Source organism: Kaistella sp. PBT33-4, assembly GCF_029194425.1.
Lineage (GTDB): Bacteria > Bacteroidota > Bacteroidia > Flavobacteriales > Weeksellaceae > Marnyiella.
The window spans coordinates 1-115,343 of sequence record NZ_JARFYL010000005.1 but is presented as its reverse complement, the minus strand read 5'-3'; the positions used below and the strand labels follow the sequence as shown (position 1 = coordinate 115,343).

The window sequence follows — 115,343 nt, the reverse complement described above, 5'->3', positions numbered from 1 at the left end:
GCCGGGATAAAAGACATCGATCCGGTTTTTACCCCAGGAAACAGCACCGGGACTGTCGAACAGTTCGCCGCCCATATTTTCCCAGTTGCTCCAGCCGTTATCAAACCAGCGGTGCCAAAGTTTGTTGTCTGTCCCGCGTGCAAAGATGTCCAGACGACCGCTTGCCCACGAACATACCGTAGGTGCTGAAGTCAGCACACCGCCTAAACTTTCCCAGCCGTGCCAACTGCCGTCCCACCACAGGTGCCACAATGCGGAATCGGTTCCTCGCGCGAAAATATCAATGCGGTTGGGACCCCAGCTTACCGCGGCCGGTTCGCTTGATAACTGCCCTCCAAGGGCTTCCCAGTTACTCCATCCGCCCTGATACCATTTATGATGTAGCTGATAATTAGTGCCTACCGCAAATATATCAAGTCGGCCACTCGCCCAGGAACTTATGGCCGGAGCGCCGTGAATAAGGCCTCCCAGACTTTCCCAGCCCAGCCAGGCCGAGCCGTTCCACCATCTGTGATGCACGGCACTGTCCAGACCTCGGGCCACCACATCTATACGGTTGGCACCCCAAGATACCGCATTTGGTTTGCTGGTGATTTTTCCACCCAAACTTTCATAGCCTTTCCAGCCTTTTTTCTGCGGCAGCTTTACTCCTGTACAGCCCATTTTAGCAAAGTCATCGATTTTACATTGTCCGTAGGCAATCTTGAAGAAGCCGGCTTCACCGAAATTATTGGCACCCCACGAATTCTTGCAGATCCAGCACTGTGCACTGTCATCATAGCCAATGACCTGTATACAGTGCAGACCTTCCAAAACACCTGATACTTTACGGTATACACCGGAACTGTAGCTGAAGAAATCGGTATATACTTCCATGATGGCGGCCAGCGGACCTGTATTGGCTAAATACTGTTTGGCTGCCGCTACTGTAGATACGGTATGTATATTTGTTATTTTCACAGCTCTGGAATTGCGGTCTGTGCAGGATTTGCAGGAGGGTGTTCCGTTCCAGATATCGTTACCGGAGAATGCTGCTGTGTAGGGGTTGCATGCCTCATCGCATACACCGCGGCTCTTAATCTGATTGAAACACTGGTCGTGCCACCAGCCACCACAGGAAGCTCCGTGAGATGAGCAGAAGTGTGAATCAGCCTCCGAAAGGTCCAGAAGCTGGCCGTGTTCTATGGAGGCCATCGATTCGGTGACGGCAACACAGCAAAAGGATACACAGCTACCGCAGCCGCCCTGTTGTTTAACCGAAGTTATATGATTACCGTTTCTGTTGCGCCAATCTACTTTAGTGGGAAGTCCGGCGATGGGAGCAGCTGCAGAGACCGACGCAGTGGCAGTCGGCATTTTAAAACCAGCCGGCAGTTCTACGCCAAGCAAGGCTTTTCTTTTTAGATCAGGCAGTCTTGAAACTTCGGTTTCCATTGCGGTCCACGTCGCATTTTTTGCAATAAGATCATCTCTTAATTTTGCATAAGTAAGTTTTGCCATAGCTATTAATTTTTATTGCGCTTACTCTTTAAATGGGATTTTCAGCTTACTCCCGGAACAGGAAATACATGTTTTAAAGCTTAGGATTTTAAGTACAACACTCTTGGAGAGCAAAAATATTTTACGTAACATAAAGTTATGTAAAAAGAATTTTATAATAAGCATATTATTTCAAGAAATAATTCACTTGATGTCTCGCAATTAATCAAAGCGTTTGGCTGATGTCAAGGCATTAGAAGAATCTTCCCGCTAAATGTCTGAAGGACTTGAAATCCGGACAGGTGCGGTCAGTATGCTGTATATTTCTTTGGAGATAACTGAAACTGTTTATCCTAATGGGTTGTACCAAATGCGGACTGTCATTATTTTTGAAAATACTGAGTTTCAACGGCAGTATTTATGACCTAAGTCAGTGATAAATGCATAAACGATAGTGAAAATTTGAAAGTAGTGCGGATACTGTAACGCATTGCATTCTGTTTAAAATTATCCGCTTTTTTCTGCTGATTTGTAATTTGTAAAAATTATTATCTTTGTCCAAATTCATATTTATGGAAACCACCTACATAGAAACACAGCAAATCTCCTTTCAGGACTTTAAGAAGTCTGTTATTGAAGACTATAAACTGGGACGTATCTCCCGGGAAATGTCCTATCTGGGCAGACGTGAAGTTCTTACAGGCAAAGCAAAATTCGGAATTTTCGGCGACGGAAAAGAATTGCCGCAGTTAGCAATGGCTAAAGTTTTCAGGAATGGTGATTTCCGCTCCGGTTACTATAGAGACCAGACTTTTGCAATGGCAATTGATGCCGTTACGGTCGAAAGTTTTTTTGCTCAGTTGTACGCAGATACCAGCATAGAACGTGAACCGGCGTCAGCAGGCCGCCAGATGAACGGTCACTACGCTACAAGGAGTTTAAATGAAGACGGCTCCTGGAAGAACCTGATGGAACAGAAAAATATCTCTTCAGATATTTCTCCTACAGCAGGACAGATGCCCAGATTACTTGGTCTTGCGCTGGCTTCCAAAGTATATAAATCAGTGAAATTTGACGGTTCCGAAAAATTTTCAAATGAGGGTAAGGAAGTGGCATTCGGTACCATTGGTGATGCTTCTACTGCTGAGGGGCATTTCTGGGAAGCACTGAATGCTGCCTGCGCACTGCAGGTACCAATGATTGTCTCTATCTGGGATGATGGTTACGGAATTTCCGTACCTACGCAGAACCAGCGTGCTAAGGCAGATATCGCCGAGATGCTTTCCGGCTTCCAGAGAAAAGAAGGCGAGAATCAGGGTTGCGAAATTATTCAGGTTAAAGCCTGGGATTATCCTTCACTCTTGGATGCTTATGCAAGAGCTGAGCACTTTGCCAGGACCGAAAGTGTGCCGGTAGTGGTTCATGTGATTGAGGTTACGCAACCTCAGGGTCACTCTACGTCAGGGTCGCACGAAAGATATAAGAACGAGGAAAGACTGAAGTGGGAAGGCGAATTTGATGGTTTAAGCAAGTTCCGCGAGTGGATTCTGGACTATTCGATTGATATTGAAGGTAATGAAGAACAGCTTGCCACCGCTGAGGAACTGGACCGCATTGATGAAGAAGCTAAGAAGTTTGTAAAGGAGGGGCAGAAGAGGGCCTGGGAAAACTACCAGAAGCCTATTCTTGACCTTAAGAGCAGTGTTCTCCCTCTGGTTGAAGCTCTTCAGAAAAAGCATGCTGATATCGAGTCCGAGCTTTCAAAATTCGGTAAAATTATTGCGGTTGCGAAAAAAGATATATTTCATTTGGTCCGTAAAGCTCTGTTCTTAAGCCGCGGCACCGATTCTGCAGAACGACAGGCACTTGAGGCGAAGTACAACGAAGTATTTGCCGTGGAGAAGGATAATTACTCCTCTCACCTTTATTCGCAGTCCCAGTGGAAAGCTACCAATGTTCAGGAAGTGCCACCGGTTATTACTGAAAACTCCGAAACAGTAGACGGGCGTGTGGTAGTTAGAAATAACTTTGACAAAATCTTTGAAAAATATCCGGAAACACTTGTTTTTGGTGAAGATGCAGGGAATATTGGTGACGTGAATCAGGGTCTGGAAGGTCTTCAGGAAAAGTACGGTGAACTTAGGGTCGCAGATACCGGAATCCGTGAAGCGACCATCCTGGGTCAGGGTATTGGTCTTGCAATGCGCGGACTCAGACCTATTGCCGAGATTCAGTACCTGGATTATATTCTCTACTGTCTTCAGGGTATGAGCGACGATCTGGCTACCGTCCAGTACAGAACACGCGGGGGACAAAAGGCGCCGGTAATCATACGTACGCGTGGCCACAGGCTGGAAGGTGTTTGGCATTCAGGATCGCCAATGGCAGGTATCATCAACCTTTCCAAAGGTATTTTGGTACTTGTGCCGCGTAACCTTACCAAAGCGGCAGGATTCTACAACACAATGCTGCAGAGTGACGAGCCTGCAGTAATCGTGGAATGTCTGAACGGTTACCGCCTGAAGGAAAAACAGCCGGAAAACCTTGGTGAATTTACTGTACCCGTGGGTAAAATAGAAGTGACCAAAGAAGGTTCAGATGTGACTTTGGTAACCTACGGATCTACCTGGAGACTCGTAATGGAAGCTGCTGAGGAACTGGAAAAAGTGGGTATTTCTGCAGAGGTGATAGACGTTCAGTCGCTTATTCCGTTTGATTTAAGTCATGAGATCGCTGACAGTGTTAAGAAAACCAACCGTTTGGTGGTGATAGATGAGGATGTGGAAGGCGGAACTTCGGCCTTTATTATGCAGCAGGTAATGGAGAAGCAGAAAGCCTTCAGATATCTGGATGCGGATCCGCTGACCATCTGTGCGGAAAATCACAGACCGGCCTATGCAAGTGACGGAGATTATTTCAGCAAGCCAAGTGTGGACGATATGGTTGAGAAAATTTACAGCATGTTCCACGAAAGCAATCCGGCTAAATTTCCGGGACTTTAATAATTACTATTGAGCAACTTTAAGGGCGGACATTTTTTGTCCGCTCTTTTTTTGATTTTTTGTACTTTCGGTTAAAATTTTTTGAATTAACTAACCTTTACAATCATCAAAATATGAAAAAAATTATTTTAACCCTGGCCGTATTGCTTTTAATACAGTCCTGCTCCGAAAACCAAAAGAAAACCGAAAACGAAACTGTAAAAGCAACAGAGCAGACACAGGCTCCCGTCTCAGGTGAAAATCAAACTGCACAGCCTAATGAAATTCTGAAGGAAATGCAGGAAATGATGGATGAGATGCATTCAAAAACATTTTCCGGAAATAATGATGAGGACTATGCTGAAATGATGTCGGATCATCATGATGCAGCCGTGGAAATGTCCGAAATACTAATCCGCACCGGCAAAGATGAAGAACTGAAAAACTTTGCCAGGAATGTGATAAAAACGCAGGAAAAAGAAATAAAAATGATGGACAGGTTCGATAATCTGACGGAACGTTCAGCAAACAGTGCAGAGTTCCAGAAGGAACTGAAAGCAACAATGGCGCCTATGATGAATTCTTCGGTACCCGTACACAATGACGTGGACAGGGATTATGCGGAACAGATGATTCCACATCACCAGAGTGCCGTGGAGATGGCAAAGGTGTATAAGAAATTTGGCAAGCAGCCGGAACTTCTTAAGCTCTCCGATGATATTATCGCAACGCAGCAAAAGGAAATTGAATTTCTTAAGCAATGGCTTTCTAAATGAAACGTTAAACATTAATTTTTTTGGACGATCTTAAATTGAAACGGCTATTAAGCTCTGTTGAGAAATTTTCCTTAAATTCGCATTAAATTTATTAATTCATGAACTACGATATTATTGTGATCGGTAGTGGTCCCGGTGGTTATGTAACTGCCATCCGCGCTTCTCAACTTGGTTTTAAAACAGCGATTATAGAAAAAGAAAACCTGGGAGGTATCTGCCTTAACTGGGGATGTATCCCAACCAAAGCATTGCTGAAATCAGCCCACGTTTTTAATTATCTAAAACATGCTGAGGAGTATGGCCTGAATGCCGTTGAAAATCCGGGTTTCGACTTTTCAAAGGTAATCCAGCGCAGCCGTGGTGTGGCTACCAAGATGAGTGGTGGAATTTCCTTCCTGATGAAGAAAAATAAGATCGATGTGATCATGGGAACCGCGAAGGTTCAGAAGGGTAAGAAAGTAAGCGTTACAGATAAAGACGGTAAAGCTGCTGAATATTCAGCAGAGCATATCATCATTGCCACCGGCGCAAGGTCGCGTGAACTTCCTAACCTTCCGCAGGACGGTAAGAAAGTGATCGGTTACCGTGAGGCTTTGAGTTTGCCGGAGCAACCTAAATCCATGATTGTAGTAGGTTCAGGTGCCATTGGGGTGGAATTCGCAGATTTCTATAATTCCATGGGTACAAAAGTTACTATCGTAGAATATATGCCGAACATTGTTCCGGTAGAAGATGAAGATGTTTCCAAGCATCTGGAGAAATCACTTAAGAAAGCCGGTATTGAAATCATGACCAATGCTTCTGTTGAAAGTGTGGATACTTCCGGAGCCGGTGTTAAAGCAAATGTGAAAACTGCTAAAGGAAACATTACCCTGGAAGCCGATATTGTTTTGTCTGCTGTAGGTATTGCTGCCAATGTTGAAGGTCAGGGCTTTGAAGAAGTAGGCATTCAGACTGATAAAGGTCGGGTTTTAGTAAACGAATGGTATGAAACGTCAGTGGCCGGTTACTATGCTATTGGTGATATCCTTCCTACGCAGGCTCTTGCGCATGTAGCTTCTGCCGAAGGTATTACCTGTGTGGAGAAGATTAAAGGTCTTCATGTAGAAAAGATCGATTACGGCAATATTCCCGGTTGTACTTACTGCAGTCCGGAAGTTGCTTCTGTGGGTCTTACCGAAAAGCAGGCTAAGGAACAGGGTTACGAACTTAAAGTGGGTAAATTTCCGTTGTCTGCAAGCGGTAAAGCAACTGCAAACGGCAATACCGACGGTTTTGTAAAGGTGATTTTTGATGCCAAATACGGCGAATGGCTGGGTTGTCATATGGTAGGCGAAGGTGTGACCGATATGATTGCAGAAGCAGTTGTAGCACGTAAACTGGAAACCACAGGACATGAGATCATTAAATCAATACACCCGCACCCAACAGTTTCCGAAGCCATTATGGAAGCGGCAGCTGCTGCTTATGGTGAGGTGATCCACATTTAATAATATTCACAGCGACATCTTACAGAATGAGGTGTCTGCAGTGTGAAAAAGAAAGGAGCGGGAAAATTTTCCCGCTCCTTTTTGTCTTTGATATAAACGAAAACTATTCAGTTTCGATGCTTTCGGTTTCGGGAGCCGTATAGATATTAGTGGAGGTATAACTCGCAAAGGCTTCTTCGAGGCTTTCAAATTTACCCTTAAATTCATCTACAGGTGAGTCCTGGATGATATTTCCGTTATGAATGAGAATTACACGGGTACAGAGGGCCTCCACCTCCTGCATAATATGTGTGGACAGGATCACCGTTTTTTCACGGCCTATCTCGCGGATTACATTGCGGATCTCAATGATCTGGTTGGGATCCAGCCCATTGGTGGGTTCGTCCAGAATAAGAAGGTCCGGAGAATGCAGGATGGCCTGAGCCAGACCCACACGTTGCTTATACCCCTTGGAAAGTTGTGAGATTTTCTTGGATTTTTCCGGTGTAAGGCCTACCAGTTCTATCACTTCATCAATCCGTTCCTTAGGAATTTTATGCAGGTTTGCAACAAAGGACAGATATTCGCGGATATACATTTCCGGATAGAGCGGATTATTTTCAGGCAGGAAACCAATTCTGCGTTTACTTTCAGTTTCGTTATCAGCAATGTTCAGTCCGTTGAAGTTGATTTCACCTTCCTCAATGGCCAATACTCCTGTAATAGATTTCATCAGAGTTGATTTACCGGCACCATTGGGTCCCAGGAGACCGATGATCTCGTTTTTTCCTATGCTTAAGCTGATGTTGTTTAATGCGGTTTGGTTGCCAAACTTTTTGGTTAGACTGCTGATCTCTAAAGACATTGTGGCTGTTTTTGAACGTAAATAAAAACCCATTCAGAATGAACAGGTTTTTCTATTTGGATTATTTTTTCTTCTTGGTGGCCGTAGTTGTGGTACCGGAATCAGTCTCGGCCAAAGGTTTTATGGTTTCATTTCCTCTTGAAGCAATATTCGCTTTATCTTTTCCAAAAACCCTGTCAACCTGAGCTTTCGTAAGAAACTGGCTTTTGCCGATATATTTTTTGCTTTTGTTGATGTAGTGAATAAACTGAACCGTAGTCTGCCCGTAGTTGTGAGCGTATTTAAGACCAATTATATCGTTCGGAAGTTCCAGCTGGACCTCACCCATTGGCATGTCTATAAAACCGTCGGACACCAGTTTGTAAAGCTGCTCAAAATCTTTGTTCAGGTCATGAAAATAAAATGACCGGAAGGTATTAAGATTACTTGTGTTGATGTCCTGGTAATTGAAGGTATACTTATTCTGTTTTTTATACAGCGCAACAGCATTTTCTTTCCCTATCTGGATCAGGTTGTCGTTCTTAAGCACTTTGATCTGTGCAAAAGCAGTGAATGAAAATAATGTGGTTAGAAGTAAAACTGTTTTTCTCATTATCTTTTTTTAAGAGGTTAAGAACTTCATTTCAGCCTCTGTGTTTTTGTATCTGAAGCAAATGTACCAATTTTTTTAAAAACAATTATGCTGACTGCCAGTGCACTCCATAAAAAAAGTCTGCAGTTACTACTTGCAGACTTTAGTGACCAATACTAGCGTATCTTCAAACACTTTTATAGATGATTTGGTTAGATTGAGCCAAATTGAACATGAATTACAAAACTCATTTAAATCAAAATTTTTTTTTTAGTTTATATTTATTACAATTTGGCTTTAAAAATTAATAACAATTTTCATTGGAATAGTGAGTCATTAATTGACTGTGCCTGTCTGGAATAGGTCTTGGCTACTTCACAATCGTTGTAAACAAATTAGCGAAGATTGACTTAGAATATGTTTTAGTATTACAAAATCCAAGCTTTGCTATAAACAGTAAAAGCTGTTTACAGCTAGGCTTAGCGTTGTAAAACATAAAAAGCTAATAACTATGCTACATCATAAGCTAATATTAGTAAAGCATGTAAAGCTAATAATGATGCGACCTGAAATGCTAGTAATGATGTATCATAATGTTGTAAGCTCCCCCGAAAACAGTACGGTTTAAAAGTATAAAATTAATTGCTTTATCGAAAAATCTCTACTTTTAAGTGTTACGGTTTTGTGGGAGAAGGTCATTATATTGTATTGAATGAAGAGTACAAAACCTCTTTTGAATTTGAGAAGAGTAATTACATAAGGAAATAATACCGCGCTCTTATATGCATTATGCGATTAACAGTCATAATCAACCATACTAAATAAAATACCTTCGTGGTTTTATTATTTTTACAATCAATTAAGAGGTGAGAAATGAATTTTAAAAAATTAACTTTTCGCATACAGCGGACTAACGAGTTTTTACAGCAAAATGCCGTAAAAGCTGTAAACATAAATATTACACTCAGAAATTGGCTTACTGGATTTTACATTGTAGAGTTTGAGCAAAACGGAAGTGACCGTGCTGAATATGGAATTAAACTACTTGAGAACTTAGAAAAAAATATCAGCATCAAAGGACTGTCAGCTCCAGAACTGTCTCGCTGCCGACAGTTTTACCACACCTATCCACAGATTCTTGGGTTGGTAACCCAAGAATTCAAAAAACTGGTTCCTTCCGATTTCTTTGAAGATTTCACTCTTTCAAATATCCAAAAACCAATCCTTGGGTCGACAACCCAAAAATTACAAAAAGATAATAAAAATGACGATCTAACTCACTTTTCTAGTATTTTTCAATCTGTTTCTTATACCCACTTTACTGAACTCATCAAAATAGATGATGTCATGAAAAGGCATTTTTACGAGTTGCGTAATTTTAAAAACACAGCCCAGTGTAAAAGAACTCAAACGACAGATCAACACACTCATTTACGAAAGGGTTGGATTATCCGATAATCACAAGGGAGCATTTGAGGAGGTAATGAAAAAGGTAAAACCGCAGCAAACAACGGATTTAATAAAATCTCATTATTTTTTCGAATTTCTCAACATCAAGCAACCTCATCTAATTGAAGAGAGCGAGTTAGAACAAGCTCTAATTGAGCATTTGCAACAATTTATTATTGAACTTGGAAACGGATTTTGCTTTGAAGCACGACAAAAACGATTGTTAATGGGTGATGAATATTACTTTGTTGATTTGGTTTTTTATCATCGTATTTTGAAGTGCCATATCTTAGTGGAGCTAAAAACTGAAATTGCTAAACATGAACATATCGGACAATTAAAGTCCTATCTTAACTATTACAAGAAAAATATTCAGGAGAGCAATGACAATCCTCCAGTTGGGATATTGCTGGTCACCAGCCAAAATAAAACCTTGGTAGAATACGCTATTGCTGACAGTGACCTTGATATTTTTGTGAGTAAATACCAACTACAGCTACCCGATAAAGCAAAATTGGAAGCATTCATTAATAACGAATTAAAGAACACAAAATAAACGACAAACCCTCCAAATTCGGAGGGTTTGTCGTTTAAGCTTTAGAAGCTTCCAAAGACGCTTTTCTAAGACACTATCGCGCAAAGTGTCCTCCTTAAATTTAGTAGCATCATCCATCGGTAGTATCCCACTAACTGTGTATGAAATATCTTCTATTTTATTGTTTGGCGTAAATCTCTTCGCACAAGCTAGTATGTGTCCCATGTTATATTCTAGAGGAATTTCAGAGCTGTAGATAGAAATGATATTTTATGTCTTGCCAAAAATTCCACAACTGAACATACTGTCTTTTTAACTTTCGCGTCGTGGTGTAAGCCTTGCAGGCTTCACCTTCCTGATGCAATATATCTGGAAAAAACTCATAATGCTAAACTCTATCTAATTCTACCTGGCAGTGAAGGTGGCAAGCGATTGGCGGCGACAATCAGTTATTTAAAGCAGAATTATCCTGAGGTCGATATGCTGGTCTTGAAGTCTGCAACTTATGGAGAATCTTTAAAAACTAGAAATAGAAAATTTGTCGAAGATATTACTCCTAGCAATCTTGAGATGATAGATGACTTTTCCAAGTTCATACTTGTCAGCAAAAAAGGAGATATAAAATATATTTTAAATTGGAAAGACTACAATGATGATTGGAAAAATAGTAAGGCAATGTTAGAAAGAACAATAATTCCACTATTGAAATAATCCAAATTAAACTTTTTTTACTCCGTTCCGGATCCGAAACCATCGGACTAGAGCGGATTTTTTTTAACACTTTATTTTTTGCCAGTCATTACAATTGCAGTGAGTAACTAGTGCTGGCATCCACTCGCGCGAACTTAAAAAGTACCTTTGAGATGAGTTTATTATTTACTTATTCCCGAGCTTTAGTCTTCCGCTTCAGTATCAGCTAGCGAAATATGAGAAGTATGAGGTATTGGTTAAGAAATGGTACTCCTAAATAATTATCAGAAAATTATGATGTAAAATAAGGAGCAAAGCTGCTAGTAAACTGCTATTTAATATAAAGTATTTCAAATTTGGTAATTTGAAAAAAGGTAATTACCTTGAATAACACTTTTCTATTAGATAATGTACGTAATGTAAGGCACTCCACTGGAGTGCCTTTTTATTTTTCAGTGAGCATGGGGACACAATTTCAACAATCCTGCATAAGAGCGCAAAGGGATATTTTCCTTAATGCAGCTTCTGTCAGTTCGATATCAGGAACAAAAAGAAGGTCCTCAACTGTGTAGATCCGACCTTCTTTACCGTAAAATTTTCCCGACTTAAACCAAAACAATTCTTCACCTTCTCTATTAAAATGCACGATATCATAGGCTGCCATTATATCTGCATCGAATCCGGAAAACAAAACCTCTTGTTCGAGTCTCTGATAGGTGTGAAGATCGATAATGTAGTTTTTGTAATTTGAGTAGTCGCGCCGTACCGGGTATTCAAAAATTTCATCTCTGAGAACGGGAACAAGCATGCAGATGTCAAGATTGCTCGCAAGCAAGGTCGCGTATCCAACGCATATCTTGGCGAGTTCAGTTGGAGGTTTGGTCTTATGCTGGAGAACAAATGCTGTGGTAGATATTAACTTATTGGTGTTCATACATTAAGTTTTACTATGAACTTGTTTAATAAATAATTAGTAAAAAAAGAGGATATATTTACATAAACGACTGATATTCAGTGTATAAGAGGAAAATAGCTACAAATTCTCTATGCAAAAGAATACCAGTCGAAGGAGTAAAAATATTGATTTATCCGAAGTAATAAAAGAGATTTCCGCCAATCTGTCCTTGGGATTAAAAAAAAAACAATGCAAAAGTTAAGGTGGAGCAAGTTGTGGAAGCGATACTGTACCGATTGAAAACCGGTTGTCAATGGAGAGAGCTCCCCGTAAAACAGTTTTTTGACGTGCATTACAGCTGGAACAGCGTCTACCAACATTTTGCAAGATGGAGCAAGGAAGATATTTGGGATAATGTTAAGGTAACTATTTTTGAAAAACATAGAAGGCACCTTGATTTGAGCAGCATCCAGTTAGACGGCTCCCAATCTCTGGCCAAGCGTGGCGGAGAAGGAGTTGGCTACCAATTTCGCAGAAAACCAGTAATATGCTCTTCTTCTGCGACAACAACGGAATTCCGTTGAGTTGCTCGGACGTAATCCCAGGTAATCACCACGATGTTTACGACGTGGAGAATCAGTTGGACAATATAAAGAAGTCCAATATCAGAACGGATCATCTTTTCCTCAATGCCAATGCCGGTTTTGATACAGAGAATTTGAGAAATTATTGTCAAAGGAACGAACTTTTTGCCAACATTGATTTCAACAGAAGGAACGGAAATATCTCGGACAGGGAAGAAATCCTGGATAAACAACTATATAAAAGAAGGTTTGTGATAGAGCGGATGAACGCGTGGATAGATGGATTTAAAGCACTATTAATCCGATACGAAACCAAAGAGAAACATTGGAAGTGTTTACATCTTATAGCCTTTTGTTGTATTTTGATTAGGAAACTTTAAACAAGTTCGATCTGAGTTATATCAGATATTATCTCCTCATGAGACCTTCTGTTTTTTCTATACTTAATAAAATTATCAAAATTTTCTTGAATTTGTTTCTTAATTCTTGGTTTATGATTCATTATCTTTTGTTTACGCATTGTTTCGATTACAGTTTAGCTCCTCGGCTTTCCGAAGTGCGAAGCATTTTTTTAAACCGACAGTTAGGCGAATGTTTTTGTTCCTCTTTATGTATAAAATAGGTCAGTTTAAACGCGAAAATTGTGTTTTTATTCGTTTGTAAAAAACTCGCTTTGCGCAGTGAAAAAACGAAAACTTTCTACTTGTAAAAAATTTAATTAATCGCTAAAATCTTCGGTCAACACTTCATACCCGCTTTTAGAATACCGTGTTATCTGCATTCGCTTTGATGTCGTTCAATCAAATCCTGTCCACAGTTTCGTTAATTCGTTTCTCCTTGTATTCCGAATTTGAAACTTTTCCAAAACTGTATTTTAGTCCGATTGATAAAACAGGCGTATTTCCATAAAAACTGCCTTTCGTTATAATTTTTTCATAACTTAATTTTTGGACATATTTATTTTGGTTAAAAACATCATTGTAACGCAAAGTAAAATCAAAATTGGAAACAGATTTAGTTAAGCCTAAATTTATTAATACCATTTCGTTGTACTCGTAAACCCCTTGCGTTCTCTTGGTAATCCAGGTGCCATCTAAAAGAAAATTAAAACCTTTTCCAATTTTAATTGTATTATTTGTATAGAGATAAAGATAGGGCGTGGATTGATTTACAACGGCAAGACCATCTTCTGTTTTGGAATAATTGAAGGATAAACTGTTTTGGGAAGTTAAAATTTTATACTGAAATGGAACGTCCAATCCTAAACTGGCCCCACTTTCTCTGTCAAAATTTTTCGTAGTAAATTTTGAAATACTTTCGGTTTCATCATAAAAAAGTCCAAAACCAATTGGATTTTTAATCTGATATACAGATGCATTTATTGCCCATTTCTTAAGATTTAAACTTGCTGAAACTTCGATGGTGTAAGAGGGTAAAAGATTTGGATTTCCCTGGTACTCTACATAAGGACTGCTGTAAAATGCACCGGAAGCCAAATCGCTGTAACTTGGTCTTGAAATACTCCGTTTAAAGTGTACGGTGTACACATAATTCTCATTTTGCTTGAAAGACAGTTCAGCACTTGGGAACCAGTCCACATAATGCCTGTTAATATTCGTCTCATCCAAAATTTTGTTGAACCCATTGGCAGAAGTTGTTTCTAAACGAATACCTCCCTTAAAACTCAGTTTTTCTTTTTCACCTGAAAACTCTGCGTACGAAGCCCAATTTTCTTCATTAAAAAAGTATTTAAAAAATTCAGAGGGATTTATGTTTCTGTAATCTGTAAAATTATCGGTAATAGCTTCTGCTTTTGTAAAACTTCCTCCAATTCCCAATTGATAATTTTCCTTTATTTTTTTCTCAGCGTCAATTCTTCCTGAAAAAGCATTCACGGAATATTTTTGTTTTCTGAACTGGCTGAAGATATATCCTTCATTATCAATATTATTATAAAAGTCCAGATCCACATTATTGCTTTCCCGGGTATATTGCAAACCTGTGAAAATAGTAGCGTTTATAGATTTAAGTGGCTTGTTATAATTAAAAATGGAATTGATCGTAGCTCTTTGTCTGTCTTGATGATTGAGTGTTAAAATTTGGGATTTTAGTCCGTTTTCTTCATAGTTCGTTACTGTGTTAGTACCACCTTTATCAGGGCGCAAATTTCCATTAATAGTAAAGGTTAAGTGATCTCCGTCTTTCAGCTCCTGGTATAAACTGGCTCCCAAAATAACCTGCGGACGGTTGGTAATTGAGGTAATAATGTAGTCTGAACTGATATTTTTGCTGGGAACAGAATAGTCAAAACCATTGCTTTCCCAATGTTGAATTTGATTATAGGCTGCATTTATTTTCCACTCGGTTTTGTTTTTCTTCTGTTGAAAATTAGCTGAAAAATTATTACTGAATCGTTTGTTAAATACAGCGGTTTCATTCAGTGTCAATCTATAGCCTTTTTTTTTGCTGTTCTTCAGCACCACTTTAATGACCGCCTTTCCTTCTGCTTCGTATTTTGCTGATGGATTTCTAATAATTTCAACAGATTTTATATCATCAACAGACAAAGCGGATAATACAGTAAAATCAACTTTTTGATTATCAATATACAATAGCGGAACTCCTTTTCCTACCATTGATAAGCCTTCTCCATTTGCATCTACCGAAACAAAAGGCAATTTTGCCAATAAATCTGTTGATGTTGCGACCTTATTTAAAGAGGAATTTGCAAGATCTATATCAATATTACCATTGTGAACCTTAAAAGGATTTCTTGTACGCGAAATTTGAACTTCTTCAATCTCAGAAACTTTTTCATTCAATTTTATATTTAAAGTAATATCTGATGAAAGTTGAAAAAGGGATTCATTGTGCGTAATCTCATTTGATACAATATGTAAATAATATTGAGCGGGTTTCAGTCCTGAAAATTCAAAATTACCATCTTGGGCAATTGTTGTTTTTACAAGTTCGTTATTTGCCGTAAACAGATATATTTCTGCTGATGGAATCTGATTTTGATTACGGTCAGTAATGTCGCCGTTTATTTTAAAACTTTCTTGTTGTGCAAAAATATTTAGACTCAGAAATAAGGAGAAAAGTTTGATTAATTTAGACATTGTTTTAGATGAACGTTTTTATTGGAAAATCATTTTTTGGCTTTCATGAAAGACAATTGAGAAAGGAATATCAGACTTCCGACACTGGTTTTTTTATGCGCTTGCAGAAACGGTTGCGGGCTTGTATAGCAGTGGATAAATGCAAACCTGGTACAGCCAGATAAATTATTATTCGTGAACGAAGACTTCCGGCAAGACAAATTTCCGCTGTTATACAAGCCTGCTGTTGAACTGAGTCTCCGGGAGCTTTTTCCCTTCGCTGTTTTATTATTTTTGGTTAACAATAATATCTTTTAAATGGCTACAAAAAGCCTTATCCTAAAAACGACAACTCCAAAGACTGCCAAAAACTTCCCGAAGGTTACGTTCAATGGAATAGCCTTGATTAGGCTTGTCTTTCCTGAATTGTTATGGCCAATGATAACATTGATTCCATCATTAAATAAAATCTCATTTCAAGGGAATTCCTGAATCCCTCAATTGATATTTTTGATATATATATGATTTAATAGCTTTTCGATAAATCTACTTTAAATAATTAAATGAAACTTCATCTCGCAGAACATTTTTCCATACTTATTTTATCAGTTAATCATATTGTAAAGGAAATTTAGCTTTATACAATTTTTTCTTAAATGGTAAAAACTAGCCTGAGATTTAAGTCTTGATACCAAGAAGGGAAACAGGGAACGCATCTACTTTCAAAGTATCTGTTTTTAATCCGAAATATTTTTGCAATATGTACTTTTGCTTTTACAAGTAATCCATGATGAATAAACCTATTTTTTCCGAGTTTTTTCTAAGTAAATTTTTATATGATTTTAAATTATCTGCTGTTCCCAACATACGACGAATCAAACATCTAGTTGAATCTCTAATTAAAGAAGAGAAGTCAGGAAAGTTTAAAAGCTTAAAAGAAGAAGAGGTGAAATCCAGATATCTCACCACTTTTTTTGGTGATATCTTAAACTTTAACTATGGAAATGCCCATACCTGGATGTTCCGTGAAGAGAAAAAATCAATCACTGATGCCACTAAGCCCGATGCAGTTCTAGGATATTTTTATGATGATAAAAAAAAGGATCAGGTCAGAGTTGTAATAGAATTAAAGGATGCCAATACAAATCTTGACGATAAGCAAAAACGTGAAAAGAACATTTCCGCAGTAGAGCAGGGATTTAGCTACGCACATAAGACTGGGGGGGACTGTAAATGGGTTGTTGTTACCAATATTAATGAGATCAGGTTCTACAGATCACATGATAGTTCGAAATATCAGGTTTACCTGTTAAAAGATTTAAACAATGAAAATAAGCTAAAGGAACTTTTATTTCTATTTCATAACGATAGATTTATGAAATATGATCTTACTGAGAGATCCAATACAGATACGCTGTTCGAACTTTCTAAGGATCAATCAAAAACTGAAAGTGAGAACCTTCATATTATTGATAAAATTTACTATTCACTTAAAAGGTTTGAAGAGTTTGGTTTTGTGAGTCCGGATTATCTTGCTTCTATAAAGCCTTTTAATATTTTGGATGAATATGTATGGCATTATCATGATTATAAGCTTTTTACGATTAATCCGGAGATCTATAATTTATTGAGAGGAATTTCAGTTCATAAAAAAGAAATTGTTTTATCCCACGATTTACAGGAAGAATTAGGGATGGAGAGTGTCGATGAAGCTATGGAAAAAATGAGATGGTCGTTCAAATTTCTCAACAAATGTATGATTACTGAAATTCACGCAGTTCGTGACTATGAATTAGAATTAGCACCGAAAAAAGGTGTACTCAAGTTTCCAAAGACTCATATTTTCAACTGTGAGCCTGATAATATTGCAATGGCGGATATTGATTTAAGCTCTGAGGATACTTTCTGTGACTGCATGATCTGTAATTACAGAAATTTTGATTTTGACAAACTTATCAGAAAACTAAAGCAGGTTGATGGAAACTTGGATTATCTTAATATGAAATATGCCTTTGGAAATTTTTTGATATCATCAAATAATTACAGAACATCCTATTTTACTTTAAATGAAATAAGGAATTTGACAAAAGTAAGTCCTGAAAAAGGAGTGAATTATTTTCTGGCTGCGCTGAATACGACTTTTTTATATCACATGATTCAAATGTCATCATTAGAAGATACGGAGGAAATCCGAAGTAATATTAGGGCAATCGATATTGATAAGTTACTATATAATGAATTGGAATTTTATATCGAGAGAGATGTACTGGACTATTTAAAGAAAGTGAAGGACGACGATCTTATTGATAAAAGTCTGGATACTGTAGATCAGCTTCTCGGGCAAGTTATTGCATTAAAGAAACTGATCGATGGCGGAGGCTCGCAAACAGGTCCAGAATATGCGTACAATCTGCTTTTAAATTATGAGAAATGCTTCAGGCATCACTACGGCAATTCCATTTTTTATGTAAAATTTGATAAATACAAGAAGATCACCGCGCTTACTCTGCAGGCATTAATGATCAGCTATAATACTGCGGGCTATGGACTTCAATATTTCAATGATTTTATCCTGACAGAAAGTATATTACATATCCATTCTGCTAAACTACAGGAAATACTTTCTAAACAGGATATGATAGAAGTTGATCAGAAAAGCATAGATAAGCTGCTATTAAAACTGAACAATCATTTGAGCAGTTATATAAAAAATGGTTTCTTTAATAATTTTGCTAAAAATGAAATTGTAGCGATTCAACTCGAAAACTGGAATTTTGGGCAACAATACAGTACTATTTTTACAAATATTTTCACCGTTCTTTCAAGATTAGATCTGAAGAAAGAACAATTTGCACCACTGATCAAAACTTTAATAGGTTTCTTGGATATAGAGGACAATCTGGCTCATTACAATATAAAGGAGCTCGAAAATTTTATGACCAAGCGTGGAGATTTATTTGAGGAAAAAGATTTGGAGTCTATTTTAAATATTGCGATCAGAAGGGATAAAATACATAATCAGAAGTATGAAGGTTTAATAAGAAATATCCCGAAAGCTTTTTTAAAGCATAAGCCTCAATACAAATATTCCAATATAAATTTGATTAACAGGCTGCTTTTAAATTGTCAGAGAGAGGATGGAACTTTTAAGAATTTCAGAAAAGCTATTAATCTGGCTCAGATCGCAAATGATCCTTGTAAGAAAACTTTACTCAGTGCATTCACAGATTTTTTAAACATGCAATTTGATGACGAATTCTATAAATTATTGCTTCATGCCAGAGTTATAAAATTTGATGAAGCAGATTATTTTGAGAAATATCTTAAGTATGTCAATAACAGAATAGGCTACAGAGATTTTCAGTTAGAGTCCGTAGAATCCATCAATTTATCTTTTATGAATTTTATTCTTCTCATATCCAAACTTAAAATTGGCTTTGAGTTAGCATTTTTTGACAAATTAACAGGCTTAAATACTTTTGAAATGTGGCTTTTGAATCCTAAAAAATTTGATTATGATCTCTTTGATTCTAATTGGCTAATAGCGGTTGCTGAATATCCGAATTTTTTACAGAGCTTGGCTAATATTCCTGATCTTATTATTGCTGTCGATCTTAGATTACAAAGCGAGTTTAATCCGTCTTTAGCAGAAATTAAGTATCTATATCTCATTGTCAGAAATTAAAATACTATGAAAAAAGTTCAAGTGATTCTAATCAATTAAATCGGTAATGTTTTTTGAGAACGCTGTATTTTATTTTTATTTTCTTTCGAAAATCTGTTTACTATTTCTTAATTATCTCTATGTTAGGAGATAATTAAACTAACTCGTTAAAACTTAAACATATGGAAGGATCGGCTTCACAGGCAGGATTTTATTACCAAAATAATGTCGCAGCACTTCAAATTATTGATTGTCTTTTTTATCAGTCTGACATAAGAGAAGTGATGCTCGAGAATTATAAAAAAGGGCATCACATTGATGATATTATCGTTTTCAAAAATGGTCACACAGATTATTTTCAGGTCAAGTGGTCGGAAGATGAAGAAAAATCTTATACTCTAAGCAGCATGTTAAAATCTGAGACTAATGCTGAGACAGGAAAAGAAACCAAAAAATCATTATTTAAGCAACTGGCAGAGGGATATGTGACAGCGAAACAACATAGTGGAACTTTTTCAATCGGTTTATATACAACAAAAAAAATAGGGCGGCAAAAGAGGCCGAGTGAAGGATTGAACCATAGCCTGTCAGAAGTGATAGGCATTTTCTTTGAACCCTTGAAGTCTTTTGAAAAAAGGTATGACGAAATGGTTAATTTTTATGAATACCAACCTACAATCGAAAAAATACGGGCTGAATGTGCACTGGATGAGAATTCATTCGACGAATTTATCAAATCTCTGGAATTTAGGTTTGAACAAGCTTCAATAGAGGAAGTGCAGCATGCATTGAAGTTTAAAATGGAAACTTTGGGTATTGAAACGATATTGATGGAAAAACTGTTAAATGCTGTAGTCAAATGGAGTATTTCAGGTCACTCCATTACCAAACAATTAGTTCTGAGGGAACTGGGAATTTTGGAAAGGTTCGAAGATAAACTTTCGCATTATTTTAAAGTGATTGCAGATGAGCATTATGTAGCGAACGAGACTTTTTTCGGTCAACTGGAAAAGGCCTTATCGGAACTGCCAGGCGGCTATATTTTTATTGAGGGACTTCCTGGAATTGGTAAATCAACATCGCTGACAAAATTCAAGATGCGTCACAAGGATGTTACCTTGGCTTATTATTGCTTTATCCCAGATTTAAAAAATAATTTTGGTGAACTTCGTCATCAGTCTGAATATTTTCTGAAATCACTCTGTATTGCGATAGAAAAAAATTTCCCCCATGTTGAATTGCCTAATCTTTATTCGGAACGCTATCAGGAAAAACTTTACCAGTATATTGATAAACTTAGTACCCTGGGGGAGAAAATATTATTTATTATTGATGGTCTGGATCACGTACATAGGGATACTGCGGTAGGGGAGGATTCATTGCTGAATTCAATTAAAGGAGATCTTCCTGAAAATATCTTTTTTATTCTGAGCTCACAGTACAGGGCAGTGCTTTCACCCTCTGTTTTGGCACAGATCGATGCTGAGCCACAAAGATATATCAAGGTAATTCCATTTAACCAAAGCGAAATAAAAGAGTATCTCCATAACAAGGAAGTCGACTCAGCTGAAATTTTAAATTCGGTCGAACAGATCTCCGGGGGTATACCGCTATACCTTCACTATATTTCTGAGCATTTAGTAAAAAGCCGTAAAGAATACTTTGAGGAGATTTTATCTGATTTCCCCAAGTTAGCGGACGGTACAATTGATCTGTATCATGAGTATCTGTTTCAGGGAATAAAAAATGACAGTTTGGCGAAATGGGTTTTAGCTGTTCTGGCTTATCGTAAGGAAAACACCGAACTTGCAGAAATCAAAAACATCCTGAGTCTTGCAGGTGAGGAAAGGAATCTGACGGATATAGAAAATGTGATCAATCGATTCTCACATTTGCTGAAGCAAGTGGATGGTAGATCCTATGCTATATTTCACAATAGTTTCAGGGAATTTATTATTTATAAAACACCAAACTTAAAAGAAACTTTTAATACAGCACTAATCCAGTATTATCAGCAAAATCCTTTCACAGATGACGCTTATCGGAACTATTTTAAGCATCTTTTTGAATTAGGGAAATTTGGCGAAATTATTTCAATGACCACATTGGAATGGGCAAAGGAAGCCTGGCAGAATTATCGGTCTATTGAGGAAATTAATACCAATATTGATCTGGCTCTTAGGGCTAGTATTGAGATATCGTCACTACCTGAATTTATCAGGCTTGCTTTTTTAAAGGATCAGTTTGGTCAAATTGGAGAAAAAATGGACAATTCAGAAATAGATTTGCCCATCTTGCTTCTGCGCGCTGGTGAATTGGCCAATAGTCTGAGATATATATGGGATGGTGATTTTGTTCTCACCAGTAAAGAAGGATTATGTTTTTATCTAAAAGAATATTTTGCGACAACGGGCAATCTTCTACCTGCGAATGTGATCAACCTAGGATTCTCAAAACCGCTGACTAATAATAGCTATGAGCACTTTGTTGAGGTTTGCAAGGCAGAAGCATTATTCTCAGAAGATATATTGCCTTTATTTTCAAAAATAGATCAGATGCGTTGGTCCGCTGCTAACGAAGACCTCACCGACCACATGGTTGAGGAATATACAACTGATGAGAATGAAGAGTATAATAACTCTCTCAAGTTGCAGGTCATCGAATATCTCGGTGACTGTAAACAATATCGGAAGTTGTTGATGCTCGAAAGTGAGCTTGGAGACGAGCTACTGAAGCAAAAAGTTCGTATTACACTGATAAAATTGTTGTTACTCAGCAGAGAAAATGCTACAGCAATCAGTAAATTAAAAGAAATAAATTTTCGTCTGGTACAGGATGAGGATTTCATAGAACTGGTAGGATTTTGTACTGATTATCTTACTGATGAGGAAATTAAAAGCTACTTCCCATCGAGAGTAATCCCAAAACCTGTTCTGCCAAATGATATTATTGACAAAGATTCTTTTAACCCGGCCTTAAGTGAGAAAGTAAGCGGCCTTTTTAAAATCCTGAAAGTTCTGTGGATTTTTCAGCAGGACACTATCTATACGCTAAATCGTGAATTAAACTATGTTTCGGATTCTGCAGAGCAAATCTATGAATCAATTTTTCTATTGTCCCGGTTATGGTATGAGGAGAGAAACGGTCAGCTTGAAGAAGATGAGATTCAGAATAACTTTGAAGAATGCGTTGAAAATCTCTATGGGGATGAAATAAATATGTCCGAAACGAGGTCAAGGGGTCTTTTCGATATGGATTCAGAAAGTCCTGCAATTGCCAGAAACATAAAAGTGCTGTTTTCTGATGTTTTTGGGGTGGCATTTAGCATTTTATCAGTTGAACAGATAAAATTGCTGGTGAATTACTGGATGGAGAATGATGATATTAATAATGCCTTCACACATTATACGGTTGGGTTGACCATTGCAGAAAAGCTCCATAAAAGCAGATATAGCAGTGAAATAGAAATGATCTTTGCACTGATCCAGCACGCTGAGAACCGGGCTTTGTCAGAAAACGAGGCCACCACATTGACAGGCTACCTTTGCGAAATAGCCGGTGTATATGGAATCTGCGGATTTAAGGAAGATTTTAAACGTTTATACAATCAAATGTTGAATGTCTCCTTCGGGCTTGGATATAGGAAAGACTATCAGTCGTCCAATATAATTGAGCCGTTGGAGATGATGCATCAGATAGATCCCGACAATTCATTAAAAAGGCTTTCGGAAGTATTCCATATTCAGGATAAATTAAGATATGCAGGAAATGGCAGAATGCATCATATCGTGCTCAGCAATCTCATCAGATTTGTTGGCAAAAGGTTTCCTGATCTGGCTTTTAAGTTGATGGAATTTGAAGAAGAAAGTATTGATAGAGAAGAAACATTGGATATCATATTGAAACCGATGATTCCGAATTGTACAGGTGATGATATCAGATTTTATCTGGCTATAGCGAAAACGATGTCCAGATGGAGTAATGGTTCCAGTAGTGAGGGGCATTTTACAAACGTTAGCCTGTTGCTGCTTGAACGTGCAATTTTCTATAATGACCGAGAAATGATTCAGCAGATCGTAGACCTGATGAAATTCAATGCCCTGACAGAACTTGACAAGCCTGAAATTATTAAGGAAATCATAAAAATATTTGATGATAATAGTATTCCGACAGAGGAGTATGGCTTGGATCTGCCTGCTGAAGAGGCTGATCTCAATGTGGTGTCAAGATATGAAGATACTATTCCCAAGAAGAGACAGAAATTTTTCTATGCTGATATAAAATTGCCTCCTGAAGAAGTGCATCAGCTCTTTAAAGAGGATTATCCAAAATTTAAAGCATATGTCGAAAGTACTCTTGAACACTTCCGAAAAAAACAGTGTAACCAGGTTTTAAGGAGGTTATATAATTCATACAAGAAGACTTTTGCAATGTTATTAGAGGGGATTAATTATCCCGAAAATTTAGATAAAGATAAAGTTGTAGAACTAACGAGGGAGTATGTGTTGTTTAAAGAGAAAATTTTAAATCTGGCGATTTCTGGACCCAACAATATAAGGGAAATTAAAAGCATTTTTAATGAATTGGTGATCAATATTGCTGACATTTTACAAAGTGCTGAGTTTCAAGACCATCTTGAAAATAAATTAAATGTAAATAAGTTGCTGGACAACCTGCTTTCTGAAATCCATCTCCAAAAGAACCACGATCTGCAGTACATTTTACCGGATTCCGAAGTTATCATCTTGGTGGACGAATGTCCACTGGATCATCTTGATGATTTTGTTGAATTTATAGATACATATACCAGTGGAAAAACTAGGACGCTAAGCTTACTAAAAATTTGCAGCCGTTTTTTACTTCTGGACCTTGAGAAAGCGAAAGCGATTCTGTCAATGCTGTCGCGCTACGAATATGACAGTGTTTTATTTCCAAGAGATACCGACCCCGGCAAGCCTGCGTTCGATATCCTAGCATCAATCCTGAGGGTAGACGTTGATTTTGGAAAAAGATTTCTACTTCATAGCTACTATATTCAGAAAAGTAAGTATAATCGTGAATTGACAGTTGCGATAGACAAACTGTTGAAGTACAAAGAATATTTTGAAGGTGATTCAGTTAAAGCATATTACGAAGCAAATTTACTTTATAACAGGGAATTAAGTGAAGGTATAACACCAAAAGAAGACAGGTATGAGTTCATTCTTTCACATGTCGAGACGCTAAGTTTGAAGGAAATAACAGTTCAGTATCTAATATGGCTTTTTAATTATCCCGTTGTTAAAATCAGGGAATTGGCACTGCGTTCTTCCTTTGATATGTTTTGGGATGATGCTGAGGCTCTTGACATGTTTGTAAAATGCTGTATCGTAGACGGTAACGACAATGAAGTAGAACATGGTATTGTGGTGCTGCAGGCAATTGCACTGAAGAATGCACGAATTCTTACGAAACATAGGGGTGAATTATTTGCAGTGCTTGATAAGGAGCATTTTAATATTGTCCAAACGGGGAAAGAATTATTAAATCTGATAAATACTCATTTACCTGGATTCCTTTCTAAAGAAGAAACGGCAGAAGTAAATAGCCCTTTAGTTCATTTTCAGTCGGAAAACATAGAAAGTGTTTTTTATAAAAAGAATAGTACGAGATCTTTTGTATTATCCCGGTTTCAACTTGAACTACTAATAAGGATTGATGATCACCTTAAAAGTGCTGAATCAATGTTTGGTTTGGTCTATGATGATATTAAAAGTAAAGGGAGAAGCAAAAATCCCAGATTTGAGGATGCGGCTGTACAAAGGCAATATAATATCAACACAAACTTTGAGAAGATTGAAATTCAGTCCCATTATTATGATGAGATAAAAAGTAGTATCAATCGTTTGGTTTATACCAAGATCAGTACAAATTCTTTTGATCAGGAATTTATCAGCGCGATCCGAAATGATTTTAGATTGTATGATCCGAGCACTTTATTATATCAGGTACAACCGAAAGCCGATAATGTTAACTGGTTCACTCCGGGGATTACTGAAGAGGATTTTACAATGTTTAATGATTTTGAGTCTGTAATTAAAAACTTTGTCCACAGATCATTGGAATTTGTTCCATTGGTTGAAATAGGCAGTCAACGCCAGAATAAATACAAGGAGCTTAGCGGAACTTGCTATTTTGATGCGAAGGCTTTTTTAAAATCCCGTGATTTTACTATTTCTGATCTGAATCCTTTACCATTTCAGTATCAGAATAATATGTATGCATATGATATACCATTGGTAAAGGCAGGCTTACCGCCATATCCGGTCGAAGAGATCAAACCGATTGTTCAGGTTACAATAAATAATTTCCGTGGTGTATTTGATGCAACTTATGCAAATCTTACTTCTGATGCTTTCTCAGTTATGGGATTGCAGCAAAGGAATTTACTGCAGATTATTTTGGGTGACGAAGAAAGTACCTTAAAAGCAAACGAATGGATCGGCTCATATGCAAGTGGTCCTGGATGGAGGAGATTTAAACCAAGTTCCCATGGATTAACTTTAGAAATCAAGAAAAAGAATCTTTTGGAGTATCTTGACCATAATAATTTGGTTCTATGTTATAAAATTGAAATGAGAAGATCTACAGATACTGACAGAACAGAAAATATAATGAATTGGCATAAGTTGAGTAGGGTTATAGAGATAGATTTATCAATCAAAAATTGAATGTTGTGAACCAAAAAAATAAAACATTATTTTGGTTATAATTTTTTTCCTGTAGAAATACAGTTTAGCACGTTCAATCATGTTGGTAACACAACAATTGTTTTAATGTGCTGCATGGAGTATGGTATTTTAATCAAATAATTTTCAGAATATAATTTGATTTTTTAAATTTTTTAATGAGTGCAATGAAAAAAAACATACAAAAGATACACAACAAATGTATTCTTGATTGATGAAACTCATAATCAACACAAAAAAGGTATAAACTTTAAAAAAATAATTTATAATAATGCCAAACTTAGAGGGGTTAGGGTTACAGAATTTTAGGACTTTCCAAAAAAAAGAAAATCTTGAATTTGCACCCATAACATTAATCACGGGTACAAATAATGCAGGAAAAAGTTCTGTTTTCAAAGCAATACAATTCTTGGTTGATAATTTTAAAGATGGAATTGTTTCAGAAACCTTAGATTTCAAGGCAATGAAACATGAACTTGGAAATCTTGAACGTATCTATAACCGAGTTACAATGGAGGATTTTAAAAATTCAGAAATTCCAAGCAATCAAAGTATGTATTCTAGACTTTCGGATTTTCATCAAAACAATAACGACTATCCAAGTGAGCTGCCGATTTTTAGAGAGAATGAAGATTTAGTATTTGCTTTTCCTATAAAGCTTGGAAATAGTAGAGAAATTTCTGCTATTTTAGAGATTAGGTATGAATTGAAACGATTTATACCTAAGAATGGAACTAAAGAAGCCTTAATAATTTCTCATGAAATTAAGAATATTGCCATTGTGAAGGATGGAGAATACCTACATTGGTCGAATGTTATCGGGTTCAGCGAATATCACGATGAACCTGGTGAATGGGAGATGTCAACAAGCATGGATTTAAAAAAAATCATTCAACTTATTATAGAAACAACTTTTGTTGAAATAAAGAAAGGAATTGAACCTAATAAACAAACAGAAGACTATTTTACTCTTGACTTATTTAGTAGGATTGAAAAGTATAAGGGTATCTTTTTTGACTTTCATTTTTTCAAAAACCAAAAAGATGGCTACGAAGATTTTACAGAAAAGCTTATCAAAGGAAAAAGTTTATTCTCTGATTATTCCGAATTAACAGAAAATGAAAAGTTAAAACTATTAGCAATAGAACAAAAAATTACGACCGAACTTCTTCAAGGACGAAATAATAGCCAATACAAAATTTTAGAATGTTTCAAGACAGACAATATTACTGGTATTATAGGTGGAATGGAAAGAGATATTGTAAGTGCTGAACTAAAAGAAAATAAACCTGACCAAAAACGGGAAACCAATGAAGAACAGAATGTGCGAAGTTTTTTAAAAACTCCATTTCAAACTACTCCTAATAGTAAGCTTTTTATAAACCTATTAAAGTCGATAGATAAAGATTTTTCAGATACTGTTCAGAAAAAAATTGATAGTTTAAGTAAAATTTATTTTTTACCAACTACAAGAGGTAGAAATAGAGAATGGTTTATTGATGAGCAAAATAGTGAAGATATTCAAATTGTAAGAGATTTTTCTGCTATATATTTAAAAAATCATCCACAAATCGAAAATTTTGTAAACTTTTGGATTGGAAATGGAGAGATTAATGAAGTGGATGAAAATGGAATGAAGAAGCAAAAGGGCTTCAAAATAGGAAAAGAACTTTTTGTATTTAGAGATGAAGCAATAGGATTAACCAAGATTTTTTTAGTCAATTTTGACGGAACAAAAACTCCTTTAGTTGATTTAGGGTATGGAATATCTCAGTTACTCCCAATTATTATGAAGATAGCTGTTATCGCTCATAAACATCAATTGACTTATGAATATGATGTTGATAATCGAGATGGTTCTCATAGACAAACAATTTATTTTAATCCTTCAACATTATTAATTGAAGAACCTGAAGCCAATTTACATCCTTCTTTACAAGCGAAAACGGCTGAATTATTTATAGATGCTGCTTCTAGGTTCAATATTCAGTTCTTAATAGAAACTCATAGCGAGTACCTAATTTATAAATTTCAAGAATATATAGGTCAAAAAATAGTTTCTCCAAACGATATTAATATGTATTACTTCAATCATCCTAATGATGTTAGGCAAGGGTTGAAAGATAAGTATATTAGCTATATAAAAATAGGTAAAGATGGAAGTATTGATTATGACAAATATTTTGGAAAAGGTTTTTTTGACGAACAGAGTAACTTGAAATTAAGTTTGTTGAATATTCAACGAAATCGTTTTATTGAAAATTATGAAACAATAAAAGAAGAACTGAAAAAGTCTAGTAAAACGATTGAAAATTATGATGCTAAAATGGAGGAAATCAATCAAAAATTAGCAACTGCGACTTCGGGGAGAAGCAAATTAGAAAAACAACTTAATAAAATTAAAAAAGAGAAAGAGGATAAAGAATTAGAATTTCAAGAACTTCTAAAAAGTCAAGAAGAGAAAATTGATGAATATACAGCTAAAACCGACTATTCAAAATATTTAACTGAAATTGAGACAATTATAGATAAAAATAAAATTGACAAATCAAAAACACTTCAATATCTATCGACAGGTAAATGTCTGCTTAAGACTTTAGACAACAATGCCGATTTTGCACCTGTTATTATACAATATGGTCGAGCAGTTGAATTTGAGATGATAAAATGGATGAATGATTTTAAAAACTCCGTTAGTACTACAGATAAATTATTGTGGATTGAAGATGCTAATTATAAAGATAAATTGAATGATATTTTCGCTAATATAGGTATAACGAAACTTAGTTCTGATACGATTGGTTTTGAATTAGGAACAGATAAGGAAAAGAAAATTAATTTTTTACTTTTAAAGACTTTTACCAAGAATAGTTTTACGAGTTATAAATTTGGGGAATTAACTCAAATCTTTGAATTATTTCATTATATCTCTCCAACAATAAATTCTATTAGCAATTATAATACTGTTCCTTTAATATTAGCATTTTCAAATTATCTGAGAAGTTTTTGGAGAGATTATAATACAGCAGAAAGATTATTTAATACCTATCGAAACATATTAGATTTGAGAAATTGCGCTGGACACACTTATAGTAATAGTATTTGTACAAATGATATTATTGACAAGAGTACAGCAGAGAATTACGTTGCTAAAGTTGAAGCACTTTTTCGTTGTTTATAGTTAAATACTATAGCACAACTAATTGAATCTATGGTTTCTTATTTATTTTTTAAAAGCACTATTTGTAAATCAAATAGATACATTAATTATATGAAGTCCGCTTACTTATATGTTCATGAAAGTACGGACGAACAAAAAAGAAAAGGTTACTCTTTGCCGGAGCAGGAAGATAGATTATTGAAGTATTGTAAATATAACGATATCGAAGGCAAAGGAATATCGGGAAGATTTCTCTGCAAAAAATTTCAATCGACCTGAGTGGAAAAAATTATTCTCCGGTTTTTAAAAAAAATCATCAGGAGAGTGTTGTAAGCTCCCCTGCAAACGGTACGGTTTAAAAGTATAAAAATTATTAACTTAAAATCGTAATTAAGACAATGAAAAAGAGCACATTCAGTCCTGCTAAGATTGCAGGTGTTTTAAAAGAGTTTGCCGGAGGCCGCAGTGCCGAGGAACTGGCAATGGAAAATGGCATTAGCACAGCCACTCTATACAAGTGATGGCGTATCTACGCCAAGATGGCCATGGAACTTTATGTTGATAACCCGATGTCTTGAGTTTGTAATCCGTAACCGTCCCTCTTCATTCCCTAATATACTAATATGGCACTGCTGTCTGATGATTTTATCACCGCGGCCCCACGCGTATGTCGGGTGGCTGTTTGAATCAGTAGGGAATGCCGGGCGCATCAATTCCTGTTCACTTCTTGGGATCCCTGTTTTCCGAGCCACCTCGTGCCATTTGCCTACTTCGTATTAGTCACTTCCTCTATAATGAGGTGAATTTCCTCCTGGGTTAAGCAAAAATAGACTCCAACACTTATCGCCAGATCAAAATCAAGGTCATTATTGTGGGGGTCTATACTAGGGGCTAACCCGTCCTTTTCAGCAGAGGGCTAAGGTCATAAGCAGGCGATAAAATCAAGCCCTCTCCGGTTACGAGAAAGCTCCGGTTTCTTAAATAGCCACCAGTATTCACCCTGTGCTTTCTTTCTCTGCTGTACTTCTTCATTTGATAACATTTCTTCATTTGGTCGGGTTCCAAACAGTTGTTGGACGTCCTCCTCATTGTTTTAATAGTGAGAAGCCTTTCATAACATTGTTGGTTTTGTGACTATAAATTATCCGGATCCCAAAATGTTGCTTTTGAACACGACACATTCAGTCGCAACTGGCTGTTAGCTTTGCCTCCTAACTATTAATATTCAAATTGTGGATAAAGTAACGGAACAGAGAATTGAAAAGCTTCATCCTTTGGTAAGAGATGAAGTAAGACAAATTATCACTGAGTGTGATGAAGCATTGACCGGAAAGGCAGAAATCAGGATTACACAGGGATTAAGAACGCTTTCAGAACAGGCAGACTTGTATTCTTTAGGAAGGACTAAACCAGGGAGAAAAGTAACCAATGCAAAACCGGGACAAAGCATTCACAACTACGGATTCGCTGTAGACATCTGCCTAATAATCGATGGCAGGGTCGCCAGTTGGGATACCGTCAAAGATTGGGATAATGACCGCGTCGCAGATTGGTACGAATGTGTTAAGATTTTTGCAAAATATGGCTGGGATTGGGGCGGCAACTGGAAAAAGTTTAAAGACCTTCCTCATTTTGAAAAGCGGATCATACCCTTTAAAAAATCACCAATACAAGCCCAATGGAGGATTCTGGCAAAACTGGAGAAAGACAGTAACGGATATGTAAGAGCCTAAATACGTATTGGATCTGAAGATTGTAAAGAGCTGCGTGTAATCTCCGGCAACACCTTTAAATTGATGCGCCGACTTCTGTCGCAATCCCCACCTACATTTGCTTCACACCAATAAAAAAACCATGAAGAAAATCAGCATACTTTCATTAGACGGCGGCGGAATCCGTGGAATTATTTCGTGCATCATTCTGCGGTACATTGAGGAACAGCTCCAAAAACACGACGGCGCCGGTGCAAAACTGGGCGACTATTTTGATTTGGTAGCGGGCAGCAGTACCGGAGCTTTAATTGCCTCGATTATCCTCTATCCCGATGATAATGGAAAAGCAAAGTATTCTATCCAAAAAGGACTGGAACTCTATTCGGAAAGGGGTGGCAGTATTTTTCAGGTTTTGTTTTGGGAGAAGTTGATAAATCCTTTTGGTCTGTTCAATGAGAGGATATCGGTTGAACATCTGGAACGTAATCTTGATGAATTTTTTGGGAAACTGGAATTGAAGGAGTTCATCAAACCATGCCTCATTACCAGCTATGATATTGAAAACCGAAGAGCGAAACTGTTTAATACGGTAGAAGCACAAAAACAGTCCGGTGATAATTTCCTGGTGAAAGACGTATGCAGGGCTACGTCTGCAGCGCCTACCTATTTCACACCTGCCAGAATAAAATCCATGTATGGCCAGTATTTTAGCCTTATTGATGGGGGAGTGTTTGCCAATAATCCTGCACTCTGCGCTTATGCAGAAGCTCGCAAAATGCCTTTCACAGAAATACTCAAGAGTCAACAGAAGCCCAATTATCCCACGGCAAATGACATGATGATACTTTCTGTAGGAACAGGTGCAGAGTCAAAATCTTATTCCTATAACAAATTAGCCAGGGCTGGAAAGCTGGCTTGGATCAATCCCATTATAGACATTTTACTGTCCGCAAATGCGGAGACGGTAGATTACCAATTAAGCCAGATGTTCGGAACATTAGGGCTGCGGAATCAGAAAAATTACTACCGGCTTAATCCCTCCTTGAAAAATGCATCTTCCGCAATGGATAATGTAAAGAAGAGCAACATAGAAGCATTGATACAGGCGGGACTCTCCTTTATAAACGAAAACAGGAGCCTCCTTAACCAGATTGTCCATAAGCTGATCAGGAACCGTGCTTAGCACTGCCGTAACACATTAATATAAGCCTAAGAGTCAATAATGATTGATTATTCCCTTTTCTGCTTATATCCTTGGATTCATGTTTACGAGTTAAAAAAATAAAGGTCATTATTCTGCGACGACCTTTGACGCTTTCGCGCTATAGCTTTGCTCACAAGAAAATTAAGAGAAAATGAAACAGGATTTCAAAAATTAAGGTGGACATCCAAGCCGGAAACCACCCTAAAAAATAAGGCTAAAACCGAAGAACCACCCAATAAAAGGAAGTCTTCAAGATTTTAACATTAAAACCAAACAAATTTATAAAAAAAATGTCAACAAAAAACAACGCAGCACAAACGCTGTTCAGATTTGTGAGTTTAAGAAACCCGCAACTTACAGAAACAAAAAGAGTCAACTTTGGATTTATTCATCGACCAGAAAATATAGAGGGAGAATTTGATGAAGCTGTAGCAAACAAAAGTGCTGAAACCAGTAAACTCCAAGCTTTAAATTCTATAGGAAGTGAATTTGGGGGACAAGTTTTTACAACTGTAGAAGAATTAGAAGCAAGTTACTTTTCAGAAATGCTTCAAATAGGAAGAAAAATTTCCAAACGAGAAATTCTAAATGATCAAGACCGTGCAACAACTGATACTTTCTACCGAAATATTCTTACAAATCCATTGGAATTAACAGAATTATTAAAAAACCTTTGGGATAATATGATTTATCAGGTAGTTTCTCAAAAAGATTTTTACGTAAAAGAAGCCATCAGCCAAATTTTGAAAGCGATACATCTGGGATATGTACAAAATGTAGATCCTACTGAAGAAATCATTAAAATCAATGGAGAAAATCCTTTGGACAATGCTTTGAATTCAAAAATTGTAATGCCAAAAGAACTCTTTGTAGAAGAAGAATCTACTGCAAATTCTAATACACCATCTGCGATAAACCCTGCAACTTTACAAAGATTAAAATATGAATCGTCTAAAAATTTAACCATAAGCAAAGCCCTGCAAAAAAAACTAGCTGCGGAGCACCTAAAGTCCGAAATGGCTGAAGTAGAAAGACAGTATTTCAACGAGAGAAAAAAAGCATATAATGAAGCGCAAAATGCTTATCAAGCGGAATATGGAGAACAAATTTCTGCTTATGAAACACTGCTGGCTGAAATAGAAAGTACGATCACGGAAGAAACTCCTAGAGAAGAGGCAGAGGCAATGTATGCACAATTGAAAGACTTGGAAGTACCACCATTTGATTTTGAGTTCAAAAATGAAATCAATATTGAAGATTTACAGACAAAACTTTCTCCAGAATCCTTTGATTTGTTTATGGAACTTTTTACAAATCTGGATTACAATACCGCAGATGTAGCAAACCTTTTAGAAGCAGAAAAAGTAATAACTTCTGATTCTACAATGCAAATTGGAGAACAAACATTGGAAATAGACGATTCTTATCAATCTTATTTTTCTGTAGCAGAAAAACTTCACAATCTAATTGCAGAGCAAGCACAATATACGTTAGATAATTCGCCGCTTCCACAGCAACAATATACCACTATTGGTGGAGCATTAATTCCTGTGGCACAAACTTCTAGCTTCACACATCTTGCCTACACCTTGTATGTAGATTGGTCTAGAAGAGTATTTTTTGCAGGAAATGAGACCGTTAATTTTTCTTTTGAAGTAGAAAATTCTTTCTGGAGTGTTGCTAGTGCAAAAATATCTGGAACATCTTCTGCTGGTCAATTTTCAGAAAATTATGGTGCCATTTCTGTACAAAACAATAAAATTACTTTTCCGGCAAATAGCACACAAAATCTTACGGGTATTTCTGCTTTAAAATTAGAAATATACTTTGCCAATGGAAGAGAAAGCACTTTGGAAATTCAAAACGTGCAGACTTTACAATTGTACACAGGAATTTTATCTTTGAAATCTATCCGAGAAAATAATCCTACGGAAGGCGAAAGTGGAAGCACTCCACGTAAAAATTTTGGCATCAAAAGATTAGGAATTGCAGATTATCAAAAAGTAGTACAAAGTGTGCATGCTTATGTACCGGGAGAAGTCTCTAATATTGAGAATGTGATGGCGAGTGAATTGCGCCACAAATCTTCCACAGCCAGAGATTATTCTGAAATTACAGACACCACTTCAAAATCGCAGGAAACCGAGAAAATATCTGATACTTCTAAAACTTCCAGAACGGACATGCAGACGGAAGTTGCCAAAGAATTGGATAAATTACAAAGTGTCACTGCACATACAAGATATAGTTTTGAAGGTCTTAATAACAAATTTGAAATCGGTGCAGATTATGCCAATAATACGGCACAACATGATAGCACTAGACAAGCCGTAATGAAGTCTCAGGAAATTACAGAAAGAGCCATGGAAAGAGTTCTTACCAAAATTTCTGAAGAACGTGTGCAAAAAATCATCAAAGAATATACAGAAACCAATGTACATGAATTTGATAACCGTGGAAAAGTAACCGATACTGACAATCCAGATGCAGCACAGCCAAAACATATTACAGGGGTGTACAGATGGATAGACAAGAAGATGAAAAACCAGATCTACAACTATGGAAAACGCACCATGTTCGAATTTATGGTACCAGAACCTGCAAAACTGCACAAATTGGCATTATCGGTTGCTAATGTGAAGCAATTAACCGCACCTGTAGATCCAAGAAGAGCACCCGAATCGCACACTATGGCGAATCCAAAAATGGCAACCAAAGAATTGTTGGAATATTGGGCAGGAATTTATGGAGTTACTTTAACTGCGCTTCTTCCACTCACAAAAGATCAGAATGTCGCAAGACAAGATTTTGGGTTGCATGGAGATGCGTCTATGAGAAGTTTGCCCATCACAATTATGGATAATTATACAGCAAAATCTGTAAAAATAATGTATGGGCATAATAGAGAAAAACACCATAATAGTATTTTTGGTGGAGGCAATAAACCACAAACACTTTATTTTAGCAACTTTAATGGCGGAATGCTTTCTTCAACCTCTACAAGTACATACGTTCAATATAAAGAAGTTGGATATTTTGCTATAAATGTAACAGGAGTGTATGATTATAATTTTAGAGGAGACAATTTAAATGGAAGTCATTTAGCATTTTCTTTTAAACTACAACTATCTGATGCTTATTTAGACGCTTGGAAAACGGAAAACTTCAATACCATAATTGCTACCTACGAAAAAGCATTGCAAGAATTTAAAGATGCACAAGCAGCTTTGGAAGCAGAACACGCAACAAAAGAGGGAGAAGCCAAAGAAAACCAAGGCAACTTCTACCGCTATATGGAAGTAGATGTTTTGAAACACAACTGTATTGCTTATCTGTTGCAAGATTATCTAAATATTCTTGGTCAAGATTTCACAGATGGTGATACTATGGATACATTTCAAGTATATCTGAATGAAAATCTGGACAAATACACCGCCCTTGCAAAATTTATGGAGCAAGCCATGGAATGGGAGATTATGGATTATACGTTCTACCCGTACTATTGGGGCAATAGAGCAGAATGGCAAGCAATGTATGTATCTGAAAGTGTAGACCCTTTGTTTAGAAGTTTCTTACAAGCAGGAATGGCAAGAGTAATTGTAACTGTAAAACCAGGCTTTGAAGATGCCGTACAATTTTTCCTAACTACAGGTAAAATCTGGAATGGCGGGGAGATTCCAGTAATTGGAGATCCAATGTACATGAGTATTGCAGTAGAGATGCGCGAACCCACCGGAAAAGCACAAGGTAAATATTGGATTACACGGATCCCAACTACGCTTACTATTTTACAAGACAAATCTACAGGATTAGCAGTAGAAGAGCCATTGCCAATTTTCCCAGAAGGAGATCCGGACAACTGTGAAAATCCTATGGAGCTGGAAACTGAAACGAGTTTTAGAACCGATGATGTACAACTTTTAGGCTCTGGTGAAACAAACAGTACAATATCTTAATTTTTTTTCAAAAAAATCGGCGGTGGTAACCACCGCTGTTTTTATTTTAACAATTAAAATATAACAAAATGAAATATATAGAACCCGTAAAAATCCCCAAAATAAAAACCTTGGGAGTAAATAAAAAAAATGATTCTGAGAACAAAGAAGAAAATCTTGAAGATATGATCTTACAGGTTTATTGGACAACTGTTAAACCAAGTGGTAATGATGTACCTGTAAGTAAGGCCTTACTTGGAGAAAAAGTTTATTTGGCGGTAAAGACTAAAGGCATCCCGAATAAAACGCCTCTTTTAATAAGAATATACGAATATAATAGAATTACCAGAAACAAAAAGTTATTTGACAGTGATATTACAATTAAAAATAACTTTGGAGCTACTAAAGAGTTATTTCTGGAGAAATCCGAAAAATGGTTAAATTTGTTAAAAGAATCAGGAGAAGTAAACGAGTTGGAGCTATACGCAGAAATTTATGCATACGGAGAAAAAGTAGAAAAAGGGAAATATTTAAAAGTAAGAAACTCTGATGAAGTTGTTGTATTTTTTATTGGTGGTGCTGCGGATAAATCAAGTTATGGGATAATTTTTGGGCCTGACAAAAATATTTTACCCGCAAAAAAAAGTTTAGATGCTATAATTTCAAATAGAGTTGACTATAATTCTTATTATCTTGGTTTTGAAGAAGTATATGATATTCCAAATCAGACAAATAGAGTAGAAGAAAATGTTTTGCAATATATTGACAAAAATTCTTCAATATATATTGTGGGACATAGTTTAGGCGGTTGGAATGGGGCTCATCTATCTCAAATACTTTCTGATAAAGGGTATAATGTGGAAGCGTTAATTACACTTGATCCTGTTGGAGAAGGTTTTTTCGTGTACGTGGGTTCATCTATTTATAAAAATAAACCAAATTCTAAATCGAAATTTTGGATTAATATTCTAGCAAATCCTTCAAAACCAGACGAAACAGATGATGTAGCAGAATTTGGAAAGAGGTGGAAAATGAGTTCAGGACCTAATATAAATATTGTTATGGATATTAATCATTGGAATGCTAAAAAAATGTTTGAAAATATAATAAAAGATAAAAAATCATGTTTACAAATCATGTCTGAAAATATTGTTAATAAGATAGGAAAATAATGTATGGAAAACAAGGATATTGGGTTTTTGGTATTGGGAATATATATATTAATAATAATATTAATCAAAATAATTTTTAAAAGAATTAATATTCCAAAATTAATTATTTTTTCGATGGTATTATTTTTATTATTAAGTTTCAGTTTTGTTATTTATATGCACTTAATTAATAAAAATGAAAAATATCAAGGACTTATCTATTTTTTTTATGCAATGGAAATAAATATATATTATGTAATGCTAAGTATAGCATCCTTGTTATTATTTAATTTTTTTAAAAAATAGCAGAAAACTATTTATTACAACGGTATCCTATCTGTACTCCGAAGTTTTAACTTCGGAGTTTTTTACTTCCAGATTTATGCATCAGGCCTTTGAATGGGAAATTATTTATTGCACCTTCTAATAACACTAGAAATTAAAACACGACACTTTTTGTCGCATTACCTTGCTATCTTTGGTTTACAAAAACATCAAAGATGAAAAAAGATTTCTTCCTTACCCGGTACGCACTTATAATTAAAAAACTTGAGTCCGTACCTTCAACCTATAGTCAGATCGAAGACTACCTGCTTAATTCCTTTGAATTTCAAGACGCAGGCGTTACAAGCTATTCAATACGGACCCTGCAGCGCGATATTCTGGAGATTTCCAGACTCTTTAACCTCAGTATCCACAATAAAAAAAAAGGCGATAACCGCTACTACATAGACAGCCGTCCCGTTATGGAGATGGATGAATATAACCGGAAGCTGCTGGAATGCTTCCAGATCAGCAACGTCCTGAATATGCACCCGGATTTCTCAGATTTCATTTTTTTCGAGTCCCGGAAGCAAACGGGTCTGGATCACTTTTATAACCTCTTTTTCGCCATCAGAAACAGAAGGATTGCAACTTTTGACCATTACAATTACAAGACAAAAGCACTTACTTCCCGAAAAGTACATCCCCTGGCACTCAAGGAATCCAAAAACCGATGGTATCTGATCGCGGTCGACACCAATGATGAAAAGCTGAAATCATTTGGTCTGGACCGTATATCTTCTCTGGAAATAAGCAAAGCAAGATTTCGGGAGAAATACAGATACAACTTTAAGGAACACTTCAGACATTCATTCGGGGTAATGAATCTGGTCCATCAGAATCCACACCGCATTCTCATTAAATGCAGCAAGGAGCAGGGGGAGTACATTAAGAGCTTTCCGCTTCACCGCTCTCAGAACGTTGTGGAAGAAACCACGGAGCACACCGTTTTCGAATTCTTCCTTCATCCTACCTATGATTTTGTTCAGGAAATTCTCTCGTACGGCAAACAGGTGGTTGTACTGGAACCGCAATCTCTGGCTGATGCCGTAAGGGAGATATTCTCAGACTGTCTGAATAACTATAAATCTGAAACCACCTTTGAAAATAATCATCCATCAACCCTCTAATCGCCAGTATCTTCCACCTATATATACTCTGGGTTATTGTATTTGCAAATTATTTCAAAACCTGCATCCTGCAGTACCGATAATTAAAGTATTGGAGACCGCCATAAATTGGATAGCAGGTTCCAGCAGAAATTTCTGACCGATTATAACCAGTCGGTATCGTACTCAAAACCGAATGCCTTTTTTCCTTCTGCCGGTTGCAAAGCCGAACGCTAATAAGTTGGTAATATTTCATTGCACACCAGTGGGCGTACACATATATTGGTGCTTTTGTAGACTTTTTTTAGAACAATAAATTTTTACCTTCTGTTAGCTCACTCAGGACACGAGGCCAAGATCCTGAAGTTTTCTTCGCGGTTCATCGGTGCGGGCTCCGGTGGCGATTCTGGGTGATTCTGCAATTGTTTGCGATTGTGTAATAAATCCAATGACAAAGGTTAAATGTTTGTTTGCGATGCTTCCACACCTTTTTCAGGATGACATACAAGAGCAGAGAATTACTATTAACCGTAAAGAGATAGGGGAGGGAAGTTATAATGCCTTAGTGACAATTGCCAAGCCAGTAGGTTTTATTGAGACGAGCAATTAAATTAGCAAAGACCGAAAAGAAAATTTTAAGTTCTAATTTTAGTGTTGTAAGTTATATTAGAACTGTTTAGTCTCAAAATAATTTAAACGTTTCGAGATTTATTCAGTGCTTTAGGTTACTGTGGTACCAAATGTTGCAAATCCGGGTCATTCTTAATGCGCTCTAATTCTAATATAATAATCTGTACTATGTCCTGTTTTATTTGGCGGTAATTGCCTTCAATTTGTTGCTTCATTTCATCTTCACCATTTCCGAAAAATAAAATTTGCGGTATTTGTTGATACCCTTTCGTTTCAGCAGCTACTGTATCATTATCCACTACAATTTCAGCATGAAATATCTTCTGCTCGATGCGTTCATCAAAGTTATCCGAAACAGCACCTACAAACATACCTTGTGTCAAAGTCGATATTTTCGATGCAGGAATAAGGCTGTCTAACTGTGTCGATATGGAGGTAGATTTATCATTACGGTTGATAGTTAAACTTTGACGTTTTTGCAATACCTTTCCGAAACGTTCCGAAAGGCTTTTTGCCGTTTCGCCAACCACCTGACCACTGAAAATATTACCTACTGTATTTTGAATTACCTTGCTCTCTTTATCGCCGTAATCCCTTGCTAATTGCGAAAAGTCCTGAAAGCCCAAACACACAGCCACTTTATTACTTCTCGCAGTTGCGATCAGGTGATCCAACCCCCTAAAATAAATTGTGGGTAACTCATCTATAATAACCGAACTTTTTAATTGCCCCTTTTTGTTGATGAGTTTCACAATTCTTGAATTGTACAAACCCAAAGCTGCGGAGTAGATATTTTGACGGTCGGGATTATTTCCAACACATAATATCTTTGGCTCTTTAGGATTATTGATGTCCAAAGAAAAATCATCCCCTGTCATAACCCAATACAACTGCGGGCTAATCATTCTTGACAAAGGAATTTTTACCGATGCAATCTGACCCTGTAACTGGTCTTGTGCGCCACCTTGCCAAGCATCCATAAAAGGCGATAAGTAGTTTTCCAAATCGGGGTAAGAAGTTAAAATCGTGAATACGTCCGAATACTTTTTGTTCAGCAATTCAATAGCGTGAGGGAATGTACAATACTTACCGTCCTCATAGATTTTAAGATACCAGATTATTGCTGCAAGTAAGATAATTGGACTTTCCACGAAAAAATCACCTTGCTTCTGTATCCAACTTCGGTTGAGGTTCAGCATTATGGTATAAGCTGCTTCGTAAGCATCTGAAATATCCGTCATAAAATCGGGATTTACGGGATTGCAACGGTGGCTCTTACGTGGGTCGTCAAAATTTATCACGTAAAATTTGGGTTGAACTTTATATTTATTCCGATGCTTCAATAAATGGTTGTAGGCGATAGTTGAAAGGTCGTCGAACTTAAAATCGTAGATGTACATACTAAAGCCTTTCTCAATTTGCTGTTTGATGTAACTGTTTACGATGGCATACGATTTTCCTGAGCCAGGAGTGCCCAACACAATTGAGGCTCTAAAAGGATTGACTATGTTAATCCAACCGTTGTTCCATTTGCCTTTGTAATAAAACTTTGTGGGAAGATTGACAGAATATTCGTTTTCCATCAATTTAGTTTCCTGCTGAAAACTTTCGTTCTCATTGTTGAAAACATCTTCCATCAGATTAGTACGAAGCAAACGGCTCATCCAAACCCCGGCTACCATTAAAGCGATATAGCCTAAACCTGTGGTAAGGGCATAAAGGGTTGTAGCGGTTAGTAATGGTAGCTTTAGTAAAGAGAAATTCAGAAAAAACAGGACAATGCCGATCGCTAAAGCCACATAGATTTTAGACCAGGTTATCTTTTCATTTTTAACTCCCTTAGAACCCAAACAGCTTAATGCCAGCAATACAAAAGCAAACAGCTTGGTATATAGGGTATGCGAAAACAGACCTGCTGTTTGCTGAAAATTACCCAATATTTTGTTGATGATTTCTAACGTCCAGCCACGTTCTATAAAGAAACCGTAACAAAACCAATAAAGGTGCATCAGTACCAAAAGGATACTGACAGCGCTCATAAAAGCCATTACTTTGGCTAAACCCCTTAAATCGTCTTCTCCCTGCATTATTTTTAATTTTAATGTTCGGGCGTGAATTTAAAGGCTGTGCTTAGTGGCTATAAGAATATGACAGTTAATGGCGGTGCATGGCGGAGTATGGCTGATTTCTATTTCTGACCTCTTTGGCGATTTCTTTTTTTCTTCATTTTGTTGGCAAAATCCTGTTCCTCGTAATCTTCGCCCTGTGCTTCGGGCAATAAACCGCCTAATGCTTCACTCAAACCGTCGTCGTGTTTTTCATTAGTATTCAGGAAGTCGAACAAATGATGTGGTTCTTCCGCAGGAAGCTCCGCATCGTTTGGTCTCGATATTTTCGATTGTAGTTCAACCGGCTCTTTAATCTCGAGTTTGATATTGTTGTTCCAATAATCATTAAAGGTATTGGCAGAAAGTTCATTGCCTAAGCGTGAACCGTTCCAAACAGTTTTAGAATTGTGGTCTATAAAAGTTATTCCGTAAATACGTCCTGTGTCATTTCTGCGCACCACTACATTAATGCCTTGTTCGCCTAACTGCTTTTTAAAACCCTGCTCATCAATCGTTGATTGCAGGGCAATGATAACGGCAGCTTTAATGGTTGGCTTTGTAGGGTGGTCTTTTAAAGCCTTTTTGCTTTTTACAAAATGATATTCTAAAGTCGGTAGCCCTGCGTTTTTTCCGAAAAGCGAAGCCTTGAACGGATGTCCGGCTCTTTCTCCTTTATCGTTTAACGGAATGTATAATAAACCCTGCCGTAGCTGCCCCTGAAATTCGCCCTCCACTTTCTCAGTGGTAATATTGAACAGGGAAAGCAAAGCATTGTATTCTCCCAAAGTTTGGTATTGATAATAATTCGGCAGGTGGCGGACAACCGAAGCGATTTGGCTTTTTATATCTCCACCTTTGTAATCCAACGATCGGAAAATCTTGTCGCTCTGCTTGTGTTCCTTATCTGTTGCAGGTATTAATCCGTGCTTCCTTTCCAACTCACGACAAACATTCATAGACCGCATTTTCTCGAATTTGTCCGAAATCTTTTTGCCCTCTTCGTCCACACAAACTGATACTATATGAATATGACTGCGATCAATATCGGCATGTTTGAATACGACAAAAGGCTGTTCGCCGTAACCCATTTCCCGCATATATTCTTCTGCCATTTCCCTGTACGTGTCATCACTTACTTTATCTTGCGGGTCGGGATTGAGCGAAATATGCAAGGTATGTTTTTCTGTATTTCGGTTGGCTATCAAATAAGGCACAAAAGATTGGGCTAATTGTGCTACGGAATAATGACCGTTAGCGGTTTCAATCATCTTATTGGCAAACAAAATTTTTCCATTTTCATTTTCCACTTTGAGCTGATTGTATGCCAATGCACTGTATAAATTTCCACTTCTGCCAATTTTTGCTATCATTTCTAAGTCTGTTTTTTCAGAGGTCCTGCTTCAAATTCTTCGGTGATCTGAATGATTTTTTGGCATAACATCGCCATTTCAGCCGTCTGTTTTTCCAATTTGTAAAGGAACGCTGCGGCTTTTTTCTCGGAAAAATTCCTGTAAAGCAGCTTTACAATCTGGTTATAGTTCACACCTACGGAGCGAAATTGACTGTGAAACGAGGTCAGTCGCATATAAAAATCAACTGTTCCTTTGTCAATTTTAACCGATTTCATTTCCTTATCAAACAATAAGGAAATGATAAACTTAGCTTTATTAGGCATTCCCGATGCTTCAAAAAGTGATAAAAGTTTGGCGTTTTCCTCGTCCGTAAGACGGAAAACATGGCGGTAGATCCTCGGGTCGGTTTTCGGTATCCGTCCCCCTTTATTCTGTTTTTTGTTACTGTCCTCGTTCATCACTAATCCATTTTTAATTCACACAAAACCTCGACTTCGGAGAGTGTTTTTTAGCTCCCAGCAGGGCAAGTTGTTTTGAGGCACTAACTCGGTTCCGAGTGCCTCAAAACACAACTTGCCGTGTTCTGGTGAACACAAAAATCCGCCTTTCCGGACGGATTAAATATAGCAGGGAAAAACGGCTTGATGCCGTTCTGCTTTTGTCCATTTTGTCAAGATGCTTTTGCATTAATCTGTTAATAAAAATCATTTTACAAAGTAAGGTGCTGTTGGTTAGAGTATTTCAAAATCATACCCAGACAAAAACCGCCTTTGAACGCCAAACACTGCCACATTGTTAGAACTGTTTGTTTATCTCTTTTTATTTGTACCAACAAAAGGATATAAGTCTGTAGATAACTATGCAGGTAACAACATAAGGACTTATCTACATACCGATATAGGTTGGTATCCAAGTGCATAGAGAATGTAGCAGATAGCTATCGAACTACTGAAATAAGCACATGGGTGATTGAGTATATAACAATTAAAATAAATGAAAGATGAATGCAAAACACAAGACAGTATTTATCGCCTTTTCTTCTCAAAAAGGCGGTGTCGGTAAAAGTACATTTACAACGCTTGCGGCAAGTAACCTGCACTATCGTTTAGGCTACAATGTAGCTGTATTCGATGTGGATTTTCCACAGCACAGCCTCATTAAAATGAAAACAAGGGATTTGGCAATGGTAATGGAAAATGAGATTTTGAAAAAGCTGGCATACAAACAATTTACTACGATCAACAAGAAAGCCTATCCAATTATGCAGCACAAAGCGGATAACGTATTGGATGCTGCTCACGAATATCTAAGCACGTCTTCCGTTCCGACTGATGTCATATTCTTTGATCTGCCCGGAACAGTGAACACGCCAGGGATCTTAAAAGCTTTGGCAGGAATGAATCACATTTTTACGCCTATCACAGCAGACCGTTTAGTAATGGAAAGTACGCTCATCTTCACACAGCTTTTGCAGGATGTGATTATGAAAAAAGGAGAAACATCCATAGAGACCATTAACCTGTTTTGGAACCAAGTTGATGGCAGGGAAAGTACCCCTTTATATGGCGTGTATAACCAACTCATTGAACAATTAGGGTTAAGTCTGATGCAAAGTCAAATCAAGAACAGTACCCGCTTTCGTAAAGAAAGCGAAGTGGATAGCAAAACCGTTTTCCGTTCTACCGTAATGCCTCCAGATGAACGGTTGATGAAAGCCTGTCATTTGGATCTCTTTATGAACGAATTTCTAAAAATCATTCAATTATAGTCTTATGGAGAATGAAAACAAGAGAAAAGGCATGCCTGAAATTAATGAGGAACTTATGATGAACCTGATGGTTGATGGCGTAAAAAAAGAAGGGTTACAGCTTCCTCATGAACCTCCGAGCGAAGCACCCGAAAAGGAAGAGATCAAGTCTAAAGAATTGACATCGGAGAAACCCGCGGTTAAAGGAAAGAGCAAAACCAAAAGTACAAAAGAAGCAGATTACGAGAGTATCTTTTTCAAAAAACCGGATACCAATGCCCGTGACGGAAAAACGGTTTATATCCGACCGTATTTTCACGAAAAAATGTCACGTATCGTACAAGTGATAGGAGAAGATAAGATTACTATTTACGCTTATTTAGACAATTTACTTGATTACCATTTTCAGGAATTTGGTGAGCAGATTACCAATAGTTATAATGATAAGTACAAACCCATTTAATAAACTATGGAAACAATAATTGTGATATGCCTGCTGATAATCATTATCCTGCTTGTGCAGGACAAAATTGTTATCAGGAAAAAGACGGAACAAAAGCCAACGCAGGACAAAGTCAATCCGAACCTGCCCGATATTATGGGTCCGCCTAAGCCTGCACGAAGCCTTTCAGTGCCAAACACCGCCACCGAACGCCAAATGGAGGAAGATGAGATAAATCCCGATATTTTAGACATTGAATACAACGAAAATGAAAACGTTGGTATTCAAATTCCGCAGAAAGAGCTGGACGAAGTTTTCGGTAATATATCTGACCTGGAGGAAGAGGAAGAAGATTGGAACAGGTACGGAATATATGGTGGCGATAACAGTCTTGCCCAAGGGGTTACCTACGACGAACTAAGCTCGGTAGGGGCATTGCTCCAAAAAGAAAATTTGGAACAATCCCAAAAGGAAACAGCGATAGCCATAGTTCAAAAATTACAGGGAACTGAATTATTCAGCCTGCTGGAAAATTCTATAGAAAGTGCGTCCCGAAAAATAGCCGAGCTACTGGACGGTAGCCTTTCTTCTGAAACTCATGCTAGTTCTTCCACTTTGCGGAGCAATGATTTGGAGGATTTTGATATTGGGGAGTTTGTGTAAAAAAAAACAATAACCCTAATCATAATAGTCTTTTGGTAAGCAAAATCCCCACTGTGAAAGTATCAAACATAAATCTACTGAAATTCTATTATTTGGATGTTCATGGGGTGGATGTTTCCAACTTCCATCAATATTCAGTGCACATTCATTGCCGTTAACCATTATGTGAATATGAATTTGTTGGCCATGAATCGGATTTCCGTTTGGCGAAGTAGCAGGAGAGTCAAGACGAATAATTTGGTTATTTACTTGATTTCTTTGAATTAAATTTTCTATTCGACCACTTTCAAGTTTTAAACTAGGTTTGTAATGTTTTCTAAAATATTCATATTGAGCTTTTTGTCTGTACAAATCAAAAGTAGCCACATAGCTTGAATGAAATTCTCTATGTGTGTCTTTATCGTAAACTAAGGGATCTAAGCAATCATCATCCTTAAGTCCTATTAAAGATTTATTTTCTTCACTAAATTCTTCCGCGAAATCTTTCCAGTCATTTGAAGAATTAGGTGTTGGTTGTCCTAGGCTATACGAAATAGTTTGTAATAACTGAAAATCATCAACTTGTAGCCATTCAAAATGTACTTTCAGCTCCTCAAATGATTGATAACCATTACGCCACATAAATTGAAAAATTACATCTCTATTTTCTGGATCATACATAACTTTTGGACAAAATACTTGATCTCCAATTTTACGGGCTTCATTTAGGGCATTATTGTAATTTTGTAAAACTATGCTTCTATTCAAACTTTTATCATACCAACAGAAAGCTTCTACATAATTGAATAACCTACCTTTCATCTCTGTACAAATTTTTCAGCTTAAATAACTCAGCCATATCCTGTCCTACTTGATCAAAGAAATCTTTTGGGAAACTTTCTAAATCTCCAGATTCGCTAATTTCAATTTCTTGAGTTTGATTTTCATTAGTTGTAAAATCTTCAAAGAAATAAATACCAACATTTTCTGGGTGTAAAGAGTTTTTATGTAAAGATGCTTTTCTTATGCCATTAACTATATGTTCACTATGGGTTTCCACAATAATTCTAACACCTGAGGCAGCCACCATCCCTAAAAAAAAACCCATATTTGATTGACCTTTAGGGTGTAAATGAGCTTCGGGATTTTCAACAATAAAAACACTATCTTTTTCTGCTATTAATCCATTGACAATGATTGGGAGAGCATAACTAATTCCAAAACCAATATTAGGCGCAAGAATATCATTTTTTCCTGCACTACTTCTCATAGTTATTTGGTAACGATTTAGGTCTTTTAGTTTTGCTTTTACTCCTATTGTACCTGGGCAAATAAAACTTAACCAGCCATCCACTTGTTCTTGTAGGTTAGGACTTTTAATGTCTAAATTTAACCTGTCGTCTGAAATTTTTAAAGACACTCCATACTGTGAGATTACTTCGGCAGTATTTTCTCCTCTATAGTAACAGTGTGGAAATTCCGTATATATAGAATTAACACCCAATCTGGGGCCCAACCTTTCTGTATGTAAGTAATAGAATTTTTGCTTCCTCCAAAAAGAGCTATTATCTTCTGACAACTCCGTTTTCAGTTTAACGTTACATCTGTCATTTGGCTCATCCTCTAAGGGAAAGTCTATGCAAAAAACTTCTTCTCCTAATTCTATCTGAATTCTATTACTTGCTTTTTCACTTTCATTAAAAATATCATAAACCGAGCCTAAATTCAATAAAAATGGACCATTTAGAGGAACAGACGTGTTTTTCCAAGTCTTATTGACATAATCAACACTATTAAGATCAAGACAGTTTTTTTCGATCGCATTTCTTATTAGTAATAGTGCTTGAATAAAACTACTTTTACCAGTACCGTTGCTCCCGGTAAGAAGTGTTATATTTTTTAATTCAAAGGATTTGTCTGCAAAACATTTAAATCCTGATATTTTATATTTAATATTCTGCATCTCCGAGATGTTGAGTTAAAAATGTTCCAAAATAATTAAAACACACAGTCAAATTCCATTTACCATTAGTTCCCCATGTAATTGCTTGAAAGACCTCTTCATTATTAGAAATAAAATCAGCCAATGGCACTAGTAATTCGTCTGCATCACATTTATTGATTACAGTTGAATGGCTGTATTTACTAAGCAATACCGAAAAGCTTAACATTAATAGCTTATTAACAGGACTTCTTCTTCCTGATACCGTTTCAGTAGTAACTTTCCTAAAACAATAATCACCAAATAAATGGAAAGCATTTTTTAAACCCTGATCATAGACTAGTATTATATCCCTTAACACTTGTATGTTACGTAAATTTAGTTCATCAATAAAATCATCTAGAGTATTTTCCATATCTCCAGTATATCTTCCTGTTGGATTTTCTGGATTAGGAGAATATTGTTCAACAAAATAAAGAAAACGCAGTGCTGCTTCTCGAGCATCCATTCTGGTATCTTTAACACTATTAGCTGTAGCTTCTGCAAAACTTGAAAGATTAATCATATCTTTTAGTACATGCTGAACTTCTGGTCTTGACAAACAATTTCTAATTTCTTGATTATTGAGAGGCTTTCCTCCTGTATTCAGTCTTCTAAACAAGTCAAATTTTAATTTACTTGGAGAACGATAATCTATTACAAAACACATTATTTGAGTTTGTGTAAATCTTCTTAATCGTAAAGGCGATAAAACTTTTTCTAATTCACTGAAAAACTTCCCGTTAGATTCAGTTAAGTATTCTAAGTTTACTAATTTCAATTCATTATTTAAAAATGCCTTGATAGTAGATAATCTTTGTAAACCGTCCACAACGGTTAATCTTCCATCTTCATATTGGCTTAGATAAATCGATGGTAAAGGAAGTCCTAATAATATTGATTCTATCAGTTTGCTCTGGCGAGTTTTATCCCATATGAAATTTCTCTGAAAATCAGGAGTTAATTCAATATCTCCAGATTCAATAAGATCAAGAATTTGTCTCAGGGAAAAAGGTTTGTTTTCAACAAATATATCATCGGGACCATAACCGGGCTGTCTAGCTTGTTCAAAGTCTATTGTACTATCAAATCCTTGAGCTTTACTTTCTATCCAATCAGAAGACAATCCCGTTAGTCGCTCATCAACTATTTCGTGAGACTCTTCAAAGGGATTGTTTTGAAGAAGGCGGAGTAATCCTTCAGTATTTCCTAATTGAAATTTATATTCCATTTCATTAAAGCGAGAATATAAATAAACTGCTGAATTTTCATCTTCTATAATAGTAAAAGGAATTTCTGTATCTGTTCCTTGGACTGTAAATCTTGCCTCTAATAGTCCCATAATTTCTTTTTTTTCTAATTTCTTATTTTACATCAGAAAAATCACTTGTAGACTCTTCAAATACCGAATAGTTTTGTATTCCTTTTGAAATATTTACTTTCTCCATTATTGTTCCGTCAATCCGACCTTTTAGATAAATTACTAAATCGTCAAAGTGTTGAACATCAAAATAATTAATTCCAGAAGCCTTATATCTTTTAGATAAATAAATAATAAAAGCAGGGCAGTTGAATTTCTCTCCTTTTTTATTTAACTCAATCTATTTCCAGTCACCATATCGTTTTTTGAGATAATCAATATAGTTCTTCTTGGCAAGTTCTTTTCCCAAAGCACCTTCTGGTAAATCAAGTTTTGGTTTTGTAGGCTTGGGTTTCTTTACAAATTTTGAGAAATACTTATGTAAAAGAGGTTCTCTACAAAATTGAATAGGTCACACGTAAGTTCCTCAAACAACCTTTCGTCTTTTAGAGTTGGGAGTTGATACTTTACCATTTAAAAAAAACGTTTAAAAATTGTTTTTTGTTCACTATCGGAATATTCTGCTATTACATGTTTAGACCAAGCAAAGTCAAATTTACCAAACTTATTTTCATCTCTACTTAAATCAATTTCATCCTCATTGAATGTAACCAAGTATTGGAAATTATGAAGTTCGTTTGACTTGTGGTACATATAGTTCAGAACATTTGATATAGTTTTATAAGATATAGCATGGAAGACACCATCATGAACTAAAAAATCTGGAATATTTCGCTGGTCTATTCTGCTTTTTAGGAATAACATTAAATCATAAGCAACAATTTTTAAACGTTCTTGCCCTAATGCGTCAGCTTTTGGAATTTCTAAACTAATTTTAAAAGGCAATTGATTTCTTGGTGAAGTCGAATTTAATGTGATATTAAAATAAGAGTTGTCAAATTCTTCATCAAGATAAATAGCATTTTCAAGAATTTGCTGAAATAATAATCTTAATTCATCTAAGTATTGTTGCTGCTTGTTTAGCTCGTTAACAATATCTCTTTTTAATTCAGCAATGACAATATTAGAGTTTCCTAATATTTCTTCTATTTCGTCAATTTCTCTGATAATCGAAGTGTTACGTTCCAAAAGTGTCTTTTCATTCACTAACCTTTCGTAAGTACTCTCAATCCTATCCAAAGCACCTCTTTCTTTTAATAAAGAAAATAATTGACTTCTATTCCTCTCTAATTTCTCCAGCTGTTTAAAGCTTTGGTCTATTGAAGATTGTAATTTCTTTTCTTCTTCTAAAAGATATTTGTTTCTATTAGCAAGAAGCTGTTTTTTAAAATCTATAACCTCATCCAAGCTTTTCTTTACGAAATTTCCAAAAGTTGTTATTGTTTCGTTGTAGAGCTTTTGAATTTTATCCAAGTCAATAGATGAAACATTACTGTAAGAAGCCTTAAGTTTTTCTAGTTTCCGATTTGTATTATGATAAATGACAGATTGTTCGTTGATTTCGGATATAACCTGATTTAATTTTTGTTCTACTTCTCTGTGATTGGCAAGAAAGTTATACTCTTTCAAGCTATTCTCAAGCGCCGTAATATCTTTTTCAATTTTTAATCGTTCTGTTCTAAATTCCTGAATATCCTTTCCAGTATCTGCTTTTATTTTTTCAGATAAGATTTTTACCGTTTTGCTATAATTTTCGTATTCGATCGAAACTTCATTATATTTTAAAAGTGTTTTCGTCGGAAGGTTTAGCAAATAGAAATTATACAAAGCTTTTTCCCTTCCATTCGCTTTATATGAAACAAAATTTAACGGGTCAACTCTTTGTTGATTTTGCAAATCATCTTTGACAAAAAACTCCATCAATGTTCCATATCTTTTTCCTTCAAAAAAGACTTCATTGTTTTCTGTGGGGAAAAATATCCCTTCCAATATCTTTGGCATTTCCGATTTTTCATATTCGTCAAGCTCGTCAGGTCGCTTACCGAAAAAAACTTTTTTCGTATCAACAAAGCTTCTTTTAATAAAATGCCTTTGCTTTCTTATCTCGAATTCTAAAGTAATTGTATGTTCCTCTTCTCTTAAAAAGTCATATTTTTTCTGATTAAATGTGGTTTCAGCTTCACCGCTTAATAAAGTAAAGTTAATAAGTCTAACGAAAGTAGACTTGCCAATGCCGTTAATCCCTCTGGCTTCCCTATCTTCGGAATATTTACCTAATATGATGTTTATTCCATTGTGAAATGGAACAGCTTGTATTAAGTTAGTGTCTGAATATATTCTAATTAGCATCGTTTTCAAATAAACTTATTTGGCTTTTATTATCTTCTTTTTTTACCAATTTTATTTTATACCCCTTTTTTTCAATACTGCCAAGTGTATGCAAAAAAGTTAAAGCATACAGAAAGAGGTCGGCCGTTCGGTCTTTGTCCTTCTTTAGGAACCTCCTCATCACATCATCAACAACTACATATCTACTTTTGAATGGAGACTTGTCCATAATACTTATGATTTCTGCTCCCAATACCATAAGATTGGTTTTTAAATTACTTTCTGGTTGCGGTAGTATCATAATTCGCTATCTGTTTTTCTGCCAATTAAACATTGTTCAAACATATAAAGCAATATGGATTTTACACACTTTACATATTCATCATCTTTAATATTACCGTATTCTCTTACGTATTGTTCTGTAAGGTAATACAACCTCTCCTTAAAATGTCCTGAAAGTTTATTATAATCATTTATAACTCTTCTTTTCAGTATATTAATTTCATCATCGGAATATCCAGAAAGCATGTTTGTAATTGTACTAAATTCCTCCATTACCAACATCATCTCTGAATTCATTCCATCCCAATCCTCCTGTTCAAAGTTCAGTTCTATTTTCCTTTGAGGAGGAACTAATGTTTTTTTGTCAAAATATAAGATTTTATCTTCTTCTCCCGAAGCATTCAACAAATCATTAATAATGTCCTGTATATAATCCTGTATAAAGAAATTTTCAATTCCCAAATAGGCTGTAAGTTTTCGTTTCTTACTTGAAACCAATTCATCAATAATGGAAAGAATTTGGTCGATACCTTTAATTGAGTTAGTTCCATCCAATCCTTGAATTATATTAAGTTGGTCTGGAGAGATTTCATGACTAACGTACATTTCCCAATTGGGATACTTATCCTTCCAGTTTTTTTGATATTTTTCAAAATCACCTTCCTTGTTTTTAGCCCCCAATACTTTTGTTTCAAAATCTACTTTACTATACTTTCTTGGAGCATAACAAGCTATTATCTTTTGTTCAGGTAAAACTGTACCATCGTTACCTTGGTCTTTATTCCTTCTAATAGGGATATAATCATCGACACCGTATTTAAGAAGAAATAGTTCATCAATAAATTCCTCAAACTCAAATCCCTCTTTTGATTGAATTTGTATTTTAAAAGCATTTTTCAACAGTTTATCCATACAGAATCAGAGTTCTAAATCTATTTTAATCCTTCCTTCAAACCCTTTCTCAACAATCTCTTTAAGAGTTTGTAGTTTGATATGATTACCATAATCAGTTTCTACTTTTGAGATATAGCTTCTTTTCTTGCCAACTTTTTGAGCTAATTGTTCTTGTGTCAATTGCCTCTGCTCTCTGGCTCTTTTCAACATCTCCCCAATATGTTTACCTGATATTTTCATCTTAAAAATGATTAACAATAGATTTCATTACGCTAAAGTACAAATGTAATTTAAAAGTTGCATTTAGCAAATAGCTTAGTTATAAAAAACTTCTTAAGAGTTGACTTCTTAGTTCATATGAAGTAAGAAACACGGACATCCACAGGCAAACAATTCCTCTGACTGCCACTTTGTTACAACGCCTGTATTTCTGAAACACCTTTGTCCCGAAAGCCTGCAAGGTGCGGGATAAACAGTAACAAATTAATGTGTTTCAATTATGGAAAAACAAAGAAAAAAAGTTTTGCTGGCAGCCGTGGCAATGCTCTCAGGAATTGGTGTGTTCGGACAGGGAAGTGGCACAGCAGGTATCAACGAGGCTACCCAAATGGTAACGTCGTATTTCGACCCCGCAACCCAGTTAATCTACGCTATCGGTGCGGTGGTCGGGTTAATCGGAGGAGTTAAGGTGTACAACAAATTCAGTTCGGGCGACCCCGATACATCGAAAACGGCAGCTTCGTGGTTTGGTGCGTGTATCTTCTTAATCGTTGCGGCCACCATCCTGCGTTCATTCTTCCTTTAATCCTTTGCTTTATGAACAGTTACAACATAAACAAAGGTATTGGCAGGACAGTGGAATTTAAGGGACTGAAAGCACAGTATCTGTTCATTTTCGCAGGTGGGCTGCTCGGTACGCTCATCCTCGTGATGATACTGTATATGGCAGGCGTAGACTCATACGTCTGCCTGCTCCTCGGAGCAGGCGGTGCTTCGCTCATTGTATGGCAGACCTTTTCACTAAACAGGAAGTACGGCGAACACGGATTGATGAAGATAGCAGCCAATAAAAGGCATCCCCGCTACATTATGTGCCGCAAGCCTGTACACCGCTATTTAAAATTCACACTAAAACAGAAAGCCGTATGAGAAATGCAGCAAAGACCACCACATTGGAAAACAAATTTCCTTTACTGGCTGTAGAAAACAACTGCATCCTATCCAAAGATGCAGACATTACCGCTTGTTTTGAAGTGCGTTTGCCTGAACTGTTTACCGTAGCTTCAACAGAATATGAAGCCATTCATTCCGCCTGGCATAAAGCTATCAAGACCTTGCCGGATTTTACGGTCATTCACAAACAGGATTGGTACATCAAAGAAAGCTATGCGCCCGATTTGGCAGAGGATAACCAGAGTTTTTTGGCCAAATCCTATCAACGTCATTTTAATGAGCGACCATTCCTAAACCATTATTGTTACCTGTTCCTAACTAAGACTACTAAGGAAAGAATGCGTATGCAAAGCAACTTCAGCTCGCTTTGTAAAGGTTCATTGATACCAAAGGAAATCAGGAACAAGGAAACAATACACCGGTTTATGGAAGCGGTAGCACAGTTTGAGCGTATCGTGAACGATAGCGGTTTTATAACCCTGCAACCCCTTACCGAAGATGACATCATCGGAACAGACGAAAAGCAGGGATTACTGGAACAGTACCTAACGCTATCAAGGGAAGCCGGCACACCGATGCAGGACATCGCTCTCGGAACGGAAGAAGTCCGTATTGGGAACAAAAGGTTGAGCCTGCACACCTTGTCCGATACGGAGGATTTACCCGGAACGGTAGCTGCAGATACCCGTTTTGAAAAACTATCCACTGACCGGAGTGACTGCCGTTTGTCGTTCGCCGCACCTGTGGGCTTGCTGTTAAGCTGCAACCACATTTACAATCAGTATTTGTTTTTGGATAACAGCGAAGACAACCTGCAAAAGTTTGAAAAGTCCGCAAGGAATATGCACTCACTCGCAAGGTACAGCCGTGCCAACCAAATCAACAAAGAGTGGATAGAAAAATACCTGAACGAAGCACATTCGTTCGGTCTCTCTTCCATAAGGGCGCACTTCAACATTATGGCGTGGTCGGAAGACCCGGCAGAACTGAAACAGTTGAAGAACGATTGCGGCAGTGCGTTGGCACTAATGGAGTGTAAGCCCAGACACAACACTACGGACGTAGCCACATTGTACTGGGCAGGAATGCCCGGCAATGCGGGCGATTTTCCGAGTGAGGAAAGTTTTTACACGTTTATTGAGCCTGCGTTGTGCTTCTTCACGGAAGAAACCAATTATCGTAATTCTCCCTCACCATTTGGGATAAAAATGGCTGACCGATTGACGGGAAGACCTATCCATTTGGATATTTCGGATTTGCCGATGAAACGTGGGATTATTACCAACCGGAACAAGTTTATACTTGGTCCATCGGGAAGTGGTAAGTCGTTCTTCACAAACCATATGGTAAGGCAATACTACGAACAGGGCGCACACGTCCTGCTGGTAGATACGGGTAATTCCTATCAGGGCTTATGCGAACTCATCAAAGGAAAAACCAAAGGCGAAGACGGCGTGTATTTCACCTATACCGAAGACAATCCCATTGCCTTTAACCCTTTCTATACCGATGATGGCGTTTTCGACATTGAGAAGCGTGAAAGTGTCAAGACTTTGATACTGACACTCTGGAAACGTGATGATGAGCCGCCAACCCGTTCGGAAGAAGTGGCTTTATCCAATGCGGTAAGTGGGTATATCGAGCGTATCAAAACGGAAGATGTGTACCCGTCATTTAACGGTTTCTATGAGTATGTACAGGGCGGCTACCGCAAGGTATTGGAAGAAAAACAGGTAAGGGAAAAAGACTTTGACATTGCGAATTTCCTGAACGTACTCGAACCCTACTACAAAGGTGGCGAATACGATTATCTGCTGAACTCTGATAAGCAGTTAGACCTGCTTTCCAAGCGTTTTATCGTGTTTGAAATTGATGCGATAAAAGATCATAAAATCCTCTTTCCCATAGTCACTATTATCATTATGGAAGTCTTTATCAATAAGATGCGTAGGCTGAAAGGCATCCGTAAGCTCATTTTGATTGAAGAAGCCTGGAAAGCGATTGCCAAGGAAGGAATGGCAGAATACATCAAGTATTTATTTAAGACCGTCAGAAAATTTTTTGGAGAAGCAATCGTGGTAACACAGGAGGTAGATGATATTATCCAATCGCCCATTGTGAAAGAAAGCATCATCAACAATTCCGACTGTAAAATCCTTTTAGACCAACGGAAGTATATGAACAAATTTGATGATATACAGTCAATGTTGGGACTTACAGACAAAGAAAAAGGACAGGTGCTTTCAATTAATATGAACAATGATGCCAATCGGTTGTACAAAGAGGTTTGGATAGGCTTAGGTGGTACACACTCGGCAGTCTATGCCACCGAAGTTAGTCTTGAGGAATACCTCGCATACACCACTGAAGAAACCGAAAAAATGGAAGTGATGCAACTCGCTTCTGAATTGGACGGTAACGTAGAACTCGCCATTAAGCATATCGCAATGCAAAGGCGTGATAATGTAAATTAATAACGCGTAACATTTTAAAATTCAAGAACAATGAAAAAAATAATGTATCTGGTGTATACGGCATTAATGCTCGCTGCAACGTCACCAGCAAAAGCTCAATTTGTAGTTACAGACCCTACAAATCTGGCTTCAGGAATTCTCAACAGTGCCAACGAAATCGTTCAGACTTCTTCCACTGTAAGCAACGTGGTCAAAAACTTCAATGAAGTAAAAAAAGTGTATGAGCAGGGAAAGGAATATTACGACAAGCTGAAGGCAGTAAACAATTTGGTGAAAGATGCCCGTAAAGTTCAACAAACCGTTCTTTTAGTGGGCGATGTTTCGGAAATGTATGTTCAGAATTTTGGCAAAATGATGAACGATCCCAACTTTACACCACAGGAACTGGTCGCCATCGGTAATGGTTATTCCTCGCTTTTGAATGAAAGTACAGCGCTTTTGAAAGAACTAAAACAGATTGTATCGGCATCTGGTCTTTCATTGAATGACAAGGAACGTATGGAAGTAATTGACCGTGTGTACAAAGAAGTAAAGGACTACCATAGTCTGGTCCGCTACTATACCAACAAAAACATATCTGTCAGCTACCTCAGAGCAAAGAAAAAAAACGATGCCAAAAGAGTGCTTGACCTTTATGGAACTCCCAACCAAAAATACTGGTAAGTTATGGAATGGAATAATCTTCACGAAGTTCTTCGTGCGCTGTACGATGATATGATGCCTCTTGCTGCAGATATGGCGGCTGTAGCAAAAGGTCTCGCAGGATTGGGTGCTTTGTTCTATGTAGCAATTAAAGTTTGGCAGGCACTAAGCCGTGCCGAACCTATCGATGTGTTTCCACTTTTGCGTCCGTTTGCTTTGGGACTTTGCATTATGTTTTTCCCAACCATTGTGTTGGGAAGTATTAATGCGGTATTAAGTCCGGTGGTTACAGGAACGCACTCAATCCTTGAAGACCAAGTGCTTGACCTCAACAAACTGCAACAGCAAAAAGACCTGTTAGAATACGAAGCAATGGTTAGAAATCCTGAAACTGCTTTTATGGTTTCTGATGAAGAGTTTGACCAAATGCTGGATGAGTTGGGTTGGTCGCCTTCCGACATTGGAACAATGGCTGGAATGTATATGGACAGGCAGGCATATCAGATAGAAAAAGCTATTAAGGATTGGTTCCGAAATTTATTAGAGGTCCTTTTCCATGCAGCAGCATTGGTTATTGATACCATACGGACATTTTTCCTAATTGTACTGTCAATACTTGGGCCCATTGCCTTTGCAATTTCAGTATGGGACGGTTTTCAAACCACACTCACGCAATGGATTACGAGGTACGTCAGTGTTTATCTCTGGCTTCCAGTATCTGATCTGTTCAGTTCTATGCTGGCAAGAATACAGTCATTGATTTTGGAACGGGACATTCAAATGTTGTCCGATCCAACCTTTATTCCTGATACTTCCAACACGGTGTATATCATTTTTATGATCATCGGGATCGTTGGATATTTCACAATTCCAACGGTTACAGGATGGATTATCCAAGCCGGGGGTGCCGGAAACTTTACACGCAATGTCAACCATACAGCAATGATAGCCGGAAACCTTGCAGGAGCAGGAGCCGGATCCGCAGCTGGAAACATCAGCGGTCAATTACTTAAATAATGTAAAACCAATAATCAATTAAAAAATGGAATTTAAAACGTTAAGAAATATAGAGAACAGCTTTCGGCAGATACGTTTGTATGCCATTGTGTTTGCCGCTGTCTGCATTGGAGTGGTAGGATTTGCCGTATGGCAATCCTACCGTTTTGCAGAAGAACAACGTCAGAAAATTTATGTGTTAGATAACGGTAAATCATTAATGCTTGCCTTATCGCAGGATGCAAGGATAAACCGCCCTGTTGAAGCAAGAGAACACGTAAGACGTTTTCACGAATTGTTTTTCACATTGGCTCCCGATAAAAATGCTATTGAAAGCAATATGAAACGGGCATTCAACCTTGCCGATAAAAGTGCTTTTGATTATTACAAAGACCTATCTGAAAAAGGGTATTACAATCGCATCATTTCAGGAAACGTACAACAGCGCATCGAAGTAGACAGCGTGGTTTGCAACTTCGACAGACATCCGTATGCAGTGCAAACTTATGCCAAACAGTTCATCATCCGTTCCAGCAATGTAACCAGACGTAACCTGATCACATCTTGCTTCCTTGTGAACTCTGTTCGCTCGGATAATAATCCCCAGGGCTTCAATATCGAAAAGTTTGCAGTGATAGAAAATAAGGATGTGGAAGTCATCGAACGATAAAGTACAGGTTATGAAAAAAATAAGAGCAAATCTGGACAGTTACTTTGACAAGATTGATGAACGCTGGCGGGCATTGTCAATGCGCAAACAACACCTATACACCCTTTACTTTTTTATAAGCTATCTATTGCTAACGGCATTTGTGATTTGCAAGGTTTGGTACGACACTTCAAAGTCCGAAAACGATATGGTTATCGAGCATATCGAAAACCCTGTCCTCAAAAAATGATCCATGTCCTGCAAAGTTGCGGGACACATTATCAACAATTCTGAAAAATTAGTTTTATGAAAGAAAATGAGAACAAAAAACCGGTGGTTCAGGTAACTGAAGGAAGCCCGAAAGACACCGCTGATGCGTTTCACGAAAGCACACAAAATAAAATGGAAAAACTCAAAAAGCCGCTCATATTTGTTTTAATGGGTATTGTGTTTGTCGGCTGTATGTATTTGATTTTTAAGCCGTCTTCCAATAAAGATCAAAACGAAAGTATCGGCTTGAATGATGTTGTTCCGCAAGCTACTGATGCGGGAATGCAGTCGGATAAGCAAAAAGCGTATGAGCAGGAAATGCTGGAAAATCAAGAGCAGGAAAAAAGAAATGCGCTTACAACGCTTGCCGATTATTGGAACACAGACACTATACAAAACAGTGAAGAAGGCTTATACCCTGAAGCGGAAAGCAATGCTTTTGGAGCTGCTAAATCAGCTAATACTGCACTCAACAGTTACCGAAATGCACAAAGCACGTTAGGTTCATTTTATCAAAATGATAATTCAGAAACGATGCAACTTCGCAGGCAAGTGGAAGAATTGAGAGATAGGCTGGGTGAGAGGGATGTCCCTCGTGCGACCACGGTGGATGACCAATTGGCTTTAATGGAAAAGTCCTACCAAATGGCGGCTAAATATCTTCCGCAGAATACAAATACTGAAAAAGTTTCTCCTACCTATGCTATAGATCAAACAACATCAACATCAGAAAAAGAACATTTTGCAGCGTTCGCTCCGGCAAGAAAAAGCACGGTTTCCGCTTTGTATCGCGAACCATCCGACAGTGCATTTTTAGCCGATTGGAGTGAAGCCAAAAACCGTGGATTTTATACCGCAGGTTTTAAAGAGCAAATAGTACAGCCAAAAAACAGTATTGAAGCCTGTGTACACGAGGGTCAAACGGTAATCGGCGAAACAGGCGTTCGATTGAGATTGCTGGAAGCTGCCCAAACACCGCAACGAACCATTCCAAAAGGAACAATTGTAACGGCAAATGCCAAATTTCAGAATGGCAGGCTGCATCTTAAAGTTTCTTCAGTAGAAATGGATGGCAATATCATTCCCGTAGATATTACAATTTATGATTTGGATGGGCAGCAAGGTTTGTACGTTCCATATTCTCCTGAAATAAATGCGCTTACCGAAATGGCTGGAAATATGAGCCAAAATTCGGGAACAAGTGTGATGCTAACACAATCTGCCGGACAACAAGTTGCTGCAGACCTTAGCCGTGGCGTGGTACAAGGTATTTCGGGTTATTTCGCAAAAAAGGTACGTACTCCAAAAGTTACCCTAAAGGCAGGACATCGGGTCTTCCTTGTTTCTAAAAAATAATGTAGAATCCAAATTAATAAAACAATGAAAAAATATTTCAAAACTTTCTGGGCATTTGCCCTGGTATTCGGCTTTACCGTACAATCTTTTGCGCAGGACAGTATAAGAACATCACTCGAATTGGGCCAAATAGAACCTTACACGATGGAAGTGACTTACGATAAAACCTCACACTTGATTTTCCCAACCGCCATTCGTTACGTGGATTTGGGAAGTGAATATCTGATTGCAGGAAAAGCAGAAGATGCTGAAAACGTACTACGTGTAAAAGCAGCAGTAAGAGCATTTGAGCCAGAGACAAATTTCTCGGTCATTACTAATGACGGACGTTTTTACAGTTTCAATGTGTATTATAGTTCCTATCCCGAAGGGTTGAGCTATGACCTTTTAACAATGCAGAAAACAGTTGATAAAGCCAATGGTAACGATGTTTTGTTTGAAGAATTGGGCGACAATTCACCGTCTTTGGCAGGTTTGCTTTTGGAAACCATTTACAATACAGACAAACGCATTGTAAAACATATTGGGGCAATGAGTTTCGGTATTCAATTTATTCTTAAAGGAATTTACATTCACAACGACAAATACTACTTCCATACAGAATTGAGAAATCGGACCAATGTACCTTTCCAAATAGATTTTATGAATTTCAAAGTCGTGGATAAAAAAATTGCTAAACGCACCGTAGTTCAAGAACGACCAATGATACCGCTTAGAACTTACAAGCCTTTAGTCGAGATTGGCGGAAAGCTAACCGAACAAAACGTGTATCTCTTAGACCAGTTTACCATTGAGGATGACAAGATATTGCTTATTGAAATATACGAAAAAAACGGTGGCAGGCATCAAACGCTTCAGGTAGAAAACTCGGATTTGATAAAAGCACGATTGATCAATGATATGCATCTGAAATTTTAATAATCTTTTAAAATAATTTTATGAAAAAATATATCTGCACTGTAATGTTCATATTGATGGCGTTTACGGTTGCACAGGCACAACGAATGCTCCCAAAACAAAGGGGGTTGGAACTAAATGCGGGCGTAATATCGGATGATAAAATAGGCAATGACTATTACCTCAACATCGGCACGACAATAAATGGTAAAAGTGGAAATTACCAGCTCTGGGCTTTGGAATATGCACATCGGTACCACGATTACAAAGACATCTGTATTCCGCAGGAAACCTTCACTGCAGAAGGCGGTTACAGTTTTTTCCTGTTGGGCGATGCTCGAAAAAGCATCACACTGAATTTAGGAATTACAGGAGTTGTCGGTTACGAAAGCATCAACCGTGGCGAACCGACGTTGTATGACGGTGCGATAATTTTGAGCGAAGACAATTTCATTTACGGAGCCGGCGGACGAATTACTTTTGAAACCTACCTTTCAGACCGGTTGGTGCTGGTGCTGCAAGGACGTACAAAGGTATTTTGGGGTACTGATTTGGAACAATTCCGACCTTCGGCGGGTGTGGGATTAAGGTTTAACTTTTAAAATAAAAAACAATGACAGCAATATTCAAAATTTTTAGATTGGTATTACTGCCGATTTATGTAATGCTCGCAATCCTTACCGCATCAATTTCTTTGGTATCTTGCAGCAAAGATGATGAACTCGATATCCAAAACGACTTTCCTTTTGAGGTAGAAGTGATGCCAATACCCAAAGATATAGGCAATGGCCAGACGGTAGAAATACGCATTATCATTCAGCGAACGGGAAATTACAGCAACACGCAATACTATCTTCGTTACTTCCAATTTGATGGACACGGAACTCTACAGTATTACGATGAGCCGCCGTACCAACCCAACGACCTGTACGAATTGCAAACGAAGCAATTTAGGCTGTATTACAATTCCACATCTACCGTTTCACAATCTTTTGACGTGTGGATTTCGGACAATTTTGGAAACGAAAAGCAATTAACTTTTCAGTTCAATAGCAGTGATTAACAGCAATATCAATGAATATATGAATCCGTCTCAATATCCAATTGAGGCGGATTTATTTTAGGATGGTTTGTGTTCTGTGTTTAAAAAAAGTGAAGTTGCTCTTATTTAGGCAACTTTCTTTCTTAAATTGTGTGCTAAAGCATGTAATCCGAACTCCAATTCTACTTTTTTAAGCCCTTTTAGGGTAAATCGCTTAAATCCGTTGCAATGTTTCCGATGTGCAAACACAGGTTCCACTTCAACTGAGCGTTGTTTGCGTTTTTTGATGCCTTCTTCACTTGTTAAAAGTTGCCGCGTCCGTTCTTTGTACCGCTCCAACTGGTGGTCGCGCTCTACGCTGCGGTTTTCTTTGGAGTGGTGACAAACACCTCACAGTGGGCATTCTGGGCAGTTTTTAGCCTGATAATGCGAGAGTTTCTGCCTATAACCGGCCTTGGTTGTGCGGATGCTTTCATAGGTTTTCTGCATGCGCTGGCCACTGGGGCATACATAAAAGTCTTCGTGCCGGTTGTAATGCAGATTTTCCTTGCCTTAGGTCCTGCGTTTGGCTTGGTAAAGGCCATCCTGCTCGCTATCGAAGGTATTGTACTTTATAAACGGGGTACTATTTTTCTCAATCAGCAATTTATAATTCTGCTCGCTTCCTTAACCAGCATCGGCGGTGAGTTCTTCCAACTGATCCAGCGTTTCCTTGCCATAAAGTTTTTCAAAAATTTCCAAATGACTTTCCAAAGTATTGATGTCATTAGTTTGTTGTTGAATGGTGTAATTTACAATGATTTGGTTTTCGGTCGAGATTTGTGCATATACGCGGGTTTTAGCTGTCTGTTCATTATATGATCATCCTTCACCCTCATGAAAGTGGCATCGTGATCCGTTTTAGTGTGAGAGTTTCTTTCTGCCAGAATCTCTTCCTGAGCCTGGTATTGTTCAAGGTTTTTCTCAAAATTATTTTTAATGTAATTCAGTTTGGCTTTGGTTTTTTTGTGAGTTTTTTTATTGTTTAAAAGTTCAGGTGGCAAAATATAAATATAGACTTACAAAAACTTGTGATTACCATCTTTTTTGTGGTTATAAACCAAAATATTTTAAGATTTTACCATTATTTTATATGATTTTACCGTTCAAAAATGATTGCTAATACAATACGTTGAAATTTATTTTATAGCTTTAGCTTAATTAAAAACTTAAATCTAAATGATTATGAAAACAAGAATTTTAAAAACCATGTTGTTTGGTTTGTTATTAACTGGTTTATCCTGTAATACAGAAAGAGCAGTGGTTACTACTGCCGAAAGTCTAAAATCACAGCAAATGATTGACTTTGACAATGCTCTACGAAGTTTGATGAAGGCCGAAAACCGTTCAAATTCTGAAGAAAAAGCCAGATTAGGAACGCAACTTAATGACAGAAGCCTTAATATTTTATATGCTGCGTCAAAACAACTTCTTGAATCTCATGGTGTGAACTCCCAAACTCTTGAATTTAACAACCGGGAGGATAAAGAAAAAGTCATTTCAAAAGCCAGCGAAATATACTTTCAAAATTATTCCAAAATCCAAACCCAAGTAAAAAATGAAAATTAATATGAAAAAAGTATTATGTTTAATTGGCGTTGTGATTTACACGGGAATTTTTTCACAAGGGAAAATTAATATATTTAATTATACACAGTATAATTTATATAATGCACTGGTTGGGTCAGATGCAGGAAACAATTGTTACCCAAGCGTGAATGGAACAAACCATCCGGTGCCAGTTCCTCCTGGAGTAGCAGTAACATATGATGGTTATCATCTAAGCGGGAACAAAACTCCCCCGATAGATCAGTGGACTGTTTATTTCGCAGGCGGCGGTGTAAGCACACAGTCACATTTAGCACCATTACTTATCAGTTTAGGATTATCCACCACCTGGCAAATGAATAAATTTACAGTAGATGATGTAAATGGTAATTCTGTTCCATATAGTGGCAATTCAATAGGTACAATTGCATGCGGCACGCCTGTGGTGGACTACGTGGGCCCCACCCCTGGGTATCCGATTCCCTACGAAGCATTTTGGTTTACTGCAGGTGGTGAAACCTATTTTGTAATACAACCCTAATAAATCAAAAGGCATGAAGAATTTTATAATTTTTACTATAACCTTATTAGCCACAAATTTAGGCGCTCAAGGCACCTTATATATTGAAAACTACTCAAATTACCCTTTTGCCGCAAGAATTGTGGCGGGTAACCAACAAAATTGTACACCTGAAGCGGTTGGTTCATTTAATTTTCCTGGTAATTATCAGGTATCAATACCAAATTTCAATGGAAGTTTACCCACTGTTTCATCATGGTCAGTAAGACTGTCACCCACAGGAAATGTCATGATGCAATCTCCACCTAATTCAGGTATTTTGAACACTATATCGGGATTAACTCGATGGGAGTTTTGCTCACTACAGTCACTTGACCCAAATACGGGTCAGCCTACCAATGATATTGATTTTTTTATGGGCGACCCAAACTTCAGCAACTGCTGGCAAGGCAACGATTTTGTCGATGGAAATTTGACTGACGCTTTTTGGTTTTATCTGCCTACGACGAACACAACCTATCTGGTTATACAATAAAGATGTAAGACTATTATATTTAATATCATGAGTAAATTTTTATATGCGCTATGTTTAATAGCAACAGTTCAATTTTCAAATGCGCAAAATAACTTCGAATACGAACGCACCTGGGGCACTTATTTTGGGCCTGCGGGTGCGCAGATGTCTGGTAATGTTATGCAGATGGGAATCGCGTTTGATTCTCAGAAAAACATGTTTATGCGTGGCCATATTTGGTACAACAGTTTTTATCCGGATACGTATTATAATCAGTTTGTAACAGGTGGTGGGCAAAACTACCTGCCCCCTCACAATAACCAGTTTGATGTAGCCATTACGGCAAATGGCTCTCCTACAAAATATGGCTACCAGTATGCGGGTTCTCTGGCGCCTGCCGCACAGATGAGCTTACTGCACTATGTTGACGCACAGGACAATAGTTTTGTGCAATACCATCTGGGTTCTGCACCCTCACTTAGTGCAACGGCGGGTGTATGGATGCCCACTGATCCTGAGAATTCCGACAAGAAAAATATGCTGGCCAAGTATGCCGCAAACGGAGCACTGGTGTGGGCGACATTTCTGCCGGGTAAAACATACCAAAATGCAGTGAGGGTGGACGCAGTGGGAAACGTCTATATTTCCGGTTTAACAACTATTTCACAGAACTTTACCACACCGGGCGTACTGCAGGAAAACTTTGATATTATGTATGATGCACAAAATAATGTTTTGGCTAATGCATATTTGGTAAAACTCAATTCCAACGGACAACTGGTATGGGCTACTTACCTTCCGGCTGCTGTAACTAATATGGCGTACTACGGAAATGCGCTTTACATGATTACGGGACCTAATACCAATTCCAACCTCAGTACACTGGCCACACCCGGTGCATTCCAAAGTACAGTATCCAGTGTTGCACTCGCCAAAATAAATGCGGATACAGGGCAGCGTAGCTGGGGAACCTATTACGGGCCTGCGGTGACAACCAGTTTGTTTCTTACCCTTGATATTGAAGTAAATGAAACCGGTGTTTACCTGGCAGGTGAAGATTATAACCTGAACAATTCCAACTTCTTTGCTACTCCCGGAAGTTTCCGCACGCAGGTTGCAGGCGATTCTGATCTGTTCCTCAGTAAATTCGACCATAGCGGAAACAGGCAGTGGAGCACGTATTTCGGAGGAAACGGGTGGGAGCAGAATTCGTTTGATAAAGTACTGTCATTAAACGGTTCTGAAATCTATATTTCAGGTTCCACTTACGGATCAACCGACAACATTTCTACTGCAGGAGCCTATCAGACTGCGCCGGAGAACTTTAACAGTACTACGACCAATCTGTTTTTTGCAAAATTCAATGCGGGCGGCAATCTTGTCTGGAGTTCATATTACGGAGGCAGTTCGGCTGCAACTAATATTCAGAAGCCACTCAACATTGTTTATAATGGTGGTAAGCTTTTCCTTTTCGGAAGCACCAACTCTAATGTGGGATTTACCACTGAGGGCGCCTGGATGCCGGAAAGAAATCCTAATAATACCAACGAGACGACCGCTTTTATCGCCCGTTTCGACCTGAAAAATGCAATGTCGACTGCCGAAGCGGATGCTGCAAAAGATCTGGTGCTGTATAACAATCCTAACAGCGGTAACTTCAGCCTTTCCGGAAGTATCCTGGCAAAAGAAAAATGCAGCATTAAGATTTACGATATGTCCGGCAGGATGGTTTATCAGCAGGCACTTTCAAAAAATAAAACCCAGCAGTTCAATCTCGAAGGAGAGCTTTCAAATGGAAACTATCTGATCGAAGTTACAGGCGGGGCGGACCAAAAACTGAAGGTGTTTAAAATGACGGTAAAATAACCTGGATCTGTTTATCACTTCCAGATCGAAATGGTGATTATAAAATATAGTTCTTTTTAGACTATTAAATGCCATTCTGCTTTGGGCCTACAAAGGCAGAGTAACAAGGTCGGCTGCCTATTTCTTATTTTACAGCTATGGTTTATTCGGGTGCGGCAGGGGACAATTATTCGGATAATGCTTCTTAAATTTTTATATATAAAAATAAATAATTGAACACTATGAAAAAAGCTATTTTTTTAACATTCATCAGTTTACTTGCCGTCTCATGTCAGAACGAGGGGATGAAAACTGATACCATTATGACGGTGGAAAGCTTGCAAAATCAGGAGATGAAGAACTTTGAAGATGCAGTTAAATCGATTGGTAAAGCAGGTATGAAATACATTGAACCCAATGGTCAGCTAAGTAAGGAGGGGATTGAAATTCTACTGCCGGTATCTAAAAAGCTAATTATAGAGTCAGGGGGTTCGGAAGCAAACTTTAGAAGTACTGATGAAAAAAGTATAATCAATCAAGGATTTGCAGCATATAGTGCAAATCTAGTGAAGTATCATAAAATAACTAAGGCTAATTACTAAAAAATTTACCTATGAAAAATTTATTCTTTTTATTACTGCTCTCTTTTACTGCGAACACTTATTTTGCGCAGGGGTCGCCTCCTTATACAGGTAGTGATGCGATGTCTATATATAACTATACGCACTGGACAATTTACGGTGGGGGTATTACTGCAATTAACGAGGCAAATTGCACTCCTGTACTATCGGCGAGCACAGACAATTGGATACAACCATATAACGATCCCTCCGGGCAATGGTGGACAGTGTACAAAAAATTTAAAAATTTGCAAATCGCAAACATCCCTATTTCTGGGTGGACATACTATCTAACTACAGGTTCTACGGTTGGCACTTATGTACCTTCGGATCCGGCCCAGCAAGCTTCAACAATATTAAATGTTTTCGAGCTAACCGCAGGATGGGGTGGAATGTTGAGTGAATATGATGATCTTGCCCACGGTATAGGTGGCGGTTACATTGGTGTAGGTTATCAATACGGCTATAACAATACATCTACAGCAGTTTGTCATACGCAACCATGGGTACATACAGATACTAATCTTACTGCTACGTCTTTTTTTGTAGGTAATGATTATTATATTGTCGTTACATAATAAATAACGCAACTCTTTGCAGAATAGATAAAGTACCAATTCCTGCATTGGTAAATATTTAATATATTATTGGAACATGAAAAGTATTTTAATTAGCCTCGCATTATTTTGTTATAGTGGAATATTTGCCCAATCTTTCGAGTACGAACGAGCCTGGGGTACCTATTACGGGCCCGCACACTCAGGAAGTGGATGGCGATTTAGTGACGGAGGAGTATTTACCCATCCGCTGAATCCCGATCAGGTATTTATCCTTTCCGGGGTTCACAGAAACACAAGTCTCCCGCTAAGCTACTACAATCAGTATATAACTGCTGGCGGGCAATCAGTAAATGCAGATTATAATAGTGATATACTTCAGGGCTCATTTGATGAAACCGGCAATATACTTACTTCCACCTATATTACAGATAGCAATGGAAATCATCCTATTACGGAGCATCTGATCGCGTTTGATCATCTTGGACAGGGAATTTATTTGAAAAAGTCATCTGGTTTGTTAGCGGAGGCAGGCACTGCCGGTGCATGGTATCCTGCTGACCCCAATTCCGGTGCATCATCTTTACATTCGCTGATTTATAAAAAAGACCAGTCGGGAAATGTTATTTGGAAAACATTCCTTCCTGTTAGCCAGGACAGTTACACAAGTATCGTGCAGGATGAGAACAGCAACATTTATATTCTTGGTAAGACGGAGGTCCAGCAAGGTTTAGCAACTGCGGGAAGTTTTTACACCAACTATGAACTGTATTACACGCCTAACAGCACTACGCCCGAGCACAACGGTTTTGTAGCTAAACTAAATCCGCAAGGGGCCTTACAGTGGGCAACCTATTTGCCTGTTCAGGGCGTTAGAGATCTGGTCTATTTTGCGAATGACCTATACGTTCTAAGCCAGAACGATGTAAATCCTGCACACAATCAAATGGCTACTGCGGGAACCTGGCAAACAGCCAAGGGTGGTGAAGCCATTACTAGACTTGATGCCGCTACCGGTAATCGCGTTTGGGGTACTTATTTTGGCAATCCCGCTACTCTTACCCCCTTTGCAACTACGGGTATTCAGGTAAACGCGACCGGAATTTATCTGGCCGGAATTCAGTTCAATTTTGGAAACAATGACTCCTATTTTGCTACATCCGGGGCGCATAAGACTCAGGTTACCGGTAGCAGTGATCTGTATCTAACCCGGTTCACCCTAAACGGCAACCGTATATGGGGTACCTATATGGGGAGCGATGGAGTGGAGATGCCAACCTATAACAACCCTATTGCGCTTAATTCTACCGGGATCTTTATTACTGGTGGTGCAAGCGGCGATGGTAACAATATTGCGACGTCTGGTGCATTTACAGATACCAAACCCAACAATACGGCAAATTCGACCAATCTGTTCTTTTCGCGTTTTGACCTTAACGGAAATCAAGAGTGGTGCTCCTATTATGGCGGCCCCGGCAACAATCCAAGTATAGATCAGCAAAATATCGGCATCTTGACCCAGGGAGAGAACACCTTCTATCTGTATGGCAGCACCACCGCAGCTACAGGAATCGCAACGGAGTCGGCTTATCAGACCCAAATCTCACCAAATATTTCCACTTTTACCAGTGGATTTCTTGCCCGTTTCGACCTGATTAACCCGTTGGGTACAACAGAAGCCGATCCTGCCAAAGATTTGGTACTGTACAATAATCCCAACAGCGGAAATTTCAGCCTTTCCGGTAGTATTTTGGCAAAAGAAAAATGCAGCATAAAAATATACGATATGTCCAAAAGGATGGTTAATCAGCAGGCACTTTCAAAAAACAAAATCCAGCAATTTAATCTTGAAGGAAAACTTTCAAAAGGAAACTATCTGATTGAAGTAACGGGCTTGGACAATCAGAAGTTGAAGGTATTTAAAATGACGGTGAAATAATGCGGGGAATATTTTATACTGTTCTAATAAACCGGGAAGGTGACTAAGAAATAAAGTTTCTTCATAACAGCCTTGCACATGGCGGCCAAAGCGGCCGCCGGACTGTAGGGAGGAAAAAAAAATATCTAATTTTCTCTATATAAATCCGTTAACAGTAAAAAAGACTATGGGTCTATATTCTTTTTAATTTCCTCTCCCAACAGATGATCAGATACCTGATTCATGTCCAGTCCCTGCTTGCGAAGGTGCATGAAGTAGCGGGTGTATTTGCTTTTGAAAAAAGTGTTTTCTATAATCTTCCCTAATAATCGAAAACTAGTATAAGAAGGTTTTCCAATTTGGGATGAATGAACTACAACACACACACACGAATTCCCACAATTAGGAGAGGTTCAGTCACCTACGTGGGGAGATGACTGGAAGTTACCGTATGACCCGCCACATTTCAACTGGGATAAACCGATCAGGGTAAGCTGGCAGTGTTCGCATATCCGCGCAGTTCTGATGCTAATTTAGGTTTATGTCGGATATCTATCACCTGCATCTCATCACCCGTCGATCAATCTCCCATTGAAAAGCATTTCACTGTTCCTTGGCAATGTGCATGTGTACGAAAACAACCGGTGTAAAACTCAGCAGCTGCTCAATGACCAACAGATTAGATTCAGTTTAAACGTGAATTAAAATCCATTTAAAGAGCTTTTCAATTCAAAGGCTAACTTTGTGTATGCAAATCCAATTGTGTTTTCTTTACATTTAGTCTTGAAAATCTTTACTTTTCGATTTGCCGACTATATTTAGGTAGTGAAATTTTAATATTTATGGATGCGGTTACAGTCCAGTTGGTGCCTGGTATTATCCCGTTTATTGTGGATATAAAGATTGTTTAGCGAATAAGCAGCAGGAAGTTTTTCCAGCTTTCATGCAACAGTATTCACGCGTTTTATTAGAGCGTATCGGCAAATGGATTGCCTATGCTTTGATTGTTTTTGGCATTCTGTGTGGATAGGAAATAAGTCAATCCAAATTAAAAAATGGGATATCGAATATCCCACGCAAAAAACCCGCAACTGGTTTGATAAAATGGCGGAGCATACATTTTCATCAAATGGGTTGCACCTTTACTAAATGCAAAAAAGACATTTCCGAGCTAAGGAAGGAAGTGTCTTTTTTGCTGACCGGTTTTCAATCGTTAAATTTTTCAACTGTTGTTTTTGGAAACTTCGGTATATAAAAGTTTTCAAAACGTCATAATCACTCTCGAAGGTGTCGCCTATAAAATTATAGCTGGCCGTTTCTTCGTCAAATTGATATTTTTCAAAAGCTTCATCTTTCAAATAATATGTGACAGTCCCGTCAGAAATTTCACCCTACCATATACCAGCGGTCTCCATTTTTCATCATCCTGAGTAAATCTCTTTAAAATGTCTGCAATCTCTTGAATATTTTCAAAGCTAGGCGAATATTTTGTTTCAAATTGGAAAGCGTGTTCATCTCCTTCATTGCAATATATAGTGAAGAAGAAACCACCGTGTGTGTTGGCGACCAAATCGCGCAATTGTCCTTTTATCTCTGGATGCCCTTTGCTTTTTATCGTTTGGAAAAGCTATTGTATGTGTTCGACAGCTTCGGGCTTCTCCTCGAAAACAACCGTATTACTGCACCAAGTAGTCATAATATTGCTTTTTAACAGGCTACCGCTGTTTAAAACGGTAGCCTGTTGCTAATTAATTAAGATTTAAAATATCTGCACCGTCTAAAGCAAATGCAGCACACAGTTCAAATGCCTTCTGTGATTTCAGTTGGGCAGTTCCTCCCAATACAATGCTCTGTAATTTGGCTTCATCATTTTTGTAGTTTTTAATATTCTGATAGTAGCCTGAAACTGCGTTGTAAGCTCCGAACAAAGTACCTTTTGTCGTTTCCATTTGCTGGGTGTCGCTCATCATTGCATAAGCAAAAGCATCATCAACCGTATTTTTGAACACGGTGGAGATTTCATCTTCTGCACGTTTTGTGATGAGGTCAAGCGTTTCCTTGTTTGGGCAAAGTGCCAATTGGATTAACTTTTTTACCTCCTGGTCCGTTACCTTTACCTTACTCCAATCATTAAAAGTGCTTTCCAATTGATTACTCAATGTGTTCGCTAATCCCATAATTTTATGAGCATTATCGATACGCTGCTTTACTCCTGACGTATGTTTGATGCGTACGACATTTGTCATATTGCGCAATGAAGCATTCAGCGTGTTTTGGCAAACGATACGGATAGGAGTAAATGCCGCTGTAATGCTTCCGCTACCGTCGTGCGAAGTGGTTAGGAAAATGTACTTTTCTGTAATATCGTCGCCATTGCCTACACGGATATAATCGGGCAATTTGGCTGTGATAAAAATACGTTCGCCGTTGCCTAATGCTCCTGCGGTTTCATAAAAAATGCCTTCGCCGCTGCCTACAATCGCATCAAAGAAATTAAAGGCTTCACGGTTCTGTACAATATGATAATCTTTTCCTACCACACCCAAAACGGCGTTGTTATCAGTGCGAATGTTGGCAAAATAATTAGGTACTTCCAATTCTGTGCTGCCTATCTCAATACCGTTTTCAGTTTCGATAAGGCCCGAACCTTTAGAAAATAATCGAGCTTGTACGACTTCATAATCTAATCCTGCGTGTTTGATAGCTTCCTCGCTTGTTGGATATTGCTCTACAATTTGTCCTAAACCGTGCCACGCCTTTTGCTGAACGCTAAAGAATGAATAACGTCCTGTTCTCTCGTTGAAATTAATGTTGTGTGCCATTTTGATAAAATTTTGATGTTTAAAAAATAATTTGAATACTTGCTGTTAAAATGCGAGGTCTTCGTTGTTTCCTCTACAAACACGTTGTTTTCCGATTCTGTAGTAGCCTGTACGGTTTCGGCTTTCCTGCTACTTCCGTGCAGTTTAGTTTGTGAGATATGGAAATAAGCCCTGCTCTTGGCTTTTCGTCTTTGTCTTTCCATGCCCTTGTGCTTACTCTGCCTGTGAGTTCTGCCGAAGTGCCTTTTGTGAGCAGTCTTACCCCGTTTGCTGTTAGCCAGTAGGCACATCGAAGCAGGTTTTGCTCTACACGTCACCCTGCATGTGTTGTGGCTGTCCTTGGTCGCTACTGAAGAGTTTACAACGTGCTTTTCATTCGACAATGGGTGTGCTTTGGCATCTTTTGTCAGTCTTCCGATGATGTTCATAATCGTTCTGTTTATTTTGTTACGTGTGCTTTTCTGGCTTCCCGTTAGTGGCTTGCTTCGCTTCACAAATGATTTTTCCAAAAGAAAAACCGGAAAAAAGAAAGCAGATAATCCAAGCGGGCTATGCGGAAAAACCAAAAGGAAACGGAATAAGTCCCGGAGGGTGGCAAGGCAACACGCTACCTCTCGGCGAAGCCATCATTTTGCCTTGCCATTATGCCGTAGTCTTTTGGTTGGGAGTTGCGGCTGCTGCCGGCTATAACTTAGCTGCCTTTTTACCGGTTGATTATGGAAAATAATTCTGTAATAAACTTTGTGGAATAAATGACCAGGTTATGAAAGCCTGTGACAAATATTTGAAAAATGAAATCAGCAATGGGGTGGGAGGGAGAAGTTTCGTTCTTCAATTTTTTGTTTCAGTTGAAGCAAAAAAGCTCTTTTGCTGAGTTTGGATTTGCGGCGGAGAGTAAATGTGCTTTTGCTTTAAAATTACAGTTAAAAAAAGCAGAACCGTTAAGTGCCGCTTATTTAGATGTGTAAAAATGGTGTTCAATTAGCTGTAGAAATCACTTCTTCCATAGCTTGAAATTTGGGATCAATCAAATCCATATCCTTACTACTTTGACTGGTAATTTTAGCATAAATCTGTGTTGTTGAAATATTGTATGTCCCATCGGTTTACTGAGGCTTCCAATGGAACACCGTCGGTTAAAACAGTGTTCCAAAAGTATGTCTCGTCTTATGAAATGTAAATTTCTGTCCGGTGATAATTTCTGCTGCATACATAATTACTTAAGGTGATTATTACAGGTTGGGTTGGTAAGGAATCGGAAAGATAAATTCATTCCTTGTTTAACCTGGTATTTTTCAATTATCCATTTAAGGATTTCCATCAACCGAATATTAGAGGCAACAGCTGACTTTTTTTTTCGGCTGATGACTCATTGGTGACCCATCAAGGAAAGATTGAGCAATCTTTAAAAAGATTGATTACAAACTATAAAGTGAAAATATTTTTTCGGTACTACGAAAAGGTAGTGATTTTATGTGATGTTCATTATTCAACTTTACCACAATAAAAGTTGATCAACTGTTCATATCATTTTAACCTAAAAAAAATCACAGTTATGAATATCGAAAGAACAGAATTTATAGCCTGGATGGATAGGATCATGGAACGATTTGATATCCTAAAAGAGCATGTGACATCCAACCAATCCAGATTTATAGAGATCGACGGGGAGGTGCTGCTTGACAACCAAGACGTATTGCAACTTTTAAAAATCAGTTCAAGATCATTGCAACGCTACCGCACCGATAAAAAGCTGCCATACTATAGCATCAGTGGGAAGCTTTATTACAAAATGTCCGATGTACATCAGCTTATCAGAGAATGTTTAAGTTCCGGATAAAAGGACAAAAGCTGCCAAAAAAGCAATCTTAATTCCACATCAAAGCATTTACCATGTATGCCCCTACCTTCATAGGACGAAATGTTTGCTATGGAAAAGAAGACGCATAATGAATCCTATGAGATCACGTCAGGGTCAGACACAGTGCTTATTCTAAACATGAATACCAATGCGGCCGAGACGGGCATAGGAGCAGACTAACAGGGGAATATGCAATAATTCGCGTCAACAGAAAAGAAAGACAATGATCAATTGATTGGGTGCCAAACACTGTGACCTCTTCACCCACTTCTTTTCAATTTTTACCGACAGTTTAAGAATCCTTCGCATTCAATTTCTTCAATTTCTCGGAATATGATGAACACAGCGTAAAACCTCCAGCAGGATTTTGATCAAGCATCGTCGGCAGAAAAGGAAATATGAAAGAATATGAAGTCTTACCGAAAAATACAAACCATATAAAATAAGAACACAATGGAAAACAAGACAGACAATCAGGAATATCGTTTCCAACCAGAACAGATCGACTGGAAGACCATGGAAAAATTTGGTCTTAATCAGGAAAAGCTTGAGAAGATGAATGCTATGGATCCACTTCTCCGAGGCTTTAAGACCAATAATCTTATTCCCATTACTATTAATTTGGGAACAGCGGTTAGCAAGATGGATGTCAGACTTTCTCTACAGACCGGAGATACCGGCGAAGTAGCAGTTCACCTGCACGGCATACGCAAAGAACCGAATCTCAATTTAAAGTTTCTTGGTCATGACTTCACCGAAGAAGACAAGAAAAACCTCAAAGAAAGCGGAAATATGGGCCGGGTCGTAGATCTTGTCAATCCTAAGACCGATGAGATCATCCCGTCCGTGATCAGCCGTGACCGACTGACCAACGAGCTGGTCGCTTACAGGGCCGAGTATATGAAAATTCCTGATGAGATAAAGGGCATCAAGCTGGAAGAGCAACAAAAACAAACTTTATTTGAAGGCAAGCCGCTTTATCTGAAAGGTATGACCTCTAAAAAAGGAGAATTATTCGAGGCAACGGTCCAGTTCAATGCGGACAAGCGCTATGTTGAATTTATTTTCAACAACAACAACCTTAATCAGAATCAATCCAGTCAGCAAGTTCAAAACAAAGATGGGGAGGCCCCAAAAATATTCAGAGGAAAAGAACTGGATGACCGGCAGTATGAAAAATTCAAAGCAGGGGAAACGGTATATGTAGACGGTCTTGTTGATAGCAAAGGAAAAGCTTATCAAGGCTATATTACCTTCGATAAAGAAACCGCCAAGACAGATTTTTCCTTTACCAATCCCAATAAATTAAAAGAAAAATCCCAGCCTTCAGAAGACCATACCACGCAAAAGGCAGTGAATTCCGATGGCAAGACCAACGAAGCCACCAAGAATGTCAAAGAACCTCTTCAGCCCAAACAGCAGCAACCCGCCAATAAACAGCAGGAAGATCAGCAGAAGAAGCCTGTCAAATCAAGAGGACGTAAAATATAAAATCCAAAACGTATGAAAGCCATCATCGCAGAAAAGCCCAGTGTCGCAAGAGAGATCGCACAATTATTAAAGGCCAACGTAAGAAAAGACGGTTACCTGAAAGGCAACGGTTTTTGCGTGACTTGGGCATTAGGTCATTTGGTGTCGTTGGGTATGCCGGAAGATCATGGTATAAGAGGCTTTCACAAAGCCTCTTTGCCAATCTTTCCAGATCCATTTTTACTAATTCCGAGACTCATAAAAAAGCAAAACCATAAAGGCTATCGACCAGATCCGTCCGCACTCAAACAATTAGAGATAATAGAAAAAGTCATTAATCAATGCAGCAGTATCATTGTGGCCACTGATGCAGGAAGGGAAGGAGAACTCATCTTCCGATACATTTACGATTACCTCAAATGTAACAAACCTTTTGAAAGGCTGTGGATCAGTTCTCTTACGGAAAAGGCCATACACGATGGATTCAAAAGACTTCAAGCAGGTTCAACATTCGACGGTCTTTATCAGGCTGCAAAAGCCAGAAGTGAAGCCGACTGGCTGGTTGGGATCAACGCCACTCAGGCACTGAGTATTGCTGCCCATCAAGATGTGTACACCTTGGGCAGGGTTCAGACCCCAACACTGGCCTTGATCTGTAAAAGATATGAAGATCATAAAAATTTCACGCAAAAGAAATTTTGGCAGATCCAGTTGAAGCACCGGAAAGAATACCTCGATTTCACCAGTCATTCCAATGAACACTGGGAAGATATAAAACAGACGGAACAGATCGTAAAATCAATAGAACGGGAAGGCAGGGCCACTATAAAAGATGTATCCATCAAAACCGTTCAGGAATCATCTCCGATACTTTTTGACCTGACAGAACTTCAAAAAGAAGCCAACCGAAAGCTGGGTCTGTCAGCCGACCAGGTCCTGCAGACTGCACAGGATCTTTATGAAAAAAGATTCATTACCTATCCAAGAACCGGCAGCAAATATATTCCCGGAGACCTCTGGTCAGAGATCCCGGAACTGGTAAGAATTCTCAATACTAACAATCAATTCAAGCCCGCAATTTCAACACTTAAATTTGGCAACTTCAACAAACGAATGGTAAATGACCTTAAAGTGACCGACCACCACGGATTGTTGATCACCACAAAAATACCATCCGCACTCACCGCAACTGAGAAGGCCATTTATGATATGATTGCCTATCGTCTACTGGAATCTCTCTCAGAGCATTGCTATAAGCAGGTTAGTCATATCACGGTCAAGGTACATCACTACGAATTCAATATTAAAGGTTCAAAAATATTAACCAAAGGCTGGCGATCTGTTAAAGGAATTCTATCACACCACGACAGCATTAAAAATGATGATAGCAGTATCAATAACGTCGGAGACATGCTCATTGAACTTCCTGAATTCAAAATCGGTGATGAACTGAAAATTTCCAAAGTGGAGTTTGTAGAAAAGACAACCCAACCGCCTAAACTGTACAGTGAAGCCGATGTGTTGTCAGCGATGGAAAATGCAGGAAGATCAATTAATAATAATGAAAAACATACAGTCATTTTAAATATCGGTTTAGGTACACCCGCAACCAGAGCCTCTATTATTGAAATCCTGCTCAGCAGAAGCTACATTGTTCGCAAAAGCAAAGCTCTGATACCCACTGAAAAAGGACTGAAAGTTTACGACCTTATCAGAGACAAAAAAATAGCCAATGTACAAATGACCGCAGAATGGGAAATGGCATTAGATCGAATTGAAAAAGGTGAACTCAATGCAAAAAAATTTATCAACGATATAAAAAGCTACACCTCACAAATCACCAACGAACTACTATCATTATCCATCCCTCAGGAAAATATTCCGGAACTAAAATGTCCAAAATGCCAACAGCACAACCTCATCATCAAAGATAAAATCGTCAAGTGCCCTGATGACCGGTGTAATTGGATTCTGTTCAGATTTGTATGCGGTATCCAGCTCAGTTTACAACAGATCACTCCACTCATCAACAACAGGAGCACTCCGCTGATCAAAAATATGAAGGCTAAAAACGGCAAAAAGTTCAGTGCTTATATTGTTTTGAAGGATGATCACAAAACAACATTTGAATTTCCCGGTACGTAGATTTGTTTCGAAAAATAAGTATCTTAGAAATAAAAATGATGAAAGACGGTTATATTACCAACACGGATCGTTACAAGTCAAGTGCAAAGTGCCATTTTTCTTCTCATATCAGAAGTGTATTTCAACCATTAAACTTTTATCTGAGCAAGATTGCCAATGAAACCTCCGCATTTGAGTGCATTTCAAAAATAGAATTTTTTCTTAATTTTAACATTCCTCAACAGATTACCTGTTTCGATTTCGTGGTCGTTAATCAGCATCTTCGTGAAGCTAGGGTGGTTGGTGAGCTATCTAGAAGGGTAAGTAACAAGCCAAAAAACGGTAAAAGCAAGCAGCACTCTGAATGGAATAATATTACAGTTTATTCGAACATATTCCAATGCGCTTTTTGCTAATTTTAACAAACCTACCCATGGATAATCAAACAACAAAATTCAACATATGAAATCTGTTTTCATTATTTCATTATTGCTAGTTCACTCTCTGACGGCACAAAAAATTCAGATAAAGAAAGACAAGGTATTGTTAGATAATAAAGAGATCGCCCTTATCCAAAATCCTTATCGTGATCACTATGAATATTATTCTCTTAGTAATGAAAAAATATTTGAAGTGCACTTAAAGGGAGTGGACCTGGCAAATGAAGAATTTATATATTATCTGGATCTTAAGTCTGCGGAAGGGAAAATTACCCAAATTCCATATGAAGTTTTGGTGACCTCGCTAAAACCAGATAGAATTATTACCCACCAATTGGCTGTAAAATACCAACTTTTTGATTCCCGTGGAATTGACAGAGAAAAAATTGAAGCATTCTTCGATGTTCCCCGTGAGAGTCTTGCCGATAAATACGCCCTAAAAAAGTCAAACAGTTTTGTCGATGCAGAGGGTAAACAACAGCGCCTCCAAAACATAAAGGACACCTATAACCCCCGATTGGCACAGGATGGTGAAATTCTTTTTAATAACGGTAATTATCCTGCTAAAGTTGCTGGCTATATAAAAGCTTACGACTGTGATCAATTTTCCTATAACCCTTGCCTGGAAGTGTGGGATTTGGATAATATTAAAGTGGCAGCTGTGTTTCCCGGAAACCACGGAACACGTTCGTATTTAGTAAAAACATATGACGGTAATCAATTTACACTTGATGTTAATAGAACCTTTACGTCCTCAGATTACATTTTCGTTACAGAACTTGTTTCTCACCTTATATTGGAAGGATATGTATTGGAACATCAAGCTTTTTATAAACATCTACAACAACAAAATACCAAATTAGAAAGGCAGTAAAAAAAATATTATCAATATTTAAAATCACCCGATAATATAAATGAAAAAAAAGGAAAGGTGACTCTCTTATGGTCGGGTTGGAGCTATTACACATAATAGCATCAGACCGCTTACCGACCGGCTTTGAGGACAGCTATGGCGGCGTGAAAAGCTCAAAGCGCGTCTTTCTACGAAGAGCACAGCAACCGAGACAACGATGCTGAGGCTAGATCTATTTTTTTGTAAAATTCACGGGAGACGAGAACTTACATGGAATGAATAAAAGGGAGACTGTGAAAGTTTGAAAACCTCGTGGGAAAAACACTATTTTTTACCGTTGATTAGAAGAAAAAAAATTATGCTGCATCAGTAACCTGTAGAACTCCATCTCGTCATCAAAATGGGTCTTCATATGGTTGGACAACAGCAAATCAAAAATTAATAATAAATATTGTCCATGGAAACAAAATATGGTTTTACTAAATTTTCCTTAGAGGAGTTTAAGAAGTGGATTGCTGAAAAAAGGATTGCAAGGACCATTACAAAGATCCAACATCATCATACTTACTCGCCCAGTTATATACATTTCAAAAGCAATAATCATTTTGATCTTCAAAATGCAATGAAAAACCATCACATTAACAGTAATGGGTGGGGAAATATTGGCCAGCACTTCACCATTTTTCCCGATGGCAGTATTGTGACTGGCAGAAACATTGAAACGACTCCAGCCTGTATCTATGGTCAGAACGCTGGTTCGGTATGCATTGAAAGTTTAGGGAATTTTGACAAAGGGAAAGACTCCATGACCGCAAAACAAGTTGCATCTATTGTTGAATGTACTGCTTTGTTGTGTAGTAAATTCAATCTTCCGGCAACTACAGACTTCGTAATCTATCATCATTGGTATAACTTGGCATCCGGGGAAAGGAATAACGGAACAAAAAATAATAAATCCTGTCCCGGTACTGCGTTTTTTGGTGGTAATAAAGTTTCAGATTGTAATAATAACTTCATTCCGTTAATTAAAGCAGCTATTAAAGAAAAAAGCAACTTGAATAGTTCTCTAACAATAGGATACGCCAGTGTTACCGCTAGTGCATTGAACGTAAGGACAGAGCCAAATGCTCAATCTACTATCGATAAGCAAGTTCCTAAGGTAATGAAAGGTTCGATATTGAGAGTGTATGAAAGGAACTCAGGATGGATAAAGATTTCAGGCTCGCGAGAAGCGTGGGTTGCTGAAAGATATACGGTCGCAGTACAAAAGGCAATAGTGACCGGTTCTATTCTTAATATTCGCAGTGGCCCCGGAACCCAATATATGATTACCGGGAAGTTACATCAAAATGAAATTATATTTACCGATGAGAAAGATGGCGATTGGCTAAAACTAGCAATGGAACAAAAGTGGGTTCACACTCAGTATCTTAATTGTGAACCTATAGACAAGTGAAAATCCACTTTAACACTTATTTAACTATTCCACCTGTCTCCCGCGAGATATTATTATCTAATTTAGAAAACAAATAGAATTCTTCAATGATATTGCTGAAATATTGTACATATACATATTTCTATACAGGATGAGGATAAATAGGTGGGTGAAAATGGTCTGTTAGGCATTCATTGTTGACAAAAAATATTGTCGAACTATGCCTGGAACAACATCTCCTTCTTTGCCCACTACTGCCGACAGCCATGGCCGCAACCTTAGACCTGAGCTCCGCGCAGAATCCTGGTTCTTTCTGGAAAACACCAATTACTATCAAACTGCGGGTAACCAGTTTGGAGTTTTAGACAGCACTGTTTTTCGTACCACTTCACGGATCCAGTTTACTGGAAAAGTATATTCTATATGCTCCGGACAAATTTTCATCCAGCCTCATGGAAGTGATGCCACAAAAGTAAATCTTATCCTGAAGCCTTTCAGGCAGCCCATAAACGGACTGCCCATAAAGTACATTGTTTACAGGGGTCTGCAAAAGGACAATTTCTTTGATGCCAACGACATAGTGCTGGACCAGGGTAACGCCAAGGCTACGGGCTTAACTAAAAGGATCTGGAAGGAGTTTGAAGATTTTTACGCAAACAACACCGCACTTACCAAGCCTCCTTTTAAAGCTTGGCTAATAGGCTTTCCGAATCCTGGTGCAGCAGCTACGGAACAGCAGTCACCGGAGGACTATATAGACGATTATTTCTTTAAGCTATCCAACCCAGACAGCCTCCCGAATGAGCCGCAGAAAAAAGCCTTTGAACTTCCCATGATTCCTGGCGGCACTTACATTGGAGATGCCCAGGGGTCCTTAGGTATTGATATTGTATTGAACGAGGGGGATTTTACGATAGAGAACGACCCCAACCCCTTTACACTGAATCTATCCTATGCGCGGGCAACAGATCACACGCTGAATACCTCTTTGGGTGCCACCGAGTTTCTAAAGAAACTCATCCGGGAAAGCGCTACCCAATTTATTGATATTGCCGCTTTTTATGGCCTGCATGCCCAGGGAAAGGGCAAAATATATCTGCAAGCTCCGGCCACCCCTGCTAACACCCCAGATGCGATTTACAACCTTATCAGTAACTTTCAAACAAAAAACACCGTTTACTTATATATCCAAAGCAACCGGCAGCGATCTTATAACTTTTATGGAAATTATGCCGAATCGGCGGCCAATCCCACCAACATCAGAATCGGAACAGATGGAAATAGTTTGAATGATTCACTCTTCGAGCAGAACTGGCCCCTAAGGCCGTTTGATGGGCAGCCACAGGTGGCTCTGCAACTGACCACCGATAATAACCCGGCATCGGCCCTGTATGTAAAACAGGGGCTGGTGTCGCCGGACAGCTCTCATGAAGATTATTTCTTCAGAGATAATAATCTACTACAAGAGCAGGGTACCGGCATTAACATCAGCTTTACCAAACCCATCACTTTTATTGTGCTTCAAACTTCCACGGCGCAGAAAATTGCCTGCCTGATACAGCTCGTATATGAGGGAAAGCAGATATCAGTAGCAGAAGATATTGCTACCGGCGATCCCAATGTACCCACCCAAACTGTGTATCGCAATATGAAAGATATTGATGACGTCTTTGGGTTGATCAATATAGAAGCACGCATAAAACCTCCCACAGATTCGGCACTCCATTATATCGTAGACCAAAACCTTCTACTCATTAATTTTGAAAATAAGACAGGAGGTCACGACATTGCTACAGTTACAACCAAACGTACTGAAGACCGCGTTCTGAAAGATAACAACCAAACCCTGGACCGCGTCACCTACGAAACCCTGTTGAACGACATTCGGCAAAATACAGGCTCTTTCTTCCAAAGCCTCTCTGCCTACAAAGACAACTCCAATAGCGGAGTAATAACCTTTAGCAAAGACCGGAATAATTATTATGAACCAGAAAGCCCATATTATCTGCAAACAGAAATTTTTACAGGTTCAGACGGCACTACTATTACCGGACTCTCACTACACTCCAGCGACGGAGCCATCCCGAGCAAGAAACTCCTGGGAATAACCCAAGGGGAAAACAATCAGGTAAAATCACTGGTCACACAACATAACCTGAACAACCCGAAAGTCTATTTTAAAAATGAACTGGAGGACGAGGAAAGCTACTACACTTCGTCTGAAGGCACCCAGTACCGAAAATACAGCCTCTGTATTTTGGGCGAGAACCAAACCGGAAATCTCGAATTTTATGAACCCACCCCAAAAATCTATGTGACCACAATCGACAACCGAGTCTATGGCAGTGAGGAGTATAGCCAGTGGGTACCGATTAGAGCAATTACCAGAAGTGACATCGTAACGGAAAGAATTAAAGAAATTTAGATTTATGGTGGAAGCAGTATTAATATACGGTAAAAACATCCCAATAAGGCTCTCGGGAAATTCAACTTCCATAAACGGCGGCAGTTATTCCATATCGCCTACAACTTATGGATTAACTGGGAAGTTATCGGAGTTTAATCTTAATAGTACTCATTATATATATGTAAGTGAGATTAATTTTTATCAAGGCCACGCTAGTGAAAGCAGAAGTGGTTATGTTAAAGAAATGGCATACGAAGAATACCGCAAAACAAAGAATCTTGCAAACCTAAAAAAAACAGATAATTGGTTTGACGAATTTGAGTTTGTAAAGGAAGGAGATTTATTTAAAATTGAAAAAGTAGAATTTAATGGTTATGAAACTGCTAACTATTCAAAATACTTCATCCTCAAAAAAGCAAAATTTAGAATAAATAATTTGCAGATTGATTTTTCAAATTTCAACGAGTACCCACCAGAAAATCTTAATTCCAGCAGTCCTAACTATTGTGAAATAGAAATTTATGATGCAGACATACAGAATTCATATTCCACTATAGATGAGGGACATTTCTTTACAAAGAATTTCAAAAATAAAATTAATACTGTAACGATTGGTGATGCAGCAAAAGAAGTAATCTATGAGGGAATAATTAAAATTTGCTTTAGAATTCATTATATTGTTAAAGATGTTTTAGAAATTTTAGCTTTTGCAACTCTGTCTGAAATTAAGACCTTTCTTGGTAGTATTTCTTCCGGTAATAACGCAAGAGTTCAGATTAATAGCGCAACTACATTACCGTCGGGTTTAAAATTTACAAGAACAGACAAGGCCATAGCCCATTTATTGCTCGATTGGGGATACAAGGATTTTGCAAGCACACAAGAGTTACCTTTGGAGGTGGGCAGTGAACAATTTTATGGTGGTTTTTATACACCGTATGAAAATTATTATAATGCTGTTGTCAATTTTTATTACAATCTCATTGGAAAAGATGAAAATTTAATTTTTAATCCTCCTGCAGGAGCTCCAATTTCTTGGTTGTCTACTGATTTAGAGGCTCAGGACGTAAAAAGAATGCAGTATTTGAGCACCATTTTACCAGCCAGTGCAATTACCTTATTATCTATAGATGAAAGAATCAGAATTTTACAGGATTTTGCAACGGGAAATATTACAGGAAACAAAGAAGATATTGTCTTAAAAATCTTTCAATCCATCCCTATAAATCATCAGGATGCCACTTACTTTTTGAATAAGCTGCAAACTACCATGATTGTTGATGGCAGTAAACAATATACTTTGTTTGAAAAACTTTACGATAAGATAAATGATAGTATATTATTTTTTGGTGAAGATAACAGACAAACTCTAATGCTGAATACATTTATGTTATGGTTTATTTCAGCATTTAATCCTGCAATTAATACTAACGATTTTGAAGATATTACCACCCAAGACCTCGATGCTATTGATGCTGCATTGCAAGGTTATCAAAGTGATCCGGTTATCATCCCATATTCATCAGAAAAATCCTTTGGTTTTTATATAGATAATATGCAGTTTGAGTTTGTTGCAGGTAAAATAAGTGTAAACCAGGAAAAAATAAAAATAGCACCTACTTACAATGCAAACCAAAATCCGGTTCAAAAGTATTACGAAACCCTTGGGGCATACAAATATTTCCAAGCCGTATCACTAAGCCAATACAAGGAAGACGATGTAGCCATAAAAATCCCTTTTGTAGATATCAACCAACCTGGACAAGAGAAAACCGCCATTTTACCACTGTTTTTCTTAAAATATATGGATGATTATGGCGATACCCAAGATTTATGGAACGGAATCGGGCTGGCTTTGGATATTGGACTTACTTTTACAGGAGTTGGAAATATTACAAAATTACGGCATTTGCGGCATCTCGGGAAATTTGGAAGAGCTTACCGCGCGTACAAAAGAGGAAGCCAAACAGCCGAGGTTCTTTTCACGATAAAAGGGGTTTGGACAGGAGTACAAGGAGCTGCTGCCCTTATTGAAGTTTCTTCAAGTTTGGTATCTGCATATTTAAGTTATTATACTGGTAATTGTTCAATTTATAAGAATCATGTTACAGCCAATATTAATGACACTACACCTCAAGGGCAAGTTCCTGATGACTCCCAACAGAACAATGAGTATAAGAGGTGTAAAAAGCTGGATGAAATCTTGTTTTGGATACAGATTGGGTCTTTAGGATTAGATGTTCTTGCCAGTAAAATGATCCGTAAAAGAGCGAAAGAGTTAAGTGATTTAGGATTTCCACAAGAATTTGACAACCATCCATTGCTTAAACAATGGTTTAATGACTTAGATGGCGCAGAGAGTGATAATTACAGTAATTTTTTACAACAAATTCCTTCTATATCACGACAAGTGATCGAAACCAAACTACTTCCAAATGCCACTTTCCAAAAGAAATTTTTAGATGATTTCGGTGCATTAGGAAATGATGAGCTTCTTGCTATGATGGAGCTGATGGCAAAAAATAACGGTGCTGCGGTGGATAATTGGCTATTAATGCTACAAAACACCATAGAAGAAGAGCGAAAACTATTGGCATATCTTGAAAGCAGTACATTAACCAATTCTTTAATACGGTATTATGATGAAAGTAGTTTGAAAAATATCTTGAAAAATTTAGAAGAGAGTAAAAAACAATTTTTCTTAAAGGAATTTGGAAATGTCAATTCAGATTTGTTTAATAAGTTTCTTGAAAAACCGCAAGCCATAAAACGATGGAGTACAGCTCCTTCGCAAACTAAGTTAATAGCAAAAAAAGATCCAGAATTATGGTTATATATTGTTGATGACCTACCTATTGGAACAAATTTTTCTAAAGTTCCAGGTAGTTCCAAATGGGAGCTTGTTGATTTAGACGGAATTGTACATTTTAGAGCTGAGCTTAATGGCCCACCACCTAAAATAAATTTTGCAAGCTACAAAAAATTTAAGAAGCTATCAGTCTTGCAGCAGGCCAATATTCAAAATCAAATAAAAAGCACATTTAGAAGTGGTTCTGTATCTTCTGGAAATGCTTATATATCCACGAAATCTCATTTAGGTAAGCAAATACCACGAAGTAATAACGGAATGGGTGTTTCACCTGATTTTAAAAATTTAGAAATGGCTTTTCATCCATCTCCACCGCCTTATATATTAGGTAATGGAATTCCAAATATTTCTGGATTAACGGAATCCTTTGGCAGTATAATACAGAAGATAAAAAGTACTGGCGGTGAAGTTAAAATACCTATAACTGGACAAGGAGATAGAGCGGTAGATTTTAGAAATGCATGGAAAAAAATGGGAATTAACTATAAAGATGGTGAGGTTTTAATGAAAGAATTAGAAATGACATGGCATCACGTAGATGACTTGGATATTAACATGAATTCAACTTTACAATTAGTAACAAGAAAAGCTCATCGTATAACAATACCTCATTCTGGGAGTGTAAAAGAGTCGGATATTCTCTATGATTACATTAATAATAATTTATAAATAAATAATTTATGCAAATTAGCTTTAGCATGAGATCAAATTCTCAACCAATAACCTTATCAGATCTAATTTCATTTGAAGCAATATTAAATGCAACGCTTCCTCAAGATTACAAGCAACATATGCTGTCTTACAATGGTGGTTTAGTTATACCAAATGAAATAAGGCATATAAATTATGATAGTGCAGATCACGGCATTTCTGATTTTTATCCTATTAAATATGGATTTGATATAATGGAAAATATTTTTTCTGATTTGAATGGAATCATTCCTAGCGGTTTTATATCGATTGGGAAAACCCGAGGTCAAGGCGAAATAATTATGTCATTAATAAATGATAGTTCATATGGAAATATTAAGGAATGGTATCCGGATGGTTTTAATTATGATCTGTCTCCTTCTTTTACTCAATTATTAAATGATATGATAGAAAGTGATGAATAGAAATGTAAATTCTAATTTAATGAAAACAACCTACAATAAAGAAAACTTACAAACTCATTTAGAAGAAATAAAACCTACTGGATATACTTTGGAATCTTTTGAAAATGAGTTTTTTTATACTAAAAATGAAGCATCAAGAAAAATCACAATTACACTTTTTTATGATGAATACTTTCCTCATGACGTAATCTGTACGGGTATTTCTGTTTCAATTTTGTTTTATAATGTTGAACAAATTTTTCATGATGTGTATGTAAATAATCCAATATCAGATTTTAAACATACCTTAAATAAAACAAACTCTTTTAAAAAAGGTTTTACGTATATTTTAACAACTATCGAAAAAAACAAATTAAAGAATACAAAGGTATTTGATGATGCAAGTTTTGCGCAGGTAAAGCCTTTGCTCGAACAAATGATCAATGCAGCAGTTAGTTTTGTTAATCAAAACCAGACATTACAAGACTTTTACGATCTTGGTGAAACAATGAATGAAGATGATCAATTAAATTTTTATATCCATCCGGCATCATTCCGAATGGCTATTGTAAAAAAGTTACTTAACCTTCCTTATACTATTTTTTTACAGAATGAAATCAACCTATATAATCAACATAATATGAGTGATGTTTCTTCTTTTGCTGTTGCATTAAAGAACCATTTAGACAGTATTTAGTCAATCACAGTTAATCAGTTTGGTAAGAAGAAAATCGATGACTTTATTGTAATTGTAACCAAATTGCTGGCTAATGCTACTTTGCAACAGAAATTTTTAGATGATTTTGGTGCATTAGGAAATGATGAACTTCTTGCCATGATGGAGCTGATGGCAAAAAATAACGGTGCTGCGGCGGATAATTGGATACTGATGCTACAGAATACTATTGAAGAAGAACGAAAACTATTGGCATATCTGGAAAGCAGTACATTAAGCACGGCATTAATAAGATATTATGACGAAAGTAGCCTGAAAAATATTTTGGAAAAATTGGACGAGAAAGTAAAACAGAAATTTTTAAAAGACTATGGTAATTTAGACAACTCCTCTTTTCAGCTTCTAACCAGTCATCCAATTAGGTTAGAACTTATTCTTGATTTTCAAAATATTCATAGATCTGCAAAAAATGCTTACAATGAGTTAGATATCATTAGAATTATTCGGTCAAACTTGACTGATAATCATATTGGAACATTAAAAATAAGAAATAAGATAGAATGGGTAGATGTTTTAAATAAATATCCGTTTAATATCAACTTTACTCCAATAAATAAAAGTTACCTTGATTCGATTTCAAATCGAATTATGAATAGTCTGTCATTAACAAAGCAGAAATTATTAAAGGGACGAAACAGGTTGTTTATTAAAACTCAAGTTTTTGATGATAATTCATTGGTAAATGAATATCATGAAATATTTATATCAGGTAATAAACAAGGAATAGAAAATATCTTTAAAGTAAATAACCAAGTCGTTTATCCTTCTGTAAACGTCAACGGGCAAAACTTTACCATTATTAACCAGAATTTTAATTTTGATGATTTTGATGATTTTGCAGTGAAAGCAATTGATGATGAAAACATAAGCCGATTTAATGACACAGAACTTAAATATGTTTTTCACTTTTTAGAAAACCGATGGAATTCAGGAAACCGATTTGTCATAGAAATGGAATCTGTCCTTTATAATTGTACATCTTGCCAGCTTTACTTGCAAGCATTGAAAGAGTATGGTAAAACGAAAGGAAAAGACATCAACATTATTTTTAAAGCACATCCTAACGCCGTGAGTATCGAAGAAACAAAAACAATACAAAACTAGAAAATTATGATAATAGAATATTTAAAATTGTTACAAAATAACCCTTCATTAGAAATTAACCGTTCAGGACAATTTAGTACGATAAACGGTATTTCCGAAGCCGAAATCCAGCAATTAGAACAACAGTACAACGGAGGAACACCATTTCCAAAGGCATTGAGAGAACTATTATTTTTAGCGGGTAATAGTTGCTATGTTTTAGAGTATGGATATAAAGAAACCAATAACATACAACAGGAATTACAAGAAGAAGCTTTAGAAAGTATTATACTTTATAACAGAACATTTAACAGACCATTTTATGTAATTGAAAGTTATGATGGTGCGGAAATAATCACTTTGGCCTTTTTGGATGAAGGAGACAATCCCATGGTATATACGGTGTATTTACCAGAATTAAAATACGATAATGCAACAGCTTGGTGTACAAGTATAGGAAAAAACTTGAAAGACTTTATCAATACACGCATTGATAAAGTAAAACAGGGATTTACTCCTTTTTAGAAATTTAATATCAGCTTGTAGCTTAAATCTATGAATTCAAGAACACATATAATTTTTCTTTTTCTACTTTTCTTTTTACCAATAGGAGCAACAGAAATTTGGAATTTTCCAAAAACTGGATTTAAACAAATACATCCTACATCCAGACAAGTCATAGAAAGTAAGTTATTAGCCAATGCTACCTTCCAAAAAAAGTTTTTAGATGATTTTGGTGCATTAGGAAACGATGAATTTCTTGCCATGATGGAGCTGATGGCAAAAAATAATGGTGCTGCGGTGGATAATTGGCTATTAATGCTACAAAACACCATAGAAGAAGAGCGAAAACTATTGGCTTATCTGGAAAGCAGTACATTAAGCAATTCTTTGATACGGTATTATGATGAAGATAATCTAAAAAGTGTTTTAGAGAAACTAACAGCTGATAGAAGACAAAAAATTTTAGAAGAAGTAGGTAATAATATCAGTTATTTTAACAGATTTAAGCAAGATTCTGACTTATTAGAAGGCTGGATAAGATATAGATACGAACCTAATTTCAAAGCAGCGTTTTCTAATCTTAGTGCTAATGAAGTAGAACTTTTTAGATTTCTACAAAAGTACGGAGACATACCAAATGATGCCTTCAACAACTTAAAATTACCTTATGAAAACGTAACAGTTGAAAATAAATTCAAGCAACTTTTAGACTTTCCAGATGCCACGCATGATATTGCTTATTTCAATAAAAGAAGGGCAGAAATGTTGCCTCCGGATTTTGCTGATATTGCGACAAAAAACATATACCGAGTTCATGAGGTGGATAGCATTATTCAATTGGAATTGCAATTTGGTGGTGTTGCAAAAGCATCGTTGTCTCATCAAGCCGGAGACGTAATCATGTTAGGAGGAAGTCTTCATGGAAAAAGTCTAGATCCAATGGGGATCCCTCAAAGTGCCGTTAATGCTTGGCAAGGTAATTATGCCATTCAACTTGAAAGATTTGAAAAGGCAATTGATAAGCATTTTAAAAAGATTCATACTCCTGATCCTGGAAAACCGAGTTTAGACAAGGTTGTAATTGATTTTAACAATATGGATCAAATAAATCCCAATCTAAAACAGCATGTGTTGGACTATATACAAATAAATCATCAGCAATACGACAATTCAAATTACTTAATAAAACTAAATTTTTAATATAATGTCAACAACTTTTATAGATTTCCAAAATGACAAAGGTTTTTACATTCATGAAATCTTCATGCAATTAGCAATGCATTACATTAATCAGGAACTTATAAAACCTATATACACGCTAACGAACAAACAAACTGTATTAGACAGTTTGCAATTAGATATTGATGGTTTTACATCAGGATATTTGGTTTTAACATGGGATAATTACTTAATAAATTCATCAGAAGAACAAACCATGATTTCAGTTTTGCAAAATGTAAAAACCACTTTACAAAATAAAGGAGCATTCATTTCTGTAAGTGAATTGCAAGCAATTCCAACACAAGATTGGTATTTCAAAGTTTATTACAGAAAGCCATTTCCAACAGCAGAATTAATCAAAATTATTGATGTACTCATACAAATGTTGCAAGGAACTTGGACATCTACTAACTATGATATGAAAATAAATTACAAATAATGTTTCGGAAGTCTCTATATTTTTCTTTTTTGTTTTCCTCTTTTCATCAATAGGAGCAACAGAAATTTGGAATTTTCCAAAACTTGGATTTAATCAAATCCTTCCTACATCCAGACAGGTCATAGAGAGTAGATTGTTGGCGAATGCAACTTTACAACAAAATTTTCTGGACGATTTTGGCGCGTTAGGTAATGATGAGCTACACGCCATGATGGATATGATGGCAAAAAATAATGGTGCAGCGGTGGATAACTGGATAAATTTAAGAGCCTTAAACATAAACCCTGAGTATAAGAATGCTGAAGTTTTAGCCGACAATGCTTTAAGCAGTCGATATGTAAATTATTATTCTGTTCCAAATTTAAAAACTGAACTACAAAAATTTGATGGGATTTCCCGGTTAGAATTTATGAAAAGTACTGTTTCACAAGTAACTCCTTTACCTGATAAAGGATATTTGAGCATGTGGCTGAAAGTGAAGATGCAAGGAAATTTAGCTAATTACCAAACAGAAGAAATATTAAGAAAATTTGAAAATTTTGATGATGCACTTTTAGACAAGGCAGTTTATGAAATGGCACATACAGGACAAAGAGGAAAGGATGTGCGGACACCCATTAACCAAAATGCTGATGATATTATTACACAATTTAAGCCGATTTTGGAAGACCCTAATAGAGTCTGGGCATCTAAAGAGATGTTATCACCATCATGGGAAAGATGGCGGAAAAGCTATTTTTATAAATTTATTACCAATGTCGGGAGAAAATTTGAAGAATTTGTTAATGTGCGATTTGCAATAAGAAATTCTAGTGAATACAATGCCTTACAAAATTGGATGATTAGTAATGGCATCGGAAAAAACTTGGATGACTATGATTTGTTCACAAGTGTACAATTAAAATATAATGCTATCGGAAACTACTTTGTTGCAGATCAGGTTTTTGTGCAGTATATTAAAGTTGGCAAGTTTAAAAAAATTGATGACATTATAGTAATTGAAACCAAGTTAAAGCAAACTACTGCAACATCTGCCAACCAAAAAGCCGCGATTAATGCAGCATACGATGGCAATTTTTCCGGTTTTGAAATGAGGAACAACACCAGAAAATCGAAATACTATGATTATGTTGTGGCGGATGAGAGTCATGGTAACTTTAAATTTAATGGGCAACCAACCATCATTAAGGCATATGATTTAGATAATGGAGAAGAAATCAGTGGTTTCAAAAGATTAACCAATCTAGACAATAATTAAAAATATGGAAACTACCTATAATAAAGAAAATTTACAAGTTCACTTAGAACAAATTAAACCTCTTGGATACACTTTAGAATCTATTGAAAATGAATTTTTTTACACTAAAAGTGAAACACAAAGAAAACTTATTATATCTCCAATGTATAGTGATTATTTCCCTCATGATATAGTCTTTTCATCAGTCTTTTTAGATGTATTATATAGTGATGTTGAGCAGATATTTCATGATGTGTATGTAAATAATCAAAATGTAGATTTAAAACATTTTTTAAATGAAACACCAACATTTTCCAAGGGTTTTTCAAGTGTTTTAAACTCTTTAGAAAAAAACAAATTAAAGAATACAAAGGTATTTGATGATGCAAGTTTTTCGCAGGTAAACCTTTACTACAGCAAATGATCAATGCTGCGGTTATTTTTGCTAATCAAAACCAAACCTTACAAGATTTTTATAATTTGGGAGAAGCAATGAATATTGAAAATCAAGCTAATTTCTACATACAACCATTGCCGCAACGTAAAATGATTGTAAAAAAACTTATAAATATACCTTACGATCAGTATGCTTTGGATTTAATTAATTTTTACTCTAACATAGAACCTGATATTCAAGAAGCAAATTTTATTCAAGTTCTTAAGAATCATTTAGATAGCATTTAATTTAGAAGATGTTTAAAAAATTCCTAAATAATATTTATAAGTTCTCACTTGTTTTCACAAGTGAGCGGAAAAGGAATTTGGAGTTTTCCAAAAACTGGATTCCAGCAAATACCACCCGCATCCAGACCAGTTATTGATAGTAAACTATTGACCAATGCTACTTTTCAACAAAAATTTTTGGATGACTTTGGTGCATTAGGAAACAATGAGCTTCTTGCCATGATGGAGCTGATGGCAAAAAATAACGGTGCTGCAGTCGATAACTGGATACTGATGCTACAGAATACTATTGAAGAGGAGCGAAAACTTTTACCATATTTAGAAAGTAGCACATTAACTAATTCTTTGATACGGTATCATGATGAAAGTAATTTAAAAAGTGTTTTAGAGAAACTGTCAACTAATAGAAGACAAGAAATTTTAGAAGAAGTAGGTAATAATATCAGTTATTTTAACAGATTTAAGCAAGATTCCGACTTATTAGAGGGATGGATAAGATACAGATACGAACCTAATTTGAAAACAGCGTTTTCTAATCTTAGTACTAATGAAGCAGAACTTTTTAGATTTTTACAAAAATATGGAGATATACCTCATGACGCATTTAAAAATTTAAAATTGCCTTATGAACAAATAGCAGTAGAAGATAAATTCAAAAGACTCTTGGATTATTCTGATGCCACGCAAGAGATTGCCTATTTCAACAAAAGAAGAGATGAAATGCTTCCACCTGATTTTGTGGATATTGCCACAAAAAAAATGTACCGAGTTCATGAAGTAGATAGCATCATTCAATTAGAATTACAATTTGGTGGCGTTGCGAAAGCATCGTTATCTCATCAAGCCGGAGATGTAGTAATGTTAGGAGGAACTCTTCATGGAAAAAGCTTGGATCCGATGGGAATACCGCAAAGTGCGGTCAATGCATGGCAACAAAAATTTACAAAAAACTTTAATAAATTCAAAAAAAATGCTATTGATGGACATTTTGCAAAAATATCTTCACCATTGCCCGGTAATCCTGCTTTAGATAGGGTTGTAATTGATTACAAAAACATGGATGAAATATCAATAGCGATTGGACAGAACTCGGATTATCTTAAAATTCAAGTAGATTCATATATACAAGCAAATTTTTCTCAGTATGATAATAGCAACTTTTTAATAAAATTAAATTATTAATTACTATGTCTCAGTCAAAAATGTTTTACAGTCAAAATAAAGGATTTTGGATTCATGAAATTTACATGCAGTTAGTTATGCACTATATCCATCAAGAACTAATCAAGACCCAATATAATTTCTCAAATAAACAGGATTTAGTTGATGATCTAGAGGACAATATAAATGGAATTTGTAGTGGTTACATTGGGCTTAATTGGGAAGATGTTATCGTAGCTGGCACTACAGAGGAACAAACCATGATTTCGGCATTGCAAAATGTAAAAACCACCTTACAAAATAAAGGGGCTTTTATTTCAGTAAATGAGTTACAAGCGATTGCTACTGATGTAATCTTCCCCAAAAACCGAAACGATCATAGATATGATTTTAAATTTGGGAAGATTACGAATTCTGTGGTTTTAGATTTGTGCTGGATGGCTTCTTTTTACCGTGTAGAAAGCAAAAATCCACTTTAACACTTATTTAACTGTTCCATCTGTCTTCCGATAGATATTATTGTCTAATTTAGAAAACAAATAGAATTCTTCAATGATATTGCTGAAATATTGTATATACATATTTCTAAACAGGATGAGGGTAAATAGGTAGGGAAAATGGTCTGTTAGGCATTCATTGTTGACAAAAAATATTGTCAAACTATGCCTGTAACAACATCTCCTTCTTTGCCCACTACTGCCGAGAGCCATGGCCGCAACCTTAGACCCGAACTCCGCGCAGAATCCTGGTTCTTTCTGGAAAACACCAATTACTCTCAAACTGCGGGCAACCAGTTTGGAGTTTTAAGTAGCACTGTTTTTCGTACCACCTCCCGAATCCAGTTTACAGGAAAAGTATATTCTATATGTTCCGGACAAATTTTCATCCAGCCTCATGGAAGCGATGCCACAAAGGTAAACCTTATCCTTAAGCCTTTCAGACAGCCCATAAACGGCCTGCCCATAAAGTACATTGTTTACAGAGGCCTGCAAAAAAATAATTTCTTTGATGCCAACGACGTAGTGCTGGACCAGGGTAATACCAAGGCTACGGGCTTAACTAAAAGGATCTGGAAGGAGTTTGAAGATTTTTACGCAAACAACACCGCACTTACCAAGCCTCCTTTTAAAGCCTGGCTAATAGGCTTTCCGAATCCTGGTGCTGCAACTGCGGAACAGCAGTCACCAGAGGACTATATAGACGATTATTTCTTTAAGCTATCCAACCCAGACAGCCTCCCGAATGAGCCGCAGAAAAAAGCCTTTGAACTTCCCATGATTCCTGGCGGCACTTACATTGGAGATGCACAGGGGTCCTTAGGGGTTGATATTGTATTGAACGAGGGGGATTTTACGATAGAGAACGACCCCAACCCCTTTACACTGAATCTATCCTATTCGCGGGCAACAGATCACACGCTGAATACCTCTTTGGGTGCCACCGAGTTTCTAAAGAAACTCATCCGGGAAAGCGCTACCCAATTTATAGATATTGCCGCTTTTTATGGCCTGCATGCCCAGGGAAAGGGCAAAATATATCTGCAAGCTCCGGCCACCGCTGCTAACACCCCAGATGCGATTTACAACCTTATCAGTAATTTTCAAACAAAAAACACCGTTTATCTCTATATACAAAGCAACCGACAACGATCTTATAACTTTTATGGAAATTATGACCTAAATGGGAAGAACATCAAAATCGGAACGGATGTAAATAATTTAATTGAGAAGCAATTCGGAACAGGAGGCTGGCCAATTGAACAAATAATTAACATCACCCCACAGAAAGTGCTCTTACAGTTTTTACATGAGAGAGAGTTCAATATCCCTATTTTATATTCACATTACAGAGATGTAGAAAATACCAAATCAGTTTATTATGCCACAAGCCAAGAACTGAATAACACTAATTCTACTAATTTAATTGAATATACAATTCCTGTAGAATTAACACTCGATGTAGTAAATAGTACATCTGTCTCAAGTCTAATACATGTCCGCTATGAAGGGATGAACCTTGGAATTGATAATTTCAATGTTTTTCCTCTTACGAGCAAAAGTAATTACCTTTTATTACATGCAATCTTTCCTAAAATAAACATTAGACAAAATTTAATTAATGAAGATAATGCCCTTACAGTTTTCGAAGATTATACGATAGTCCCTGTTTCATTGTTAAGCTATTCCGAAGTCTTGTTAACAAATTGCAAAATTATTACTGACTTAGGTAAAAAGCTGATTGCGCCGGGCAATCAAGCAACAAAAAATAGAAAAACCTTCATCACACATTGCTCCAGATATGCCGATGACTCTAACATAAAAAGCAGTCGGTTTCTTAATCTTGATAATCAAACTGAAAGGATTGAACCTATCAGGACTCTGGAGTTTATTTATAGTGAAAAAGGATTTAGTCTTCACTCCCACGTACTACAGGAAAACGGTGTAGATTTTAAAACACTTTCTCTTAGGTATAATGGCAAAATTATTAATGAGTATTTCCATCTCGGAATAACTGCTGAAGAACTAGGATCCTTAAATCAATTAATTCCTGCCACTGCTTGTAATGTACGATTTAAATTCAACGAAGAGACAAACTACAATATGGACTTTGAGAACGATGTGGTTTTCTACAAATTTTCGTTAGGAATTATCTTTGAGAATAACCTCGGTAATCTTGAAGAAATATTTCCTTCCCAAGGAATACATATCTACGGAATCAAAATTAATTTTCTTGCTTCAAAAGAATATGCGGAGTTTGAATATAAGGCAGTTAACGAACAAGTAACAGTGTAAAAAATGAGTTCATTAATCCACACCCTGGAATTTGTGAAGTATTTTACTTTTTCAAATTCAGTAGTTACCCACCATAGTCCCTCTGCAGAATATGTGGATTATGAAAATGTACAAATAGTTACTCCTGAAGGTCTTACTTTCAAAATAAAAAATATGAGATTTAATTATTTTAAACCTCTAGAAAAAAATATTGACAGTCATATAAAAGTGAACTGGGGGGATATTATTATGCAGCCTTCATTGAACGAGTCTACGCAAAATCCTAGTCAAGATCATATTTATATTTTTCACTCTAATCAATTTAAGAATCTGCCGCTGGACATTCAGCAATCCGAAATAAACTTTTTTAATACGCATGTAACTACGGGAGGTTTTTGGGGGCATATTTATTCAATCGTAATACAGGTGGAGGGGGGAAATTCTGCCACGTCTTTTTGGAATTTTATGAATATGACAAAAAGTGAATGGATGTGGAACTTTTTAAATGTTTTAAATAATGCTATATATACCACACACAGTATCAATGAATTAATAAAGTACCCTCCAAGAGTTATTATTGAGGTTCTACGCTCTGATCCACAGAATTTGGGAACTAATAAATTAAAGGATATTATTTCTCTAATAATAAGTTACTGGAATGGAACTTTAAGCAATATTAGTGATGAAGATAAAATGGAACTCTTATTTGAGCTAATGAAATTAGTTTCTGAGGATGAAGCAGAAGAAATTTACAATCACTTTTTTGAGAATGGCTCTTATCGATTTTTGCAAGTTCGTGCTTTATTGAATGATGGAGACATGTTAGCTTTCAATATGCATTTGATGAAAATCTACTACATGAAAATTGATATGGCTACTTACGAAAACGAAATAAGAAATTTGCCTAAAGACCACTTAATTCCAATTATAAGTGAAGATATACCTTTTGGATGGCAAACTTTGTTAACTGTAGGTCCGACTCCATACTTCGAAATGTTAAGTTCAGGATTGAAAATTAATGAAATTAAGTTTCATGTTTATAATATCGGTAATAAACCCCCTGTTATCGAATTAGTTGGCCTTGAAAATCCCTTTAGCATTATACAGAATAAATATTACGCTTACAACGAAATCATTGGCTTAATGCCATGTTTTGACAGAAAGGAGTTAGGTCTAATGAGAGGAATGGTTTATCCTATACCAGCTTTTGCGTTTGAGGCTTTTCATAAAGGTCTCTCAAAGTATTATACAATATGGGATTATATTAATGATTTATCAAATGCTGCAGGAATTGTTTTTCCTTTTTTCAAAGTGATACAAGCAGAAGCTATTGTTAAAAATTTATTTGCGATTATGATTGGAGAAATAGGATTGTTTTTAGATACTAGTACTGGTAAACAGTTTTCGCAAAAAATACAATCAACAGAAAAAGGTAAGACATTTCTCTATACATACTATTTTGTATCAGGATTTTGGGGTAACTTGGAACAAGGTAAAACAATTGTCGATGCATTTAGAAAAAATAAATTCAAAGCAATGTACGATTTTGAAAATCTTTTATCTGCTTGGGGCGCATTTTATGCAGATCCTAATGATTTTATAAGTATTGCAAATGATCCTACTAATAGAGATAAATTGGTTGATGTAATGAATAAAATACAATTACTATATGAAGATAATAAAAAGTAAAATATTGAATTCAATAATGATTGCATTAGTTTTAATTCTTTTTGCAGAATGTAATTCGCAAAAAAAATTAAATGAAGAAGAGATGGTAATTGTAAGTACTTTTATAAACGAAAAGCTACTTGTTGATTTGATATACCCTGAAATTAATGATAAATTCTTTCAACAAATTGAAAAGGATTCTACAAAGCATTATAGTCTTGATGAAAAACACGAAATTTTTAAGAATTTACAGGAAGAGGTTTCACAAAAAAAATATTATATCACAATATCCGATACGCTTTTCGCAGTAAATAATGATTACTATTTAAAAGGGTTAACAGATGCACAAAATTTTCGTTTCATTAATGAAAATTTTATTGAAAAAAGAAAAATCAATTTTAAAGTTATGAATGTCAGGAAAAATCTAATCCTTGTTTCATCTGGAAAAGCAATAGACAAAAGCCGTTATTTAGGAAGCTATGAAATTTCTAGAGTAATTTTTGGAAAAGACGACAGAGCGTTTATTGGAAGTAAAAAAATTTTGGAGAATGGAGAGTATTATAGGGAAATGACAGAATTTAATAAGCGGGGGAACAAATGGGTTATCAAAGAAAGGTGGGAAAACTGACCTACAAATATGAGGCACCTTTTATATTTTATTTGGTATTGATAGTTTCTTTTTCGTGTAGTAATGAAAAAGAAGAAAAGAACTTTGAAGAGAGAATAATAATTGAAAAAATAATAAATGAAAAAATATATGGTCTCTCAAAAAGCAAAATGATGAAAACAGAGGAATTCGCAAATATTGTTGTCAATGAAAATTTTGATTACTCTAAAATTGAAAAAATTAGTGATTCAATTGTAAGCAATCGTGAATTTTATTTTAGTATTTCGGATACTTTAGTGAATATAGACAAACGCTCCAATTTATACAAAACAGCAATGAATCAGTTTGTTTTTGTACCAATTGAAGATTCCAATATTTCTAAAGTATTACATATTGAAAATCTAGTAATTAAATCAAATCTTATAAGAGTTAAAAACAAAGATCAAATTGACAGTAATTATTTCTTAGGAAAGTTTAAATTTTCAAGGGTCATTTATGAAAAGGGGAGGAGGGAAAGAGCATTAGTTTTTATGTTTACTGAAGATACCCCTTTTCTCTTTCCGGTATTCTTACTTGAAAAACATAATAATGAATGGGAGATTGAATAAAATATCCCGATGTCGGGGATTTGCAATCTGTGACCGTCAAACTTTACCTGTGTGCTGTTGTTGTCGGATGTGGAAAAGCGGTCAGGAAAAATTTTGGCCGGAGCCTGGGCTTGCTGTCCATTTTTCCACATCACAGATGATAAACCACCCAATGAGTCATGATGGCGTTCGTAATTGTAATCCTTGCCCATTCCTCAGTAGCACTTCTTGCTGGACGGCTGCTTTTTAACTCTGTAGAAGGCAAAAACCCACTTTAACACTTATTTAACTATTCCACCTCTCATCCGATAGATATTATTGTCTAATTTAGAATACAAATAGAATTCTTCAATGATATTGCTGAAATATTGTATATACATATTTCTAAACAGGATGAGGGTTAATAGGTAGGGAAAATGGTCTGTTAGGCATTCATTGTTGACAAAAAAATATTGTCAAACTATGCCTGTAACAACCTCTCCTTCTTTGCCCACTACTGTCGACAGCAATGGCCGCAACCTTAGACCCGAGTTCCGCGGCTGGTTCTTTCTCGAAAACACCAATTACTCTCAAACTGCCGGCAACCAGTTTGGAGTTTTGAACAGCACTGTTTTTCGTACCACCTCCCGAATCCAGTTCACAGGAAAAGTGTATTTTATATGTTCCGGACAAATTTTCCTACAGCTCATAGAAATGATAAAAGTAAACTTTGTTCTTAAACCTATTGTACATTTCCCTTATGTTATATAAACAATCAAGGACAAATAGTCTCTAGCAACCTTGCTGCTATGATGTACTTCAATCGACATTAGCAGTATCATACTTTATTGCCATAGAACCTTAAAAAAGAAAAAAAATGCCTACACCTCCAATAACAAGCAGATATTATCCTCGGCTTTCGTCAGTAGTTTCGGAAAACGATATTCCTGATATTTTAGGGTTTATTAAAACTGGAGTTGTTAATCTTCTGGATAGAATCTATTTTAAGGATTTGCAGTACAGCAAAAGTCCTAAAGGAGATGCAGCATTTTACGGCCTTTCGATTGTGTCTCCCAAAAGATTGGACATAGAAATCCCCGGAACTGGCATATATCTTATCTTAAATTATGATGCAGATGACTCCGGTCTTTCTTCTTTCCCTATTACTGTAGAATACGAATGGAAAATTCTGGCTTATCTTAGGTTCTTCAGTCTGGGCAATTTTTCCTTTAGTCCTGAGCAGATTTTTGAGGTAGCTTTACGTGTCCTCAATATTTCAGAAGAGCAGGCAATTTCACATTTCATTAATACTTTTGTAGAACCTGCAGACCAGAATACCACGCCATTGCAGCAGTTTATCACCGATTTAAACGTACAGAACCCAAATTGGAGCAGTCCTATACCAAATCCCAGTACAGTAACCACAATAACCGAAGTTGTAGAAGATATCTCCAGCAGGGCCCAGAACTACTCGTCACTGGTCGCATTTGCGAAATATCTGCTTACAAATAATACTCAGGACACTGCTAATAAGGTAAAAGCGTATTTCCGCGTTCTTGTACCTCAAGATGTGGACGAATTTATTAGGGAGGTGATTACCCCCAAGTTCCGGGCTACACTGCTCCTTTCCGCAGCTATTGAATTTCCTAGAAACATTCTGAGACCTGTATATCCGTATGGTACTTATGACAACAGCACTATACCTCCAACCAATATTTCTTTAAACGAAATTCCGGAGACGGCTCTTAATAATAAACTTATACTCTCCTTTGCAGAGGCACTTTTTTATGCTGACACTGAACGGGGCTTTGGATATAATCTTGATTTAGTCTTAAACCTTAACCAACCGGCAATGATCGGTAACACAGGGCTAATTATAGATATCCGTAATTTAAAAATAGATATAAGCAAAACAGAGAATATTGCAGAAGCTGATGCCGACGGTCGTCCCAAAGAATTTATGGGTGTGTATATGGAATACACCGAAGTATTTCTTCCAAAAAAATGGTTTAAAAAGGAGAGTGGTCAGACCATTGGTATATCTGCAAATCACCTTTTAGTAGGAACGGGGGGAATTTCAGGAAATATCTCTATCCGGGCAACGTACGCTTTCGCAATGGAAAACGGACAACCTGTTGTAACCAGCTACTTTCAGGATTATTTTGAATTGGATTATTCCAGCCTGTCCGTTTATTCGATGGCGGACCCTTTAAATTCGATTCCAATTCAGAATCACGCGCAATTAGTAGCCTATATTAACTCCTTGCCTAATCCTGGATTATTAAAGTTTCAGTTTCCCGTTAAACTTAATTATAACGGAGCAATAAAAGAGTTCAAGGCAGAAGGAGAGTACCTCGCCTTCATCCAGTCTCTCCAAATGAATTTCTTTGATTTTAATTCATATTTAAGATTCGAACTGGGACAAAATGAAAACAGAAAATGGGAAATTGGTTTCCGAAAGTTTGATATAGATTTCCACCACGGAAAAGTCGTTTATTCGGCTCTGGAAGCAGCTCTTAAAATCACTAAATTTAAAAAAGTAAATCCCCAATCAGGACAATCAGAAACTCTATACATTGACTTTTACGGTGAGTGGGAAAGTAACGAAAACTTCAAACTTTCGGCCACTTTCCTGCCTGAACTGAAAATGAATCTGTTTAACATTCTAGACTTCAACCTTCAAAATGCCACTTTGGGCAAGGAAAACAATAATTTTTATATAGAAGCTGATACAAAAATATTCTTCACAACAGATTTAGGTATAAAGTTAATGGGAAATACGCCCATTGACCTTCCGGCTATCCGGATTTATGCCAATGGAAGGTTTGAAATTGCAGGGGGTAATACCAGTATTCCAGTCAATATTAATCTGCCCCTCGGCCCGGTGGGAATGTCTGTAACAGCTATTCATTTTGGCAGCATTCAAAAAGAACATAATGGCAGGATGCGACAGTATAATTATGTTGGATTTGACGGTGGTATAAGTGTTAACCCAATAGGTTTGGATGTAAGAGGAGATGGTATAAAATATTATTATACCATAGACAATGATGAAATGGCGGCAGAATATGGGGGAGATGATAAAGATTACAGACACGACTATTTCCATATCTCCACAATTGAAATAGATTTGGTTATCCCTGGAGATGCAGATCCAAGCACGGCAACAGCCATTATAAAGGGATCACTGACGATTCCCGAACCAGGTGTTTCCACTGAGTACCGGGGAAAAGTTTCAGTGCAAATCCCTAAAGCCAGCATTTACGGTTCAGCTGAAATACGATATGACCCTAAATATCCTGCTTTTGCTGTGGATGCGATGGTGGAGTTCCCGGTACCCATTCCGCTAGGACCGATTGGGATATTTGGATTTAGAGGCCTTATCGGACGCCGGTATGTCGCTGAAAAGGAAGCTGTTGGAATGACTCAAAATGATACCTGGTATGACTATTATGTGTCTGCACCACGGGGGCTACATTTAGATCCTAAATTCAGTGGCCCAGACAAGACTAAAGATTATGCAAATGCTTTCTCAGTAGGTGTAGGAGCTTCCATAGCACCAACAGGCGGAGACCGAATTATGTCACTTAGGGCTATGATGTTGCTTTCTCTTCCGAGCATGTTTGCGATAGATGCAGGGCTAACCATATTGAGTGAGAAATTGGGAATAGCAGAAGTTGATCCGAAAGAGCCTCCATTCTATGCATTCATAATTATTGGAGACAGTTCATTGGAGTTTGGTGCGGGTGCGAACTTTATGGTCAATAAGAAGAATGGTTCATACATTCATGTCCAGGCTGAAGTGCAGATGGGATTCTTCTTCAAGAATCAAAAACCTTGGTATATTAACTTTGGCACCAAGGAAAAACCAATAAAAGTTTTAATGTTGAAGGATACAATTCCTATCAACGCGCAGGGATTCCTGATGATTTCTGCATCTGGAATAGAATCCGGTGCCAGGATTGACCTAAACTTTAACCTCCTAATTTTAAAAATATGGGCAGTCGTAGAAATAGGCGGTCACGTTAGTTTTGAAAGGCCACAAGTAGGAGGATATTTATATGTAGAGGGCGGAGCAGAAGTCAATTTATGGATTGTTAAAGTTTCTATTTGCGTTTCTGTTTACTTTAGGATTGAGTTGGTAAAGCCCTTCCTCATTTTGGCTGAACTTCAAATTAATATTAAGGTAAAAGTTTTTATAATCAAAGTTAGCTTGAAAGTTAAACTGGTTTTCAAATGGGAGAAAAATAACCAGGTTGATACCGCACCTGTTGCTCCGATTACCTATCAAGATGACAATCCCTCTGTATATCCTGACTTAGCAAAGAAAAGCAGAGTAGAGGATGCTGTAAAGGGCATTCATATGCTAACTTATGAAGAATTTGAAATTAATTACCTGGGTATTATCGGGCAACCCGATTTAAATAAAATTACTTCTACAATACCACTCGACACTTATATAGATATCAGCACTGAAAAAGGCCTGATTCCCACGGCATTGGTTGGTCAAAAAATTGGTGGGCATACGGGAGCCGCTCATAATTTTACTGATCTTATACCTCCAAAAAAAGTAGTAAAAGGGGGACACACACTGCGACAGGTTAAGCATCAGTATTCCATCGAAGATATACAGATAAAGTTTTACGATTATAACAGTTTACAATGGAAGGACTATCACCCGTACAAGGCTATGGAGCCATCTCAAGCCGTGGATTCATTAAAGGTAGGGTTTTGGCAAAAGAACAACAATCAATATAACTCTATCCGAATACTTGGTACAACACCTTTTAGTTTTATGGATGGGAGTCAGCCGGGCTGGTTTACTCCTGAGCAATACGGAATAACGCCTTCCTCATTATTCTGTACAAATACTATTAGCAACTGGTATCATTCAAATTTTGAGAATAAACCTTTGGGAACCAGCTACTATCCACCAACACAGTATCCCAATGAATATATCAACGGGGCCTATTACAATTTATTTGGGGACTGGTACGGAATGTATTCACAGGGGAGCAACGGAAGTATGCTTCAGATTCAGGGAGTGGACAATATGGTAGTTACTAATGCTGCCAACTCTCATAACTTTTCAAATTCATTGACTTTTTCCAATAACAATACTTTGGTAATTACTTTGGAAGAAGAATCGGCACTTGTAAATATTGCTCTTTCTACTTTAGCAAAAGGGGTAACAATAAAATACTATAAAACTGTACCGACTAATGCAATTTATCCAACCTACGTCCTCATTGAGGAAATTTACAAAACTCAATCTGAATTAAATAATATAGTAGAATATTCTAGCCAAAACTTTCCGCATCAGTATATTTCAAAAATCGAGATCATACCTGATAATACCGATCAAACCGCGATCAACATTATTAATAACCAAATAGAACAACTGTGGGCTAATGCGATTACCAATACCAATGGAGCCGTTACAGCGGTGGTATTATCTCCTCAGGAACAGGAAGAATATGAAGCTCTCCTTGGTGAACTTAATTATCTTCTTTCTCTTTCCTGCAACAATCAATCTTGTCAAAAAGATGAATTATTATGTGAATTTTTGGAACAACTTACCCAATCGCTAAACAGTTGCATACAATATATAGGAGTGGAAGACCTTTTCTATGATAACTGGCACTGCTTTACGGGGATGGTTCATTCCATAGAAAGTTTTAGCCTGCAATATCCAGACTATCATCTTTATACACAATTAGAGAGTAAAATAGATATACTCCTTTTATATCCTAGCGTGGCCCGCCCCCCTTTCTTATCTGGTGCTTTAAGTGCTGCTCAAGGCCTATTGAACCAGATATCAATTATAGGAAACTGCAATTGCCAGACAAACGACCCGGTAATTTGTACTACATCACTGCAACAGGTTTCCTGGATGACTGTTTTAGATTATCAAACGCAGCAGACCATACCTTCACAAGCTGCTATAGAGGCCGATTATCAGCAGATGGTCGCCGGCATTGAAGCCCACACCCAACCAATATGGAAACCAAATACCACCTACTGCATACATATAAAATTGAAAGATAACATCAATGACGGGCAAACAGCAGGAGCGGTTTGGGAGTATACGTTTGGTTTTAAAACAGTGGGCCCTCTAGGGCATTTTGATAAGCGTACTGATTATATCAAATTTGATGATGAAAATAATGATAATATAAATGACAATAAGCGGGAGGAGTATCCCATTACAGGATTAAAATCCTACATAGATATGAGACGGTCCTATCCAAATGCTGGGGGAAATCTGCTAGGATCAAAACCATTGTTCTATGGACATTATCAATGTAAGTTAAACATATTTTTCGTGAAACCATATGTCTATCATATGTTTAATACATGGCAAAGCTATCAAGGATTAAATGCTATCAAGGGAAATATTCATACTATTATCAAAGATCCTGTAACAGATCAAATAATTCCTTATCCACTACCCCAAGACTGGCTGCAAAACCCACCTGATTCCGTACCTGTACCCAGCGCGGTGTCGCCGGGATGGATAGACGATGATGATCCTAACCTACCTTTGAGCATTCAGCAACTAAATAGCTTTATCAATTCTGTGAATGCCAACAGCAATTCCATTAATTGTAACATAGAATTAGGGGAACCAATAAAACCAAAATCCTATAGCTATTCATTAATCGTTAAAAACTTGGAACCGCAAAAGCTTTACACGGCTATTATTTATAATGCGTTTGATGAAAATGAAAGTGGCGAAATTGCTAATCAGACAAATCAAGCAAATGAAATTATTTATGAAGAGACACAGAAAATACATGAATATGTTTTCAAGACTTCAAGATATTCAGATTTCGCCCAACAAGTAAATAGTTACCAATTGAAAGAATACGATGATAACGGTAATTTATTGGAAGTGAAATCCGCTGTTTATGATATCGTAGTTGATCTTACCCCATTACAAATTAGTGAAACATATACTACTATGGAAGGAATGCATTTGGATGGAATAAGCAATGTTTTTTCCAATCCCTTTGATAGAATTGTGGAAGGAATTTGGGGATTACGACCATTAGATCCGCCAAATTTTACAGAGTTTATCAAGCTCAGAAACCAAGACTTGGATGTGATTGCACTCATTATTAGAAACCCAGAACCTTTCAATGATCCAAAAACCCCGGTGGATATAAATCTGCAAACTATTGAAATTACGGAGGTAGCCACAGACGGCAACCCTGGGTACAAGAAACTTTTTTCAAAAGATTATTCACAAGTTATTATTATGAACCCTGATAAAAAAATTACCGCGCAAACACTTACCTTCCGTTTTAAATATTTACTCTGGAATGGATCTGAGTATCAGGAAATCGAGACCGTTACCGTAAACAATATTCATATAAATAATTAAACCATGAGTTTTTTAAAGTATCTAAACTTTTTCCATGAGGCAGTAAGGATGTATCGTGCCAAAGAAATTGCTGAACTCATTATTGCTTGTGGCCAGAACATAGAATCAAAGAACGGTTTGTTATGCTGTTATGATCCTGACGGTAATATTAACTGGAGCAAAGAATACTATTTTGAGACAGAATATCCTATTTCATTTGTTGAAATAATTCAAAATAAAGAAGCTTTCATTATTGCAGGAGTAGAAGAAGTTTCGGAAAGGGAGTTTAATCCCTTCATTATTATGGTAGATATAGAAGGTGAATTGGTTTGGTACAGACAGTTTAAAGAGATATCCCTGTCTGATCGAAAAATTTTACTGTCTCCATTTTATTCCGAAAATTTTCATGTAGGCTTTTTTGATGAAAGGAGCGCCAGAAGCAAAATCTATTTTTTTGATTCGGAAGGAGGCGTGTTAGAAAGTATAGATGTAATTCCTACTTATGATTCTACCTTTAGAATTACTGGAATGTCCAGCTGGGGTGAATTACTATATGTGTGTGGAAATGAACCTCGGGAAGGGGCCCAGTCTTTAAATACCGGACTGCTAATTACACTAAATATTAATTTGGCCTATATCTCGAGTGAATTTTTTGTGCATGAAAGAGGAGGCCTCAATTTCAAAGGATTATTTACATTGGATGACAAAGTGTTATTGTATGGTAAATTAATTGAAAATGGTCAGTCCTTTATCATTGATGCAAGTGCACAATTAATTGGAATATATGACACAGATGAAGGTGCTGAAATTGAATGTATATTTAGACATGACCAATATCTGCTTCAAATAGAAAATCAGGAAATTACTTCCATTTATCAGGACTTAACCCCTGAATGGAGTAGACTCATACTCTTGGAAGATTTAAAAATTGACGCTTTTGCACATACTACCGACGTAGTTTTTCATGGTAAACAGGCAAATTTCTTAGGGCTGCTTGCCAATAACCTAGACTCTTGTAAAACTACGGATACTACTACCATACAATATTTTGTACAAGAGATCACATCAAAATATATAGAATATCTAAGTGAAAAAATTGAGGCCACCCTTTTGGAGGATATAAAAGTAGAGGTTTCTAATGTGGAAACTGAGACCAGTAATATCTGTGACGACGAAGTACCCAGTACTGGAACTACAATTAATTATAGCAGTTTGACCTCTCTTCAAACACCTAATTTCTATCTCCAAGCGGTCGGTTCCACTGGAAATGATAGTACCGCGGGAATACACCTGCGATGGACCTTTGGGGGGAAACTTTCCGAAAATCATTTGCCAAAAGGAAACATGGCCAGTACTCAGGTTAATTATAATAAACCTGATGACTTTGTTAAAATATATCGGGCTCTCTATCTACCCAAAATATTTACTTTAAACTTAACTTCTCCACCACAACTTGTGGACAGCTCTCAAAGACTATGGGTATATAAGTTCAACAATAACCAGAGGATTTTTTATGTTTATTTCCATAACACCCTCAAATATGATCAGATATCCAACATCATCAATCCTCTTTCTGATCCTGCAGGTTTCCTTAGCTATTACGCTAATGAAATTATTGAAATTATTTGTAGGAACGACCTCTATTTTGCCTGTGAACCCAAGGTTGAAAATATTTCAGCAATGAGTTCCTTGCAATTGGAAGGACTGTCAGTAAATGAGAACAGCAATTTATTACCTTATCACCTCGCATATCGAAAAATACTCTCTCCACAGGAACTTAATGCGGGTGTTAAATTTTACGCTGAAAATGGTAAAAAGATCAGGTTTAAAGCAGCTAACTGTTTGGTAAAGAGAATTGATTTTGAGTTTTATTCCGATTTTATCACTCAGACTAACCAGATCCAAGGCTGGAATAAAGTTGATGATTTTGCGCTAGTAGTAGATACAGCAATAGCAGTGGAAAGATTAGAGCCTTCTCCACAAGCAGTGGATAACAAATGGCTTCGTTACAACGACGGTGCAAAGGTTCGGATCGCTAATTATATACACAAGTGGGAGAGGACGACCAACCCTCAGGATCCTTTAGATAAAGACATAAAGGATATAGTAGCGAAGTATGTAGAACTAAGTAATTACCAACTCAACCCGAAAGCTAATGAAACTTTAAATATAAACTTTATAGATCCTTCATCCACTGGGAATATTCATATTACTAATGCTCCACCTGAGCCGGGCGACATGGAGGTATCATATTTAGATTTACTAAATATTGCAGCACTGGATTACCATGTAGCGAGAATGCTTGGATTGGGACATTTGGAAACAGGTGGCAATATTATGAACGGGGAGTATATTTATTTAGCAGAATATTATACAAATGCAAACTTAGATATTTCTTCTTCTGATAAAAACTTCCAACTTATATCAATGTCCCTCCCTACTTCAGCTAATATAGAGCGTCTGCCATTACCTGTAGAAATTTGGAAGGTGGTTCCAGGGATGGAAAACTCCCCTGGAAGTGGAAATCTGTATGACATTAATGGCTACTCTTTCGACGGAAAAAAAAGATTTGTAAGTATTTATAATCATCAGGTTGGAGAAACAGAAATTAACCCTGCCTTCTTTTCTTCCTTCCACGATTTTGATGCCTCTTCATTCACTAATTCAGTTTATGCCGGTATAGAATATCGCCATATTTTTCCAGGTACTGTGGATAGCGGAGTTTGGGTGAGGCCCGAATTGTCCCACGATACAACGTATACTAATAGTGATGGTTCTTTGGAGACTGTTCCAATCCAAATTCCAGATTATAACGTAGCCTTATTCATGCACAAACAAGAGAGAAGCGGAACATATGTTTATGCAACTTATGGAATAAATTGGTTTTCGAGAGCAACTACAGGTGGAGAAATAGCCATTGAAACAGATCTAAAACCTACTAATAATTTATTGCCTCCAACAGGATGCCAGAGTTTTCTGGTTCAGAAAGAATATCCGTTGATGTTTACATCAGCTGAAGAACAGCAAAGATATGTTGCAATTGCAGGATCAGATAAAACCTTGGTTCGTCTTCTCTTCGATTATCACATCTTTCAAGATGAACAGATATATCAAATTCCTGCTGATTCCCCTAACCCTCATCAATTTGTTACAGACACAACAAGTCTTTATCCTGATGCAGAAGAAGTATTGGCGGATGATATTGAAATTTATTTTAGGAATTTCCCACCTAAGACCATTACCGCACAAGTTTCAAAAGTAGGGAACAATTATAATGTTGTACCCCATCCTACCAACCAGCTTCTTGCAGTAATTAATACCATGGATTACCCGGTTCCAAGTAGCGCGGTTCCGCATCCTACTAATCCTGGGCAGGTCAGCTACACTGAGGTTTGGAAATCTGAGATTCCAGTTGGGACAACTATAAATAGTTTTATAGGCGGTATTTTACAATTGGGGAATGACCCTTATATTATTCACCAAATTACACCGACATCTACAGGTCTCACCTTTACGGTTTATAAGAAGGATGTTAGCGCGGCAATTATGGCAGGTAATTCAAACCCATCTGTAAGCGCGACAAATTTGTCACTTCCTGTTATTGATCCAAACACTGGGGGTATTTTTAATGCGACCGAAAACTTACAAAACTTAAGCAATTGGGACACGACCAATCCCAATGTGGTAAAAGTGAAAATTGGGGACCACAGCTGGCCCGTTCATCGTGAACTATTTCAGACGATACAATCCAACGGCTCGATAGAAAAATTTATACAGAAAAGCAGAGGAATTTGGCATCATGGAACGGTGGAAATGGTATTCTCACCAATATATGAGTATCATAAAGCCAACGGGGAGATTATTAAATACTTCAATCCCTTTAACAACAATGACCCGCATAATTCAACTTATCCACCTGCACCTATTATTCATCAGGGAATTTACAAAGTCACCCTAAACAATTTCTCTTTACCCGATCATTCACAAACCTCTGTAGCTGGAAATTCTGTAGAATGGCATAAAGGTTATGTGCGGCTTTTTACCAATGAAGCCTTTGGTGGCGTTGGAGATCCTATTCCGTCACAACCGCGAACGAGTTTTCGCGTCGTGAGAAGTGAAAACATTGGCAGCAATGCGAATGGCGATACTATCCTCTATGTTGTAGACGAAAATTTTGAAATTGAGGTTGATTCCTCTAGTAATCCCATCTTTGTAATAGAGGGAAATTCTTATATCTCGAAAGCTACAGATCCCGTATTGGGAAACTCAATTCAAGTAAATTACTATCCTTCCTATAGGGTGTACTTGTATCAAGATTCTGCGAACAATCTCACTAATAATGCCATAATGCCTTCGGCACCTGAACTGGTAAAATACTCCATTTTCGCATTTAAAGCAGTTGATAATGATACGCTTGACTTGCAAGGCAATAAGTATAAATCTGCTTTTAGCATACCATGTACATTAGCTGCTCAAAGAATTATCGAACCTCTAAAACCTGAACAACCCTCAGGGTCCACTTTTGCCACCCGCCCAGACAAATTCGGTAAGTCAACCTACTCAATTATCACAAAATTTCAGCACATTCCTTATTCTGTCCTTTTTCTACGAGCAGACAACAATATTTTATTAAATGCAATTTATAGCGAACAAACCGTTCAGTTGATAAAAGACAATTTAATACTGTTGGGAAATGAAAATGAGCTATTTTTTAATGACAGATGGCAAAACTTTGTAGATTTTGAGACATTGGAAACAGAAGGGCATTATCGTTATTATCCGGCTCCAGCTCCCGCAGGAGAGAATTACAGATTCCCGCTTCCCGATAAAACTTCTTTTTTTGAAGAAATTAATGCATTCATTAACTACCATAATCAACGATTTGGCACAACCAATCCCCTCGTCGATCAGTCTACCTACGGAAATATCAATTTAAATGCTATAATTATAGCCGCAGTCTCTAATCAAAATATGGATATAAAACTTGCAAATTTTGTACAGGAGAAACTTGAAAACTGTTTTCTGCCCCTGACCGAAATTCCTATCATATATTCACATGTAAAATCTTTATCGTCAGGACATAGACCTGTAAATGTGAAGCAGAATATTCGGGATAAAAATGGATACTTGTTGCAACCAAATGATCCTGACTTTGCTATGGCCCCAATGATGACAATTTTAAATACACAAACTTCAGAGACCCTTTTTACCGATTTCACACTGGATGGAACATCTGACAATTTTTACTTTTATGCCGCACGTGAAGTAGGGAGCCAAATGAGCATGAGTGAATTCAGTAAGATAAAGGGGCCCGTTCGCCTGGTAAACACTAATCCTGCCGAGCCCCCTAAAATAATGAGCTTACAACCAATTTTGGAAAACCGAGCGCTAGGAATAGCCAGTAAAGTTCGTGTCGAGATCAATCGTTATCCCGAAGTACAAAAAATAAATAAAATTAGCCTATACAGAACTGACAACCGATTAACTGCTGAGTCAATATTAAGTATGAAGCTAATTAAGACGGTAGACATTAACGATGTTGACGTGGACCAGACCACTGGCACATGGAGTATTTATGATCATTTCGAAGATTTACCCGAGGTTCCATACAGTGACCCTCTTTTCTACAGAATTAGCGTTTCTAGACAAGTAGAATATGACACAACTGATTATTTAACAGGAAATCCAAACTCCATCGAAGTTGTAGAACAGGCTCCTTCGATGCCATCAAAGATTACTATCACAACTATGGTAGAGACATCCAATCCTGCGGCTCCCATCCTGAATTTTAACTCTGATCCTATCACGGGAGATTATATTCACAATGGATCTTTTGAATGGAATAAAGTATGTTATAAGGGAGTATATCATTTATACAAGATGAGTGACAAGGGGAACTGGAAAGAAATTGCCAGAGTCAATACTGATAAAAATGACACTCAATTAGCGCACCTCCTTCTTTTAGATGAAACCACCGGAAATTGGTTAAGCCATGATACTTTAAATATACTTAATGGTACCTTATCTCTGGAATTGTCAAAGCTTAATTTAGATCCTTTATTAATCGTAGATATGGAAGGTAACCGTATTTATCATCATTTTAACCTTGTGGCAGAAAACACAGCAAATATGTTCAGTACTGACGAAAATATAATGACGGTTTAGTATGCAAATCCTATGTACTAAAAAGGTACTAGTAAAAAGAAAAGATGCTTAAAATAATTACCACGTTGTGAAAAACAGTGCACCGAAACTACCCTCTAATAATCTACCATATAACCGTTAGTATTGAGACAGCGATTCTGTTAAAATTTTCTTCACTTCGCCTACGAGCGATTGTGGCTCCAGTACCTTCACTTCCTTTCCCAAGCAGACCCATAGAATGAGTATTCGTAAGGCGTGTGATGTTTTCAGGGTAAGCAGTTCGGTGCTTTATTACAAAAAGCGGAGCAATAATGAAGATGACCAAATCCGTGAAGAAGTGCTGCCGCTGGCAAATCAACACCAAACGTGGGGCTTCTGGCTAATGCGCCACCGTTTGAAGAACCTTAGTTTTAGGTGGAACCACAAAAGGATTTACCGAATTTACACTCCGATGAAATTGAACCTTCGCAACAAGCGTAAGAAGCGGCTGCCGGCACGGGTACAGGAGCCGCTACTGCGGCCGGTTTACCCGAATGTGACTTGGAGCATGGATTTGACTACGTCGAAACTGCGTTAGGTTTTATGCACGACACGCTGGAATGCGGCAGGAAAGTACGTAGCCTGAACATAATGGATGACTTCAACCGTGAGATTTTACAAGTTAGCATTGAGGCAAGTTTGCCCTCTGCAAAAGTGATTGCTGGTTTGGAACAGTTGATCGATTGGCGTGGAAAACCTGAAAGAATCAGAGTGGACAACGAACCGGAGTTTATTGCTCAAAAAATGAAAGACTGGTGCGATTTTCAATCGAACTGAAGTTCATACAGCCGGGAAAACCAACACCGAACTCACTGATCGAGAGATTCAACCGCACCTTCAGGAGCTAGTTTCTGGAGGTGTACCTGTTTGAGAATATAAAACAGATGAAGAATTATGCAGAAGTCTGGATGTGGAAATATAATAACGAACGATCCCACAGCGCACTTCAGTATCTAACACCGAGAGACTTTCTGTTGAAATATGGAAAAATCACATTGGACAATGTTGAGGATTTTCCCACATTCCAACAAAATTTCGACAACATCAACAGTAAAATATCAACAAAACACTCTATTTTTGAGTGTGCCTGAGATCGGGAAGATTACAGCTCTGGAAACTTAATACGAGTATATAATACAACTGTAAATCCTGATCCTTTTGAGTATTTATATCACAATTATGAATATGATGAAATGGTTAAAGTATTTATTTGGAGAACAAATGAACAAGTTAGTCTGGAACAGGGCAGGATTATACCATTGCCCGCCTTTGCAGTAAAAGCTTTTCATAATGCCATTTCAGATGATATTACCTTAGTAGATGTAATTAGTAAGATTGTAGAAACAATTGGTATAATACTTCCTTATGTGAATTGCTACAGATTGTGGAAATTGGAGCAGTGTGGAAGATGTAGATCTTTTGGCAACTTCTTTTGCTACTGAAAATGCCTTTGGAGGTATGTACATATCGTATCTTGAACCAGAATTAAGTATAGTAAAAGCCCAAAAGGAGATGCTGCTTTCTATGGACTTTCAGGACATACTTTTTTGATAAATTCAATCTCAAATTCCACTATATTGATAGGTATAAGCCCACATTTCCAATAACGAAAATCACTTTTAACAATTATTTAACCAATTGGTAGAATTTTATGTGGAATTAATTATCTAATTTAGGAAAGGAAAATAATTCTTCAATAATTCTGCGAAAATACTGTATGCCGTTGTTTTTTGTGATGGGATGAACGTGATTAAGTGGACTACACAGATTTGAAGCATCTATTGATGAAAATGAAAATCTTAAGCTATGCCTGTTTATACCACCTCTCCGTCCCTGCCAACTTCTGCCGATCCTCATGACCGAAACATACGCCCAGAACTTTGCGCGGAATCTTGGTTCTTTCTGGAAAACACTAATTATTCACAATTCGCAGGCAACCAATTCGGTGTTTTAAATGACACGGTTTTTCGAACTACATCTCTCATTCAATATACGGGGAAGGTGTACACAATTTGTTCCGGACAGGTGTTCATCCAGCCGCATGGGAATGATTCCACAAAAATAAACCTCATACTGAAACCCTTCAGGCAGCCTGTAAACGGTTTACCTATAAAATATATCATTTACAGGGGGCTTAAGAAAGATAATTTTTTTGATTCTAACGATATAGTTTTAGGAGAGGACGACCCGAAGGCAACCGGTCTTACCAAACGGATAAGGAAGGAATTCGCGGATTTTTATGCAAACAACAGTGCTCTTACGAAGCCACCTTTTAAGGCCTGGCTTATAGGTTTTCCAAATCCCAATGCACCCGCAGCGGAGCAACAGTCCGGGGATGACTATATTGACGAATATTTCTTCAAAATGTCCAATCCTGATAATCTCACATCAGAACCGGAGAAAAAAGCGTTCGAACTTCCTATGATTCCTGGTGGCACTTATATCGGCGATGCACAGGGTACTCTGGGGATTGATATTGTACTGAACGAGGGTGACTTTACAATAGAGAACGACCGGATCAGGAACAAAACCTGGGGGATTAGGCAAAAAGAGTGGTAAGCCTGTAGAGGAAGAAGGACCTGTCTTTTACGCCACGTAACTGGATTCTGAAGTTTTTGATTTTTGCATTGAAGGAT

85 protein-coding genes and 2 pseudogenes (1 of these 87 running past the window's edge) are annotated in these 115,343 nt (G+C 37.2%); 68 read left to right on the top strand and 19 right to left on the bottom strand.

Annotated elements, in window-relative coordinates; genetic code table 11:
- A protein-coding gene (locus P0M11_RS11525) for a C1 family peptidase (RefSeq protein WP_275625811.1) crosses the window boundary here: on the bottom strand, positions 1-1,500 show its 5' portion. It extends 171 nt beyond the left edge of the window; only the first 1,500 of its 1,671 coding nucleotides appear in the window; its start codon is at positions 1,498-1,500; the stop codon falls past the left edge of the window.
- Positions 1,501-2,051: 551 nt separating this feature from the next.
- On the opposite strand from P0M11_RS11525, the gene P0M11_RS11520 reads away from it, so the two are divergent.
- The 3 genes from P0M11_RS11520 to lpdA all read left to right on the top strand — a co-directional run bounded on the left by P0M11_RS11520 (position 2,052) and on the right by lpdA (position 6,726).
- Entirely contained in the window at positions 2,052-4,481 is a 2,430-nt protein-coding gene (locus P0M11_RS11520) for a thiamine pyrophosphate-dependent enzyme (protein WP_275625810.1), read from the top strand.
- A gap of 113 nt (positions 4,482-4,594) precedes the next feature.
- Entirely contained in the window at positions 4,595-5,236 is a 642-nt protein-coding gene (locus P0M11_RS11515; RefSeq protein WP_275625809.1) for a DUF305 domain-containing protein, read from the top strand.
- Between the two features lie 98 nt (positions 5,237-5,334).
- The gene (gene lpdA / locus P0M11_RS11510) at positions 5,335-6,726 is read left to right on the top strand and encodes a dihydrolipoyl dehydrogenase (RefSeq protein WP_275625808.1); all 1,392 of its coding nucleotides are present in this window, start codon (positions 5,335-5,337) and stop codon (positions 6,724-6,726) included.
- Positions 6,727-6,829: 103 nt separating this feature from the next.
- Here the strand turns inward: lpdA and P0M11_RS11505 are convergent, their stop codons facing one another.
- Positions 6,830-7,570 (bottom strand): ATP-binding cassette domain-containing protein, encoded by a 741-nt coding sequence (locus P0M11_RS11505; protein WP_275625807.1) that lies wholly within the window; start codon positions 7,568-7,570, stop codon positions 6,830-6,832.
- A gap of 61 nt (positions 7,571-7,631) precedes the next feature.
- Positions 7,632-8,162 (bottom strand): hypothetical protein, encoded by a 531-nt coding sequence (locus P0M11_RS11500; RefSeq protein WP_275625806.1) that lies wholly within the window; start codon positions 8,160-8,162, stop codon positions 7,632-7,634.
- A gap of 852 nt (positions 8,163-9,014) precedes the next feature.
- Between P0M11_RS11500 and P0M11_RS11495 the strand changes: the two genes are divergently transcribed.
- The 3 genes from P0M11_RS11495 (at position 9,015) to P0M11_RS11485 (ending at position 10,836) form a co-directional block, all read left to right on the top strand.
- On the top strand, positions 9,015-9,599 hold the full coding sequence (locus tag P0M11_RS11495; protein ID WP_275625805.1) for a DUF1016 N-terminal domain-containing protein: 585 nt from the start codon (positions 9,015-9,017) through the stop codon (positions 9,597-9,599).
- A gap of 25 nt (positions 9,600-9,624) precedes the next feature.
- Positions 9,625-10,146, top strand: coding sequence for a PDDEXK nuclease domain-containing protein (locus tag P0M11_RS11490; RefSeq protein ID WP_275625804.1), 522 nt, complete (start codon positions 9,625-9,627; stop codon positions 10,144-10,146).
- Between the two features lie 411 nt (positions 10,147-10,557).
- Positions 10,558-10,836 carry a hypothetical protein gene (locus P0M11_RS11485; RefSeq protein WP_275625803.1) on the top strand — a complete coding sequence of 93 codons (279 nt, stop codon included), beginning with the start codon at positions 10,558-10,560 and terminating at the stop codon, positions 10,834-10,836.
- A 454-nt stretch (positions 10,837-11,290) separates the two neighbouring features.
- Here P0M11_RS11485 and P0M11_RS11480 read toward each other — a convergent pair whose 3' ends face one another.
- Positions 11,291-11,749 (bottom strand): hypothetical protein, encoded by a 459-nt coding sequence (locus tag P0M11_RS11480; RefSeq protein WP_275625802.1) that lies wholly within the window; start codon positions 11,747-11,749, stop codon positions 11,291-11,293.
- Positions 11,750-12,197: 448 nt separating this feature from the next.
- On the opposite strand from P0M11_RS11480, the gene P0M11_RS11475 reads away from it, so the two are divergent.
- Entirely contained in the window at positions 12,198-12,674 is a 477-nt protein-coding gene (locus P0M11_RS11475; protein WP_345774366.1) for a transposase family protein, read from the top strand.
- Between the two features lie 420 nt (positions 12,675-13,094).
- Here the strand turns inward: P0M11_RS11475 and P0M11_RS11470 are convergent, their stop codons facing one another.
- Both P0M11_RS11470 and P0M11_RS11465 read right to left on the bottom strand, forming a co-directional pair.
- Entirely contained in the window at positions 13,095-15,413 is a 2,319-nt protein-coding gene (locus tag P0M11_RS11470; RefSeq protein ID WP_275625801.1) for an outer membrane beta-barrel family protein, read from the bottom strand.
- Positions 15,414-15,706: 293 nt separating this feature from the next.
- Positions 15,707-15,832, bottom strand: a complete 126-nt coding sequence (locus P0M11_RS11465) for a hypothetical protein (RefSeq protein ID WP_275625904.1) — start codon at positions 15,830-15,832, stop codon at positions 15,707-15,709.
- Positions 15,833-16,179: 347 nt separating this feature from the next.
- On the opposite strand from P0M11_RS11465, the gene P0M11_RS11460 reads away from it, so the two are divergent.
- From P0M11_RS11460 to P0M11_RS11420, 9 genes are all read left to right on the top strand, one after another.
- Positions 16,180-19,077: a hypothetical protein gene (locus P0M11_RS11460; protein WP_275625800.1), complete on the top strand. Its 2,898-nt coding sequence runs from the start codon at positions 16,180-16,182 to the stop codon at positions 19,075-19,077.
- A gap of 161 nt (positions 19,078-19,238) precedes the next feature.
- Complete coding sequence (locus tag P0M11_RS11455) at positions 19,239-25,766, top strand: dsDNA nuclease domain-containing protein (protein ID WP_275625799.1); 6,528 nt, start codon at positions 19,239-19,241, stop codon at positions 25,764-25,766.
- 289 nt (positions 25,767-26,055) lie between these two features.
- Complete coding sequence (locus P0M11_RS11450; protein WP_275625798.1) at positions 26,056-28,965, top strand: DUF3696 domain-containing protein; 2,910 nt, start codon at positions 26,056-26,058, stop codon at positions 28,963-28,965.
- A gap of 377 nt (positions 28,966-29,342) precedes the next feature.
- Positions 29,343-29,465, top strand: coding sequence for a transposase (locus P0M11_RS11445; protein WP_275625797.1), 123 nt, complete (start codon positions 29,343-29,345; stop codon positions 29,463-29,465).
- Positions 29,466-30,176: 711 nt separating this feature from the next.
- Positions 30,177-30,677, top strand: a complete 501-nt coding sequence (locus tag P0M11_RS11440; protein ID WP_275625796.1) for a M15 family metallopeptidase — start codon at positions 30,177-30,179, stop codon at positions 30,675-30,677.
- Positions 30,678-30,798: 121 nt separating this feature from the next.
- Positions 30,799-31,839 carry a patatin-like phospholipase family protein gene (locus P0M11_RS11435; protein WP_275625795.1) on the top strand — a complete coding sequence of 347 codons (1,041 nt, stop codon included), beginning with the start codon at positions 30,799-30,801 and terminating at the stop codon, positions 31,837-31,839.
- 311 nt (positions 31,840-32,150) lie between these two features.
- Positions 32,151-35,816 (top strand): hypothetical protein, encoded by a 3,666-nt coding sequence (locus P0M11_RS11430; RefSeq protein ID WP_275625794.1) that lies wholly within the window; start codon positions 32,151-32,153, stop codon positions 35,814-35,816.
- Positions 35,817-35,884: 68 nt separating this feature from the next.
- The gene (locus tag P0M11_RS11425) at positions 35,885-36,967 is read left to right on the top strand and encodes a hypothetical protein (RefSeq protein ID WP_275625793.1); all 1,083 of its coding nucleotides are present in this window, start codon (positions 35,885-35,887) and stop codon (positions 36,965-36,967) included.
- Positions 36,968-37,446: 479 nt separating this feature from the next.
- The gene (locus P0M11_RS11420; RefSeq protein WP_275625792.1) at positions 37,447-38,400 is read left to right on the top strand and encodes a WYL domain-containing protein; all 954 of its coding nucleotides are present in this window, start codon (positions 37,447-37,449) and stop codon (positions 38,398-38,400) included.
- 704 nt (positions 38,401-39,104) lie between these two features.
- Here P0M11_RS11420 and mobC read toward each other — a convergent pair.
- From mobC to mobA, 3 genes are all read right to left on the bottom strand, one after another.
- The gene (gene mobC, locus P0M11_RS11415) at positions 39,105-41,096 is read right to left on the bottom strand and encodes a conjugal transfer protein MobC (protein WP_275625791.1); all 1,992 of its coding nucleotides are present in this window, start codon (positions 41,094-41,096) and stop codon (positions 39,105-39,107) included.
- 101 nt (positions 41,097-41,197) lie between these two features.
- Positions 41,198-42,487 (bottom strand): conjugal transfer protein MobB, encoded by a 1,290-nt coding sequence (gene mobB, locus P0M11_RS11410; protein WP_275625790.1) that lies wholly within the window; start codon positions 42,485-42,487, stop codon positions 41,198-41,200.
- A 2-nt stretch (positions 42,488-42,489) separates the two neighbouring features.
- Positions 42,490-42,927 carry a conjugal transfer protein MobA gene (mobA, locus tag P0M11_RS11405; RefSeq protein ID WP_275625903.1) on the bottom strand — a complete coding sequence of 146 codons (438 nt, stop codon included), beginning with the start codon at positions 42,925-42,927 and terminating at the stop codon, positions 42,490-42,492.
- Between the two features lie 542 nt (positions 42,928-43,469).
- On the opposite strand from mobA, the gene P0M11_RS11400 reads away from it, so the two are divergent.
- From P0M11_RS11400 to P0M11_RS11390, 3 genes are read left to right on the top strand one after another with little or no spacing between them, the layout of a single operon-like run.
- Positions 43,470-44,237: a ParA family protein gene (locus tag P0M11_RS11400; RefSeq protein WP_275625789.1), complete on the top strand. Its 768-nt coding sequence runs from the start codon at positions 43,470-43,472 to the stop codon at positions 44,235-44,237.
- A gap of 4 nt (positions 44,238-44,241) precedes the next feature.
- Positions 44,242-44,679: a DUF3408 domain-containing protein gene (locus P0M11_RS11395; RefSeq protein WP_275625788.1), complete on the top strand. Its 438-nt coding sequence runs from the start codon at positions 44,242-44,244 to the stop codon at positions 44,677-44,679.
- Positions 44,680-44,685: 6 nt separating this feature from the next.
- Entirely contained in the window at positions 44,686-45,321 is a 636-nt protein-coding gene (locus P0M11_RS11390) for a conjugal transfer protein TraD (protein ID WP_275625787.1), read from the top strand.
- Positions 45,322-45,336: 15 nt separating this feature from the next.
- Here P0M11_RS11390 and P0M11_RS11385 read toward each other — a convergent pair whose 3' ends face one another.
- From P0M11_RS11385 to P0M11_RS11355, 7 genes are all read right to left on the bottom strand, one after another.
- The gene (locus P0M11_RS11385) at positions 45,337-46,122 is read right to left on the bottom strand and encodes a hypothetical protein (RefSeq protein WP_275625786.1); all 786 of its coding nucleotides are present in this window, start codon (positions 46,120-46,122) and stop codon (positions 45,337-45,339) included.
- A complete protein-coding gene (locus tag P0M11_RS11380; protein WP_275625785.1) occupies positions 46,112-47,263 on the bottom strand; it encodes a DUF3696 domain-containing protein in 1,152 nt (383 codons plus the stop codon). Before P0M11_RS11380 ends, P0M11_RS11385 begins: the two co-directional genes overlap by 11 nt.
- Entirely contained in the window at positions 47,250-48,623 is a 1,374-nt protein-coding gene (locus P0M11_RS11375; protein WP_275625784.1) for a DUF262 domain-containing protein, read from the bottom strand. The genes P0M11_RS11380 and P0M11_RS11375 overlap by 14 nt, the downstream gene beginning before the upstream one ends.
- 492 nt (positions 48,624-49,115) lie before the next feature.
- Positions 49,116-50,891 carry a DUF2326 domain-containing protein gene (locus P0M11_RS11370; protein WP_275625902.1) on the bottom strand — a complete coding sequence of 592 codons (1,776 nt, stop codon included), beginning with the start codon at positions 50,889-50,891 and terminating at the stop codon, positions 49,116-49,118.
- Positions 50,881-51,171, bottom strand: a complete 291-nt coding sequence (locus P0M11_RS11365; protein ID WP_275625783.1) for a hypothetical protein — start codon at positions 51,169-51,171, stop codon at positions 50,881-50,883. The genes P0M11_RS11370 and P0M11_RS11365 overlap by 11 nt, the downstream gene beginning before the upstream one ends.
- Positions 51,168-52,064, bottom strand: coding sequence for a hypothetical protein (locus tag P0M11_RS11360; RefSeq protein WP_275625782.1), 897 nt, complete (start codon positions 52,062-52,064; stop codon positions 51,168-51,170). Before P0M11_RS11360 ends, P0M11_RS11365 begins: the two co-directional genes overlap by 4 nt.
- A gap of 6 nt (positions 52,065-52,070) precedes the next feature.
- Positions 52,071-52,286 carry a helix-turn-helix transcriptional regulator gene (locus tag P0M11_RS11355; RefSeq protein ID WP_275625781.1) on the bottom strand — a complete coding sequence of 72 codons (216 nt, stop codon included), beginning with the start codon at positions 52,284-52,286 and terminating at the stop codon, positions 52,071-52,073.
- 259 nt (positions 52,287-52,545) lie between these two features.
- Here P0M11_RS11355 and P0M11_RS11350 point away from each other — a divergent pair, with 259 nt between their 5' ends.
- From P0M11_RS11350 to P0M11_RS11265, 19 genes and pseudogenes are all read left to right on the top strand, one after another.
- Complete coding sequence (locus tag P0M11_RS11350) at positions 52,546-52,851, top strand: DUF4134 domain-containing protein (protein WP_275625780.1); 306 nt, start codon at positions 52,546-52,548, stop codon at positions 52,849-52,851.
- Between the two features lie 11 nt (positions 52,852-52,862).
- Positions 52,863-53,195, top strand: coding sequence for a DUF4133 domain-containing protein (locus tag P0M11_RS11345; protein WP_275625779.1), 333 nt, complete (start codon positions 52,863-52,865; stop codon positions 53,193-53,195).
- The gene (locus P0M11_RS11340) at positions 53,192-55,693 is read left to right on the top strand and encodes a TraG family conjugative transposon ATPase (RefSeq protein WP_275625778.1); all 2,502 of its coding nucleotides are present in this window, start codon (positions 53,192-53,194) and stop codon (positions 55,691-55,693) included. Before P0M11_RS11345 ends, P0M11_RS11340 begins: the two co-directional genes overlap by 4 nt.
- Before the next feature lie 30 nt (positions 55,694-55,723).
- Positions 55,724-56,356, top strand: coding sequence for a DUF4141 domain-containing protein (locus P0M11_RS11335; protein ID WP_275625777.1), 633 nt, complete (start codon positions 55,724-55,726; stop codon positions 56,354-56,356).
- A 3-nt stretch (positions 56,357-56,359) separates the two neighbouring features.
- Entirely contained in the window at positions 56,360-57,352 is a 993-nt protein-coding gene (gene traJ, locus P0M11_RS11330) for a conjugative transposon protein TraJ (RefSeq protein WP_275625776.1), read from the top strand.
- A 25-nt stretch (positions 57,353-57,377) separates the two neighbouring features.
- Positions 57,378-58,001 (top strand): conjugative transposon protein TraK, encoded by a 624-nt coding sequence (gene traK / locus P0M11_RS11325; protein WP_275625775.1) that lies wholly within the window; start codon positions 57,378-57,380, stop codon positions 57,999-58,001.
- Between the two features lie 10 nt (positions 58,002-58,011).
- A pseudogene (locus tag P0M11_RS13320) lies at positions 58,012-58,282 on the top strand (nitrogen regulatory IIA protein).
- A gap of 4 nt (positions 58,283-58,286) precedes the next feature.
- Positions 58,287-59,606, top strand: coding sequence for a conjugative transposon protein TraM (gene traM, locus P0M11_RS11320; protein ID WP_275625774.1), 1,320 nt, complete (start codon positions 58,287-58,289; stop codon positions 59,604-59,606).
- Positions 59,607-59,630: 24 nt separating this feature from the next.
- Complete coding sequence (traN, locus tag P0M11_RS11315) at positions 59,631-60,524, top strand: conjugative transposon protein TraN (protein ID WP_275625773.1); 894 nt, start codon at positions 59,631-59,633, stop codon at positions 60,522-60,524.
- A gap of 20 nt (positions 60,525-60,544) precedes the next feature.
- On the top strand, positions 60,545-61,105 hold the full coding sequence (locus P0M11_RS11310; RefSeq protein WP_275625772.1) for a conjugal transfer protein TraO: 561 nt from the start codon (positions 60,545-60,547) through the stop codon (positions 61,103-61,105).
- Between the two features lie 11 nt (positions 61,106-61,116).
- Entirely contained in the window at positions 61,117-61,566 is a 450-nt protein-coding gene (locus P0M11_RS11305) for a DUF3872 domain-containing protein (RefSeq protein WP_275625771.1), read from the top strand.
- A 288-nt stretch (positions 61,567-61,854) separates the two neighbouring features.
- A complete protein-coding gene (locus tag P0M11_RS11300; protein WP_275625770.1) occupies positions 61,855-62,406 on the top strand; it encodes a hypothetical protein in 552 nt (183 codons plus the stop codon).
- Between the two features lie 363 nt (positions 62,407-62,769).
- A complete protein-coding gene (locus tag P0M11_RS11295) occupies positions 62,770-63,153 on the top strand; it encodes a hypothetical protein (RefSeq protein WP_275625769.1) in 384 nt (127 codons plus the stop codon).
- 1 nt (position 63,154) lies between these two features.
- Positions 63,155-63,673, top strand: a complete 519-nt coding sequence (locus P0M11_RS11290) for a hypothetical protein (RefSeq protein WP_275625768.1) — start codon at positions 63,155-63,157, stop codon at positions 63,671-63,673.
- 13 nt (positions 63,674-63,686) lie between these two features.
- Complete coding sequence (locus P0M11_RS11285) at positions 63,687-64,187, top strand: hypothetical protein (protein WP_275625767.1); 501 nt, start codon at positions 63,687-63,689, stop codon at positions 64,185-64,187.
- A 27-nt stretch (positions 64,188-64,214) separates the two neighbouring features.
- On the top strand, positions 64,215-66,032 hold the full coding sequence (locus P0M11_RS11280) for a T9SS type A sorting domain-containing protein (RefSeq protein ID WP_275625766.1): 1,818 nt from the start codon (positions 64,215-64,217) through the stop codon (positions 66,030-66,032).
- Positions 66,033-66,253: 221 nt separating this feature from the next.
- Entirely contained in the window at positions 66,254-66,613 is a 360-nt protein-coding gene (locus P0M11_RS11275; protein WP_275625765.1) for a hypothetical protein, read from the top strand.
- A gap of 11 nt (positions 66,614-66,624) precedes the next feature.
- Positions 66,625-67,209 (top strand): hypothetical protein, encoded by a 585-nt coding sequence (locus P0M11_RS11270; RefSeq protein WP_275625764.1) that lies wholly within the window; start codon positions 66,625-66,627, stop codon positions 67,207-67,209.
- A 76-nt stretch (positions 67,210-67,285) separates the two neighbouring features.
- On the top strand, positions 67,286-69,127 hold the full coding sequence (locus tag P0M11_RS11265; RefSeq protein ID WP_275625763.1) for a T9SS type A sorting domain-containing protein: 1,842 nt from the start codon (positions 67,286-67,288) through the stop codon (positions 69,125-69,127).
- A gap of 1,727 nt (positions 69,128-70,854) precedes the next feature.
- Here the strand turns inward: P0M11_RS11265 and P0M11_RS11260 are convergent.
- Positions 70,855-71,928, bottom strand: coding sequence for a DUF932 domain-containing protein (locus tag P0M11_RS11260; protein ID WP_275625762.1), 1,074 nt, complete (start codon positions 71,926-71,928; stop codon positions 70,855-70,857).
- Positions 71,847-72,356, bottom strand: coding sequence for a hypothetical protein (locus P0M11_RS11255; RefSeq protein ID WP_275625761.1), 510 nt, complete (start codon positions 72,354-72,356; stop codon positions 71,847-71,849). Before P0M11_RS11255 ends, P0M11_RS11260 begins: the two co-directional genes overlap by 82 nt.
- Before the next feature lie 68 nt (positions 72,357-72,424).
- Here P0M11_RS11255 and P0M11_RS11250 point away from each other — a divergent pair, with 68 nt between their 5' ends.
- The 30 genes from P0M11_RS11250 (at position 72,425) to P0M11_RS11105 (ending at position 115,266) form a co-directional block, all read left to right on the top strand.
- Complete coding sequence (locus P0M11_RS11250) at positions 72,425-72,655, top strand: hypothetical protein (protein ID WP_275625760.1); 231 nt, start codon at positions 72,425-72,427, stop codon at positions 72,653-72,655.
- 64 nt (positions 72,656-72,719) lie between these two features.
- Positions 72,720-72,896 (top strand): hypothetical protein, encoded by a 177-nt coding sequence (locus P0M11_RS11245; RefSeq protein WP_275625759.1) that lies wholly within the window; start codon positions 72,720-72,722, stop codon positions 72,894-72,896.
- 587 nt (positions 72,897-73,483) lie between these two features.
- Positions 73,484-73,768: a helix-turn-helix domain-containing protein gene (locus P0M11_RS11240; protein WP_275625758.1), complete on the top strand. Its 285-nt coding sequence runs from the start codon at positions 73,484-73,486 to the stop codon at positions 73,766-73,768.
- 474 nt (positions 73,769-74,242) lie between these two features.
- Entirely contained in the window at positions 74,243-75,280 is a 1,038-nt protein-coding gene (locus P0M11_RS11235; protein ID WP_345774365.1) for a DUF3945 domain-containing protein, read from the top strand.
- A gap of 12 nt (positions 75,281-75,292) precedes the next feature.
- Positions 75,293-77,404, top strand: coding sequence for a type IA DNA topoisomerase (locus tag P0M11_RS11230; protein ID WP_275625757.1), 2,112 nt, complete (start codon positions 75,293-75,295; stop codon positions 77,402-77,404).
- A gap of 441 nt (positions 77,405-77,845) precedes the next feature.
- The gene (locus P0M11_RS11225) at positions 77,846-78,697 is read left to right on the top strand and encodes a hypothetical protein (RefSeq protein ID WP_275625756.1); all 852 of its coding nucleotides are present in this window, start codon (positions 77,846-77,848) and stop codon (positions 78,695-78,697) included.
- A 436-nt stretch (positions 78,698-79,133) separates the two neighbouring features.
- Positions 79,134-80,132, top strand: coding sequence for an SH3 domain-containing protein (locus tag P0M11_RS11220; protein WP_275625755.1), 999 nt, complete (start codon positions 79,134-79,136; stop codon positions 80,130-80,132).
- A 199-nt stretch (positions 80,133-80,331) separates the two neighbouring features.
- Positions 80,332-82,536, top strand: a complete 2,205-nt coding sequence (locus P0M11_RS11215) for a hypothetical protein (protein WP_275625754.1) — start codon at positions 80,332-80,334, stop codon at positions 82,534-82,536.
- Between the two features lie 4 nt (positions 82,537-82,540).
- A complete protein-coding gene (locus tag P0M11_RS11210; RefSeq protein WP_275625753.1) occupies positions 82,541-86,056 on the top strand; it encodes an HNH endonuclease in 3,516 nt (1,171 codons plus the stop codon).
- 11 nt (positions 86,057-86,067) lie between these two features.
- The gene (locus P0M11_RS11205) at positions 86,068-86,502 is read left to right on the top strand and encodes an SMI1/KNR4 family protein (RefSeq protein ID WP_275625752.1); all 435 of its coding nucleotides are present in this window, start codon (positions 86,068-86,070) and stop codon (positions 86,500-86,502) included.
- Positions 86,503-86,521: 19 nt separating this feature from the next.
- The gene (locus P0M11_RS11200) at positions 86,522-87,178 is read left to right on the top strand and encodes a hypothetical protein (protein ID WP_275625751.1); all 657 of its coding nucleotides are present in this window, start codon (positions 86,522-86,524) and stop codon (positions 87,176-87,178) included.
- Between the two features lie 63 nt (positions 87,179-87,241).
- The gene (locus tag P0M11_RS11195) at positions 87,242-88,321 is read left to right on the top strand and encodes a hypothetical protein (RefSeq protein ID WP_275625750.1); all 1,080 of its coding nucleotides are present in this window, start codon (positions 87,242-87,244) and stop codon (positions 88,319-88,321) included.
- Between the two features lie 6 nt (positions 88,322-88,327).
- Positions 88,328-88,825 (top strand): SMI1/KNR4 family protein, encoded by a 498-nt coding sequence (locus P0M11_RS11190; RefSeq protein ID WP_275625749.1) that lies wholly within the window; start codon positions 88,328-88,330, stop codon positions 88,823-88,825.
- 30 nt (positions 88,826-88,855) lie between these two features.
- Positions 88,856-90,004, top strand: coding sequence for a hypothetical protein (locus P0M11_RS11185; protein ID WP_275625748.1), 1,149 nt, complete (start codon positions 88,856-88,858; stop codon positions 90,002-90,004).
- A gap of 4 nt (positions 90,005-90,008) precedes the next feature.
- Complete coding sequence (locus tag P0M11_RS11180) at positions 90,009-90,464, top strand: hypothetical protein (protein WP_275625747.1); 456 nt, start codon at positions 90,009-90,011, stop codon at positions 90,462-90,464.
- A gap of 133 nt (positions 90,465-90,597) precedes the next feature.
- On the top strand, positions 90,598-91,722 hold the full coding sequence (locus tag P0M11_RS11175; protein ID WP_275625746.1) for a hypothetical protein: 1,125 nt from the start codon (positions 90,598-90,600) through the stop codon (positions 91,720-91,722).
- Between the two features lie 4 nt (positions 91,723-91,726).
- Positions 91,727-92,125 carry a hypothetical protein gene (locus P0M11_RS11170; RefSeq protein WP_275625745.1) on the top strand — a complete coding sequence of 133 codons (399 nt, stop codon included), beginning with the start codon at positions 91,727-91,729 and terminating at the stop codon, positions 92,123-92,125.
- Positions 92,122-92,385, top strand: a complete 264-nt coding sequence (locus tag P0M11_RS11165) for a hypothetical protein (RefSeq protein WP_275625744.1) — start codon at positions 92,122-92,124, stop codon at positions 92,383-92,385. The genes P0M11_RS11170 and P0M11_RS11165 overlap by 4 nt, the downstream gene beginning before the upstream one ends.
- A gap of 60 nt (positions 92,386-92,445) precedes the next feature.
- A complete protein-coding gene (locus tag P0M11_RS11160) occupies positions 92,446-93,567 on the top strand; it encodes a hypothetical protein (RefSeq protein WP_275625743.1) in 1,122 nt (373 codons plus the stop codon).
- A 5-nt stretch (positions 93,568-93,572) separates the two neighbouring features.
- Positions 93,573-94,025: a hypothetical protein gene (locus P0M11_RS11155; protein WP_275625742.1), complete on the top strand. Its 453-nt coding sequence runs from the start codon at positions 93,573-93,575 to the stop codon at positions 94,023-94,025.
- Between the two features lie 183 nt (positions 94,026-94,208).
- A complete protein-coding gene (locus P0M11_RS11150; RefSeq protein ID WP_275625741.1) occupies positions 94,209-96,338 on the top strand; it encodes a hypothetical protein in 2,130 nt (709 codons plus the stop codon).
- Positions 96,339-96,341: 3 nt separating this feature from the next.
- A complete protein-coding gene (locus P0M11_RS11145; protein WP_275625740.1) occupies positions 96,342-98,006 on the top strand; it encodes a hypothetical protein in 1,665 nt (554 codons plus the stop codon).
- Positions 97,987-98,613, top strand: coding sequence for a hypothetical protein (locus P0M11_RS11140; protein ID WP_275625739.1), 627 nt, complete (start codon positions 97,987-97,989; stop codon positions 98,611-98,613). The genes P0M11_RS11145 and P0M11_RS11140 overlap by 20 nt, the downstream gene beginning before the upstream one ends.
- Positions 98,583-99,200, top strand: coding sequence for a hypothetical protein (locus P0M11_RS11135; protein WP_275625738.1), 618 nt, complete (start codon positions 98,583-98,585; stop codon positions 99,198-99,200). Before P0M11_RS11140 ends, P0M11_RS11135 begins: the two co-directional genes overlap by 31 nt.
- A gap of 441 nt (positions 99,201-99,641) precedes the next feature.
- Complete coding sequence (locus tag P0M11_RS11130) at positions 99,642-99,929, top strand: hypothetical protein (protein WP_275625737.1); 288 nt, start codon at positions 99,642-99,644, stop codon at positions 99,927-99,929.
- Between the two features lie 106 nt (positions 99,930-100,035).
- Complete coding sequence (locus tag P0M11_RS11125) at positions 100,036-106,545, top strand: hypothetical protein (RefSeq protein WP_275625736.1); 6,510 nt, start codon at positions 100,036-100,038, stop codon at positions 106,543-106,545.
- A 3-nt stretch (positions 106,546-106,548) separates the two neighbouring features.
- On the top strand, positions 106,549-112,689 hold the full coding sequence (locus P0M11_RS11120; protein WP_275625735.1) for a hypothetical protein: 6,141 nt from the start codon (positions 106,549-106,551) through the stop codon (positions 112,687-112,689).
- Positions 112,690-112,906: 217 nt separating this feature from the next.
- Positions 112,907-113,245 carry an IS3 family transposase gene (locus P0M11_RS11115; RefSeq protein ID WP_275625734.1) on the top strand — a complete coding sequence of 113 codons (339 nt, stop codon included), beginning with the start codon at positions 112,907-112,909 and terminating at the stop codon, positions 113,243-113,245.
- 5 nt (positions 113,246-113,250) lie between these two features.
- Positions 113,251-113,484, top strand: a complete 234-nt coding sequence (locus tag P0M11_RS11110) for a DDE-type integrase/transposase/recombinase (protein ID WP_275625733.1) — start codon at positions 113,251-113,253, stop codon at positions 113,482-113,484.
- 1,029 nt (positions 113,485-114,513) lie between these two features.
- Positions 114,514-115,266, top strand: a complete 753-nt coding sequence (locus P0M11_RS11105) for a hypothetical protein (RefSeq protein ID WP_275625732.1) — start codon at positions 114,514-114,516, stop codon at positions 115,264-115,266.
- On the opposite strand, the pseudogene P0M11_RS13315 reads toward P0M11_RS11105, so the two are convergent.
- A pseudogene (locus P0M11_RS13315) lies at positions 115,247-115,343 on the bottom strand (transposase); the annotation flags it as partial. The gene P0M11_RS11105 and the pseudogene P0M11_RS13315 sit on opposite strands and share 20 nt — an antisense overlap.

Excerpts from the sequence above, each read along its gene's own strand:
- P0M11_RS11420 (WP_275625792.1), top strand. The coding sequence starts at position 37,447 with ATGAAAAAAGATTTCTTCCTTACCCGGTACGCACTTATAATTAAAAAA.
- P0M11_RS11255 (WP_275625761.1), bottom strand. The coding sequence starts at position 72,356 with ATGAACATCATCGGAAGACTGACAAAAGATGCCAAAGCACACCCATTG.
- P0M11_RS11215 (WP_275625754.1), top strand. The coding sequence starts at position 80,332 with ATGCCTGGAACAACATCTCCTTCTTTGCCCACTACTGCCGACAGCCAT.
- P0M11_RS11120 (WP_275625735.1), top strand. The coding sequence starts at position 106,549 with ATGAGTTTTTTAAAGTATCTAAACTTTTTCCATGAGGCAGTAAGGATG.
- traJ (WP_275625776.1), top strand. The coding sequence starts at position 56,360 with ATGGAATGGAATAATCTTCACGAAGTTCTTCGTGCGCTGTACGATGAT.
- P0M11_RS11145 (WP_275625740.1), top strand. The coding sequence starts at position 96,342 with ATGAGTTCATTAATCCACACCCTGGAATTTGTGAAGTATTTTACTTTT.
- P0M11_RS11515 (WP_275625809.1), top strand. The coding sequence starts at position 4,595 with ATGAAAAAAATTATTTTAACCCTGGCCGTATTGCTTTTAATACAGTCC.
- P0M11_RS11470 (WP_275625801.1), bottom strand. The coding sequence starts at position 15,413 with ATGTCTAAATTAATCAAACTTTTCTCCTTATTTCTGAGTCTAAATATT.
- mobC (WP_275625791.1), bottom strand. The coding sequence starts at position 41,096 with ATGCAGGGAGAAGACGATTTAAGGGGTTTAGCCAAAGTAATGGCTTTT.
- P0M11_RS11235 (WP_345774365.1), top strand. The coding sequence starts at position 74,243 with ATGGAAAACAAGACAGACAATCAGGAATATCGTTTCCAACCAGAACAG.
- P0M11_RS11270 (WP_275625764.1), top strand. The coding sequence starts at position 66,625 with ATGAAAAATTTATTCTTTTTATTACTGCTCTCTTTTACTGCGAACACT.
- P0M11_RS11385 (WP_275625786.1), bottom strand. The coding sequence starts at position 46,122 with ATGAAAGGTAGGTTATTCAATTATGTAGAAGCTTTCTGTTGGTATGAT.
- P0M11_RS11305 (WP_275625771.1), top strand. The coding sequence starts at position 61,117 with ATGACAGCAATATTCAAAATTTTTAGATTGGTATTACTGCCGATTTAT.
- P0M11_RS11200 (WP_275625751.1), top strand. The coding sequence starts at position 86,522 with ATGAAAACAACCTACAATAAAGAAAACTTACAAACTCATTTAGAAGAA.
- P0M11_RS11425 (WP_275625793.1), top strand. The coding sequence starts at position 35,885 with ATGAAATATATAGAACCCGTAAAAATCCCCAAAATAAAAACCTTGGGA.
- P0M11_RS11180 (WP_275625747.1), top strand. The coding sequence starts at position 90,009 with ATGTCAACAACTTTTATAGATTTCCAAAATGACAAAGGTTTTTACATT.
- P0M11_RS11355 (WP_275625781.1), bottom strand. The coding sequence starts at position 52,286 with ATGAAAATATCAGGTAAACATATTGGGGAGATGTTGAAAAGAGCCAGA.
- P0M11_RS11105 (WP_275625732.1), top strand. The coding sequence starts at position 114,514 with ATGCCTGTTTATACCACCTCTCCGTCCCTGCCAACTTCTGCCGATCCT.
- P0M11_RS11220 (WP_275625755.1), top strand. The coding sequence starts at position 79,134 with ATGGAAACAAAATATGGTTTTACTAAATTTTCCTTAGAGGAGTTTAAG.
- P0M11_RS11275 (WP_275625765.1), top strand. The coding sequence starts at position 66,254 with ATGAAAAAAGCTATTTTTTTAACATTCATCAGTTTACTTGCCGTCTCA.
- P0M11_RS11250 (WP_275625760.1), top strand. The coding sequence starts at position 72,425 with ATGATTTTTCCAAAAGAAAAACCGGAAAAAAGAAAGCAGATAATCCAA.
- P0M11_RS11210 (WP_275625753.1), top strand. The coding sequence starts at position 82,541 with ATGGTGGAAGCAGTATTAATATACGGTAAAAACATCCCAATAAGGCTC.
- P0M11_RS11165 (WP_275625744.1), top strand. The coding sequence starts at position 92,122 with ATGATCAATGCTGCGGTTATTTTTGCTAATCAAAACCAAACCTTACAA.
- P0M11_RS11360 (WP_275625782.1), bottom strand. The coding sequence starts at position 52,064 with ATGGATAAACTGTTGAAAAATGCTTTTAAAATACAAATTCAATCAAAA.
- P0M11_RS11125 (WP_275625736.1), top strand. The coding sequence starts at position 100,036 with ATGCCTACACCTCCAATAACAAGCAGATATTATCCTCGGCTTTCGTCA.
- P0M11_RS11370 (WP_275625902.1), bottom strand. The coding sequence starts at position 50,891 with ATGCTAATTAGAATATATTCAGACACTAACTTAATACAAGCTGTTCCA.
- P0M11_RS11430 (WP_275625794.1), top strand. The coding sequence starts at position 32,151 with ATGTCAACAAAAAACAACGCAGCACAAACGCTGTTCAGATTTGTGAGT.
- P0M11_RS11290 (WP_275625768.1), top strand. The coding sequence starts at position 63,155 with ATGAAAAAAGTATTATGTTTAATTGGCGTTGTGATTTACACGGGAATT.
- P0M11_RS11375 (WP_275625784.1), bottom strand. The coding sequence starts at position 48,623 with ATGGGACTATTAGAGGCAAGATTTACAGTCCAAGGAACAGATACAGAA.
- P0M11_RS11140 (WP_275625739.1), top strand. The coding sequence starts at position 97,987 with ATGAAGATAATAAAAAGTAAAATATTGAATTCAATAATGATTGCATTA.
- P0M11_RS11340 (WP_275625778.1), top strand. The coding sequence starts at position 53,192 with ATGAGAAATGCAGCAAAGACCACCACATTGGAAAACAAATTTCCTTTA.
- traM (WP_275625774.1), top strand. The coding sequence starts at position 58,287 with ATGAAAGAAAATGAGAACAAAAAACCGGTGGTTCAGGTAACTGAAGGA.
- P0M11_RS11240 (WP_275625758.1), top strand. The coding sequence starts at position 73,484 with ATGAATATCGAAAGAACAGAATTTATAGCCTGGATGGATAGGATCATG.
- P0M11_RS11490 (WP_275625804.1), top strand. The coding sequence starts at position 9,625 with ATGAAAAAGGTAAAACCGCAGCAAACAACGGATTTAATAAAATCTCAT.
- traN (WP_275625773.1), top strand. The coding sequence starts at position 59,631 with ATGAAAAAATATTTCAAAACTTTCTGGGCATTTGCCCTGGTATTCGGC.
- P0M11_RS11395 (WP_275625788.1), top strand. The coding sequence starts at position 44,242 with ATGGAGAATGAAAACAAGAGAAAAGGCATGCCTGAAATTAATGAGGAA.
- P0M11_RS11230 (WP_275625757.1), top strand. The coding sequence starts at position 75,293 with ATGAAAGCCATCATCGCAGAAAAGCCCAGTGTCGCAAGAGAGATCGCA.
- P0M11_RS11170 (WP_275625745.1), top strand. The coding sequence starts at position 91,727 with ATGGAAACTACCTATAATAAAGAAAATTTACAAGTTCACTTAGAACAA.
- P0M11_RS11450 (WP_275625798.1), top strand. The coding sequence starts at position 26,056 with ATGCCAAACTTAGAGGGGTTAGGGTTACAGAATTTTAGGACTTTCCAA.
- P0M11_RS11505 (WP_275625807.1), bottom strand. The coding sequence starts at position 7,570 with ATGTCTTTAGAGATCAGCAGTCTAACCAAAAAGTTTGGCAACCAAACC.
- P0M11_RS11480 (WP_275625802.1), bottom strand. The coding sequence starts at position 11,749 with ATGAACACCAATAAGTTAATATCTACCACAGCATTTGTTCTCCAGCAT.
- P0M11_RS11245 (WP_275625759.1), top strand. The coding sequence starts at position 72,720 with ATGAAATCAGCAATGGGGTGGGAGGGAGAAGTTTCGTTCTTCAATTTT.
- P0M11_RS11400 (WP_275625789.1), top strand. The coding sequence starts at position 43,470 with ATGAATGCAAAACACAAGACAGTATTTATCGCCTTTTCTTCTCAAAAA.
- P0M11_RS11225 (WP_275625756.1), top strand. The coding sequence starts at position 77,846 with ATGAAATCTGTTTTCATTATTTCATTATTGCTAGTTCACTCTCTGACG.
- P0M11_RS11380 (WP_275625785.1), bottom strand. The coding sequence starts at position 47,263 with ATGCAGAATATTAAATATAAAATATCAGGATTTAAATGTTTTGCAGAC.
- P0M11_RS11520 (WP_275625810.1), top strand. The coding sequence starts at position 2,052 with ATGGAAACCACCTACATAGAAACACAGCAAATCTCCTTTCAGGACTTT.
- P0M11_RS11435 (WP_275625795.1), top strand. The coding sequence starts at position 30,799 with ATGAAGAAAATCAGCATACTTTCATTAGACGGCGGCGGAATCCGTGGA.
- P0M11_RS11130 (WP_275625737.1), top strand. The coding sequence starts at position 99,642 with ATGCCTGTAACAACCTCTCCTTCTTTGCCCACTACTGTCGACAGCAAT.
- P0M11_RS11500 (WP_275625806.1), bottom strand. The coding sequence starts at position 8,162 with ATGAGAAAAACAGTTTTACTTCTAACCACATTATTTTCATTCACTGCT.
- P0M11_RS11445 (WP_275625797.1), top strand. The coding sequence starts at position 29,343 with ATGAAAAAGAGCACATTCAGTCCTGCTAAGATTGCAGGTGTTTTAAAA.
- P0M11_RS11310 (WP_275625772.1), top strand. The coding sequence starts at position 60,545 with ATGAAAAAATATATCTGCACTGTAATGTTCATATTGATGGCGTTTACG.
- P0M11_RS11460 (WP_275625800.1), top strand. The coding sequence starts at position 16,180 with ATGATGAATAAACCTATTTTTTCCGAGTTTTTTCTAAGTAAATTTTTA.
- mobA (WP_275625903.1), bottom strand. The coding sequence starts at position 42,927 with ATGAACGAGGACAGTAACAAAAAACAGAATAAAGGGGGACGGATACCG.
- P0M11_RS11495 (WP_275625805.1), top strand. The coding sequence starts at position 9,015 with ATGAATTTTAAAAAATTAACTTTTCGCATACAGCGGACTAACGAGTTT.
- P0M11_RS11265 (WP_275625763.1), top strand. The coding sequence starts at position 67,286 with ATGAAAAGTATTTTAATTAGCCTCGCATTATTTTGTTATAGTGGAATA.
- traK (WP_275625775.1), top strand. The coding sequence starts at position 57,378 with ATGGAATTTAAAACGTTAAGAAATATAGAGAACAGCTTTCGGCAGATA.
- P0M11_RS11135 (WP_275625738.1), top strand. The coding sequence starts at position 98,583 with ATGGGTTATCAAAGAAAGGTGGGAAAACTGACCTACAAATATGAGGCA.
- P0M11_RS11185 (WP_275625748.1), top strand. The coding sequence starts at position 88,856 with ATGAATTCAAGAACACATATAATTTTTCTTTTTCTACTTTTCTTTTTA.
- mobB (WP_275625790.1), bottom strand. The coding sequence starts at position 42,487 with ATGATAGCAAAAATTGGCAGAAGTGGAAATTTATACAGTGCATTGGCA.
- P0M11_RS11285 (WP_275625767.1), top strand. The coding sequence starts at position 63,687 with ATGAAGAATTTTATAATTTTTACTATAACCTTATTAGCCACAAATTTA.
- P0M11_RS11155 (WP_275625742.1), top strand. The coding sequence starts at position 93,573 with ATGTCTCAGTCAAAAATGTTTTACAGTCAAAATAAAGGATTTTGGATT.
- P0M11_RS11110 (WP_275625733.1), top strand. The coding sequence starts at position 113,251 with ATGCACGACACGCTGGAATGCGGCAGGAAAGTACGTAGCCTGAACATA.
- P0M11_RS11280 (WP_275625766.1), top strand. The coding sequence starts at position 64,215 with ATGAGTAAATTTTTATATGCGCTATGTTTAATAGCAACAGTTCAATTT.
- P0M11_RS11260 (WP_275625762.1), bottom strand. The coding sequence starts at position 71,928 with ATGGCACACAACATTAATTTCAACGAGAGAACAGGACGTTATTCATTC.
- P0M11_RS11295 (WP_275625769.1), top strand. The coding sequence starts at position 62,770 with ATGAAAACAAGAATTTTAAAAACCATGTTGTTTGGTTTGTTATTAACT.
- lpdA (WP_275625808.1), top strand. The coding sequence starts at position 5,335 with ATGAACTACGATATTATTGTGATCGGTAGTGGTCCCGGTGGTTATGTA.
- P0M11_RS11455 (WP_275625799.1), top strand. The coding sequence starts at position 19,239 with ATGGAAGGATCGGCTTCACAGGCAGGATTTTATTACCAAAATAATGTC.
- P0M11_RS11365 (WP_275625783.1), bottom strand. The coding sequence starts at position 51,171 with ATGATACTACCGCAACCAGAAAGTAATTTAAAAACCAATCTTATGGTA.
- P0M11_RS11390 (WP_275625787.1), top strand. The coding sequence starts at position 44,686 with ATGGAAACAATAATTGTGATATGCCTGCTGATAATCATTATCCTGCTT.
- P0M11_RS11205 (WP_275625752.1), top strand. The coding sequence starts at position 86,068 with ATGCAAATTAGCTTTAGCATGAGATCAAATTCTCAACCAATAACCTTA.
- P0M11_RS11150 (WP_275625741.1), top strand. The coding sequence starts at position 94,209 with ATGCCTGTAACAACATCTCCTTCTTTGCCCACTACTGCCGAGAGCCAT.
- P0M11_RS11350 (WP_275625780.1), top strand. The coding sequence starts at position 52,546 with ATGGAAAAACAAAGAAAAAAAGTTTTGCTGGCAGCCGTGGCAATGCTC.
- P0M11_RS11345 (WP_275625779.1), top strand. The coding sequence starts at position 52,863 with ATGAACAGTTACAACATAAACAAAGGTATTGGCAGGACAGTGGAATTT.
- P0M11_RS11335 (WP_275625777.1), top strand. The coding sequence starts at position 55,724 with ATGAAAAAAATAATGTATCTGGTGTATACGGCATTAATGCTCGCTGCA.
- P0M11_RS11115 (WP_275625734.1), top strand. The coding sequence starts at position 112,907 with ATGAGTATTCGTAAGGCGTGTGATGTTTTCAGGGTAAGCAGTTCGGTG.
- P0M11_RS11190 (WP_275625749.1), top strand. The coding sequence starts at position 88,328 with ATGATAATAGAATATTTAAAATTGTTACAAAATAACCCTTCATTAGAA.